Below are 110,892 nucleotides of genomic sequence, written 5' to 3'. Positions count from 1 at the left end.
GTAGGCCGCGCGCGCCGCAAAGGCGGTCGGCGTGAAGTCAGAGAACACGCCGTCCACGCCGGCGCGGAAGAAGGCCAGGTACTCGGCGGTTGGGTCGCCGTTGTAGAGGCCGGCCAGGTACTTCTTCTCGTTGCGGAAGGTGAAGCTGTGCACCAGCAGGCCGGCCTTGTGCGCATCTGCGATCAGGCCGGTGGGGGTGATGGTGTTGACCTCGGCCAGGGTGCCGGTGTAGGGCGTGCCGTCGGCGTTTTTGTCCTTCCAGGGCAGGATGCGCAGCGACAGCAGTTGCGGCTTCCAGGGGCCTATGCCGTCGGCATAGGTCTTGATCTCGGCCAGGCCGGCGGGGGTGAACATGGCGTCGAAGTAGCGCGGGTCGCCGGCCAATGTCCAGCTGTAGGGGCGGCCGCTGGCGAAGGTGCTGGCCTGGCGCGTGTTGTAGATGGTGGCGCCGGTGCGGAAGTCCATGCCGTTGCCGTCCATCAACTGCACCGCCTTGGCCTTCAGGCCGCGGCTGCGCAGGTACTTGAGGCTGGCTGGGTCAAAGCTCTGCACGAAGACCGGCGCCTCTTTGCTGTTGAGCTGGTTGGCGTCGAGCGCCTTCAGCAGCGCGTCTTCCAGCGGGTGGCTGCCGGGCAGGCCGCAGCCGTTGGCAATGGCCTGTGCGTTGTTCCAGTAGGGGTTTTTGGTCTCGGGGTAGACCGACAGCGTGCGGCCCAGCGCCTGGCTCTTGGCGCGTGCGATGTCGATCAGCTCCTGGAAGGTCAGCACCGGGTAGATGCCGTTGAGTGCGCTGGGGCGCTGGTCGCGCGCGTCGTAGGTGGTGCCGCGCACCCATTGCTTCAGCTCGGCCACGGTGAAGTCGGTGATGGACCAGTCGCCGGTGTGGTCCTCGCCGTCCACGATCAGCGACTTCAGTACCGATTTGGGGTTGGCCGGATCGGTCAGGTCGCTGAGGTATTCCGACGGCCCGCTGTCGGCCGTGGTGGGCCAACTGACCTTGACCTTCACGCCCGGCACGGTGCGCTTGCGCGCGGCCACGGCGGCATTGGTCTTGGCGACTTCGGCAATGCTGGTGTTGTCGCTGAGCCAGGGGTTGTGCCGTACCACCAGCACGCAGTCCTTGCTCAGGTGCAGATCGGCTTCGAGCGAGTCGGCGCCCTGGTCGGCGGCGGCCTCGTAGGCGGGCTGCGTCTCTTCCGGGTACAGGCCGGGCAGGCCACGGTGGCCGATCACCAGCGGCACTGGCTTGGCGGGCGGCGGTGCTGGCTGCGGGCTGCTGCAGGCGGCGGCGAGCAGGCCGGCAAAGAGGACGGGGAGGGCGGCCAGGGCCGTGCGGGAGCGGTGTTGCATGAGAAGGGCCTCCGGGGGAATGCGCGATTCTGGGCCGGCCCCGTGTCGTAGCCGTGACGCTTTGTAGGCCGATACTCTGTGGCCCCACCAACAGACCCACGCGCACGCCATGTACCTGCCCGCCCACTTCGAAGAGAAAGACCTTGCCCTGCTGCACGACGCCGTGGCGCGCTCGCCGCTAGGCGCGCTGGTGACCTTGTCTGATGCGGGGCTGGATGCCAACCAACTGCCCTTTGAATGGGACCGCTGCCAGGGCGGCCTGGGCGTGCTGCGCTGCCACGTGGCGCGCGCCAATGCGGTGTGGCAGTACGTGGCGGCCATGCCGGTCGAGGCGCTGGTGGTGTTCCAGGGGCCCAGCGCCTATGTCTCGCCCAGCCTCTACCCAAGCAAGCAGGACACCCACCAGGTCGTGCCCACCTACAACTACCAGGCGGTGAACGTGCACGGCCGCGTCACGGTGCATGAAGACGCGCGCTGGCTGCGCGGCCTGGTCGGGCGCCTGACCCGCCGCTTCGAGGCCGGCCGCGACGCGCCCTGGGCCATGGCCGACGCGCCGCGTGATTACATCGACGACATGCTGACCAAGATCGTGGGCCTGGAAATCGCCATCACCCGCGTTGAAGGCAAATGGAAGCTGAGCCAGAACCGCACGGCGGCCGACCAGCAGGGCGTGGTCGCTGGTTTGGGCGCAAGCGCCAGCGCTGCGGATCGAGAGGTGGCCGAGGTGATGCGCGGGCTTGCCGCTACGCCACCGGCGTAATCCGGTACACACAGCGCCGCGCACCCGCCAGCAGGTGCTCTTCGCGGCGCAGCGTGGCGCCGGTGCCGGCAACCTCCTGGAACAGCTGCAGCTCCGAGCGGCAAAAGCCCTGGCAGCTTTGCGCGGCGGCGCAGATCGGGCAGTGGTCTTCCACCAGCAGCCAGTCGCTGCCCGCGCGCTCGAGCCGGGCCATATAGCCCTCGGCCGCGCGGATCTCGGCCAGGCGGCGCAGGCGCGGCTCCAGCGCGGTCAGGCCGGCACAGGCGCGCTGGTAGTCGGCGCGGCTGTCGGCCTCGCGCTGGCTGACCAGGCGCTCCAGGCCTTCTTCCCCAAACAACTGGCGCACCGCGCCTATGAGCTGCAGGGTGAGCTGCGCATGCGTGTCCGGGAAGCGCGCATGCCCGGCCGCCGTTAGCGCCCAGGCCTGGCGTGGCCGGCCAACGCCGGTGGATTCGGCCTGCCGGCCTTCCACCAGGCCTTCGGCCTGCAGCTTCTGGATCTGCTGGCGCGCGGCCTCGGGCGTGATGCCCAGCGCCTCGGCCAGCGCGGCCGCAGGCGCGGGGCCGCGGGTCTTCAGCAGCAACAGGATGCGGTCGGCCGTGGGAGTGGTGTCGTCCATTACGCAAGATTTTACTTGCCTAACTCTGGCGGTGGAATTAATAATCCAAGTAATTTCTTGGATAAAAGGTTTTGCCCGTGTCTGTTGCCCTCGATAGCCCGCTCGCTCCCGCCACCGCCGCCTGGGGCGACCTGCTGCGGGGCCGCAACGGCCTGCGCGCGGTGGCGTTGACGGGCGGCGTGGCGCTGCATGCGGTCAATGTGCACATCGTCACCACCGTGCTGCCCTCGGTGGTGCAAGAGATCGGCGGGCTCGACTGGTACGCCTGGAACACCACTTTGTTCGTGGTCGCCTCCATCGTCGGCGCGGCCTTGTCGGTGCGCCTGCTGGCGGCCTGGGGGCCGCGCGGCGCCTGCCTGGCGGCACTGGCCGTGTTTGCGCTGGGCTCGGCCGGCTGCGCGCTGGCGCCGTCCATGGCCTGGATGCTGGCCGGGCGCAGCGTGCAGGGGCTGGGCGGCGGCGTGCTGGCTGCGCTCAGCTACGCGCTGATCAGCGTGGTGTTTGCGCCGCCGCTGTGGCCGCGCGCGGTGGCGCTGGTGTCGGGCATGTGGGGCGTGGCCACCTTGTGCGGGCCGGCCGTGGGCGGCTTGTTTGCGCAGGTCGGCGCCTGGCGCTGGGCCTTCTGGGCGCTGCTGCCGGTGTGCGTACTGCAGGCGCTGTTGGTGGCGGTGCAGTTGCGGCCCGCCGTATTGCAGCCGCGTGATGCGGCAGGGCCGGTGCCGCGCATTGCGGTGCTGCAGATCGCGCTGCTGGCGGCATCCGTGCTGGCGGTGGCGGCGGGCAGCCTGTCGCCCGCGCTGGGCTGGCAGGCCGCCGGTGTGTTGGCCGGCCTGGCCTTGGGCGCGGCCGCCATTGCGCGCGACCGGCGCTCTGCCGTGCGCCTGCTGCCGCGCGGCGCCACTGGCCTGGGCACGCCGCTGGGCGCCATCTATGCGAGCGTGGCGCTGCTGCTGATCGGCACCACCACGGAAATCTTCGTGCCCTACTTTCTGCAGACGCTGCACGGCCATGCGCCGCTGATGGCCGGCTACCTCACCGCTGCCATGGCGGGCGGCTGGAGCGTGGGCTCGCTGCTGTCCTCGGGCCGCACCGGCGCGGCGGCAGCGCGGCTGCTGCGCGCAGGGCCGCTGCTGTGCACGGCCGGGTTGTTGGCCATGGCCTTGCTGGCGCCGCTGGGCGGCGGCTGGCCGGCGCAGATCAGCACGCCGCTGGTGGCGCTGGCCCTGGCCGCCGTGGGCGCGGGCGTTGGCGTGGGCTGGCCGCATCTGCTGACCCGCGTGCTGGCGCTGGCACCGCAGGGTGAAGAGGGCACGGCATCCGCCGCCATCACCACGGTGCAGCTCTACGGCATGGCGCTGGGCGCGGCCGTGGCCGGGCTGGTGGCCAACGCGGCGGGGCTCACGCACCCGGGCGGCGTGGCCGGCGCGCAGCAGGCGGCGGTCTGGCTGTTTGCCTGCTTTGCGCTGGCGCCCTTGCTGGCCGCGCGGCTGGCGCTGCGCATCACCGCCGCCAAGAACACCACGGGCCGCTGATGCGGGCCGCACATCCGATTCCTCCACCCCACCTTGAAAAGGCCATGACCATGACGACCCACACCCTGCCCATGCTCGCCTATGCCTACGACGCACTGGCACCGCACGTCGATGCGCGCACCATGGAAATCCACCATGCCAAGCACCACCAGACCTACGTCAACAACCTGAACGCCGCCGTGCAAGACACGCCACTGGCCGGCCAGCCGGTAGAGGCCCTGATGACCGGCCTAGACAAGTTGCCCGAAACCCAGCGCATGGCAGTGCGCAACAACGGCGGCGGCCACTACAACCACAGCCTGTTCTGGACCGTGATGGCGCCCAACGCCGGTGGCCTGCCCAGTGGTGAGCTGGCCCAGGCCATCGCCAGCGAGCTGGGCGGCTTCGACGCGTTCAAGGAAGCCTTCACCAAGGCCGCCATCAGCCGCTTTGGCAGCGGCTGGGCCTGGCTCAGCGTGGGCAAGGACGGCAAGCTGCTGGTGGAAAGCAGCCCCAACCAGGACAACCCGCTGATGGCCGGCGTGGGTTCTGGCGCCACGCCCATCCTCACGCTGGACGTATGGGAGCACGCCTACTACCTGCAGTACCAGAACCGCCGGCCTGAGTACATCGCGGCCTTCTTCAATGTGGTGAACTGGCCCGAGGTGGCACGCCGCTACGCCTTGGCCAAGGGCTGATGCTTGTGACCACCCCGAGGCTACGCGCTTCGCCCCCTTCGAAGGGGCACCGCCTGCGGCCTGGCAAAGCCAGTTCCGCGGCGGTTCTCGCATGGCCTGCTCTGCGGCCATTTGTGCTGGCGGGTGGTGCGCAGCGCCGTGGGTAAGCAATGGGCCTGCAACACGAACCCCTGGAGCGCCTGCTGGCCGAAGGCCGCGACAGCGCGCTGCTGCGCATGGGCCTGGCGCTGGCCTACCACCGCAGCGGCGGCTTCGAGGCCGCGCGCGAACACATCGTGCGCGCGCTGGATTTCGACCCGGACTTTGCTGCTGCATGGCGTTTGCATGGGCTGATAGCGTTGGCGCTGGACGATGCCGCGCAAGCAGCCAGCGCCTTCACGCAGGGCCTGGCCGTGGCGCAGCGGCGCGGCGATCGGCAATTGGTGCGTGAGCTGGAAGTGCGCCTGCGGCGGCTGGGACGCCCGCCATGCGAGGGCTGACCGACTCGCGCTGCCGCAGGCCTATACCTCGGCGCCGGAATCGTGGTCCATGGGCAAGAGCGTCATCGCCAGCAGATCCGCATTACAGACATCCTGCACATGTCGTGCTCATCATTCCGTCACACGACCTGGTGGTGGTCCGCATGGGCTATGACAAGGGAGCGCTCGCGCTGTTGATGGACGCCGTGCCTGCCCCGCGCTGAGTGCGGCCGGCCTGCATGCCGCAGCCAGCCGCAGGCATACCCGAGAATCCCCGCATGCCCCACGCCGTCTCCCTCTTGCGCGCCGCCCGCCTGGCGCGCGCCACCAAACCTTTTCTGGCGCGTGGCGGCTTCAAGCGCGAGCGCTGCGCGGGCTGCCGGCTGTTGCCCAGCCACTGCATGTGCAGCCTGCGCCCCTCGGTGCCCACGCGCGCAGGGGTGTGTTTGCTCATGGCCGACATCGAGCCGCTCAAGCCCAGCAACACCGGCTGGCTGATCGCTGACGTGGTGCCCGACACCTTTGCCTTTGGCTGGGCGCGCACCGAGACCGACCCCGCATTGCTGGCCCTGCTGGCCGACCCGCAGTGGCAGGCCTATGTCGTGTTCCCCGGCGAGTACGCCGCGCCCGAGCGGGTGGTGCACACCGTGCAGCCGGCGGACGCTGGCACCGGCAAACGCCCGCTCTTCATCCTGCTGGACGGCACCTGGACCGAGGCCCGCAAGATGTTCAGCAGAAGCCCCTACCTCGCCCAGTTGCCCGTGCTCAGCCTGCAGCCCGAGCAGATATCGCAGTACAAGCTACGCCGCTCCCGCCGCGACGACCACTTCTGCACCAGCGAGGTCGCCGCCCTGTGCATGCACCTGGCGGATGAAGTTGTTGCGGGGCAGACGTTGGAGGCTTACCTGGCGGTGTTTACGCACCACTATCTGCAGGCGAAGAATCAGCAGCCCATTGCGTGGGAGGGGGAGGCGCATCGGCGATTGCGGGAGGTGCCCGCTCTGGCTGCTGCGTAGATGCCGGGCCGTGCCACGCTGCTACCGCCTTGCGCCGCCGTAGCCAGACCTTCTGTGCTGGTGGCGAACGACGAGGAACCGCTGCGCTACCAGTAGGCCTGCCTGCTCGGTATAGAAATCCAAGGCATCGGCGATGTCTTGCCCAGCGTCGGGGTGAAGCGAATATGTCACCCAGCGAGCCTTGACCGAAGGCGGTTCATGGCGTCCTGCGCAGAGACTTCGGCTACGGAGCCCAAATCCAATGACGCCTCTCTTCGATCCGCTTCCAATTCCCAGGCTTCCTCGACTTCGGGGTCGGCGTCGAGGCTCGCGATGAGGCGCTCGAGGAGGTGTGAGCGGTCCGCAGGGGCAAGCTTCAGGGCTTCAGCTTCCAGGACTTCAAGCTTGGTGGTCATCGTGATCTCCGACGCGATTGCGCTGAACAAGCCGTAGCTTGCCACAAGCGGCGCCGTCTTCTCGATGGAAGGGTTGGGCCACTGGTGGAGTAGATGAAAGGCGGTTCGCCGGGGTGCGCGGCATGCCTGACGTGCTGCAGCAAGCATTGCGCAACAGCGACGTGTTCGGCCGGCTGGGCGGGGAGGAGTTCTGCGTGCTGCTGCTGGACCAGGGCGAAGACAAGGCCCAGGCGCTGGCCGACCGCCTGCGCACCCTGCTGGCCGAGGTGAGGTGCCGCGCCCCGATGGCTGGCTCACCGTATCGGCCGGTGTCGCCGGCCTGCGCGACGGTGAATCCGTCATGCAGACGCTGCACCGGGCGGATCTGGCGATGCTCAAGGCCAAGCAGGCGAGGCGGGATACGGTGCGGGTTGCGGTTTAGGGGTGCTGCCGAAGTGGTTGCTGGACGAATGCTGGAGGTCTACCTGGCGGTGTTTGTCCACCAGTATTTGCAGGCTGTAGCCGATTGCGCGGGAGGGAAGGGGGGGGCTCGTTCTGGCTGCCGCGTAGATGCCGGGCCGTGCAGGGCTGTGGATAGTCGGGGATGGGAGGGCGGCGGCTTCGAATCCTGGCGAGTGGCAGAGGGCGACCAACTGCAAACGATGTCCTCGAATGCCGACAGGAGAGTTTGAAAAGCTACTTCAGAAAGTTGAATCTATTGTTTGGCACAAGTCGCTCATAGCGTTGGTGCGGCAGAATGATTCCAATAGACGTTCTCCTCAAAGGACGCCTCAACCCTCACCACTTCCATAAAAATGCTGCTGTACCACTCCCCTGCAGAAAGGCGCAGCGCATCTCCTTTTGACTCCACGATTTTGGAGGTTGCGCATGGGAACGCAATAAAAGTTGTCAGCCCATACATTGGGCTAAGTTACCTTGAGCGTGTCCTCGAAAGTAGCTCAGGCTGGAAGCTGATTTCCGATGTGGATGCTTGGCTGAGTGCACTAAACCACAAGGAGAGAGTGCGCACAGAGGAGTTTATTCATGAACATCTGGGCAAGGTCCGTCACCTCTCGGGAGTGCACGCAAAAACAGTCATCGGGCCAAAAATGGCCTATGTAGGGTCGGCGAATCTCACCAAAATCGGAGTTCTGAGCCGGACCGAGCTGGGCGTACGAATCACCGAAGACGCTGCGCTCAAGGAGCTCCACGCATGGTTTGATGCGCTTTGGCATGTCGCAAGCGATATTCCCCGTGAGCGAGTTTCCGAACTCATTGCTTGGATGCGCCCGGGGGGCGAATTCGCGCCTGTCGGTCATAGCATCACGCTACTCAAGCCAATTTCCCATAAGCACGCCCCATTCGCACAACTCAGTAGTGCGCCGGAGGTGACGCCCCCGTTGTCACGGCCAAGCCCAGAGGATTTGGATTTAGCTCTCTTGGCCGCCTTTGATGCGCTTGCCGAGCATGGCTTCACCCTCGCTCAACTAAAAAATCACCTGAGCGATCATCTTCCTTTGGCGCTCAAAACACTGTACCTACAACTAATCCTCCACTGTGCGGCCATCCCCCGTACGGTATTTTCGCGGGAGGCAGTCAACCGATTAGTATGCTTTGGCGGCGTGTTTATGCAGAGCACGCCACTTAGGTTGTACCAAGCACTACGCCCATTCGACGACTACTTGGCGGCGATAGTTCGCTCACTTTCCTTCGAGACCCCTCGATCACTCCCCCAGCCCGATCAACTTGAGCGGCTAACCGGGATTCCTATAGGGTCTCAAGCAGTATTGGTGCATTCGCTGGTGCAAGAGCAGCTACTTCTTGGCGACAAAGGAATCTTTGTCTTGAATGACGATTGGGAATGGTCTCCAAAGTTCAAGCTACTAGCCAAGAGCTATACCGCTTGGCAAGAGGCTGAGCGGTCCCTGCGCACATCCTTCCGCACAGGCGCACTCCCCACGGCTGGTTTCACCTTACCTCCTTTGGCGCCTTCGTCAACAAGCGCGAAGAGCGTGGCGGCTAGCTCGCCAGTTGCCCCCATCCTTGCATCCCGAAGCACGATGAGTCCATTGGCAGCACCAGCGGACGAATTCGACCTCGCCCTCGATGGGGCCCTTCGAGATCCAACCAGTCTAGCCTTGCGAATAGACCACGTTTACGCGAGTCTTTGCGAGATGATTGAAGCTCCCCAGGCCACAAAAAAGCTACCCGATTTTGATGCCCTCGTCAGATACGTAGTGCGACTCTCAGGGGAGGAGTCTTGGCTGGTTAGAAAGGTGCTGAAAGGCGAAATACCGGGGTTTCCCAAGCTGCTCAAATTTAAGTTCGGTTCGGGGAAAACGCCTTGTCGCATCTATTTGTGCAACGATCTCATGGATGATGAGCTCTATCCGCGCACCATTGCTTTGCTAAAGCTTCGTGATGAGCCGCGTGCCATCGGTCGCAACCAAGATAAAAATACCTCTTTCAGTGACGAGCTAACGGCCGATGATGTTTTCCTGGCCCTGCTTCAGCTTATCGACGAGTTTGGTGAAGCTTTGCCGTACACCCACCTAACAGGGCTGTATCGGCGCCTCGCCACTTCGCTCAATACTCGGACGTCCGTGATCACGAAGCTCCTTCGTGAGCATGAAGGTTCCGCCCCCGTCACTATCGACAGGCTCTCTCGAAAACAGCGCCCCTCGAATAGGCTTATCGCGACCGTGTACGAATTGACAGAAGAACAAAAGCACTCGCTACCCCAAGCCGCCAACTTCCTCTCGACGATGAGAGGTGCGGTTCTACCCCATCCGCAATTGGCACCATCGCCGCACGACTCTGCTACATCTAAATAGAAGGTCGCTCACGAGAGGCGATCATAAAATCGCCGCACGTGAGGCCAGCGGGCCAGAAAGTCGAAGGGTATTTGAACGTCCGCTTCGGAGAAATCCGAGCTTCCGCTTTGAGCTCAAAGCTGCCTCCCATTCTCAAACGAGCGTCCTCTCGCCTTCTCCAATACCGCTTGCCTCGGTGCAGCTCGCTGGCTCCAGCCAGCGAAACCCTCCCTGCAGGGCGCCGCACCCACCTTCACCCAAAGTGATCAAACGCCCCAAACACCCCCTCCACCGGCGCCCCATCCGCATCCATCAACCGCACACCAACCTCGGCCTCGATCCAACCAATGCGGGTGACCGGCGTGCCGCTGGCGGCGGCTGCTGCCTCCACGCGGGCGCTGGCTTCGGGCGGGGCGGTGAAGGCCAGTTCGTAGTCGTCGCCGCCGGCCAGGACGAACTCCAGGCGTTTATTTGAAGGAAATATGCCTTCAGCCCAGGCAGGACCTTGGCATGAAGCTATCAATTCAGAAGCAATGAGGGTGTCGATCACGGCGCCGGTATTGCTGGCGCGCAGTACGTGGCCCAGGTCGCCGAGCAGGCCGTCGCTGATGTCTACCGCGCTGGTGGCGATGCCGCGCAGGGCCTGGCCCAGGGCTACGCGGGGCGTGGGGGTTTCCATGCGCAGGCGGGCGGCGTCGAAGATGGCGGCGGGCACCGACAGCGTGCCGCGGAACACTTCCAGTGCCAGCCGCGCGTCGCCCAGCGTGCCGCTGACCCATAGGTCGTCGCCGGGGCGTGCGCCGCTGCGCAGCAGGGCCTGGCCGGTGGGGACTTCGCCGAACACGGTGATGCAGATGTTGAGCGGGCCGCGCGTGGTGTCGCCGCCGACCAGCTCGCAGCCATGCGCGTCGGCCAGCGCCAGCAACCCGCGCGAGAAGCCAGCCAGCCAGGCCTCGTCCACATAGGGCAATGACAACGCCAGCGTGAAGGCCAGCGGCTTGGCGCCGCAGGCGGCCAGGTCGCTCAGGTTCACGGCCAGTGCCTTGTGGCCCAGGCGCGCCGGGTCTACGGTGGAGAGGAAGTGCCGGCCTTCAACGAGCATGTCGGTGGATACGGCCAACTGCATGCCGGGGCCAGGCGCCAGCAGCGCGCAGTCGTCGCCCACGCCCAGCGGCGAGCGCAGGGCGGGGCGGTGGAAGTATTTCTTGATGAGGTCGAATTCGCCCATGGTGCGGAGCGTGAGAAGAGGGCGCAAGGATAAACGCCGCGCCGGTAGGCCCGTGCTACGCTTTGAAGCCCTCCAGGCGTGAGCCTGAACCCACGCGCAGGAGCCGCACATGAAATTCAGACTCCGGCAGATGGAGGTCTTCCGGGCCGTGATGCTGACCGGCTCCATCAACGGTGCGGCCAAGCTGCTGTTCATCTCCCAGCCTGCGGTCAGCCGCATCGTCTCGCACACTGAGCAGACGCTGGGCCTGGCGCTGTTCAACCGCATCAAGGGCAAGCTGGTGCCTACGCCCGAGGGCGAGGCGTTGTTCCGCGAGGTGGACGATTTCTACCAGCAGGCGCTGCGCATAGACGACTTTGCGCGTGGCCTGGCGCAGGGGCCGTCTGGCACGCTCAACCTGGCGTCCAGCCCTTGCCTGAGCCGTGGCCTGGTGCCGCGCGCCATTACGCGCTTTGTGCAGCGCTACCCCAATATCCGCGTCAACTACCACACGACCCTGCTCAACAGCATGGCGCAAGAGGTGCTGAGCAACAAGGTTGACCTGGCGATCTCGGTGCTGCCGCTGGAGCATCCCAACCTGACCGTGCAGCCCTTCACCGAAGGGCGCATGGTGTGTGTGGTGCCGCGTGGGCATGCGCTGGCCCAGTTGCCGGCGGTGGCCATTGCGGAACTGGCGCGCTACCCGCTGATTGCCCACCATCCCAGCATTCCCTTTGGCCAATTGGTGTCGGCGGCGTTTCGCAAGGCGGGCGTCACGCTGGCCGCGCGCATCGACATCCACCTGACCGACGTGGCCTGCTCCCTGGTGCGTGCGGGCGCGGGCGTCGCCATGGTGGACCAGTTCACGGTGGATGGCATGGTGCAGGACGATCTGCAGGTGCTGCCGTTGGCGGAGGAGATCCGCCTCACGCCCAGCGTGGTGCGCTCGGTGTTCGACACCCGCAAGACACATGCGGACAAGTTCATCGAGATGCTGATGCTGTCGCTGGCGGGCGGAGCCAGCTCTTAACCTCAGGCTATACCCCGCCGCAGAAACAGCACTCGCCGCCGCGCGGCAGCGCTCCTAGGATTCCGACGCACGCCAGGCCCGCCTGGCACCGGACACCCACCACGGAGAGCGCTGCCTCATGAAAATCGGATTGATAGGACTCGGCAACATCGGCTTTCACTTTGGCTGCCGTTTGCTGGCCGCAGGCCATGAACTGGTCGTGTACGACCGCAGCCCGCAGGCCCAGGAGCGGCTGCTGGGCCGGGGCGCGCAGGGCGCAGAGAGCGTCGTGGCGCTGGCCTCGCAGGTCGAGATCGTGCTGCTGTGCCTGCCGCTGCCGCGCATCGTGGCCGAGGTGGCGGCTCAGGTGGCCCAGGGCAGCGCGGTGCGCACCGTGGTCGATTTGTCCACCACCGGCCCTTCGGTCACGCATGAGGTCGCGGCCCTGCTGCAGGCGCGTGGCATTGCGCTGGTGGGCGCGCCGGTAAGCGGCGGCACCGTGGCCGCGGAGAAGGGCACGCTGGCGGTCATGCCCTCGGGCCCCGAGGCGGCCTTCAAGGAAGTGGAGCCGCTGCTGCGCGCGCTGGGCAAGAACATCTTCTACCTGGGCGCCGACCCGAGCCTGGGCCAGACCATGAAGATCATCAACAACACGCTCTATGCGGCCAGCATGGTGGCGAGCTGCGAGGCGCTGGTCTATGGCACCAAGGCCGGGCTTGATGCCAAGACCATGCTGGACGTGATCAATGTCTCCAGCGGCCGCTCGTTTGCCACGCTGGAGCGTATTCCCCAGTGCGTGCTGGACCGCAGTTTTCCGGTGCGCTTCACCACCGAGCTGCTGCACAAGGACGTGAAGATGTGCATAGACGAGGCCGAGAAGCTCGGCGTGCCCATGCAGGTCGGGCCGGCCGCGCGCCAGTTTCTGGCCTTTGCCATTACCCAGGGCGACGGCGACAAGGACAACGTCTATCCGATCCGGCACCTGGAGGCCTGGGCGGGCGTGCAGTTTGGCAAGGCGCCGGCAAGCTGAGCGGCTGCGCACTTCGAAGAACCCAAAAATAAACAAAGAGACAAACCATGAAGAGATACCTGCTGGCGCTGCTGTGCGCCTTGCCGCTGTGCGCTGCGGCCGCCTATCCCGAGAAACCGATCCGCCTGGTGGTGCCGTTCCCGGCGGGCAGCATCACCGACGTGGTGGCGCGGGCTTTGTCTGACGGCATGGCCGCACAGCTGGGGCAGCCGGTGGTGATCGACAACCTGGCAGGCGCCAACGGCATCGTAGGCACCGTGTCGGCGGTCAAGGCCGCGCCCGACGGCTACACGCTGCTCATGGTGGGTGTCAGCACCGGGGCGAGCAATGTCAGCGCCTTTCGTGCGCTGCAGTACGACCCGCGCAAGGACTTCACGCCGATAGGCAGCATCGCCGAGGCGCCCTTCTTGCTGGTGTCCAGCAAGGAACTGCCGGTGAAGAACCTCAGGGAGCTGATCGACTACGGCCGCAGCCATCCGGGCAAGCTCTCTTACGGGTACGGCTCGGGCAGCGCGCAGCTGTGCGGCGCGCAGGTTGTCTCCATGGGCGACTTCACCGCCACGCCGGTGGCCTATCGCGGCGTGCCGCAGGTCATGACCGACCTGATCGGCGGGGTGGTGCACTTCACCATCGCTGATTTGGTCAACGGCCTGCAGCAGGCGCGTGCCGGCCGGGTCACCGCGCTGGGCGTGACCTCGCGCAAGCGCTCGCCGCTGGCGCCAGAGGTGCCGTCCCTGGCCGAGGCCGGCCTGCCTGACTACGACCTCAACGTGTGGTTTGGCATGGCCGCGCCGGCCGGCACGCCACCGGCCGTGGTGGCGCGGGTGTCTGCCGCATTGCGCGAGGTGCTGGCGACGGAAGCGCTGAAGAAGCGCTTCGAGACCTCAGGCCTCACGCCCATGTCGTCCACCCCCGAAGCCTTCGGGCGGCTGATAGATACCGAGATCGGCAAATGGTCCAAGGTGTTTCGCGATGCAGGCATGCAGCCGCAGTAGCCGGGCCTGCGCCAGCCGCTCTTTTCTTCGTTCACTTTCCATCAGGAGTCTTTCCCCATGTCCCTTATCCGCATCCGCAAGAAGCTGCTTAATGTCGAGACGATCTACCACGAGGGCGGGCCTGCGCCGGCCCAGCCGGTAACGATGGGCTCGATCGCGGTGGTGATCCACAACCCCTATGCCGGGCGCTACGTAGAAGACCTGTCGGGCTTGGTGAAGGACGCGACCGAGCTGGCCAAGACCTTGGTGCCCGAGCTGTTGGCCGCGCTGGGCGGCGCGGACAAGATCCAGGCCTATGGCAAGGGCGCCATCGTCGGCCTGAACGGCGAGCTGGAGCACGGTGCGATCTGGCACGAGGCCGGTGGCTGGTCGATGCGCGCCGAGCTGCCGCAGGCCAAGTCCATCGTGCCCGCGGCCAAGGTGGTGGCCTCGGCCGGCACGCGCCTGCAGATCCCGATGCATCACATAGAAGCCTGCTATGTGCGCAGCCATTTCAGCACCATGGATGTAGGCGCCATCGACAGCCCGCGCCCGGACGAGCTGCTGTATGCGCTGGTGATGTCCACCGGCAGCCGGGTGCACGAGCGCCTGGGCGGCCTGCGCGCCGACAAGATTGCGGTGGGTGACGGCCAGCGCTAGGCCCATGCTGTTCAGTTGACTCCGTTCGCCTTGAGCTTGTCGAAGGGCCGCCAGGCGCGGGCGTCGACAAGCTCAGCCCGCACGGGGTATTGATTCAACCGAGCAGCATTGGCGCTAGACCAGTGGCCCCATGGGCCCGTTCTGCTGATTTCCATAACTAAAGAGACAAGCCATGAGCACCATCCCAAGCTTCTGCGGCAAGGCCTTGCTGGCCACCTCCCTGATCCTGGCCCTGGCCGGCATTGCGCATGCCGGCGAGTGGCCCGAGCGCACCATCTCGCTGGTCGTGCCGCTGGCGCCTGGCGGCAGCACCGACACCACGGCGCGGCTGCTGGCCGACAAGCTGCGCGCCGAGCTGGGCCAGACCGTCATCGTCGACAACCGCGCCGGCGCCGGCGGCAACATCGGTGCGGCCTACGTGGCCAAGGCCGAGCCGGATGGCTACACCCTGCTGATGGCCACCAGCACCATCGCCACCAACGTGACCTTGTTCAAGACCCAGGCCTTCGACCTGCAGAAGGACCTGGCGCCGGTCGCGCAGGTGGCGCTGATCCCCAATGTGCTGATGGTCAACAACGATGTGCCGGCACGCACGCTGTCGGAGTTTGTGGCCTATGTGCGCGAGAAGCGGGCGCCGGTCAACTACGGCTCGGCCGGCAACGGCACCTCGCAGCATTTGTCGGGGGCGCTGTTCAACAGCATGGCGCAGGGCCAGATGGTGCACGTGCCCTACAAGGGCGGCGCGCCGGCCAATGCCGACCTGATCGCGGGACAGATCCAGGCCGTGTTCTCGCCGCTGGTGGAGGTGCTGCCCTACATCGATGGCGGCAAGCTGCGCGCCCTGGCCGTGACCACCCCGGAGCGCTCCGCGCGCCTGCCGAACGTGCCCGCCGTGGCCGAGGCACTGCCCGGCTTCGAGGTCGTGCTGTGGAACGGCGTGTTTGCCCCGGCGCGCACGCCGCCGGCGGTCATCGCGCGGCTGAATGCGGCCATCCGCAAGGTGCTGCAGGACCCCGTGGTGCGCAAGACCTTTGCCGAACAGGGCTCCACGCCGGTGGGCAACTCGCCGGCCGAGTTCAGGCAACTGCTGGGCACCGAGATCGACAAATGGGGCAAGCTCGTGCAACTGTCCGGCGCGCGTGCCGAATAGGCCTACCAAGAACCTTGCCCATCCATCCATGAAACCTCTGCTGCTCGTCCTTGTCTTTTTGTCTGAAGAACACCGCGCCCTGGTCGCTGAGCGCTTCGACATGATTTATGCGCCCAACGATGGCTTGGGCGCTGACCGTTCGCGCGGTGCCGCGCAGATCGCCGCGCGCGGTGCGGACATCCGCGTGGTGCTGACCAATGGCACCAACGGCCTGCTGGTCGAAGAGATCGATGCGCTGCCCCGGCTGGAGCTGATTTGCACCGTGGGCGTGGGCTACGAGAACGTGGCCGTGGCCCATGCCCGCGCGCGTGGCATCGCCGTGGCCAATGCGGCCGGCACCAACGACGAATGCGTGGCCGACCACGCCATGATGATCCTGCTGGCGGCCATCCGCCGCCTGCCGTTTCTGAACAAGGGCGTGCGCCATGGCCTGTGGCGCGACGACATTCCGCGGCCGCCGCATGTGTCGTTCCGGCGCATGGGCATCATCGGCCTGGGCGCCATTGGCCAGAAGATCGCGCACCGCGCGCGCGGTTTTCACATGGAGATCGGCTACTACAACCGCAGCCGCCGCGATGAGACCGGCTACCGCTACTTCGACAGCCCGCTGGCGCTGGCCGAGTGGTGCGACTTCCTGGTGGTGGCCGCGCCCGGCGGCAAGGAAACCCACCACATGGTCGATGCCGCCATCCTCACCGCGCTGGGCCCGCAGGGCGTGCTGGTGAACATCGCGCGCGGCACCGTGGTCGACACCCAGGCCGTGGCCGATGCCTTGGGCGACCAGCGCATCTGGGCCGCCGCGCTGGATGTGTACGAGGGCGAGCCCACGCCGCCCGCGGCGCTATTAGCCTTTGACAACGCCATCCTCACGCCGCACATCGGCGGCATCTCGCCGCAGGCCATCCATGCCTCGGTCGTGCGCTTTCTGGAGAACGCCGAGCGGCACTTTGCGGGGGCGGCGCTGCTTACGCCGGTGGGCTGACGCTACAGGGGCATGGCGGCCTTGCTCAGCCCCCAGCCAACGCCGCGGCCTGCACCGACACCCCTTGCGCCAACGCCGCAGCCTCTTGCGCCGCCAGCGCCCGCTGGTACCCATCGCGTTGCTGCAGCCGCGCCCAATAGTCTTGCACTGCTTGCGGGTAGCGCGACTGCAGGCCGACCAGCTCGCCCAGCATCAGCGCGTAGCCCACCGACACGTCGGCGCCGGTGAAGCGGCCGGCGCACAGGTATTCGTTGTGCGCCAGCACCGCGGCTATGCCGCGCAGCCGTGCCTGGAACCACTTGGCGTAGTCGTCTGCTGCTTGGGGCAGGAGGCGCTCGGGCGGCTCGAAGCGGCCGTAGCGCAGCACGATGGTTTGCGGGAAGGTGAGGGTGGCTTCGCCGTGGTGCAGCCAGTTGAGCCAGGCGCCGTAGTCGGGCTCGTCCTCGCGCACGGCCAGGCCGCTTGTGTTGGCCGGGTCGAGCCGGCGCGGCAGGTATTCGCACATGGCGGCGGACTCGGTCATGCGCAGCGCGCCGTGTTCCAGCAGCGGCACCGTGCCCAACGGGTTGCGCGCCATGTAGTCGCGTGCCAGCGCGCGCGGCGGAAACGGCAGCATGGCCAGCGTGTAGGGCGCCTGCAGCTCCTCCAGCATCCATAGCGGACGGAAGGAGCGCGCGCTCACGCAGTGGTGCAATGTGAGGGAAATAGGGCTCTGGCCCAGATGTGGGTTGGGCATATAGCTATTTAATTAGGAGCGTTGATTGCCGTGCTGCTCAGTGGATTCCGTCCGCCCTGAGCCTGTCGAAGGGCTGGTGGGCGAGGGCGCAAGGCTTCGACAAGCTCAGCCCGAACGGGGGTGTTAACAGCGTGGACGCTAGCCGCGTAAGGCGGCCAGCAGCGTCAGCGCGCGATCGGCGCGCACATCCTTCTCCTGCGCCATCTGCTGCGCGATGCGGTCCACCTCGCTGCCAGTGGCACCCACCGTCAGCGCGATGTTGCGCGCATGCAGGGCCATGTGGCCGCGCTGTATGCCCTCGGTGGCCAGCGCGCGCAGGGCGCCCAGGTTTTGCGCCAGGCCTACGGCCACGGCGATCTCGCCCAGCTCTTGCGCCGACTGCACGCCCATGATCTTCAGTGCCAGCCGCGCCAGCGGGTGGGTGCGCGTGGCGCCGCCTACCAGGCCGACGGGCATGGGCATCTCGATGGTGCCGACCAGCTGGCCGCGCGCGTCTTTCTCCCAGCAGGTGAGCGAGCCGTAGTGCCCGTTGCGGCAGGCGTAGGCGTGGGCGCCGGCTTCTACCGCGCGCCAGTCGTTGCCGGTGGCGACGATGACCGGGTCTACGCCGTTCATGATTCCCTTGTTGTGCGTGGCGGCGCGGTACGGGTCTACCGCGGCGAACTCATAGGCGTCGAGCACGCCTTCGATGATTTCTTCACCGCTGCGCTCGGCGGTGGCCAGCACGGCGGGCGGCAGTGCCACGCGGGCGCGTGCCAGGCGCAGGTCGGCCAGGTTCGACAGGATGCGCAGGCGCACCGTGCCGCCGGTGATCTGCTCCAGCAGCGGCGACACCGCCTCAGCCATGGTGTTGACGGTGTTGGCGCCCATGGCGTCGCGCACGTCCACGATCAGGTGCAGCACCACCATGGCGCCGCGCGCGGTGGCGGGGAACACATGCACCTCGATGTCGCGGCAACCGCCGCCCAGGCCGATCAAGACCTTGTCGCGGCTGTTGGCCACGGCCAGGATGTCTTCGCGCCGGCGCAGCAGGGCCTGGCGCGCGCCGCGCGGGTCGGTCACGCCCAGGATCTGTACCTGCGCGCGCATCAGCGGCTGGGTGCTGCTGGTCTCAAAGCCGCCGCAGTCGCGCGCCAGCTTGGCCATGAAGGATGCGGCGGCCACCACCGAGGGTTCTTCTACCGCCATCGGCACCAGCACGTCGCGGCCGTTGATGCGGAAGTTGCCGGCAATGCCCAGCGGCAGCTCGAAGGTGCCCAGCACGTTCTCGATCATGCCGTCGGCCCGCGCCGTGCCCAGCGCACCGGCCTGCGCCAGCAGCGCGCTTTCTTCGGCAGTGAGCCCGGCCACGGTGGCGATGTGGGCCAGGCGCGCTTGCGGCGTCAGGGTGCGGAAATGGGGCAGGCGTGAATCGAGGCTCATGGTGTCTCCGTCTTCTGGGGCAGGTGTGCGGAGCCACTCTAGGTTCACTGTACCCATGGTGGTAGGTACAGTTGTTCTGAACAGCGGTTACTGCCCGAGTGCCGCGCGCCGCATGCAGTCCACCAACTGTTGCGCCGCTGGCGTCAGCCGCTGCCCGCTGCGCTGCAGCACACACACGTTCAGCGTGGGCAGCGTCTCTTCGATCTCGATGCGCTGAATGCCGTGGCGCTTGAAGGCCAGTTGCACCAGCGGCTCGACGAACAGGCCGATCAAATCCATCTGGCCGACCAGCCCCAGCGCCACGGTGACCGACTGGCTGCGGATCACGCGCGCCGGCAGCGCCAGCCCCCACAGGGCAAAGAACTGCGCCTCCAGGCTGGGGCTGGTGTCGCCTGCGCTGGGCAGCACCCATTCGGCCGCGTGCAACTGGTGCAGTGATTTGCTGCGCCGCAGCGGGTGGCGGCTGCGCGCGCCCAGCACCAGCTGCACCGGGAACAGCACGGTGGCGGTAAAGGCCTCGTCCAGCACGCCGGGCGGCACGTGCGCCACGGCAAAGTCCAGTTGCCCGTCACGCAGCCGCGCCAGCATGGCGGGCAGCACGGCCTCGCTGATCTGCACGTCTACCGCCGGCGATTGCGCGTGGAAATCCCTGAACGCCGCCGGCAGCACGCTGAGCGCAAACGAGGTGCTGACGGCCACCGCTACGCGCCCGCTGACACCGTCGCGGATCTGTGCGATCTCGTCGCGCGCGCGCTGCATGTCGGCCAGCAGTAGCCGGGCTCGCGGCGCAAAGGCCGCGCCATAGCCGGTCAGGCGCACGCCGGTGACGCTGCGCTCCACCAGCGGCGCGCCCATCTCGCGCTCCAGCTCGTGCACCGCCTTGGTCACGGCCGGCTGCGACAGGCCCAGCACGCGCGCGGCGCCACGGATGCTGGCCTGCTCGGTCACGGCCACAAAGGCCTGCAGCTGTCTGGGTTTCATGGGGGAGAAAGCTAAAAGTTATCGGGCCGCCTCGATTGTTGTCTTTTCAGCTTGAGGGGGACTCTCTAGCATCCGTGCACGCCACCAAAAAAACGCCTGCCATGACCGCTACCGATTACTTCTCTGCCACCTACCAGCAGGCCCGCAGCCGCTTTTTGGAGGCCGCCGCGCAAGCCGGCGCGCAGACCACCAGCTTTGAGCTGCCCACGCTGCGCGGCGCAGAGGGCGAGGCGCTGGCCATCGACATCGCCACCCTGGGCCCGGCGGATGCGGCGCGGTTGTTGATCGTCAGCTCGGGCACGCACGGCCCCGAGGGCTTCAGTGGCTCGGCCTGCCAGATCGCCACCTTGCACGACACCGAACTGCTGGGCCGCCTGAAGCAGGCCGGCGTTGCGCTGCTGCTGGTGCATGGCATCAACCCGTATGGCTTCTCGCACCTGTACCGCACCAATGAGGACAACATCGACCTCAACCGCAACCATGTGGACTTCAACGCGCCGCTGCCGGTGAACGCCGGCTATGCCGACATCGAGCCCCTGCTGCTGCCCGCCGCCTGGCCACCCACGGCGGCAGATGACGCGGCCTTGGGCGCCTACATCGCCCAGCACGGCATGGAGGCGGTGCGCGCCGCCATCACGTCTGGCCAATACACCTCGCCCAAAGGCCTGTTCTACGGCGGCACCGCGCCCAGCTGGAGCAACCGCACCGTGCGCGCCATCCTGCGCCAGTACGCGGGCGCCGCGCGGCACATTGGCTGGATCGACATCCACACCGGCCTGGGCCCAAACGGCCACGGCGAGAAGATCTACCCCGGCCGCAACGCCGCGCCCGACATTGCGCGCGCCCACGCCTGGTGGGGCGCCGACGTGTTCACGCCCTTCAGCGGGCAGTCGGCATCGGCCGACGTCTCAGGGCCGGTGCTGGCTGCCATCTACGACGAATGCCCGCAGGCCCAGGCCACCCCCATGGCGCTGGAATTTGGCACCCTGCCCAACCTGCAGGTGCTGCAAGCGCTGCGCGCCATCCAGTGGCTGCGCCTGCACCCCGAAGCCCCGCCGGCCCAGCAGCAAGCCATTCGCCAGCAACTGCGCGACGCCTTCTACTGCGACAACGACAGCTGGAAGGGCATGGTGCTGGGACAGGCCCGTGTTGCCTTGCTGCAGGCGGTGCAGGGGCTGGCGCAGGCAGCCTGATCAGGCTGCGGCGCTGTCCTCTGGCCGCTCCTCGCGCCCACCGGGGTGCCGTGCAAAGCGCGCCGGGTCGCGGCCGTGCACCGGCGCGTCATCGGCAAAAGGCCAGCCGCCAAACTGCGTGCGGCGGTAGTCGTCCATGGTCTGGCGGATCTCGGCCTGCGTGTTCATCACGAAGGGGCCGTATTGCACCACCGGCTCGCCGATGGGGCGGCCCTGTAGCAGCAAAAATTCTGCCTCTTGCGTGCCGCTGTTGTGCAGCTCTACCGCCGCGTCTGCGCGCAGCGCGATGGCGGCATGCGCGGCCACGGCCTGGCCAGCTACCGACACGCCGTCACCCTTGAAGAAATAGAGCCGGCGGTTGCTGTCTGCATGGGCGGCGGGCAGCGTCCAGCGTGCGCCGGGGGCCATGCGTACCGTCCAGATGGCCACATCGGCCTGGGCCTGCGCGGCCCAGGAGTCGGGCGGCGGCGCCAGCGGCTCGGCGGCCGATTGCAGGCGGCCGGCGATCACGGCTACCTCGGTGCTGCGGCCTTGGTCATCAATGGCGACGATGCGCGGGATGTCTTGCGACCACAGCATGGTGAAGTGCGGCTGCGCCATCTTGGAGGCGGCCGGCAGGTTGAGCCAGATCTGGAACAGCTCCAGCGGGTTGGCGCGCTCTTGCTCCAGCAGCGGGAACATCTCTGAATGCACCACGCCCTGGCCGGCGGTAAGCCACTGCACATCGCCACGGCCAAAGCGCGCGGTGGCGCCGAGCGAGTCGGAGTGGTCGATCAAGCCCTTGCGCACGATGGTCACGGTCTCGAAGCCACGGTGCGGGTGCGCCGGAAAGCCCGGCACCGTCTGCCCGTGGTACATGCTCCAGCCGTCCTTGCGGCTGAAGTCCTGGCCCAGCGCGCGGCCGGCCAGCGAGGCCTGCGGGCCCATCTGCGCGTTGGCCTGCGGGTAGGCGTCGTCGTGGTAGACGCAGAACAGGAAAGGGTCTGCGGTTTCCCACGGAAAACCCAGGGGCTTGATCTGGAGGACGGGGTGCATAAGGACTCCTGCAAGGGCTGCAAATGTCGCAGATGTGGGCGGCGGGGCGGTCTTCAATGCGGCAGCGCTCGAAAGCGCTGCAGACTGCCCATACCGGCTATTTGCCCGCGCAGCGAGTGCTGCGAAACCGGGTCGTTGAATACTCGGACGTCCTCGCCCCGTCTGGGGAATGCGCTTGCTTGCCAGGCTTCCCTACGGTGCGCGTTTCAGCTTCGACCGAGTTTGTTGGGTTCGCCTTTTCGATTCGGGCCCGCGTGGCTCGTTTCCCGCTGAGCAGTGCCGTGTGGGTCATCTTGCAGCACCCAGCATCTCCGCCCATGGGCGAGACAAGTTCCTGCCTGTCGCGTCGTATGGTCAGAAGCGACTCTGTGTTGCCAACACGGCTTGGTCGATGCTCTGTTGGAAGATGGCAAGCAATCCTTCTTCGAGTCCGAGCGTGTGGACATGATTTGCACCGTTTTTCAGGCCTAGCTGCACATCCTCCGCTACAGCGAAGTCTTCCTGGTCGAAGACAGTGTCATTGGTGTAGTCGAAGCGCTTGCCCAGCGCTTTTTGACCGGAGTCACCCTGAAAGTGCGAAGGCCTGTACAGCATCTCGTGCGTCCAGATCGTCCGGTCCGGCGCTTCCGGGTGGAACATGTTGATGGACACGTAATCCGGATGCATGATGAAAAACGTCTGCGGGAAGAGGGAGTAATAAACCGATGCGTAGTCGAGGATCTTCCTATCCTGCGCGGGGACCGACAGCATCTCCTGGAAATTGGTGCGGGCTGCCGCAAGCCGGATGTGAGGTCCGTATTCGTAGTGGGCTATAACCCCTTTCTTGAAAGCCTGCGACAGCGTGTCCCGGTGCAGATACGGCACGTGGTATCCCTCCAGGTAGGTCTTGATCAGAAGCTTCCAGTTCGCATGCTTGATGACGCGGTTCTTGCGGTAGCTAACCAGCTCGCTCAGGGCGAAGTGATCCAGGTCATCCCCGATGGGGCCAAGATAGTTGTCCAGATCGATCGTTGCCCCGGGGCTCGGGTGGATCCACACCAGCCCCGCCCGTTCCACCACGGGCAATTCGACCAGCGAGAACTGTTCCCGGTCCAGATCTGGAAAGTTGTAGGTCTTGGTGATGCCCTTGAGTTTGCCGTCCAGCCCGTAGGACCAGCCATGAAACGGGCAGACGAAGGCTTTCAGACATGCTTCCTCACCCGACACGATGCGCGCCCCACGATGGCGGCATGTATTGAGGAAGCCGCGTAGGCGGCCATCCGCGCCTCGAACGATCACATAGGGGAACTTCGGCCAGTCGCTCAGCAGGTAGGCGCCGGGCTCGCTCACGCTGGCCACGTGTCCCGCGACCATGGGGTAGTGGCTGAAAACGCTCGCCATTTCGCGCTCCAGGACCCCCGGGTCTGTGTAGATATTCACAGGGAGTTGGACCATGTGGCCGAGCATTTCCTGATCACGCCCCGTTCGATGCAGTGCTTCAAGCGCGTCGAGCGTTTGTTTCTGTGTGGCCTGGCGCATCCTGTGCTCCTCGATGGTTGTACTGCCGCGATCCGCTGTATGCGTCATGCTTGCCTTGGGGCGACCCGAACCGGCCCTCAGCCTGCCGGGACGACGGTTCCCTGTGCCAGGGCGCACAGCTTCTGCGAATCGCCTTCCACCGCATAGATTTCGCATTGGCAGATGGCCATTCGCTTGCTTGTACTGCGCGCTTGCGCCCTGGCGATGAGCCTGGTTCCGACGCCGGGGCGGATGTAGTTGATCTTGAATTCCGCCATCAGTGCGTTCCCCCCAAGCGCCAGGCCGCCTGCAAATGCGATGGCGTTGTCGGCGAGGTAGCTGATCACGCCGCCGTGGACGAAGCCATGCTGCTGCTTGTGATGGTCCTGAATGGCGAGCGTCAGCTCTGCACTGTCCTGCGACAACGCCGCCAATTCGGCCTCGATGAATTGACTGAATGGCTGGCTTGCAAACATCTGTCGCGCGAATGCCTGGATGTCTTCCATTTTCTCTCCTGATCAGCTTGGTGTTGCGTCATCTCTCGCGGGGCCTTCTCTGGATGAAGCGTTGATGTAAATTCTAGGAAGGCCGGTTCGGCCATGTGTTCGGATCTGGCGCATGAGATATCCCCCAACGAATTCGCCCGTGATTCCTCGACGCAGGCCGCAGCAATCGCGTGCCCGGCACACTGCTGGTGCCTTGCAGGACGCGTTTGTTCGGCTTTTGGTGGAGCGGGACTACGACGCCGTCACCATCCGGGAGATCGTCGATCTGGCGGGAACCGGCCTGGGCAGCTTCTACGAATACTTCGCTAACAAGGAGGATCTCGCCAAGGTCTGCGTGCATCTGCGCTCGAAGACCTTGCTCCGGGCCTTGCAGTCCCTGGGCCAGGACAGTGACCGCGCATCGTTGGAGTCGATGGTGTGTCTGGTCATTGAGCGCCTGGCGGATATCCACCGAGAGAGCCCTTCTCATTGGGGGGCGCACTATCTGCTGGAGCGCCGCCTCTCCGGTATCGCGGCCTACTCAAAGATGTACGAGCGGTTCGTGCGGGAGTGGGCGCGGCTCATCGGGGCTGCCTCGGATCGCCTGTGCGCTTGCCCAAATGATGCGGCACGGACTTGTCAGGCGATCCTATATGGGCTCTTCGCTCATGCTCATCTGCAAGGCTTGTCCACCCAGATGCGCGTTGATCTCGATCTGCTTTGCCTGCAGTCGCAACAAGCGCTGTTGGGCTACCTGGCGCTGGTGACCACACCGCTGCCACAACGGTAGTAGCGTCCCCGCCAGCAAGCATGGCCGGCCGCGAATCAGGGCGGTCTTTCCCGCTGCTCCACGGCGACACGGCCGTCGGTGTCCGCAGATGTTCAATATTTCCAGAACGTGGGGTCGCCTTCTCTTTGGTGGCTTTCTCTTGGGCGAACGCCCAAGAGAACGCCACTCGCCCGCCGGGGCGAACTCCCGGCACCCGGCGCCTGCAAGGCACGCCGTGCTGGGATACCTCAAAGACCTTGAAAGGGTGGCTTAAAAGCTGAACGGCTTCGACAAACTCACATACACCGTCCGCCGTTGCCCGAACTGCGGCGCGCCCACGCCAATGCCGGTGCCGTCGCGCAGCTCGTACTGGCGGTCGAACAGGTTCAGCACTGACAGCCGCGCATTGAATTTGCCAAGCTGGCCAAAGTCAAAGCTGCGCGCGGCCGCCACGTTGACCTGGGCATAGGCCGCCAGGTGCTCGCTGTTGGCAAAGCCGCTGCGCAGGCCGCTGCCCACCACCATGTCGGCGCTGTAGGTGGTGGGGCCGGCGCGGTAGGCTACGCCGCCCGAGCCGCTCCAGGTCTGGTCGTGGTCCAGGTGCACCCAGTGGTTGGAGATGTAGGCCAGCTCGTCCGTGTCGAAGTTGAACTGTCCGGTCTCCACGCCCTTGCCCATGGCCTGCGAGCGGGCCAGGTTGCCGTAGGCGGCGAAGTTGCCGTCCTGGTAGCTGGCGGTCAGCTCCAGGCCGGCGACGCGGCCCCGCGCATAGTTGAAGGCCGAGTACACCAGCGCATTGCCAAACTGGCCCTCGTCCTGCAGGTGGCGCACGTCGCGGTAGTAGCCGTCCAGGCCGATGGTGAGCTTGGGTGTGAGTTGGTGCTCTATGCCCAGGTCGAAGTAGTTGGAGCGCTCGGACTTCACCGAGGTGTTGGCATCCGACGGCAAGGCGTTGGTCGTGCCCAGGAAGGCTGCCACTGACGTGGTGTCGATCTTCTCGGTGGGCGGCGGCGTGAAGTAGCGCGCGTAGCCGGCGTGCAGCCGGGTCTGCTTGCTCAGCTCGTACACCAGGCCGATGCGCGGGCTTAGCTGCTGCTCGTTGGAGACGGTGTTGGTCTGGTCAAAGCGCGCGCCGTAGTTGACGGTGAGCTTGTCCGTGGCCTTCCACTCGTCTTGCAGATAGATGCCGTAGAGCGTGCCCTTGAGGCGCGAGTTGTCTTGCACCGTGATGGGCGTGCCGCTGGTCTGGTTGCCGTCGGCATCCGCAGGGAACACCAGCGCATTGTTGTTGGCCACGGCGCGTTCGCGCTGCGCGAAGATGCCCGCGCGCAGCGTGTGCGTGTCGTTCAGGCGGTAGCCCGCGTCAAGCTGCGTGCCATAGACCTCGTTGGAGCGGTGGATGGCACCGGCAATGCCGTTGTAGATCAGGTCGCCGACCGGGTCGGGCATGTAGTCCACCGTGCTGCGGCGGTGGAACAGCGAGATCTGGTAGTCCAGCGGGCCGGCATCCGCGTGCTGGAAGGACAGCACCTGGAAGTCCGACCGCTCGCGTTGGCGCGCATCGAGGTTCTCTGACGCCACCGTGGCGCCGCTGTCCAGCGTGTAGCTGGGCTGCAGGCCGGGCCGGTTCGGGATCTGGAAGCGCCCGCTGGAGCTGCCCGCCATCAGGCTCACGCGGTTGCTGGGGTCGATCGCGTAAGACAGGTAGCCAAAGCCCTTGCCCTGGCTGGTGTGGTCGTGGATGGCGTCGCGGCTGGCCGTGGGGTTTTCTATGCCCAGGTTGTTCTCCAGCATCGAGCCGCTCAGGAAGTAGCTCAGGCCGCCGGCGGTGCTGCCGTTGACGCTGCCGTTCAGCTCGCGGTGGCCGTTGCTGCCAATCACGGTGCCGATCTCGCCGCCCTGCGGCGTGTCGGCATCTTTGGTGCGGATATCGACCACGCCGGCGGTTCGGTAGCCGTACTGGGCCGGCAGCGCGCCGGTCAGCAGGTTGACCTGGCCGGCCAGGCGCGTGTCGATGGCCTGGCCAAAGCCGGCGATGGGCTCGGGAATGATCACGCCGTTGATGCGGTACTGCAGGTTGGCGTGGTCGCCGCGCACATGCAGTTGGCCAAAAGAATCCTGCACCACGCCCGGCGCGCGCAGCAGCACCTGGTTCAGCGGCGTGCTGGCGCCCAGCGGCAGGGCGTCGATGTCGGTCTCGTCCATGCGGTAGATCGAGCTGCCGGTGTCGGGCGACAAGCCGTTGCGCGCGGCGTCCAGGCGCTTGGTGGAGATGGTGACCGGCGCCAGCGTGGCCGCGCTGGGCGGCTGCACGGTGTCTGCCGCGTCGGCGGCAGCGGCAAGCAGGGGGAAGGCCGCCACGATGGCGGCCGCAATGGCGTGATGAGAGTGTCTGTGCATGAGGGTTCCTGAAGGTGAGCGAGCACGCCCGGCCTTCTGCAACAGAAGGCCGGGGCGTGGCGGCGGGGACTCACAGGAACCGGGGCGGCCCGCGGCTGCAGGCGGGGGGCGCGGGCAGGTCGGCGCTGCCGCTCGGGCAGGGCACCACTGCGCGCAGGTGCTGCGGCTCGGGCAGGGGCAGCGCCCAGTGCGAGGGCACGGCATCCGCCAGCTGGGCAAAGGCCAGGCACTTCTCGCAGACGGCGCGCGCGCTATCGGGGCTGCCCGGCTGCCCCGCCGCCTCGGCTGCCGCCGTTGCCTGCGGCGCCAGCAGATGGCCCAGCTCATGCAGCAGCGCGCCCTGTTGCGAGAACAGCAGGGCGAGCGACAACAAAAAGAACAGGCTGATGCGGCGCAGCACGGGCGCAGTGTAGGGAGCCGTACCCGACTGCTGCCTGACTGAGTTGAAGCTCACCCCCAGGCTGCGCGCTTCGCGTCTTCGCCAACCCCCTTGCAGAGCCTGTCCTGAGCTTGTCGAAGGGGGACACATCCAGCGGCTCGGCAAAGCCGGTTCCGCGGATGTCTGCGCATGGCCTGCTCCGCGGCCTTTGGGGCCTTTTCGTTTCATGCCCTGCGGGCGGCGCGTGAGCGCCAAGAACAATGTGTGAACTATTGGCCGTCGAAACGGGTCTTGTCAGGTGCGCTGACCGTCTGAGCAGCGCCGCCAGAGGAGCCCGTGAGCAGTTACAGAAGAAGCATCCCCTACAGCAGCAGTCCGCTGCTGGCCAGCAAGGCGCCCCTGTGGCGCAGCAAGTTCGTGGTGGTGAGCATTGCGCTGGGTTTCCTGCTGCTGGCCTGCCGGGCTTTCTACGTGCAGGTGCTCAACAACCAGTTTTTTCTGCACCAGGGCGAGGTCCGCTTTGCCCGCACGCTGGACTTGCCGGCCAGCCGGGGCCGCATCTTCGACCGCAACGGCGAGATCCTGGCCTCCAGCGTGCCGGCCACCAGCATCTGGGCCATCCCCGAGGACGTGGAGCAGGACGACCCCGCCGTGCGCGCCAAGCTCAAGCAGTTGGCGCGCCTGCTGGACATGCCCGAGGCCGATCTGCGCGCCAAGATGGCCGACGATGACAAGAGCTTTGTCTGGATCAAGCGCCAGCTGGACTGGGACCTGGGCAAGCAGATCGCCGCGCTGGATATCCCCGGCATCTACCAGCGCAAGGAATACAAGCGCGAGTACCCCGAGGGCGAATCCGCCGCGCACCTGGTGGGTTTCACCAATGTCGAGGACCAAGGCCAGGAAGGCATGGAGCTGGCCTTCAACAAGAACCTGGGCGGCCAGGCTGGCTCGCGCCGCGTGTTGAAGGACCGGATTGGCCGCATCGTGGAAGACGTGGGCGAGCAGGTGCCGCCGGTGGACGGCCATGACGTCACCCTCAGCATCGACGAGCGGGTGCAGTTTGTCGCCTACCAGCAGTTGCGCGACGCGGTGCAGGCCAACAAGGCCAAGGCCGGCAGCGTGGTGGTGGTGGACGCCCAGGACGGCGAGCTGCTGGCCATGGCCAATTACCCCAGCTTCGACCCCAACAACCGGCGCGCGCTGACCGGCGACCAGTTGCGCAACCGCGCCATGACCGATGTGTTCGAGCCCGGCTCCACCATGAAGCCGATCACCGTCGCCACCGCGCTGCAGCTGGGGCGCGTGCAGCCGCAGACCATCATCGACACCAACCCGGGCTACATCAACGTCACCGGCGCCACCATCCATGACGACGCCAACTTTGGCGTGCTGACGGTAGAGGGCGTGATCCAGAAGTCCAGCAACGTCGGCGCCACCAAGATCTCGCAGCGCATGACGCCGGAAGAGATGTGGAGCAGCTTCACCGCCGTGGGCTTTGGGCAGAAGCCGCAGACGCAGTTCCCCGGCGCCGTCACCGGCCGGCTGCGGCCCTGGAAGAGCTGGCGGCCGATCGAGCAGGCCACCATGTCCTATGGCTATGGGCTGTCGGCCTCGCTGTTCCAGATCGCGCACGCCTACACCGCGTTTGCGCATGACGGCGAGGTGATCCCCATCGGCATGCTCAAGTCTGACCAGGCGCCAGACGGCGTGCGCGTGTTCTCGTCCAAGGTGGCAAGCGAGGTGCGCGCCATGATGCATTTGGCCGCCGGCCCCGGCGGCACCGCGCCGCTGGCGCAGACCGAGGGCTATTCGGTTGGCGGCAAAACCGGCACCGCCCACAAGCAGGTCGGCAAGGGCTACGCCAGCAACAAGTACCGCGCCTGGTACACCGGCATGTCGCCCATCGACAAGCCGCGCATCATCGTCGCCGTGATGATCGACGAGCCCAGCGCGGGCAAGTACTTTGGTGGCCTGGTGGCCGCCCCGGTCTTCAGCCACGTGGTGCAGCAGACCTTGCGCATCCTGCAGGTGCAGCCAGACCTGGCGGTGTCGCCGCAGGTGAAGATGGCGGCGGTGAAGACCGGCGCCAACTGAATGCGGGTTGGCCATCAAAGCGACAGGCCGTTATCGCCTTGATTGCGAAACCGCATGAGATGGCCGATTGGGGCAGGCCACTGCAGGCCGCCGGCAGAATCGCCGCATGAAGACCTTCCTGCTGTTTGTCGCCACCGCGCTGGCTGAGATCATCGGCTGCTACCTGCCTTACCTGTGGCTCAAGCAAGGGCGCCCGCTCTGGCTGCTGCTGCCGGCGGCCCTGAGCCTGGCGCTGTTCGCCTGGCTGTTGACCCTGCACGAGGCCGCGGCGGGGCGTGTGTACGCGGCCTACGGCGGGGTTTACATCGGCGTGGCGCTGGCTTGGTTGTGGGCGGTAGATGGCATCCGCCCCACGGGCTGGGACCTGGCCGGTGTGGCGCTGGCGTTGGGCGGCATGGGGCTGATCATGTTCCAGCCGCGCTGAATCCGTCGGGTTCGGCCAGCGCCGCACGGTGTATGTGAGTTTGTCGAAGCCGTTCAGCTTTTAAGCCACCCTTTCAAGGTCTTTGAGGTATCCCTTGGCGGCTTGCCTTGCAGGCGACGGGTGCCGGGAGTTCGCCCCGGCGGGCGAGTAACTTTCTTTCGCGTCGCCGAAAGAAAGTCACCAAAGAAAGGGCGACCCCACTGTGGCGGTCCGGCTTTGCCGGACTGCTTTGCGGTGCTCGGAATCGGCAGGCGGCTGCGGAACTCGCTGCGCTCAAACAGTCCTCGCCGTCCCTTCGCTTCGCTACGGGCAACCTGCCGACTCCTCCGCTCCTCAACGCCACAGAGGGGACCCCGGGACAGCCAGTCGGGCCATCGCTGCGCTCGGCCTTTGTCTCTGCATTACTCCCTCCCCCGCTGGGGGAGGGCTGGGGTGGGGGCCGGCTGTCCGTCGCCTGCCGGGGCAAGTCCCCGCACACCCACCATCAGCAGGACGCGAGAACTACCAAATGGATCACAAGACCTTGAAAGGGAATGGCCCTCAGCGCCCCACCACCGACCAACCCGCCTGCAGGTTGGTCTTGTCGTTCTCGTATTCCCAGGCCGTGCCGCAGCGGTCGCAGCGGTAGCGGGTGATGGTGACGGTGCCGTGGTCGCGCTCTTCCTTGCGGTTGCCGCCTTGCAGCAGCTCTGCGTGCCCTGGCGCGCGGCGCCAGTTGCGCTGGATGCCGGCGCAGGGTGCGCACAGCTCCATCTTCTTCAATTCATTCTGCCTGGCCAGGTCTTTGCTCATGGTGCCGCTCTTGTGTGGTGATGGTGCCGCGCGCCGGCCGCTGGGTTGGCCGTGCGCGCGTGGGCGGCTACTGTAACGAAGTGGGCGGGTGGGGCTGGCCTGGCGCTCAATCGCGCGCGGGAATCGTCAGCCCGCGCGCCACGGCCGGCCGCGCCACAAAGGCCGCCAGCACGCGCTGCACGTTCGGGAATGCGTCAAAGCCGACCAGATCGCGCGCTTCGTAGAAGCCGACCAGGTTGCGCACCCAGGGGAACACGGCGATGTCGGCGATCGTGTACTCGCTGCCCATGATCCAGTCGCGGCCTTGCAGGCGCTGCTCCAGCACGCCCAGCAGGCGCTTGGATTCGGCCACGTAGCGGTCGCGCGGGCGCTTGTCCTCGAACTCCTTGCCGGCGAACTTGTGGAAGAAGCCCAGTTGCCCAAACATTGGCCCGACGCCGCCCATCTGCCACATCACCCACTGCAGGGTCTCGTAGCGCGCGGCCACGTCTTGCGGCAGGAACTTGCCGGTCTTGCCGGCCAGGTAGACCAGGATGGCGCCGGACTCGAACAGCGCCAGCGGCTTGCCGCCCGGCCCGTTGGGGTCGAGGATGGCCGGGATCTTGTTGTTGGGGCTGAGCGAGAGGAATTCGGGCGAGAACTGGTCGTCGGTACCAAAGCTGACCAGGTGCGGCTCGTAAGGCAGGCCGGTTTCCTCCAGCAGGATCGACACCTTCACGCCATTGGGCGTGGGCAGCGAGTAGAGCTGCAGACGCTTGGGGTGCTTGGCAGGCCACTTGGCGGTGATGGGGAAGGCGGAGAGCTTGGACATGGGGTCTTGGAAGCGAAAGGGGATGGAGAGGAGCGGAATGCGGCGGCCATTCTGGCGGGAAGGCGCATGGCCTGCAGGCGTGCCGTGATTTAAAAATATTGGTGAAAAGTGCATCTAGCCCAGGTGCAGTCTGGGCTTATAGCTATGAATTCAGGAGTTTTAGCGTCTGGCCCGTTCTTTGGGCCTCACTGGGCCTCACTGGGCATCACGGTCAAACGCCTTGCGCGCGCGCTCAATGCCGGCCCGGTGGGCGATGACCCAGTCCGCCAGCACCTCCAGCGGCGGCCGGAGCGAGTGGCCGAGCTTGGTCAGCTCATAGTCCACCCTTGGCGGAACCGCTCAGCTTCTTCGCGAGTTGCGCACCGCCCACACCGCCGCCGTAGATCACGACCCGGGCATCCTGCGGCTTGCGTTGGTTCTGGTTCACCCAAGGCTCCATTCATGAAAAGAGAGAACTTTTGCTGGCACCCCATGGATGCCGGTTCAAAACAACGACGAGGCGGCATGCCAGATGGCATCCGCCTCGTCATCACGGTGGGCAGGCGCCCAACCGATCAGGCCATGGCCTGGCGCACGAGCAGCGTGTCGGTGAACTGCTCGAAGGCCACGATCTTTCCGTCCTGCAGCTTCCAGACGTGGGCCACGCGGGCCTGCAGGGCCTTGCCGGTGGCGCGGAAAGTGCCGTGGTAGTCGCCCACGCCAATGACCTGGTCACCGCCACCGTCGATGAGGGTTTGCAGCTCGAAGCGGTAGCCGATCCAGTCCCGGCCCAGAACGGCAAAGACGTTATCGGCCACGGCCTGCGGCCCGACCCAGGTGCCCGCGCAGGGAAAGCCCGCCATCTCGGTCCAGCGCACCTGCGGCGACACGTTGGCCATCATCCCGGCGACGTTCCCCTGTGCCGATGCCGCGTAGTGGGCGCGGACGATGTCGAGGTTGGCGGTCATCGCATCAGCCCCACTTCATCTCGCCCTTGGCGACCTTGGCGCCGATCTGCAGCGCCACGCCCATGCCGGCGTTTGGATAGCGCTTGGTCATGGCGGCAATCAGGGCCGCGCTGTCGGCGGCCTTGGCCAGCTCTTCCTCGAACGCCACGAGGTAGTCGCGGGTGTAGCTGATCGCCGTGGCGTCTGTTGCAGCACCGACCGCCATGTGGCCCGGCACCACCACGGCGGGCTTGCGCGCTGCCATGGCGTCGAGCGTCTTGATCCAGGCTGCGCGGGCTTCGGCGCCCTGCGTGTCAGCCGTCCACACGTGCACGCCAGAGAACAGCAGCACGCCGCCGAAGATGGCGTTGAGCGACGGCACCCAGAGGTAGCGGCGGTTGTCGAGGCCGGCGGCATCGGTGATCTCGATGGTCTGGCCTTCCAGGGTCAGGCTGCGGCCGTCGAAGGCTTCGGGGATCACGACATCGGCCAGGGTCTGCGGGCCGTTTTCCTTGAGCTGCGGGCTCCAGGTGGCCAGCTTCTTCTCCACATTGCCCTTGATGGCGGCGATCGTGCTCGACGCAGCGATCACCTTGGCGCCGGGGAAGGCCGCCTTGATCGGGCCCAGGCTGAAGTAGTAGTCCGGATCGCTCTGGCTGATGTAGATGGTCGTGAGCTTCTTGCCGCTGGCCTTGATGGCCTCGGCCAGCGCCCGGCCGTCGGGCAGCGTGAAGCCGCCATCGATCAGCACGGCTTCGCTCGCGCCGGAGATCAGCACCGGGGCGCGGAAGAATCCGTGCTCGCCAGCGGGGAAGTGTTTCCAGGTCAGTTGGGTGGTGGCGGCCATAGCGTTTTGCACTCCTAGGATGGCCGTCGCGACACCCGCGGCGGCTACGGTTTGAATAAGTTCGCGTCGTGTGGTCATGGTGTTTGCCTTGTGCGCAGTTGAATAAAAGGGCCGGCAGGGACGGAGGCGGATCGTGGGCGTGGGCACCGCTTGGCTTGTTTCCAATGGATGTGCCAGTGCACCTGGGAGGCCTCGGCAGCCGCGTGGTCCATACGGTCCCGATGGCTTGTCTTTGGGGGAAGCGGCCGATCGTAGGCACTATCGATTGACTCTTAAATACATACGTGATAAACAAAATGTATGTTGAAAACATACAATCAAGCCGAGAACAGCCTGGGCGGGCTCGGCAACCTGAGGCGCCTGACCTACTTCGTGTCCGTGGTGGAAACCGGCTCGTTCACCGCAGCCGCAGAGCGCCTGGGCATCACCAAGGCCGTGGTCAGCCAGCAGGTCGCCCGGCTGGAGAGCGAGTTCCGGACATCGCTCCTGGTGCGCACCACGCGCAAGGTGCAGCCGACCGAAGCCGGGCAGGCCTTCTACCTGCGCTGCGCCCTGATCCTGCGCGAGGCCGAAGACGCCTTCGACGAACTGGCCGAGGGCTCGGCCGAGCCCTCTGGCACGCTGCGGCTGACGGCGCCCTTCGACTACGGCGTCGGGGTTGTCGTACCGGTCATCGCCGCTTTCCGGCAGCGCTATCCGGCCTGCAAGGTAGACGCCATCCTCAGCGACCAGACGCTGGACATCATGTCCGGCAATATCGAGCTGGCGATCCGGGTCGGCTGGCTGGCCGAGACCGGCCTGCAGGCGCGCAAGATCGGCACCTTCCGGCAACTGCTGGTGGCGTCACCCAGCATGGCGCAGCAACTGGCACAGGTCAGCCGCCCGCAAGACATCGCCCAACTGCCGTTCGTTGCCAACACCGCCTTGCGCAACCACCTCCGCTGGAACTTCTCGCGCAACGAGACCGACCGCCAGGACGTGACCGTGCAGGCCTCCGTTTTTCTGGATGCCACGTTCGCCGTGCGTGCCGCCGTGAGCCAGGGAATGGGGCTCTCCGTGCTGCCGGATTACGCAGTGGAAGACGATCTTGCCGAGGGCCGCCTCATCCAGGTCCTGCCGCAATGGCGCCTGCCCTCCGGCGGCATCCACGCAGTGTTCCCGGCCGCGCGCTTTCGCCCGGCAAAGGTCCGGAGCTTTGTTGAGCTGCTGGCAGACAGCGAGCAGCAACGGCAGGCTGTTTATGGGGGCGGGGCGTAGGCCTTAGCGTCCAGCTCTGCATGTCATGCGGTGATTAACGGGCTTATTCACCGCATTTTTCGCGGCGAATAAGCCCATAATCTCCGCATGACCCCCGAAGACGACCCGCTTTACCTCTGGCAGCAGCCCGGCTGGCCGGGTATGCGTTTTGATCTGCAGGCGCTGGCGGTGCCGCTGGCGCGCGTGCACCGGGCCCAGGGCCATCTGCTGGGGCGCATGGCTGATCTGGGCATGGCGCAACGCGAGCAAGCCACCCTGCAGGTGCTGACGGAAGACGTACTCAAGACCAGCGAGATTGAAGGCGAACGGCTGCCCCTGCATGCGGTGCGCTCTTCGATTGCGCGCCGCCTGGGCGTGGATATCGGCGCGCTGGCGCCGGCTGACCGCCATGTGGATGGCGTGGTGGACATGGTGCTGGACGCCATCACGCGCCATGCCGAGCCACTGACGGCCGAGCGTTTGTTTGGCTGGCATGCCGCCCTGTTTCCTTCGGGCTACAGCGGCATGGCCCGCATTCGCACCGGTGCATGGCGCGACGCTGCCTTGGGGCCCATGCAGGTGGTCTCGGGGCCTGCGGGGCGCCAGAAGGTGCACTACCAGGCGCCCCCCGCTGACCGGCTGGAGGCCGAGACCAGCGTCTTTCTGCAGTGGTTCAACGCGGACGATGCCGGCGACTTCGTGCTCAAGGCCGGCCTGGCCCATCTATGGCTGGTCACGCTGCACCCCTTCGATGACGGCAATGGCCGCATGTCACGCGCGGTGGGCGACATGGTGTTGGCGCGTGGCGAGGGGGCGGGGCAGCGCTTCTACAGCCTGTCGGGCCAGATCCAACGGGAGCGCAAGGACTACTACGACCAACTCGAAGCCACGCAAAAAGGCCCTCTGGATGTCACGCCCTGGCTCTTGTGGTTTCTGGCCTGCCTGCTGCGCGCTATCGAGGACGCGGAAGGTACGCTGGCCGCCGTGCTGGCCAAGGCGCAGTTCTGGCAACGCCAGGCTCACAAGCCGATGAACGAGCGGCAGATCAAGCTGGTGAACCGGCTGCTGGATGGCTTCGAGGGCAAGCTGACCACGACCAAATGGGCGGCGATTGCCAAATGCTCGCAGGACACGGCCCTGCGCGACATCAGCGACCTGCTGGAGAAGGGCGTGCTGGTGAAGGCCGCCGCTGGCGGGCGCAGCAGCAGCTACGAACTAGTGCTGTCGTGATACCGGTGTTCTGCATGAAATATGCCATTAGCCCAGGCACAGACTGGGCTAATAGCTATCAATAATGAAGCACTGACGCCCGTCCGGCGCTCAGCGCGGCAGCCACTCCGCCCGGTCGCCGCCGAGCCGGGGCGTGGGTCGGTCCCAGCGCGGCGGTGTGTCGGACAACTGCAATGCCGGGCCCAGCGTCTGTAGCTCGCCATAGCAGGTGGATTGCTGCACCAGCAGCGGCTGCAGTTCTGTTTCGGTGAGCCGGCCGGGTGCCTGGACAAAGCCCTCGGCCAGGCCTTGGCGCTGCACCAGCATGGCGGCGCCGCACAGCGCGGTGTGCACGCGCCAGCCGCCGCCTTGGCGTGCGCGCCGGCCCAACGCCAGCAGCGCGCCATAGGCGGCGAGGTAGCCGGTGGTGTAGTCGCACAAGGGGGCAAAGACCAGCTTGGGCGGGCCTGCGCCGATGCGGCGGCCCTGCGTTTCGCAGACGCCGCTCACGGCCTGGGCCACCTGCTCCCAGCCGGCGCGCTCGGCCCAGGGGCCGCCGGAGCCATAGCAGCTCACTTGCAGCTGCACCAGGTCTGGTCGCAGCCGCCACAGGTGGTCTTCGTCAAAGCCCAGCGCGGCGAGGCGGCCGGGGCGGTAGCCGTTGACCAGCACGTCGGCCTCGGCCACCAGCGCGGCAAAGCGCTCGGCGTCGGCCGGGCGCGTCAGGTCGAGAAAGCAACTGCGCTTGCCGTGGCTGGTGTCGCGCACATGCTCGGGTGTTTGCGGCAGGTGCCGGGCGGTGACCATGAGCACATCCGCGCCCAGCTCGGCCAATGTGCGGCCTGCGATGGGGCCAGCCAGGATGCGGGTCAGATCCAGCACGCGCACGCCGGACAGCGGGCGCGCTGCGCCTGCGGGCAGGGCGGGCGGTGTGCTGTGGCCGATGCGGTCCACTTCCACCACCGGCCGCGCTGCGAGGTAGCGGCCCTGCGGATGCGCCAGCCATTCCTCGGCGCTGCGGATCGTGCCGCCGCAGGCGCGCGCGGCGGCAATGGCCTGTTCCAGCGCATCGGCATCCCAGCGGCCGACGGCGGCGCGCACGGCTTCGGGCGTGCTGTCGCACTGCAATACCTCCAGCACGCGCTGCGACAGATGCGGCAGGTTCAGATGCGGCAGAAACCAGCGGCCGTCGCGCGTGGGCCAGGGCTGGGTCACTGCCAGCATGTGGGCCATGGCCTGTGGGATCGGCACCGGCTCGTAGCCGCCTGCGGCGTTGCGTGCGCGGGTGTAGTCCACCGTGCGCACGGTGGCCGCGGCATGGCGCTGGTCTACCCGCAACTGCTGGCGCCGGCCGGTGCGCTGCTGCCACAGGTCGTTGGCCGCCACGCCCACGGCGGCGAGCACGGCGGCCGTGGTGTCCCCGACGCGAAAGGGCGTGGGGTGGAAGGGGTCGCGGCCCTGCACCGTGACTTCGCCTGGCGCGACCGCGCCCTGGCCGCGCAGGGCCATCAGTTCGTTGAAGGCCGGGGCCATGGCGTCAAGCATGGGAGTACAGAGGTGCGCCGGGCGCGGGCAGCTCGGCGTGCAAGACGGTGCCGGTGGCCGATTCAGTCAGCACCAGCGTGCGGCTGCCGGGGCGGAAGGCCGCGTTGGTCACCGTGCCGCCGGTGGGGCTGCGCACGAAGTGCGTGGTCCAGCCGCGCGCATCCAGCACAAAGGCGCCGCCCAGGCTGGCGTGGGCGACCACCAGGCGGTCTTCGGCGTCCAGCGCCAGCCCGTCGGGCCCGCTGGTGCCAAAGAAGGTCTGGAAGGCGCCAGCCTTGGATACCGAACCATCTGCCAGCAGCGGCATGCGCCACACGGCGTTGGCGCGCGTGGCGGCCACGTAGAGAAAGCGCTGGTGCAGGTCCAGTGCAATGCCGTTGGGGCTGGGCACGTTGGCCAGCAGCAGGTCCAGCCGGCCGTCGGTGCGTAGCCGGTAGACGCGGCCGCTGGGGTCGTGCAGGCCGGTCTGGCCCTGGTCGGTGAAGTACAGCTGGCCTTGCGCGTCGAAGGTGAGGTCGTTCAGGCCCTTGAAGCTTTCCGAGTTGCGGTGGCCCAGTACCGTCTCCACCGTGCCACTGGTGGCATCCACGCGCAGCAGGCCGCGCCGGTAATCGGCCACCCACAGGCTGCCGTCGCGGTGGATGGCGATGCCGTTGGGCCAGCCGCCGGTCTCGGCCACCAGTTGCCACTGCAGTTGCGGTGTGAGGCGGAAGATGCGGCCGTGCGGAATGTCGGTGAGGTACAGGTTGCCGTCGCGGTCGAAGCTGGGGCCTTCCAGAAAGCAGTCGACCACCTGGCCGGGCTTGTTGGCGTCGGCCCAGTCGCTGAGGCGCGGCAGGCGCAATGCGTCGGGCAGGCGGGTGAGGACTTGCGCCTCGATGATTTGCGGCGCGGTGAAGTTCACATTCCACATGCCGCTTACTCCTGCGTGGGCACGCTGCGCGGCGCGTGGCCGCTGTACGTGGGGATGAAGCTGCGCGGGATCGGGCCCTTGTTGCGCCCGCCTTGCTGCGTTTGCTCCCAGGCGTGCGCCAGGATGCCGACCGAGCGCGACAGGCAGAACAGCCCGCGCGCCAGTGCTGGCGCAAAGCCCAGCTCGGCATAGACCACGGCGGTGGCGCCGTCGATGTTCATGGGGATGCGGCGGCCGCCCTTGCTCGCGGCCAGCACGTCTTCCACGCTGCGGGCGATCTGCGCGAAGCGGCCCGACACCTCGCCGCGTGCGGCGGCTGCATCGACCAGTGCCAGCAGCGGTGCCGTGCGCGGGTCCACCGGATGAAAGCGGTGGCCAAAGCCGGAAATGAACTTGCCATGCTCGGCCACAAAGGCATCGAGCGCGGCACCCGCCGCATCGACCGCTGCGGCGCCCGCATCGATGCGCGCGGCGATGTCCAGGTACAGCTGCACCGCCTGCTCGCCCGCGCCGCCGTGCACGTCGCCCAGCACGTTGACGGCGCTGGCCATGGCGTTGTTCAGGCCCACGCCACACGTTGCGGCCATGCGCGCGATGGCAATGCTGGGCGCCTGCGGGCCGTGGTCTACCGCCGACATCAGCACGGCATCCAGCAGCCGGCCCTGCGCCGGCGTGGGCAGCTCGCCGCGCGTCATGAGCCAGATCATCTGCGCCATGCCAACGCCGCCCGCGATCAGCTCTTGTATGGGGTAGCCACGGTAGCGGATCACGCCGGGCTGCATATCGATGATGTCGGTGCGCCACCAGTCTTCGCTGGCGATCTGGGCGGCGGGCTTGTCTGGTGTCGTCATACGGCTTGCTCCGATTGCAGTTGCGCGATCTGGTCCGGGCTGTAGCCCAGCTCCGAGAGGATGTCGTGGGTGTGCTGCCCCAGCGTGGGCGGCGGCGTGTCTACCGTGGGGGCCTGGCCGTCGAGCTTGAAGCCGGTGCGCAGCACGCGGATGTCGCGGCCCACGCCGGGCGCATCGGCAAAGCTGCCGACCATGCCGCGGTTGGCGACCTGCGGGTGTTCCAGCGCCTGCGGCACGCTGTAGACCGGGCCGGCCGGCACGCCGGCCTGGTTCAGCAGCGTCCACCATTCCTCGGTGCCGCGCGCGGCCATGGCGTCTTCCAGCGCGGCCTTGAGCGCGGCGCGGTGCTGCAGCCGGCCCTGGCGCTCGGCAAAGCGCAGGTCGGTGGCCAGCTCGGGCCGGCCGAGCACGCGGCACACGGCCTCGAACTGCTCTTGCTTGTTGGCCGCGATGTTGAGCAGCCCATCCGCCGTGCGAAAGCTGCCCGAAGGGCTGGCGGTGACGTTGTCATTGCCCATGGGCTGCGGCGCGCGCCCGGCGATCAGGTGGTTGGATACGGCCCAGCCCATGGTCGCCATGGCGGCTTCCAGCATGGACACGTCGATGAAGCTGCCGCCGGTGCGGCTGCGGTCGGCCAGCGCTGCGGCCACGGCAAACGCCGCCGTCATGCCGCCTATGGTGTCGGCCACCGGATAGCCCACGCGGTAGGGCGCGGTATCCGGTGCGCCGGTGATGCTCATCATCCCGGACATGCCCTGGATGATCTGGTCATAGGCCGGCAGGTCGCGCAGCGGCCCGTCCTGGCCAAAGCCCGAGATGGCGCAGTAGATGAGCCGGGGCTGCTCCTTCAGCAGCGCTTCATAGCCCAGGCCCAGGCGCTGCATTACGCCGGGGCGGAAGTTCTCCACCAGCACATCGGCGGTGGCCACCAGCTTGCGGAACACCGCCTTGCCCTGCGGCTGCTTGAAGTCGATGGTGATGGATCGCTTGCCCGGGTTCTGCGCCAGGAAGGACACGCCCATGAAGCGCCGGTTCAGCTCTGCATCCGCCCCCAGCTGGCGCGCCAGGTCGCCGCCCTGGCGGTTCTCCACCTTGACCACATCGGCCCCCATGTGGGCCAACTGGTGGCAGGCGAACGGGCCGGCCAGCACGTTGGTGAGATCGAGTACGCGAATGCCTTGCAGCGGGCGGGTGGTCATGGGAATGAAGGCAGAGATAGAGGAGTGGCGCGGTTTTTACCAAGGGCACCGCGGAACCGGCTTTGCCGGGCCGCTGGTGGGGTTGGCGAAGACACGCAGTGCGTAGCCTGGGGGAGTGCCATCGCTAGTCGGGTTTGATGCCGGCTTGTTTGATGATGGCGCTCCAGCGCTCGATCTCGCGCTTGACCAGCGCAGCGGCTTCAGCCGGCGTGCTGCCCACCACCGTCAGGCCCATCTCATCGATGCGCTTCTTCGCGTCGGGCAGGGCCAGTGATTCGACGATGGCCTTGTGCAGCTTGTCGATCACCGGCTGCGGTGTGCCGGCGGGTGCGCCAAAGCCGATCCAGAAGTCCATGTCCATCTTCGGCAGGCCCGACTCTGCAGCCGAGGGCACATCGGGCAGCGTGGGGTTGCGCTGCGCGCCGGTGACCATCAGCGCGCGCAGCTTGCCGCTCTTGATGTGCGGCAGCGCGGTGGGCACCGAGGTGATCAGCGCCTGCACCTGGCCGCTCATGAGGTCGGTCAGCACCGCGCCCGCACCCTTGTATGGGATGTGCATGATCGATGTCCCGGTCAGGCTCTTGAACAGCTCGCCCGCCAGATGCGTGTTGGTGCCGTTGCCGCCCGAGCCGTAGTTGAGCCTGCCCGGCTGCGCCTTGGCCAGCGCGATGAATTCCTGCACGGTTTTGGCCGGCACGCCCGGGTTCACCACCAGCACATGCGGCACCTTCACTGCGGTAGTGATCTGCGTGAAGGCCTTGTGCGGGTCGAAGGGCAGGTTGGGGATGAGGCCCGCCGCAATCGCGTAGGACAGCTCGATGGTGCAGAGCGTGTGGCCATCGGGGTTGGCGCGGGCCACGGCGCCCCAGCCGACCACGCCGCCACCGCCAGTGCGGTTGTCCACGATCACCGAGGCGCCCAGGCCCGGCGCCGCAAACTGCGCCACCGCGCGCGATACCAGGTCGGTGCTGCCGCCGGCCGAGAAGGGCACGACGATGGTGATGGGCCGGCCATTCATCTGCGCGCGGCCCAGTGTGGGCAGCAGCAGGGCGGCGGGGGCCAGCGCAAGCGCGCGGCGGGTGCGGTTGGGTTGCATGTGTGTCTCCGGTAATGGGTTTATTCCGCCGTGGCGCCCGAGGCCTTCACGGCCGCGCCCCAGCGCGCGTGCTCGCTCTTCATGAAGGTGGCAAGCGCGGCCGGTGTGCCGCCGCGCGGCGTGGTGCCTTCTTCGTGCAGCTTGGCGATGGTGCTGGGGCGGGCCAGCGCGGCGTTGAAGGCCTGGTTGAGCTTTTGCACCACGTCGGCCGGCGTGCCGGCGGGCGCTACCACGGCCTTCCAGTCCTCGGCGACAAAGCCGGGGTAGCCGGACTCGGCCACCGTTGGCACATCGGGCAACAGCGCGGCGCGCTGGGCCGAGGTGACGGCGATGGCGCGCAGCTTGCCGGCCTTGACCATGGCCAGCACGCTCGGCGGCGTACCAAAGTACAGATCGGTCTGGCCGCCCAGCAGGTCGGTGATGGCCGGGCCCGCGCCCTTGTAGGGCACGTGGGTGAGCTGCACGCCGGCCTCGCGCGCGAACATGGCGCCGGCCAGGTGGCTGACCGTGCCGTTGCCGGCCGATGCCATGTTGAGCGGGTGCGTCTTGGCGCGCGCCTTCAGGTCGGCCACGCTGCGTATCGGCGAGTCGGCCCGCACCACCAGCACCACCGGCTGCGAGCCCAGCAGCACCACGGGCGCGAAGTCTTTCAGCGCATCGAAGGGCAGCTTGGCATAGAGCGTGGGGTTGATGGCCAGGTTGGAGGTCTGGCCAGTGCCGATGGTCAGGCCATCCGGCCGGGCCTTGGCCACCATGTCGATGCCGATGTTGCCGCCCGCGCCGGGCCGGTTGTCGATCACGATGGCCCACTGCGTGGCCTGCGCCACCTCGTTGGCGATGACACGGCTCACCACGTCGGTGCCGCCCGCAGGCGGGAAGGGCACGATCAGTTTGATCGGCTGCGACGGGTAGCTGCCCTGCGCCCAGGCAGCGCTGGCGCAGAGCAGGGCCGCGGCGCACAGGGCCCGGCGGCGAAGAGGGGAAGGCATGGGGAGTCTCCTGGTTGGTATCGGTAGGGGGGCGCGGCGCGCCGCTCAGCCGGCACGGATGGCGGCAGTGACGGTCTGTCCGTAGTCCATGGCGGCGCGCCAGGCGGTGGGCGCAGCACTGGCGGGCAAGTGGTCCAGCGCCTTCTTGGTCCGGGCCAGCGCGGCTGGGTCGTAGCCGGCGATGCGCGCGGCCAGCGCCTGCGCACGCGGCAGCAGATCGGCCGGCGCCAGCACCTCGTTGACCAGGCCCCAGCGCTCGGCCGTGGCGGCGTCGATGCGCTCGTCGGCCAGCAGCAGCCAGGCGGCGCGCTTGCGCGTCAGCAGCAACTGGCTGGTGGGGCCGGCCATGCTGGCAAAGCCGGCCGAGCGGATCTCGGGGCAGGCCAGCGTGGCGTCGCTGGCGGCCAGCGCCAGGTCGCAGGAGTTGACCAGGGTCACGCCGCCGCCCAGGGCCATGCCGTTGACGGCGGCGATCAGCACGGCAGGGTGCTCGCGCAGCGCCATGTTGAGCGCAATGGCCTCTGCGCCCGCGGTGTCGGGCTGGCCAGTGGCGACTTCTGCCGCGCGCTCCTGCAGGTCCAGCCCGGCGCAGAAGCTGCCGCCGCTGCCGGTGAGCACGATGGCGCGCGCCGTGCCGCGCGCGGCCGCCAGCGCCTCGCGCAGCAATGTGCGGGTGCGGCGGTCCAGGGCGTTGCGCTTGTGCTCGCGGGTGATGCTGATCTGCAGCCAGCCGTCGTGGTGCTCGACGGCGATATTGTCTCTGCTCATTCGATAGATAGAACGTTGTTCCAACTATGCTAAAACCAGGGCGGCAGAATGTCAAACCTCCACCCTGCTGTTCCCATGCCCCGCCGCGCTGCCCAACCCGCTCTTGCCGACCAGAACGCCGCCGAAGGCGGCATCGCCACCCTTGACCGCGCGCTGTCGCTGCTGGGCGCCTTCAGCAATGCGCAGCCGGCGCTGACGCTGGCGGCGCTGGCCGAGCACACGCGCATCTACAAGAGCACCGTGCTGCGCATGCTGGCCTCGCTGGAGCACGCGCACCTGGTGCAGCGCCTGCCTGATGGCCGCTACACGCTGGGCGCAGAAGTAGAGCGCCTGCACCGCGTGTTCGCGGCCGCGTTCTCGCTCGAATCGGTGGTGATGCCGGTGCTGCAGGCGCTGGTGGCCCAGACGCAGGAGAGCGCGGCTTTCTACGTGCCGCGCGGCGACCGCCGGCTGTGCCTGTACCGCGTGTCTTCACCGCGCCCGGTGCGCGACAACCTGCAGCCCGGCGACCTGCTGCCGCTAGACCGCGGCGCGGGCGGGCGCATCCTGCACGCCTATGCCGGCGCGCGCGATGCGCTGTCGGTGAAGATCCGGCGCGAGCAGATCGTGGTGCTGGTGGGCGACCGCGTGCCCGAGCTGGCCGGCCTGGGCGCGCCGGTGTTCGACGGTGCCGGCGCGCTCGCCGGCGCGCTGACCCTGACCATGCCGACCGAGCGGCTCGACCCGGCCCACGCCGAGCCGCTGCGCCAGGCCGCGCGGCGCATCACGGCGCAGTTGGGCGGCACCTATCCGCCTGCCTGAAGGCCCGGTTGGTGCTACTTAAATGGTAGCTATATGCCGGCGTGCAGACTGCGATTCAGGTACTTTTATACCTGATATGTAGGTCAGACGCCGGCATAAAGCTATCAATTTTGAAATTCCGCAGCCGCGCCGCAGCCTGAAAAAACACCGCCCGCAACGCCCGTGCAAGTACACGGCATTACGTTTTGGCGCGCGAGTAACAGTCCGATTCGAGTCGTAGACCCGCTGTCTGCCTCGTGACATAAACAAGTCCTTGTCCTCAACCTAACAGGAGACGGCAATGACATCGAGGAAGCAACTTGGCGTGTTCGGCGCGCCCAGCCCATCCCATCCACGTCGTGCGGGCCGTCTCTGGCGCAGTGCTTGCGGCGCGGGCCTGCTGGCTGTGCTCTGCACCAGCGGCCATGCGCAGAGCTCGCTGGCCGGCAACGTGCAGTCGACCATCACCCTGACCAAGAGCTGCCTCGTGGTCAACGCCACGGGCAGCACCGGCATCGCGCTGGGTACGCTCGACTTCGGCACCAGGCCGGCCACCTTCACCGGGCAGGTCACGGCCTCGTTGACCGGCGGCGTCGGCGGTGGCGGCACGGCGCAGGTGCAGTGCTCCACCGATGTGACCGCGATCACCATCTCCATCGACGCTGGCTTGCACGCGGGTCAGGGCACCGGCATCGGCGTCGGCGCCCGTGCCATGGCCAACACCGGCAGCTACGTGCCCTATGACGTGTTCCAGAACAGCGGCAACAGCATCGCGTACCCGGCCAACACGCCCGTGAACTACACCGTGCCCACACCAGGCGCGGCCTTCAGCCTGCCGATCTACGGCCTGGTCAACAAGACCAGCACCACGGCACTGACGCCCGGCATCTACAACGACACGCTGCTGGTCACGCTGACCTTCTAGTTCTGCTTGCGGGTGGTCCGCCCCACGGACCTTGCCAGCGCAGGAGGGACGACCATGCAACGGCTTTCGAAGACGAGGCGCCGGCCGCCTTGGTGGATGCGCGCGTGCCTCGCCTCATGCGCGGTGCTGCTGCGGGCCACGATGCAGGCGGCCACGATACCGACGACGGCCACCTTCTCCGTCGGCGCCACGATTGCATCCGGCTGCATCGTGGCCGGCAACCCCGGGCAGGTGACCGGGCTGGCGCTTGGGCAGCTCAGCTTCGGCACCTATTCGGCCATGGCGGCCGGCAGCAAAAGCGCGTCGCTGACCAGCGTGGCCAACCAGGCGCTGCTGCAGTGCACGCCCGGCACGGCGGTGCAGGTCACGGCCGATGCGGGGCTGTCGGCCGTGGGCAACCAGCGCCGCCTGGCCGCTGGTGCCGGCCAGTACCTGCCCTACAGCCTGTTCCTGACCAGCAACGGCAGCCAGCCGCTCACACCCGGCGTGGCGGTGGGCCTGACGCTGGGCGCTACCGCCACCGCGTTGCCGCTGACGGGCACCGTCATTCTTCCGGGCTCTGGCGTTGCGGCCGGGACCTATGTCGACACCGTGCGTGTCACCCTGACCTGGTAGGCCCCACGTGCGCAGCTCCCACACCACATTCCTTTTGCGCCTGCTGCGCACCGTGGCCGGGGCCTGGTGCATCACCGCTGCGGCCCCGGCCTGGGCGGTGGCGCCACTCATGATCTGGCCGATAGACCCGGTCATCCTTGGCGACCAGCGCGCGGCGGCGGTATGGGTCGAGAACCACGGCGCCGAGCCGCTGTCGATCCAGGTGCGCGTGCTGGACTGGCAGCAGCCCGAGGGCGTGGAGCGCCTGGGCCCGCAGCAGCAGGTGGTGGCCAGCCCGCCGATCACCAGCATTCCGCCTGGGCAGCGGCAGATGGTGCGCCTGATCGCCACGCAGCCTGTGCCGCCGGGCACCGAGAACGCCTACCGCGTGCTGGTGGACGAGCTGCCCTCTACCGAGCCGGCAAACGACGGCGCGCCCGGCGGTGCGGCGGTCAAGCTGCAGATGCGCTATTCGCTGCCGCTGTTTGTCTACGGCAAAGGCGTGCGCCCCGACAAGGAACTGGTGACCAACACCGAGCGCAAGCAGCCCGAGCCGGCGCGGCTGCTGCGCCCGCAGATCGCCTGGAGCATCACGCGCGCAGAGGGCAAGCCCATGCTCAGCATCCGCAACCTGGGCGACGCGCATGCGCGCATCACCGCCGTGGAGTGGGTGGCCGACGGCCAGGCACCGGTCGCGGTCAACCAGGGGCTGCTGGGCTATGTGCTGCCACAGGTGCGCATGCGCTGGCCGCTGGACCGCGAGCCGCCCGCAGGCTACCGGCTGCAGGCCGTCGTCAACGGCACCCGCATGCCACTGCAGCATGAGTGAAGCACCCCAGGTTTTGCCTTATGAATGACTGAAATGCACCACGTGCGGCTACGGGCCATCCCCGCGTTGGTGCTGTGCCTGTGCCTGCCGCGCCTGCTGTCGGCCGAGGTGCTGCTCAACCAGCGCCCCGGCGCAGACGCCGAGCCGGTGCAGCTCTACCTGGAGCTGGTGGTCAATGGCAAGTCCAGCGGCGAAGTGCTGCCGGTGCTGCAGCGCGGCCACCACTACGAGATCGAGGCCGAGCTGCTGCGGCGGCTGAACGTGCGCAACACGCGCCCGGCCGGCAGTGCCGTGGCCGTCGATGCGCTGCCCGGCGTCGCGACCGAGTACGACGGCCTGGGCCAGCGCCTGCTGCTGAGCGTGCCGCCGGCCTGGCTGCCGCTGCAGGAGCTGGAGACGTCCTTCGACCGGCAGCGCATGCAGGTGGCCAGCGGCTCGGGCCTGCTGCTCAACTACGACGCCTACACCACCACTTCGCGCGGCAGCACGCTGACCTCGGTGTGGACCGAGCAGCGCTACTTTGGCGCGCTGGGCGTGATCTCCAACACCGGCATCGCGCGCCGCAGCAGCCAGGGCTTGTCCAACGGCTACGTGCGCTACGACACGCGCTGGACGCGCACCCGCCTGGACGATGCCAGCCAGCAGATGGTGGGCGATGTGGTCAGCGGCGCCTTGCCCTGGTCCAACGCGGTGCGACTGGGCGGCTTCCAGTGGTCGCGCAACTTCAACGTGCGGCCCGACCTGGTCACCTATCCGCTGCCGCAGTTCGCCGGCCAGGCGGCGGTGCCTTCGGCGGTGGACCTGTTCGTCAATGGCTACAAGGCCTCCAGCCAGCCGGTGGACCCGGGGCCGTTCACGCTGGGCCAACTGCCGAGCGTCAGCGGCGCCGGCATCGCGACCGTGGTCACCACCGACGCGCTGGGCCGCCAGGTGCAGACCTCGGTGCCCTTCTATGTCAGCAGCCAGTTGCTGCGGCCGGGGCTTACCGACTATTCGCTGTCGGTCGGGGCGCTGCGGCGCCAGTTCGGCCTGCACAGCTTCGCCTATGGCCGCGCGGTGGCGGCCGGTGTCTACCGCGAGGGCCTGACTGAAAACTTCACGCTCGAAGGCCAGGCCCAGGTCGGGCGCGGGCTGGCCGTGGCCGGCATGGGTGGCCTGGCCAAGCTGGGCCTGCTGGGCACGGTCAACGCGTCGCTCAGCCGTGGCCGCGCAGACACGCGCGACGGCCGCATCCAGGGCCGGGGCGGCTGGCAGTACAGCAGCGGCTACCAATACAACACGCAGCGCGGCAGCGTCTCTTTCCAGCAGATCGGCCGCACCGCCGGCTACGGCGACGCCACCACCTATGCCGACGACGGCTTCAGCCTGAACCGGCGCAGCCGCCAGCTCTCGGCCTCTGTCGCCGTGGGCAGCGGCGCCATCGGGGCCGGCTGGGTCGACCTGAAAGCCAACAGCGGCGAGCGCACCCGCCTGGCCTACGCCAGCTACACCCAACCGATACGCGACGACCTCTACCTGTCGGTCACCGCCGGCCGCACGGTGGAGACCAAGGACACGCAATTGCGCCTGCAGCTCACCTACATGCTGGACCGCCGCGGCACAGCCACCGCAGCCGCCACGCGCACGCGCGGCGCCACCACTTACCAGGGCGGCTACCAGCAGGCGATTGCCTCGGACGGCGGCTTTGGCTGGAACATCTCGCGCACCCTGGGCGGAGAGCGTGTGGACCAGTACCAGCAGGCCGCGCTGCAGTACCGCAACGACGTCGCGCTGCTGCAAGGCGGTGTCTACGGCACTGGCGGCCAGCACGCCACCTGGGCCGGCGCGACGGGCTCGGTCGGCGTGATGGACGGCCATGTGTTCGCGGCCAACCGCGTGGGCGACAGCTTTGCGCTGGTATCGACCAAGGGCGTGCCGGACGTGCCGGTGCGCTTCGAGAACCAGCTGATCGGCCGCACCGATGCCGCCGGCTACCTGCTGGTGCCCCAGGTGCAGCCCTACCGCAACAGCCGCTACGAGATCGACATGCTGGAGCAGCCCGCCGACCAGTTCGCCCCCATGACCGAGCGCCAACTGGCGGTGGGCAGCGGCGGCGGTGCGCTGGTGGACATCCCGGTGCAACTGCGGCGCTCGGCCACGCTGACCCTGCTCGGCCCCAACGGCCGGCCATTGCCGGTGGGCACACCGGTGCGGCACCTGGAGGCCGAGAGCGACACGGTAGTGGGCTGGGATGGCGTGCTGTTCCTGCAGCAGTTGCTGCCGCAGAACTCGCTGCTTGCGCGGCCGCAGAACGGGCCGCCGTGCGAGGCAAGCTTCTCGGCCCGCATGTATGACGAGCAAGGGCTGCGTGAGCTGCATTGCACCGTGCCGCAAGGCACAGCGCCCGGTGGAGGGGCGGCACCATGAGCATTCACCCGTTTTTGCGCGCGCTTTGCTGCAGCCTGCTCGGCCTGCTGGCTGCGCCGGCCATTGCCTGCACCTACGCGGAGACCGGCGGCAATTTGGGCAGCGTGCCGTCGTTTCGCGTGCGCAATGGGCCGGCGATCACGACTTCGGGCAACTTCTCGCTGAGTTGCTCAGGCGTGGTGCTGGCCGCACTGACCGGCCAGCCTAGCGTGTCGGCTACGCTGGCCAGTCCGGCTACCGGCCTGACCTTGAAAAACGGAACCAACTCGATCCCGTATCAAATCACCCAGTCCAACGGTACGGCGCTCACCACCGGCTTTGTCTTCATCAACGCCAGCGGCACCACGGTGGTGGGCTTGTTCAGCGGCAACAGCAGCGCCAACGTACCGATCAATATCACCACCAACGTTGGCGCCAACGTACCGGCCGGCACCTATACCGACACCATCCAGGTGACCTGGGCGCTGCGCAATATCTGCGAGGGTCTATTAGTCGTCGCGGGCCTGTGCGTGGGCACCCCCACCAACACCGACACCACGCGCAGCCTGCTGGTGACGCTGACAGTCACCAACGACTGCGTCATCACCGCACCCAATATCGCCTTTGGCAGCGCGCCGCTGCCCAGCGCCTTTCCCACCGTGTCGCAGGACATAGGCCTGCTCTGCACCGCGGGCCTGAGCTACACCGTGGGCCTGAGCGCCGGGGGCCATGCGTCGGCGGGGCAGCGGCGCATGGCTTCGGGCACCAACTTCCTGGCCTATGACATCTTCAAGGCCAGTGGCGCGCTATGGGGCGAGGTGGGTGGCGCGCGGGCGCCGGGGCCGGCGGTGGCGGATGGCCTCAACCTCCAGACCATTCCCTACAACGCCACGGTCTACCCGGCCCAGGCGCCGCCACCGGCCGGCAGCTATACCGACAACGTGGTGGTCGACGTGCAGTTTTGAGATGACCCCCCCAGGCTTCGCGCACTGCGTGTCGCTGCGCCAACCCCCTGAAGGGGGCACATCCAGCGGCCCGGCAAAGCCGGTTCCGCGGATGTTCTCGCACGGCCTGCTCCGCGGCCCTCTGGGTCTTTCGAGTTCATGTGCAGCAGTGCCACGTCGCGCTATGGGTGACTGACACGGTTCGTTGCGCGTTTCACACAGCGCCGACAGCGCCGCGCGGCCGCTCTCACTCGGGCGGACTCGACTGGTATCAAGTCTTTGCAAACAAGTGACGATTTTTGTCATCAATGGCAACAACTGTTGCGCAAGGTGTGGGCTGCCGTCATTTTCAGAAGGTGTCCCCCTTGCTTGTTGCCACTCCCGTACCTGAATGGCGTGCCCCGCGCCGCAGTGTCAGCGGCTTCACGCTGATCGAGCTGATGGTCACCGTGGCGATCATCGGCATCCTTGCCGCCATTGCCTACCCGAGCTACCGCGACTACATCCTGCGGGGCCAGATCGTGGACGCGACCAACGGCCTGTCGGCCCTGCGCGCCAACATGGAGCGCTACTTCCAGGACAACCGCACCTATCTCACGGCCAGCCCCTACACCTCGCCCTGCGCGGTGGCGGCTACCAGCCTGGTGGTGGGCTCCTTTCAGCTGTCATGCGCCGGCACTTATGGCGTGCTGACCGCCACCACCTTCACCCTGGTGGCCACGGGCAGCGGCTCCACCAACGGCTTTGTCTTCACGGTCGACCAGAACAACAGCCGCGCCACGCCGCTGGCCGGCTCTGGCTGGGGCGCCTGCACCACGGCCTGGGTGACCAAGCGGGGCCAGGCATGCTGAAGCCGCGGCCTGCGCCGGCCGCGGGCTTCACCCTGATCGAGATGGTGGTGACCGTGACCATCCTGGGCATTCTGGCCATGCTGGCCATGCCCTCGTTCGTCACCTGGGTTGCCAACAACAAGGTGCGCACCGTGGGCGATGCGTTGCAGAACGGCCTGCGGCTGGCGCAGACCGAGTCGCTGCGGCGCAGCCGGCAGGTGGTGTTCTCGCTGACCAACAGCACGGCGCCCCAGACCAGTCTTACCGCAGTGGCCAATGGCAGCAACTGGTCGGTCAACTTCGTCAAATCCTCGACCCTGGACGCCAGCGATGCCGCCACCTTCATCGAGGCCGGCGTGCTGGCTGGCGTGGCGCCCGGCGTGCAGATCACCGGGCCGGCGGCGGTCTGCTTCAACTCGGTGGGCCGCCTGGTGGCCAACACCGCTACCGGTGTGGATGGCGCCAGCTGCGCGGTGACGGCGGCCCCCACCTATGACATCACGCTCACCGGGGCTGACCGCAAGCTGCGCGTCATCGTGGCGCTGGGCGGGCAGGTGCACCTGTGCGATAGCGCCAAGACGCTTTCCGCGTCGGTCCCCGACGGGTGCCCGGCGTCATGAGGCGCGCTGCTGCCTCCCGCCGCGCCCCGCAGGCGGGCGTGGCCATGATCGAGGTGCTGGTGGCCATCCTGCTGTTCTCGTTCGGCATCCTCGGGCTGATCGGCCTGCAGGCCTATGCCATCAGCTTCTCGGTCGATGCCGAGGACCGGGGCCGCGCCGCGCTGCTTGCCAACGAGATCGCCAGCACCATGTGGCTGAACAAGTCGGTCACGCTGGACGCCACCGGCTGGAGCACGCGCGCGGCCGACCCAACCAAGGACGGCCTGCCCAACGGCAGCGTCACCGTGGTTGCAGTGGCGGGCACCACCAACAGCGCAGACATCACCATCCAGTGGCAGGCGCCCTCGCACCACGCCAGCAGCGACAGCCCGAGCCGGCTCACCACCCGGGTGACGCTGCCATGAGCCGCCCACGCGGCGCTGCGGGCCATGTACCGCGCGGCTTCACGCTGATCGAGCTGATGGTGGCCATGGCCATCGGGCTGGTGCTGACGCTGGCCGTCACCAGCACGGTGGTGGTGAGCGAGGCGCACAAGCGCACCACCACCACGTCCAATGACATGAACCAGTCGGGCTCCTATGCGGCCTATGTGCTGGACCGCGCGCTGCGCAGCGCCGGCTCGGGCTTCACGCAGTCCTGGAGCCTGGCGGGCGCGTTCGGCTGCAGGCTCAACGCGACGCTGCCGGCCACGCCCAACCTGCCGCGCGCCAGCGCCTTTCCCGCGCCCTTTGCCACGGCCTTCGTGGGTGGAGCCGACCTGCGCGTCGCGCCGGTGCTGATCGGCCAGAACCAGTCCGACGCCGGCTCTGACGTGCTGGTGGTGATGGGCGGCAGTGCGGCGGGCGGCGACGTGCCGCGGCTGATCCTCTCTGGCGGTGCGTCTGCCAACATCCTGCGGTTCAACAGCACCGTGGGCATGGCCGAGGGCGACATCGGTCTGGTCAGCGCCAGCGGCACCACCGACTGCCTGCTGGAGCAGGTGCACGCCAGCACCCCTTTTGCCGACAGCGTGGGCAATGCGCTGCTGCCGCTGGGCGGCAGCTACTACACCGCGACCGGCAAGGACACCGACCTGGCCACGCTGGCGGCCAGCGGCACGGCCTACTTCACGCCGCTGGGCAGCGTCGGCGTGGGCAATGTGCAGTTCCAGATGTTCGGCGTGGGCAGCAACCACACGCTGTTCAGCTATGACCTGCTCATGGCCAACGGCACGGACGCCGCGCAGGCCATCGCCGACGACGTGGCAGAGCTGCATGCGCTGTATGGCCTGGACACCAATGCCGACGGCATCCTGGACACCTGGGTGGACCCGGGCGCCGCCGGCTACGACATCGCCACGGTGATGGCCACGCCCGCCACGCAGAAGCAGATCGTGGCCATCCATCTGGCGCTGGTGCTGCGCAGCACCAACTACGAGAAGGACGTCGTCTCCCACAGCATCCCGGCGCTGTTCGCCAACCTGAGCCCGGCGCCCAACACCGCGCTGGCGCGCGATGCCGTGGCGCTGAGCGGCGACGACCAGCACTACCGCTACCGCGTCGTAGAAACCACCATCCCGCTGCGCAACCTGCTGTTGCTGCCCACCTCATGAAACCCGCCACTGCCATCGCGCCGGCCCGCGAGCGCGGCGTTGTGCTGCTGTTCTGCCTGATCATCCTGGTGATCCTGCTGGTGGGCAGCGTCGCTGTGCTGCGCTCGATGAACACCTCGCTCTTCGGCGCCGGCAACCTTGCCTTCCGGCGCGACCTGGTCAACCAGGGCGAGCAGGCCGTCACCAAGGTCATGGCCTTGTTCGGCACCGGCGGCGCCCTGGCCAGCGCCAGCGCCTCTGCGGCCAGCGTGCCGGCCTCCAACTACAGCGCGGTGCAGCTCGTGGCGAACGACCGCGGCATTCCGCTAGTCCTGCTGGCGAGCGGCAGCAGCCCCTCGGGCGCCGACGTGACAGGCGGCACCTTCGCTCCCACCAGTGCTGACCTGGGCGGCGCCACGCCCGATGTGGTGATCCGCTATGTCGTCGACCGCCTCTGCAATGCCACCGGCGCGGCCAGCACCGCCAGCTGCGTCTACCTGCCCTCCGCCAGCGACGTCGCCGGCGGCAGCAGCCAGTTGCCGGCCAGCAAGCGCCCGACGCCCCCGGTGCTGCCGGCCTACCGCATCAGCGTGCGCGTCACGGGGCCCAGAGATACGCAGGTCTTCCTGCAATCGTCCTTCACCAAGCCGGAATAGCCCCGATGAAACCGTTTCGTTCCATCCGCCATGCGCTGCCCGTGCTGGCCCTGTGCTGTGTGCATGCGGCGTCGGCCGTCACCTTGGCCGACCAGCCGGTGCTGGCGTCCGCCGATGTGCCGGGCAATCTGGCACTGGCGCTGTCGGTGGAATACCCGACCGCCATCAGCGTCGCCAACCTGGGCAACTACGCCGATGCCAGCACCTACCTGGGCTACTTCGATCCGCTCAAGTGCTACACCTATAGCTATGACAGCGGCACCGCAGCCAACAGCTACTTTCAGCCGGCGGGCCTGAGCACTGGCACCAACAAGCACAGTTGCTCCGGCATGTGGAGCGGCAACTTCATGAACTGGGCCACGATGCAGACCATCGACCCGTTTCGCTGGGCGCTGACCGGGGGCTATCGCGCGGTGGATACCACCAGCTCGACCATCCTGCAGAAGGCCTGGGGCGCCAACCAGGGCTCGCAGTCCAATTTCCCGCTGCGGGGCACGGACCAGGGCACGGGGCACAAGCTGAGCGCGAGCCTGATCTCCTCAGTGGTGCCGATGTCCTGGAGTGCCTTCAACACCAGCATCTGGACGCGTGGCAGCACCATGGTGTTCTCGGGTACGGGCACTGGCTACAGCAACACTGGCACGGCCGGCACTGATTGGCAGAGCCTGGCTGCCAGCAACGATGCGACCACGACTTACCGCGTGTACATCCGCGTCAAGGTCTGCGACCCTGGCACCACTGGCACTACGACTGGCGGTGTAGAGAGCAACTGCGTTCTCTACCCAAACGGCCAGTACAAGCCTGAAGGCCTGCTGCAGCAGTACGCCAACAAAATTCGCTACAGCGCGTTTTCCTACCTCAACGGCCTCGGCAGCGGCAACCAGGGCGGGGTACTGCGGGCCCCGATGGGCTTCATCGGCCCGACCTATCCCACGCCCTTGTCCGCGACCTTGAACAGCAACAGCAAGGCCGAGTGGGACAGCGGCACCGGCATCATGAACACCAACCCGGACACCGCTACAGCCAGCGCCACCACCACCGCCAGCGGTGTGACCGTGAGCAACAGCGGCGTCATGAACTACCTGAACAAGTTCGGTGTCGCCACGGGCTCGTATATGACCTACGACAACGTGAGCGAGCTCTACTACGCGGTGGTGCGCTACTTCCAGAACCTGGGCAATGTCGCCACCTGGACCAGCTACATCACGGCCGCCACGACCTCGTCCGACTCGACCCGCACCGCGCTGCTGGATGGATTTCCCGCAGTCAGCACATGGGCCGACCCCATCACCTACTCATGCCAGCGCAACTTCGTGCTGGGCATTGGCGACGCCAACACGCACTACGACGTCAATGTGGGCGGCGGCACGCTCAGCACGTCGGGCCGCACCAAACCGGCCGGCGTCACCAGCGACAGCTTCAACAAGGCACAGGCCTGGACCAATGCCATCGAGACGCTGGAGGGGCTCACCGGCCGGGCTTCGGCCTGGGGCGACAAGGGGTCGGAATACATCGCCGGCCTGGCCTACGGCTCCCATGTCAATGACATACGTTCGGACCTGACCGGCACCCAGAACATCTCCACCTATTGGATGGATGTGATGGAGTACCAGGTCGCGAAGGACAAGAACCCCTACTGGCTCGCGGCCAAGTACGGCGGCTTCACCGCTCCCTCCGGCTATGACATCACGCAGACCACGACGCCGTTGATCAATAGCTGGTGGAACAGCAGCGGCGACACCATCAACATGAACGGCACGACCGAGCCTCGTCCCGACAACTACTTTCTTGCGGGCAACGCAAGCCAGATGGTGGCCGGCCTGACCAAGGCCTTCTCCAACATCGCCAGCGCGGTCAGTGCCTACACCACCTCCTTCTCGCTCTCGTCAGCGCAGGTCAGCAGCGCTGGTGCGGCCTCGTATGCGGCGCAGTACGCCTCCAAGGGCTGGAGCGGCGTCGTGACGGCCACCACCCTTGCCATCGCCAGCGACGGCACCACGACCACGACCGCCGCCTGGAACAGCACCAGCACCCTGGCCACGCAGTTGGCCGGCGCCGGCTGGAACACCGGGCGCCAGGTCGTGACCTGGAGCGGCACGGCGGGCACGCCGTTTCGCTACGCCAGCCTGACCTCGGCCCAGCAGTCGGCGCTCATCACCTCCTACCGCGGCAGCGACGGCTCGGACTACCTCAAGTACCTGCGCGGCGACCAGTCGCAGGAGTCGGGCTCCACCACCACCGGCAGCAGCCAGGCCTACCGCGCACGCAGCGTGCTGCTGGGCGACATCGTCGACTCCAAGGTGGTGCCGGTAGTGGCGCCCAGCCAGACCTACACGGACGCCCTCAACCCTGGCTATGCCGCATTCAAGGCCAAGTGGGCCAGCCGGCCAACCGTGGTCTATGTGGGCGCCAACGACGGCATGCTGCATGGCTTCAACGGCGCGACCTCCGGGACCGGCGCAGGCGCAGAGCTCTTCGCCTATGTGCCCAACGCCGTGTTCCAGGGGCCCAACGCAACGCCGCAGACCGACGGCCTGGCCGCGCTCGGCAACCCGAGCTACGCGCACCACTACTACGTCGACGCCACGCCGCAGTCCTTCGACATCGACTTCAACAACGCCGGCGGCTCCTTCACCACCACCTCTGCCGCGACGTCTGACTGGCGCACCGTGCTGATCGGCGGCCTGGGCAAGGGTGGCAAGAGCTTCTATGCGATCGACGTGACCAACCCCGCCGGCATGACGACAGAAACTGCCGTCGCCGGCAATGTGCTGTGGGAGTTCACCGATGACACCATGGGCTACAGCTTTGGCGAGCCCGTCGTGGTCAAGACCAAGAAGTACGGCTGGGTGGTGATACTGACCTCGGGCTACAACAACAGCGACGGCTACGGCTACCTGTACTTCCTCGACCCCAAGACCGGCAGCTTGCTGGAGAAGGTCAAGACCGGCGTCGCCTCCAGCGGGCTGGCCCACGCTGCGGGCTATGTGCGCGACTACACCGACGGCACCGCCGACGCGATCTATGCGGGCGACCTCAATGGCCAGGTGTGGCGCTTCGATGTGAGCGGCTCCGGTGTCTATCCCGCTCCCTTGCTGATGGCCAACCTGACCAATGCCAGCGGCACCGCAGAGCCGGTCACCACCCAGCCCCTGATCGAGATCCACCCGACCACGCGCAAACGCTACGTGATGCTGGGCAGCGGCCAGATGCTGGCCTCCAGCGACGTCAACTCGTCCACCCCGCAGACCTTCTATGCACTGCTGGACGGCACGGCCGCAGCCTTCAATACCGCGGCGCTGCTGCCTTCGGGCGTGAGCTTCCCGCTCAAGCGCTCCAACCTGACGGCGCTGACCAACCTGACGCTGCCCGCCACCTTCAGCAGTACCTCCATGGGCTGGTATGTGGACCTGGGCGTTGACAGCAGCACCGGCACGGCCTGGCGCGTGATCGTCAACCCCACGGCCGGCAGCGGGCTGGTGGCCTTCGCCGCCACGCTCACCACGCCCGATGCCTGCAGCCCTTCGGGCACCAGCCGGCTCTATGTGCTGAACTTCGGCACCGGCCAGTCGTCGCTGCTCAACAACGTTGCTTACATCCCTTACACCGGTGCCATCACCGACATGGCCTTTGTCAGCGCCAACGGCACGACGCGGCTGGTGGTCGGGCTCAACGATGGCTCGGTGCTCAGCCCGTCCATCACGCCATCGGCCAGCGTCAGCCTGCACCTGCTGAACTGGCGCGAGATCCCCACCGTGAATTGATGCAGGGCGATACAGCGCGCGCCTGACAGGCGCCTGCGGCCGGGCCACAATGGCGCCCATGCAGCCTTCCTCGCAGCGACTGAAGATCGGTCTATCGGCGTGCTTCCAGCACGCCGACCCCGCGCGTTCCCTTTTTACCGGCAAGACACTGCAGTACGTCGAGCAGTCCATCGCCCACTGGCTGATGTCGGCCGGCGCCATGGTGGTCATGGTGCCTTGCCCCACGGGCGAGACGGCGCGCGGCGACGTCACCCTGGCGCACTACGCCGAGTGGCTGGACGGCGTGGTCATGCACGGCGGCGCCGACGTCTGGCCCGGCAGCTACGGCGAAGAGCCGCTGCAGGAAGCCTGGATGGGCGACCGCATCCGCGACCTCTACGACCTGGCCGTGGTCGAGGCCTTCGCCCAGGCCGGCAAGCCGGTGTTTGGCGTCTGCCGCGGCCTGCAGCTGATCAACGTGGCCTATGGCGGCACGCTCTACCAGGACATCGAGACCCAGCACGAGGGCGCGCTGCGCCACCGCGACGCGCTCACCTACGACCAGAACTTCCATGAGATCGACCTGGTCGAGGGCTCGCGCCTGTCGCGGCTCTACCCCGGCGTGCTGCGTGCGCGTGTCAACAGCATCCACCACCAGGGCATCAAAGAGTTGGCGCCCGACTTCGCCGTGGAAGCCTGGAGCTACCCCGACCGCGTGCCCGAGGCCATCCGCCGCACCGGCGGCCCGCAGAAGGGCTACATCGCCGCCACGCAATGGCACCCGGAATTCCACCGCCGCGGCGCCAACACCATCGACGACACGGCCATCCTGAGCGACTTCCTGGATGCCTGCGCCGCCTTCCGCACCCGCCCGCCGCCGCCCGAGCGCAGCCTGCCCGGCAAGATCCGCGACCGCGCCGCGCGCTTGCTGCGCCAGGCATTGCTGATGCGCTAAGCCTCCGCCTCCGGCAGCGACAGCGCCGCCCGCGCGGCGTCCAATATCTCTTGCGACAGCGCGGCGTCATCCACCGCGCGCGCCAGCACCAGCGCCCCCACCATGCCGGCATAGTCGGCCAGCGCCTTGCGCCGCCGCGCCGCCTTGTTGCGGCCGGGCGTGGCCTGCTCCAGCAGATCGACCTGCGGCCGCAGCCCCTCGGTCACGGCATGGCGCACGGCCGGGCCCTGGCGCGCCGCGTCGGCACCCAGGGTGGCGAACAGGCAGCCGCGGCCGGCGTGGTCGCGGTGGCGTGTGCTCAGGTAGGCGTCGGCCACTGCGGCGCGCTCTTGCCCGGGGTGGCGTTCGGCCAGCCGCTGCCAGGTGGCCAGCATCTGTTCGGCGGCGCGTGCTGCGGCCTGCGCCATCAGGTCTTCCTTGGAGTCGAAGTGGCCATAGAAGCCGCCGTGCGTCAGCCCGGCGCCCTTCATCAGGTCGGCCACGCCTATGCCGTCAAAGCCGCGCTCGCGAAACAGCGTGGCGGCCGCATCCAGGATGCGGTCGCGGTTCTCGGCCATCTGTTCCTTGCTGACTTTCATGGTCGGCCTCCGGCTTGCTGCATGCACATGCTTGACAGTTTAAATGACGATCATCATATAATTTATTCATGACATTCGTCATTTAAAAAGCAATGGAAAGACCCGCCATGCAAGCCCTGATCTCCGCCTACGCCCGCTCGCCCTTCCACTTTGCCCGCAAGGGCGCATTGGCAGAGGTACGGCCCGACACCCTGGCCGCGCAGGTCGTCACCGGCCTGCTGCAGCGCACCGGCCTGGACCCGGCCACGCTCGAAGACGTGATCGCCGGCTGCGCCTACCCCGAGGGCGCGCAGGGCAACAACATCGCGCGCATCGTCGCGCTGCTGGCCGGCCTGCCACACGAACTGGGCGGCATGACCGTGAACCGCTTCTGCGGTTCGTCCATGTCGGCCGTGCACATCGCCGCCGCGCAGATCGAGGCCGGCATGGGCGAGGCCTACCTGTGCCTGGGCGTCGAATCGATGACCATGGTGCCGCAGGGCGGCCTGCAGTTCTCGCCGAACCCGGTGCTGTACGAGCAGACCGACGCCTATATCTCCATGGGCGAGACGGCAGAGAACGTGGCCGCGCGCTACGGCGTGGCGCGTGCCGACCAGGAGCAACTGGCGCTCGAATCGCACCGCAAGGCCGCCGCCGCGCGCGAGCAGGGGCGCCTGGCGGCCGAGATCGTGCCGGTGCAGCTGGCCTCCGGCGCCAGCGTGGTGGAAGACGGCTGCATCCGCCCCGCAACCACGCTCGAAGCCCTGGCCGCACTGCGCCCGGCCTTCCGCGAAGACGGCGTGGTCACGGCTGGCACCGCATCGCCGCTGACCGACGGCGCCGCCGCCGTGCTGGTGACGACCGAGGCCTACGCCGCGCGCCACGGCCTGCAGCCGCTGGCCCGCATCCGCGCCATGGCCACGGCCGGGGTCGACCCGGCGCTGATGGGCATAGGCCCGATCCCGGCCACGCGCAAGGCGCTGGCGCGCGCCGGCCTGACCGCTGCCGACCTGGACGTGGTCGAGATCAACGAGGCCTTCGCCTCGCAGGCGCTGGCCTGCATCCGCACGCTGGGCCTGCGGCCGGAGACGATCAACCTGGACGGCGGCGGCATGGCCATCGGCCACCCGCTGGGCGCCACCGGCGCGCGCATCACCGGCAAGGCCGCCGCGCTGCTGGCGCGCGAGAAAGGGCGCTACGCGCTGGCCACCCAGTGCATAGGCGGCGGCCAGGGCATTGCGACCATCCTGGAAGCCCTCTGAACCGCGAGCCGCCTGATGCCCAAAGGCTTGTTTGCTATTTAAATAATAGCTATCAGCCCAGGGTGCGCCTGGGCTGGAGCCATATTTGACCAATAATTCATCAGTCTGCTGTGGCGCCTGAACGCCGCACGGCCTCGCCCCACTTGCGGATCTCGCTGGCGATGAAGCGGTCAAACTCCGGCCCGGTGCTGGGCGCGGGCACCGAGCCGCGCTCGGTGATGTAGCGGGCCATGCTCTCGGACTGCAGGATCTCCACCACCTCCTTGTGCAGCCGCGCCGTGATCTCGGCCGGGGTGCCGGCGGGCGCCATCAGCCCGAGCCAGCCGACCGCCTCGAAGCCGTTCAGCGCCGTGATGCCGGTCTCGCGCATGGCGGGCACGTCGGGCAGTTGCGACGAGCGCGCGGCCGAAGTCACCGCCAGTGCCACGGCGCGCTTGGACTGGATCAGCGGCAGCGCGGCCGTGACCGAATCCACCATCAGCGGCACCTGGTTACCCAGGAAGTCGGCCTGCGCCGGCCCGCTGCCACGGTAGGGAATGTGGGTGATGAAGCTGCCGGTGGCCGCCTTGAACATCTCGGCCGACAAATGCTGCGTGCCGCCAATGCCGGCGCTGGCGTAGTTGAGCCGGCCGGGCTCGGCCTTCGCGCGGCGCAACAGCTCGGTGATCGAGGTGATGCCCGAGCCCGGCGTGGCCAGGAACACCAGCGGCACCTTGGCGATCAGCGATATGCCGGTCAGGTCCTTCAGCGGGTCGTAGCCCAGCTTTTTATAGAGCGTCTGGTTGACCGCCATGGCGCTGCCCGCGACCAGCAGCGTGTAGCCGTCGGGCGTGGCGCGCGCCACCTGCTCGGTGCCGATATTGCTGCCGGCGCCGGCCTTGTTGTCCACCACCACGGCCTGACCCAGGCGCTTGCCCAACTGCTCTGCCAGGGCCCGCGCAAAGATGTCGGTCGCCTGCCCGGGCGGGAAGGGCACGACCAGGCGGATCGGCCGGTCCGGCCAGGCCGCGGCCAGCGCCGGGCCTGCCAGCAGCAGGGAAAGGCCGGTGGCGCAGGCGGCGCGGAGCAGGGCTTGTCTCTTCATGTTGTAGTGGTGCCGTTGAAGAACTACTTGGACTTGGTGCGGCTGACCGCCGCATCGATATCGCCAAACACGGTGACGCCGCTGCCGTCACCCGAGCGGCCACTGCCGCCCGCGCAGCCGGCGCACAGCGCCAGTGCGGCCAGCAGGGCGCAGAGCCATTTCATGGCTTACCCAAGATGCTTGCCGACGATGCCGGCCAGCTCGAACATGGTCACCTGCGGCTTGCCGAACACGGCCAGCAGCTTGGCGTCGGCATTGATGGCGCGCTTGTTCTGCGCGTCCTGCAGGCCGTTGGCCTTGATGTAGTCCCACAGCTTCTTGATCACCGCTGGACGCGCCACCAGCTCGGCGCCGATCACGGCAGCCAGCGCCGGGCTGGGCGTGAGGCCGGTGCCGGGCGTGGTCTTGCGCGGTGCCTTGGGGGCTGCAGCCTTCTTGGCGGCGGTCTTGGTCGCCGTCTTGGCTGCCGTTTTGGTCGCGGCCTTCTTGGCCGGCGCCTTGGCGGCGAAGGTCTTGGCGGCGGCCCCCGGGCGTGGCGGGAACTTGCTGGTGCGCGGCTCGAACTCGAAGCTCACCTTGCCGGCTGCGGCGTCCCACGACAGGAAGGCCTTGAAGGCGCGGCGCGTCTTGTTGGAGATGAACTTCTCCAGCAGGTCGGTCTTGCCGCTGTCCAGCAGCTTGTGCATCTGCGCACGCTCCACCGGCTGCTGCAGGATGATCTTGCCGGTCTTGAAGTCGCAGCTGGGCGTGGCCTGCGCGGCCGTGGGCACGGCTTTTTCGCAGACGTAGTTGTTGCCGTGCTCGTACACATGGCCACCGCACTTGGGGCAGGCGCCCAGCGATTCCTGCTCTGCAAAGTCGACCAGCTCGCCGGTTTCTTCTGAGTTCTTGTCGTCGCCAAAGTCGAATTCAAGCTTCCAGTTCTTGGCCTCGTCGTCGTACTTGAGCACGATCTCGGAGGTAAATGGCCAGCCGGCCTTGGAGCGGAAGCCCTCCAGCGGGCCGATCTTGTGCTCGCGCAGCAGAGACTCGGCTTCGGCGATCTCGAAGGTGCGGCCGGCCGGCGACTTGCCGAAGGAGAAGCCGCAGCCTTCCAGTTGCCCGGCCTTGCCCACGCAGCTGTAGCGCCGGTAGTTCTCTTTGACCACGCCGCCGCAATTGGGGCAGGGCGTGGCCAGCGTGGCGTAGTCGCCAGGCACGGTATCGCGGTCGTATTCCTTGGCCTTCTTGACCATGCGCTCGGTCATCTCGGCGATCTGGGCCATGAACTGCTCACGGCTGAGCAGGCCCTTCTCCATTTGCGCCAGCTTGTATTCCCACTCGCCGGTGAGCGCGGCCTTGGACAGCTCTTCCACGCCCAGGCCGCGCAGCAGCGTCATGAGCTGGAAGGCCTTGGCCGTGGGGATCAGCTCGCGGCCTTCGCGCAGCATGTACTTTTCGGTCAGCAGGCCTTCGATGATGGCGGCGCGCGTGGCAGGCGTGCCCAGGCCCTTCTCCTGCATGGCGGCGCGCAGTTCCTCGTCGTCGATGGTCTTGCCCGCGCCTTCCATGGCGCCCAGCAAGGTGGCTTCGCTGTAGCGCGCCGGCGGCTTGGTCTTCAGGGCCTTCGGGTCGACCTGCACGGCCTGCGGCGTCTCGCCGGGGCGCACCGGCACCAGGCGCTTGTTGTCCTTGCTGTCCTTGTCGGCGGCGGCCTCTTCGTCTTGGGCTTCCTTGCCGTAGATGGCCAGCCAGCCCGGCTTGACCAGCACCTTGCCGTCGCTGCGGAAGGCGTAATTTTTGCCCTCGTGCACGACGGTGCTGGTGCGCGTGGTGATCTGGTGCTCGGCGCTCGGGAAGAACACCGACAAAAAGCGCCGCACCACGAAGTCATAGAGCTTTTGCTCGGCCTCGGACAGGCCGCTGGGCGCCTGCAGCGTGGGGATGATGGCAAAGTGATCCGACACCTTGGCGTTGTCGAAGATGCGCTTGCTCGGCTTGACGTAGTTCTGGTCCAGCGCCTGCTGGGCGAACGGCGCCAGGTGCCGCATGCCGCTGTGGGCCAGCATGCCCATGGTGTCCTTGACCACCGGCAGGTAGTCCTCGGGCAGCGCGCGCGAGTCGGTACGCGGGTAGGTCAGGGCCTTGTGGCGCTCGTACAGGCTTTGCGCCAGCGCCAGCGTGGTCTTGGCCGAAAAGCCGAAGCGGCCGTTGGCCTCGCGCTGCAGCGAGGTCAAATCGAACAGCAGCGGGCTGGCCTGCGTGGTCGGCTTGCTTTCCTCGGTGACGGTGGCCGGCTTGCCGCGTGCGGCCACGGCAATGTCCTGCGCCTGCTGCGCGTTCCAGACGCGGTCGGCGCGCTGTTCTGGATCAGGCTCGCCGTTGGGCAGCTGCGGCGCCTGGGACTTCTTCCACGCCGGGTCAAAGTACTTGCCTGGGTACAGGCCGGCTTCGGCCTGGAAGTTGGCGTGCACTTCCCAGTAGTCGCGGCTGATGAACTTGCGGATCTGCTCCTCGCGCTCCACCACCACCGACAGCGTAGGCGTCTGCACCCGGCCCACGGTGGTCAGGAAGAAGCCGCCATCGCGCGAATTGAAGGCAGTCATGGCGCGCGTGCCGTTGATGCCGACCAGCCAGTCGGCCTCGGAGCGGCTGCGCGCGGCGTTGGCCAGGCCCTGCATCTGCTGCTCGCTGCGCAGTTGGTCGAAGCCGTCGCGGATCGCCTGCGGCGTCATCGACTGCAGCCACAGGCGGCGCACCGGCTTGTTCAGCGGCTTGGTGCCGCCGGCGTATTGCTCGATCAGGCGGAAGATCAGCTCGCCCTCGCGCCCGGCGTCGCAGGCGTTGACCAGGGCCGTCACGTCCTTGCGCTTGGCCTGGCGCACCACGGCGTTCAGGCGGGTCTTGGTCTTGTCGACCGGCTTCAGGTCGAAATAGGGCGGGATCACCGGCAGGTGGGCAAAGCTCCACTTGCCGCGCTTCACGTCGAATTCCTCGGGCGCCTGGATTTCCACCAGGTGGCCGACGGCGCTGGTCACGACGTAGGTTTCGCTTTCGAAGTAATCGTCGTGCTTGTCGAACTTCCCGGCCACCGGCGTCAGCGCGCGCACGATGTCCTGCGCCACTGAGGGTTTTTCCGCGATCACCAGAGTCTTGGTCATTTGGGCTATCTCTTGCCTTGTACTGTCATGGGGGTGCAGGCGCCTGCGGCGCCTACATACAATCGTCTTCTCGCGCGCATGCGCTCGTACGTACCCGCACGCGCCTGCGCTCTTTTTTCAAATTAACAGACTTTCGGCCATGCCTTCAACTGCGCCCGCGAATTCCGCTCGCCGCATCCAGACCCGCCGCTCCGGCGTGCACGGCAAAGGTGTCTTCGCCCTGCAAGATATTGCCGAGGGCGAAATCATCATCGAGTACGTGGGCGAGGTCGTCACCTGGCAGGAGGCGCAGGACCGCCATCCGCACGATCCGAAAGACCCGAACCATACCTTCTACTTCCATGTGGACGCGGACAGGGTCATTGACGCCAAGTTCGGCGGCAACTCCTCGCGCTGGATCAACCACGCCTGCGAGCCCAACTGCGAGGCCGACGAGCAAGGCGGCCGGGTCTTCATCAAGGCGCTGCGCAACATCTCTGCCGGCGAAGAGCTGAACTACGACTACGGCCTGATCATCGAAGAGCGCTACACCAAGAAGCTCAAGGCCGAATACCCCTGCTGGTGTGGTGCGCCAAGCTGCCGCGGCACCCTGCTGGCGCCCAAGAGGGGCTTCAAGCGGTGAAGCAGGGCCCACGCTGGCCGGCCGAGGCCATCTGGGAGGCGGTATCGCCCGTGCTGCCGGATTTCTCGGTCGAGATCGTGCCCGAGATCGACTCCACCAGCAGCGAGCTGATGCGCCGCGCGCGCGCCGGCCGCACCGAGCCGGTGCTGCTGCTGGCCGAGCACCAGACCGCCGGCCGTGGCCGCCTGGGCCGCAACTGGCAGACCATGCCGGGCGCCGCGCTCACTTTCTCCTTCGGCCTGCCGCTGGCGCCGGAGGACTGGTCTGGCCTGTCGCTGGCCATAGGCGTGGCCGCCGCCGAGGCGCTGCACCCCGATGTGGGCCTGAAATGGCCCAACGACCTGTGGTGGCAAGACCGCAAGCTGGCCGGCATCCTGGTCGAAACTGCCGGCACCGCGCAGGGCGCCGAGCGCTTTGTCGTCGTCGGCCTGGGCCTGAACATCGTCGCGCCGCAGACTGGCGGCGACGCCCTGCGCACGCCGCCAGCCGGCATGCGCGACCTGGAGCCAGGCATTGACGCCGCCACCGCGCTGGGCCGCATTGCCGCACCGCTGGTGCTGGCGGTGCAGGCCTTTGGCACGCTGGGCTTTGCCCCGTGGCGCGAGCGCTTTGCCGCACGCGACGTGCTGCGCAACCGCGCCGTGCAACTGTCTGACGGCAGCCATGGCGTGGCGCGCGGCGTGGACGCCGATGGCGCCCTGCTGGTTGAGACGGCTGACGGCCTGCAGCCGGTGCGCAGCGCCGAGATCAGTGTGCGCCCCGCATGAAGCACACCCCCAGGCTTCGCGCACTGCGTGTCGCTACGCCAACCCCCTTGCAGGGGGCAACACCAGCGGCCCGGCAAAGCCGGTTCCGCGGTGTTTCTTGGTTGGAGTGCGCCGGTTTTATACATTGCGCACCACGCGATAGTGCGGTGGAGAACTAGCATGCTGCGCATCCTTGCCCTGTTGCTGGTGCTGGCCAACGGCCTGTACTTTGCCTGGTCGCATGGCGCGCTGCAGGCCTATGGGCTGGCGCCGGTGCCGCAATCAGAGCCGCAGCGCCTGCAGCAGCAGATCCGGCCCGAGCTGCTGCGCGTGGCCACGCCGGAAGAGGCGCGCATCAGCGCCCAGGCCCCGGCCGCACCCGCGCCGGCGCGCGAATGCCTGCAGGCCGGCATCTTCAACGAGGCCGAGGCGGCGGTGCTGCGCGAGCGCGCCCGGGCCTTGCTGCCGGAAGACCGCTGGGCGTTCCAGGCGGCGACCACGCCGGCGCGCTGGATCGTCTACATGGGCCGCTACACCGACGCCGACCAGCTCAACAAGAAGCGCGCCGAGCTGCGCGCGCGCGGCGTCTCGTTCGGCGGGCTGGCCAATCCGGCGCTGGAGCCGGGCCTGTCGCTAGGCGGCTTTGCCACCCAGGAGGCGGCCACGGCCGAACTGGCCACGCTGTCGCAGCGCGGCGTGCGCACCGCACGCGTGGTGCAGGAGCGCGCCGCCCAGCAAGGCCAGTTGCTGCGCCTGCCGGCGGTGGACGATGCGCTGCGCCCGGTGCTGGCCCAACTTACACCGGCGCTGGCCGGCAAGCCGCTGCGGCCTTGTGATTGAGCTGCACCCCGGCGCTACCTGGTCAGAGAGGGCGGCCGGATGCGGGGGCGGTCCGGCTGTTGGCTGTTCGGTTTTCGGCTAACCGCCTCCGCTCTTGGCAGGGAAGCCCGAAGGGCTCTGACTCCTGTCCCTAGTGTCGCGTCAAGCATGATCTGCCGGTGTGCGCTTGCCCTCGCCGCGCATCGCTGCGTTGCAGCCCTTGCCCAGGCGTAAAGCCTGGGCTGCGGCCTGCGCCTTGCGCTGCACGCCGATGCCTTCGCACCCATCCTTCACCTCACGCTTGACGCGACACTAGCAAAAAGGCCGAGCGCAGCGACGGCCCGACTGGCAGTCCCGGGGTCCCCTCTGTGGCGTTGAGGAGCGCAGGAATCGTCAGGTTGCCCGCAGCGAAGCGAAGGGACGGCGAGGACTGTTTGAGCGCAGCGAGTTCCGCAGCCGCCTGCCGATTCCGAGCACCGCAAAGCAGTCCGGCAAAGCCGGACCGCCACAGTGGGGTCGCCCTTTCTTTGGTGACTTTCTTTCGGCGACGCGAAAGAAAGTTACTCGCCCGCCGGGGCGAACTCCCGGCACCCGCCGCCCGCAAGGCAAGCCGCCAAGAGATATCTCAAAGACCTTGAAAGGGATGGGTCTCAGGGGCTGGCGCAGCGATACGCAGTGCGCGAAGCCTGGTGGTGGTCATTTCGATTTGCGCAGCGCCTGGAGCAAGCCCTGCACGATGGCAGCCTGGCCGTGCCTTACGCGCTCGACCATGCCGATCTCGCGCCGGAACTCTGCCTCGCCCAGGCTGATGGCGCGCACGCCCGCTGGCAGCGGGAAGTAGGGCCGGCTGCGCGGCAGCAGGGCCACGCCCAGGCCGTTGGCTACCAGCTGCACGATGCCGCCCAGCTCGTCCATCTCTACCGCGTCTTGCACGTCGATGGCCTGGGCTTGCAGAAACTGCGCCACGCGCCGTCCGCCAAACGATGCGCGGTCGTAGCGCAGGAAGGGCTCGCTGCCCAGGATGCGCCGCCAGTCGCGGCCCTTGACCTGGGCCGGCACCACCAGCACAAAGGGCTCGTCCCACAGCGGCTGCCACACCAGCTCGGGTGGCAGCGCAAAGGGCGGGCGGATCATCACCGCCGCGTCCAGCTCGCCCGCGTCCACCTGGCCCAGCAGCGCCAGCGACACGCCCGGCACGATGCGCAGGCGTACCTGCGGGAAGCCGCGCCGCAGTTCCACCAGCGCATCCGGCAGGCCGGCCGCCTGCACCGAGGCGATGGCGCCCACGCGCAGCGGCACCGAGAAGTCCTCGCCGCCGGGCTGCTGGTGCAGTTGCTCGAACAGCGCCACCAGTTGCTCTGCGCGCGCCAGCGTCTCGCGCCCCGCAGCGTTGAGCGTGGCCGAGCGGCCCTGGCGGTCAAACAGCGCGAAGCCCAGCGATTCTTCCAGCCGCTGGATCTGCGCGCTGACGGCCGACTGGGTCAGCCCGATCTGGTCTGCCGTACGCGAGAAGGTGCCATGGCGTGCCACGGCGAGGAAGGTGCGAAGCTCTTTCAGCATGCTCAATCCATCGAATTTATTGCTGGGAAAGACAAAAATATATCGTTTATCAAAATGGGTTCGTCTCACTAGACTTCTGGAAGCCATTCAACCCCACCTGTCACAGACACCCACGACCATGTCCGCCACCCTGCCTTCGATCCCCGCCATGCCTCCGTTCCACCTGGCTTTCCCGGTTCATGACCTGGCTGCCGCCCGCAGCTTCTACGGTGAACTGCTGGGCTGCCCGGAGGGCCGCAGCTCGCCGGACTGGATCGACTTCAACTTCTACGGCCACCAGATCGTGGCCCACCTGGCACCCGATGAATGCAGCCACAGCCAGGTCAGCGCGGTGGACGGCCACGGCGTGCCGGTGCGCCACTTCGGCGTGGTGCTGTCCATGGCCGCGTGGGAAGACATCGCCGCCAAGCTCAAGGCCGTGGGCACCGATTTCGTGATCGAGCCCTACATCCGCTTCAAGGGCGAGGTGGGCGAGCAGGCCACCATGTTCTTCCGCGATCCCTCGGGCAACGCGGTCGAGATCAAGGCCTTTGCCAACATGGATTCGCTGTTCGCCAAGTAAGCCGGCTGCTTCCACGCCCTTTGGGGGCGTGGAATTGAGTTTTGAAAGAAAAGTGGCTAAAGCCCAGGTCCTGCCTGGGCTTTATGCTATCTATTTAATAGTTGTCACCGGGGCCAGAAGCGGCAGCCTTCAGGCCGCTATCAGCCGCATCCCCGCTGCCGCAACGGGCGCCGTGGGTGCCTCCACTGCCGGGGCGTCGAGCCGGTAGCTGCGGGCCAGTTGGTCCAGGCGTGCGGCGTGCTGGGCCAGCGAGCTGGCGGCGGCGGCGGATTCTTCGGCCAGGGCGGCGTTTTGCTGTGACACGGCATCGAGCTGGTCTACCGCGCTCTTGGTGTGCGCAATGCTGCTCTGCTGCGCGTCTGCCTGGCGCGAGATGGTGCTGATGATCTGCGACACCTGCTCGACCGCCGCCACCAGTTGCGTGGTCGCGTTGCCTGCCTGGTGCACCTGCCGCGAGCTGAGGGCGACCTTGCTCAGCGAGTCCTCGATCAAGGCCTTGATCTCTTGCGCGGCCTGGCTGCTGCGCTGCGACAGGCTGCGCACTTCGCTGGCCACCACGGCAAAGCCGCGGCCTTGTTCGCCGGCACGCGCAGCCTCTACTGCGGCGTTGAGCGCCAGGATGTTGGTCTGGAAGGCGATGCCTTCGATGATGGCGGTGATGTCCGAGATCTTGCGCGACGATTGATCGACAGCACCCATCGACGACACGGCCTGGGCCACGGTGCGGCCGCCTTCGGCGGCGGTGGCGCTGGCGCTGTGTGCCAGCGCATCGGCCTCGCGTGCGGCGCTGCTGGTCTGGCCCACGGCATCGCTGAAGGTCTGCATGGCGGCGAGCGTGGCCTGCAGCGTGGTGGCGGCCTGCTCGGTGCGTGCGCTCAGGTCCTGGCTGCCCTCGGCGATCTCGCTGCTGGCCTGGTGGATGGACGAGCAGGATTGCCGCACACCGGCAGCCAGCGCGTGCATGCGCTGGCGCATGTCTTCGAGGGCGCCGAGCAGGTGGCCGATCTCGTCGTGGCGCTGGGAATGCACGGGGCAGGAGAGGTCATGCGCGGCCATGCGGCGCGTGGCCTCGAGCGCGGCGCGCAGGCCACGGCCGATGTCGCGCGTGATCCACAGGCCCAGCAGGCCCGACAGAAAGAGTGCGCCTACTGCCCCGCCGATCAGCACCATGCGTGCCGACGCCGCGCCGGCAGTGGCCTGCTCTGACGCGGCATGGCTGCTGGCGTCGCTCCAGGCGCTGAGAGCGTCCAGGGCATCAGACCAGAGCGCCAGGCGCTGGTTCCAGGCGTCCCATTCGGATGAGATGTGGGTGCGCATCTCGAAGGCGGCTGCGGCATCGCCACGGCCTTCGGCGTCTTTGCGGCTGGTGGTGAGGAGCTCGGTGGCGCTGGCCGCTGCTTGCGCGGCCTTGTCCAGCAAGGGTTGGGCATCGGCTGCGGGCGCGTACTGCCGTGCTTGCTGGCTGGCGGCTGCGTAGGCCTGCACGGCCTGGCCGGCCTTCTCGTACAAGGGCGTGAGCTGGTCGGAGCCGGCGGCGCTCAGGCTGCGCACGGCGGTGCCAAAGACGTTGGCATGGCGCCCCATGTCGCGTATGGCGCGGCTGCGCTGCGCGCCGGTGTCGGCGATATCGAGCAGGGTGGTGTTCAGCATCTCGATGCGCAGCAGCGCCAGGCCGGTCAGGCTCAGCAGCAGCAACAAGACCAATCCAAAGCTCAGCGCCAGCCGGCGCGACAGGGTCATGCGCATGGGGCTGACCTCAACCAGGACAGCGCAGGACCACCAGCAACTGGTCTTCCTCGACCTGCTCGCCTTCTTCCACCAGCAGCGAGAAGACCTCGCCCGCGGCGGGCGCGAGCAGCGGGATCTCCATCTTCATGGACTCCACCACCACCAGCGGTTCTTCGGCGGCCACCTTGGCGCCGGGCTGTACCAGCACCTTCCAGACCGAGCCGGTCACCTCGGAGCGCAGTTCGTAGTCGGGCATGTTTGTCTTTCAGGGGAGATGGGATTCAGGGGTTGCCGGGGGCGCGGATGGTCACGCCGTCATCAACTAGGCGGGCGCGCAGGGCGCGTGCAAAGGTGGCAGCGCCGGGCTGGTCGCCATGCAGGCAGATGGTGTCGGGCTTGATCGACACGTCGTGCCCATTGAGCGAGCGCACAAAGCCCTCGCGCAGCATGCGCTGCACCTGGGCGATGGACTGGTCCAGGTCGGTGATCATGGCCTGCGGGTGGCTGCGCGGCGTGAGTGAGCCGTCGTCCTGGTAGCTGCGGTCGGCAAACACTTCTTCTGCCACGCGCAGGCCCAGGTCGCGCGCCACCTCCACCATGACGCTGCCGGCCAGCGCGAACACCACCAGCGATGCATCCACGTCGCGCACCGCGCGGCACAGCGCGCCAGACAGCTTGGCGTCGCGCGCGGCCATGTTGTAGAGCGCGCCGTGCGCCTTGACGTGGCGCAGCCGCGTGCCGGCGGCCGTGGCAAAGGCCTGCAGCGCCCCGACCTGGTAGACGGTGAAGCCATAGGCCTCGGCCTCGGACACCTGCATGCTGCGCCGGCCAAAGCCCTGCAGGTCGGGCAGGCTGGGGTGCGCGCCTATGGCCACGCCGCGCTCGGCTGCGGCGCGCACGGTTTGCGCCATGGTGGCCGGGTCGCCGGCGTGAAAGCCGCAGGCGATGTTGGCCGAGCTCACGTGCTCCAGCAGCGCCAGGTCGTCGCCCATGCGCCAGGCGCCAAAGCTCTCGCCCATGTCGCTGTTCAGGTCGATTTGCATGCGGGCTCCGTGCGGCGTGTGGATGAAGAAAGTGCCATGAGGATGTCCTGGCGTTGCAAGAGCAAGACCTGGGCCCGCTCCAATGGGATGCGTTCGAAGTGCAGCGATTCACCCGGCATGACCTGCGCCAGGCGTGGCAAATCCACGCTGGCCACTTGGGCGATGCGGGGGTAGCCGCCGCTGGTCTGGCGGTCGGCCATCAGCACGATGGGCTGGCCGTCGGGCGGCACCTGCACCGTGCCAAAGGCCACCGCCTCGGACAGCATGTCGCGCTTCACGTGGCGCGGCAGCACGGCGCCTTCGAGCCGGTAGCCCATGCGATCGGATTGCGCGCCGACGCGGTAGGGCGTGGCCAGGAAATCCTGCTGCGCTTGCGTGGTGAACTGCGCCCATTCCGGGCCTTCAATGATGCGGATCGGTGCGCCTGCGGCCGCGCCGGTCACGGCCTGCAGTTGCGCTGCCACGGCCTCGGCCGAGGCCGCACCCGGCGTGGGTGCGCTGGCGGGCAGCGGCAGCAGATCACCCTTGCGCAGTGCGCGCCCTTGCCAGCCGCCCAGGCTGCCGCGCAGGTAAGTGCTGCAACTGCCCATCACCGGCGTCAGGCCAAAGCCGCCTGCCAGCGCCAGGTAGGCGCGCAGGCCGTTGCGCCGGCGCCCGAACTGCAGCAGGGCGCCGGCCGGCACCTGGATGGCTTGCAGCAAGGGCAGCGGCGTGCCGGGCGCGGCCGGGTCGGCCCCGGGCAGTTGCAGCGTGGCGCTCAGGTCGGCGCCGGCCAGCGCCAGCACGCTGTCGCGGCCAAAGCGCAGCGTGGGGCCCATCAGGGTGATCTCCAGCGTGGCCTGGTTCTCATCATTGCCCACCAGCAGGTTGGCCAGCCGGTGCGACAAGGCATCCATGGCACCACAGACCGGCACGCCGAGTGATTGCAGGCCGGTGCGGCCCAGGTCCTGGAAGCTGCTGAGCAGCCCGGGTTTGACGACTTCCAGTGTGCTCATGCGGCCTCCGTGCCGGCGGCGGGCCAGGCGGCAAAGGCCGTGGCATCGATGGGCACAAAGCGCACCCGGTCGCCCGGGCGCAGCAGGCAGGGATCGATGCGGCCGCCGTCGAACAGCGCCAGCGGCGTGCGCCCGATCAGGCTCCAGCCGCCAGGTGCGGCCAGCGAGTAGATGACGGTCTGCCGGTTGGCAATGGCGACCGAGCCCGCCGGCACCAGGGTGCGCGGCGTGGCGCGGCGTGGCAGGGCAATGCGCGCGTCGAGCTGGCCGATGTAGGGGTGCCCGGGCGCGAAGCCGATCATGTAGACCTGCTGCGCCTCTTGCGGCTGCTGGTGCAGGGACAGCAGTTCTTCCACCGTCAGGCCGCAGGCGGCGGCGGCCTCGGCCAGGTCGGGGCCGTGCTCGCCGCCGTAGCAGACGGGGATGTCCACCGTGCGCGGCGCCGCCTGCGCGGCCAAGGCGGTGTCCGGCAGCAGCGGCTGCAACTGGCGCGACAGCGCGGCAAAAGGGGTTTCGCCCACGGCGCGTTGCACGGCCGGGGCGCGGTAGTACACGCCCACGCTGGCAAAGGCCGGCAGCACATCGGTTACGCCGGCCAAGGCCGCGGTGTTGATGCGCTCGGCCAGCGCGCAGACGCGTTGGTTGATGGCCGGGTCCAGCGTGTCACCCAGCACGATGCGCAGCGCCTCATCGCCCAGCGGCGTGATCAAGGGAAGGCTCATGGGGCGACAGCCTTTGGCTCGGCCATGGCCTGCAGCAGCGCGGCGCGTTCGCGGTCGACAAAGCCGGTGTCCACCGTGCCGGCCGCAAAGTCGGGATGCGCCAGCACGGCTTGCAAAAACACCGCGTTGTGGCGAATGCCGTCGATCTCCAGCGTGTGCAGCGCCTGTTGCAGCGTGGCGATGGCGGCGGCCCGGTCTGGTCCGTGGGCGATCAGCTTGGCAATCATCGGGTCGTAGAAGGGCGTGACCGCATCGCCTTCACGCACGCCGCAATCCACCCGCAGTTGCGCGCTGGCCGCAGGCAAGCGCAACCGTGTCAGGGTGCCGGGCGAGGGCATGAAATGCTTCAGCGGGTTCTCTGCATACAGGCGGCACTCGATGGCCGCGCCGCTGCTGCGGATGCTGGCCTGCGCCACCGGCGCCAGCACGCCTGCAGCCAACTGGATCTGCGCCTGCACCAGGTCCCAGCCGGTAACCGATTCGGTCACTGCGTGCTCGACCTGGATGCGGGTGTTCATCTCCAGGAAGAAGAAGGCGTGCGTTTGCGCGTCGACGATGAATTCCACCGTGCCGGCGCCGGCATAGCGCTGGTGCCGGGCCAGCGCCACGGCGGCCTCGGCCATGGCGGCGCGCACGCTCTCGGGCAGGTGCGGTGCCGGGGTTTCCTCGATGATCTTCTGGAAGCGCCGCTGCACCGAGCATTCGCGCTCGAACAAATGCACCGCCTCGCCGTTGCCGTAGCCAAACACCTGGATCTCGATATGGCGCGCACGCGCCACGTAGCGCTCCAGGTAGACCTCGGGCTGGCTGAAGGCCTTTTGCGCCAGCGCCTGGGCGGATTCAATGGTGGCCTGCAGTGCTTCTGCGCTGTCCACGCGCTTCATGCCAATGCCGCCACCGCCGCCCACGGCCTTCACCAGCAGCGGGTAGCCGACCTGTTCTGCCGCAGCGGCCCAGGCGGCGGGCTCGCCCGGGCGCAGCCGGTCGCTGCCGGGCAGCACCGGCACGCCGCTGTCCACCGCCAGCTGGCGTGCGCGCGCCTTGTCGCCCATGGCGGTGATGGTCTGCGGATCGGGCCCGATCCAGGCCATGCCGGCGTCGCGCACCGCCTGGGCAAAGCCCGCGTTCTCTGACAGAAAGCCGTAGCCGGGATGGATCGCATTGGCGCCGTGTTCGCGCGCCGCCTGCAACACCTTGGCCGTATCGAGGTAGCTTTGCGCGGCGGGGGAGGGCCCGATGGGCACGGCCACATCGGCCAGCGCCACATGCAGCGCGTGGGCGTCGGCCTCGGAGTGAACGGCAATGGTCTGGATGCCGAGTTGCTGGCAGGCGCGGATGACGCGGCAGGCAATCTCTCCGCGGTTGGCGATCAGGATTCTGTTGAACACGATGGGGATGCGCAGAGGGATGATGGCCGCAGTGTAGAAAGCGCCGCCCGCGCTGCCAAACGAGAACTTTTGCGGCAACCCATTCAGAAATATTGAACAGCAGCCCCAACCTCCGGGCGATCTTGTCCCCTACCAAGACATCCGCGGAACCGGCTTTGCCGGGCCGCAGGATGTGCCCCCTGCAAGGGGGTTGGCGAAGACACGAAGTGCGTAGCCTGGGGGTTAGTCCCCTATCAGCGATACCCAGCGCGTATCGTGGCGCTGGCAGTAGTGGTGACAGGCGCGCCGGAACACCTCGGCCGTGCGCAGTACTGCGGGGCTGGCGTTCCAGGTGTGCCACATGGCCATCCTGAAGGGCGGTGGCGGTGGCAGCGCCAGCTCCACCAGGTCGCCGCGCTCGATCTGGTCCTTGACGAACAGGCCGGGCACCAGGGCCACGCCTATGCCTTCGCGCACCAGCGCCAGCAGCGCGGCAATCGAGGGCGAGCCCGATACCCGCAGGTCGCTGAAGGCCACGCCCTGCTTGCTGGCCAGTTGCTGGATATGGTTCATGGCGTCGAGGTAGGGCTGGGTGCCGCGCACCTGCGTCAGCAACTGCTGCTGCAGCACATTGGGCAGCAGGTCGCGCTTGGGCAGCAGCCCGCGCCGGGCAATCCAGTGCACCGGCAGCACCATCATGTCCTGCACCGTGACATGGGCCGGGTGCTCGTTGCTGGCCACGCGCAGCACCAGGTCCAGGTGGCCGGCCATCAGTTGCTCGGCCAGGTGCATGGTCAGGTCCACCTGCAGGTCCACCTCGACCGAGGGCAGGGCCGAGCGCATCAGCTTCATCAGGTCCGGCAGGCAGGTGTGCACCACGGTTTCCATGATGCCCACGCGGATGCGCCCGCCGATCTCGCCATTGCTGCGCGCGGCGCGCTCCATCTTGCGCGTGGTCTCCAGCACCGCCTCTGCATACTGGACCAGCCGCGCGCCGTCCTCGGTCAGGCTCATGCTCTTGCGGTCGTAATTGAATAGCGGTACACCCAGCTCCTCTTCCAAAGTGCGCAGCCGCATGGAGATGGCTCCAGGCGTTGCGTGCATCACCTCCGCCACGCGGCGCACGCTGCCTATGCGCGCGAGCAGGACGAAGGTCTCAACGAAGCGGGTATTCATGTCGGCGGGGTCTCTAATTGGTGCATGGCACGCTCCGCTTTGGTGGATCGTGACCGATAGTTGTGCGTTATCTGTTCAGAACTTCTGAACAGTGGCCCCGACAATTCTTCGATGGACGGGGAGGGGTATGCATTCCTACAGTAAGCAAATTCCTTGCTCATCTGAGGCGCCGCCATGACAGTCCTTCAACCTGCAGAATTTCGCAACAGGGTTCGTACGGGGCAGTTCACCTCCCAGACCGCCGGCCAGTGCCCGGGTTACACCCAAGGCAACCTGGCCATCCTGCCGCGTGACTATGCGGAGGAGTTCCTGCGTTTCTGCCGGCTCAATCCCAAGCCCTGCCCGGTGATCGGTGTGACCGAGGTGGGCGACCCCTCGGTGCCTGAACTAGGCGAAGGCATAGACCTGCGCACCGACGTCCCGGGCTACTGCGTGTTCCGCGATGGCGAGCTGGTGGAAGAAGTGGCAGATCTGCGCGCACTCTGGCGCGACGACCTGGTGGGCTTTGTGATCGGCTGCTCGCTGTCGTTCGAAGAGGCGTTGATGGAAGGCGGCCTGCCGGTGCGCCACATCGAGCAGGGCAGCACCGTGCCCATGTACAACACCAGCAACGCCAACCGGCCCGCCGGGCGCTTTGGCGGCAACGGCGTGGTCAGCATGCGGCCCATGACTGCGGCGCAGGCGATCCGCGCGGTGCAGATCACTTCGCGTTTCCCCGGGGTGCACGGCGCGCCGGTGCACCTGGGCGACCCCGCGCAGATCGGCATTGCCGACATCGACAGCCCTGACTACGGCGAGCGCGCCGAGATCCGCCCGGGCGAGATCCCGGTGTTCTGGGCCTGCGGCGTCACGCCGCAGCAGGCCATCCGCTCGGCGCGGCCACCGTTTGCCATCACCCACAAGCCCGGCCACATGCTGGTCACCGACGTGCGCAACAGCCACCTCGCGGTGCTGTGAATTTTCCCTCCCTCAACCCTTCCGGAGATTTCCCATGAAACGTAGACAGGTTCTTCTTGGTGCCAGTGCCACGATCGCGTTGCAAGGCGCATGGACGCAAGCCCTGGCACAGGGCAAGGAAGTCGTGATCGGCGCGATCTACCCGCTGACCGGTTCGAGCGCGCAGGTGGGTATCGACGCCAAGCAGGCCTTCGAGACCGCGCTGGACATCATCAACAACGCCAGCCCGCTGGACCTGCCAACGGCCAAGAACGCTGGCTTGGCCGGCCTGGGCGGCGCCAAGGTGCGCGTGGTCTATGCCGACCACCAGGCCGACCCGCAGAAGGGCCGCGCCGAGGCCGAGCGCCTGATCACGCAAGAAGGCGTCTGCGCCATCGTGGGCTGCTACCACTCGTCGGTCTCGACCACGGTCAGCGCCACCTGCGAACGCTACGGCGTGCCTTTTGTCTGCGCGGATTCGTCCTCGCCCAGCCTGAACCGGCGCAACCTGAAGTTCTTCTTCCGCACGGCGGCGCACGACGAGATGTTCTCCGAGGCCATGTTCGACTTCATGGATGCGCTCAAGGCCAAGGGCCAGAAGATCGGCAGCGTCGGCCTGTTCTACGAAGACACCATCTTTGGCGCTGATTCGTCCAGCGTGCAGCGCAAGCTGGCCACCGATCGCGGCTACAAGATCGCCTGCGACATCAAGTACCGCAACAACTCGCCTTCGCTCACGGCCGAGGTGCAGCAGATCAAGAACGCCAACCCCGACGTGCTGATGCCATCGAGCTACACCACCGATGCGATCCTGCTGACCAACACCATGGCCTCGCTGGGCTACAAGCCGCACAACATCATGGCGCAGGCCGCCGGCTTCGTGGAGAAGCCCGCGCTCGACGCCGTGGGCGACAAGCTCGAAGGCATGATCTCGCGCGCCAGCTTCTCGGTCGACATGGGCGACAAGCGGCCTTCGGCCAAGGCCGTCAATGCGGCCTTCAAGGCCAAGGCCGGCCGCGACCTGAACGACCAGACCTCGCGCCAGTTCAGCGCCCTGATGGTGCTGGCCGACGCCATCGACCGCGCCGGCTCGACCGACGGCACCAAGGTGCGCGATGCCTTGGTGGCCACCGACATCCCGGGCGAAAAAACCATCATGCCCTGGTCGCGCGTGAAGTTCGACGCCACCGGCCAGAACACCTTCGCCAGCCCGGTGCTGATCCAGTTCAAGAAGGGCAGCTTTGTCACCGTCTTCCCGTTCGCCGTTGCCACCGCCAAGCTGGTGTGGCCGATGAACGCCTGACCACCCGCACACCATGACCGCCTCCGCGCTACTGCAGGTACTGGCCAGCGGGCTGCTGATGGGACTGATCTACGGCCTGATCGCCGTGGGCCTGTCGCTCATCTTCGGCCTGATGGATGTCGTGAACTTTGCCCATGGCGAATTCATGATGCTGGCCATGTACGCCACCTTCGGGTGCTTCGTCTTCTTCCACATCGACCCGGTGCTGGCCCTGCCGCTGGTGGCAGCGGCGATGTTCGTGCTGGGCGCGGGCGTCTATGGCGGCGTGGTGCGCCATGCCATGCGCGTGAAGGTCAACGCCGGCATGGTGCAGATCTTCGCCACCTTCGGCCTGGCCACCTTCATCCAGGGCGCTTCGCAGTTCCTGTTCTCGCCCGACTACCGCAACATCGGTGACCACGGCCTGCTGGGCGGCAAGACGCTGGAGCTGGCCGGCGTCTACCTGCCCTGGCCGCAGGTGTTTGGCGCCGTGGTGTCGCTGGTCGCCTTCGGCGGGCTCTACCTGCTGATGAAGCGCACCGACTTCGGCCGCGCGCTGGAGGCCACGCGCGAGGACAAGGGCGCGGTGGCGCTGGTGGGCATCGACAGCAACCGCGTGTTCGCACTGGGCTGGGGCCTGGGCGCGGCGCTGGTCGGTGTGGCCGGCGCGGTGCTCTCGACCTTCTATTACATCCACCCGCAGGTGGGCGCGGCCTTTGCCACCATTGCCTACATCACCGTCGCGCTGGGCGGTTTCGGCAGCGTGTTCGGCGCCTTTGCCGCCGGCATCGTGGTCGGCCTGGTGGAAGCCGTGACCGCCGTGGTGCTGCCGCCGGCAATGAAGTCCATGGGCATCTACGCGCTCTATCTGGCCATCATCTTTCTGCGCCCGCAAGGCCTGTTCGGGAAACTATGAAACACCCCCAGGCTTCGCGCTTCGCGTCTTCGCCTCCCCCCTCAAGGGGACACATCCGGCGGCCCGGCAGAGCCGGTTCCGCGGATGTCCTGGCATGGCCTGCTCCGCGGCCTTGTGTCCCTTTCTTCGTTCATGCGCGGCGGGCGGTAGCCGGCGCTGTGGAGCATTGATATGCAGACTTCCCCTTCCGCGCCGGCAGCCACGCCGTCTGCGGCGAATGATGCGGTGCGCAGCTTTGGCGTGCACCGGCGCGGGCAACTGCTGATCGCGCTGCTGCTGTTTGTGCTGATCGCGCTGCTGCCGCTGGTGGTGCAGAACGCCTACCTGCGCAACGTGTTGGTGCTGACGCTGCTGTACGCCGCGCTGGCCCAGGCCTGGAACATCCTGGGCGGCTACTGCGGCCAGATATCGCTGGGCCATGCGCTGTACTTTGGCGTGGGCGCCTACGCGGTCAGCAAGCTCTATGTCGCCTTTGGCGTGCTGCCCTGGTTCGGCATGCTGGTGGGCGGCGGCCTGGCCGCGCTGCTGGCGCTGGTGCTGGGCTACGGCTGCTTCCGCCTGAAGGGCCATTACTTCTCGATTGCCACCATCGTCATCGCCGAGATGGGCCTGCTGCTGGCGCACAACTGGGAATGGCTGGGCGCGGCGTCCGGCATCCAGTGGCCATTCGGGCCCGACAGCTGGGCCACGCTGCAGTTCGCCCGCGACAAGACGCCCTATGTCTACTTCGCGCTGGGCCTGCTGGCCGTCACCTGGTTCGCCTGCTGGCTGATCGAGGACTCGCGCTGGGGCTACTGGTGGCGCGCCGTCAAGGACAACCCCGACGCGGCCGAGAGCCTGGGTGTGACCGTGCTGCCCTCCAAGATGGCGGCGGCGGCCATATCGGCCTTCTTCACGGCGGTGGGCGGCGGCTTCTACGCGGCCTTTGTGTCCTATGTCGATCCCGACAGCGTGATGCAATTCCGCTTCTCGCTGCTGATCGTGCTGCCGGTGGTGCTGGGCGGTATCGGCACGCTGTGGGGGCCGATATTGGGCGCGGCGATCCTGATCCCGCTGACCGAGTTTTCTCGCAGCTACCTGGGCGGCTCGGGCTCGGGCCTGGACCTGATGATCTACGGCGGCCTGGTGATGGCGGTGGCGCTGCTCAAGCCCGAAGGGCTGATCCGCCTGCTGCCCAGCCGCTTCAGTCGCAAGAAGGAGGCCGCGCGATGAGCACAGAACTGCTGGTGCAAGCGCGCCAGGTCACGCGCCGCTTTGGCGGCCTGGTGGCCAATTCCAACATCGACACCGAGGTGCGGCGCGGCGAGATCCTGGGCCTGATCGGCCCGAACGGCGCGGGCAAGTCCACCTTCTTCAACCTGATCGCGGGCGCGCTGCCGCCCACGTCCGGGCAGATCCTGTTCGAAGGCAAGGACGTCACCGCGCTGCCGGCCACCCAGCGCTGCGCGCTGGGCATTGCGCGCACCTACCAGGTGCCGCGCTCCTTCGATTCCATGAGCGTGGTTGAGAACGTCATGATCGGCAGCTTCGTGCGCCACGCCGGCACTGCAGCCGCGCGGCATGCGGCGCTGGAGATGCTGGACTTCACCGGCCTGGCGCGCCAGGCCAACACCCTCACGCACCAGCTCACGCCGCCCGAGAAGCGCCGCCTGGAAGTGGCGCGCGCGCTGGCCACGCAGCCCAAGCTCTTGCTGCTGGATGAAGTGCTGACCGGCCTCACGCCGAGCGAGGCGCGCCTGGGCGTGGAGCTGATCCGCCGCGTGCGCGACGCCGGCGTGACGGTGGTGATGGTCGAGCACGTGATGGAAGTCGTCATGCCCCTGGTCGACCGCGCCGTGGTGCTCAACCTGGGCCAGGTGCTGGCCGAAGGCACGCCGGCCGAGGTCGTGCGCAACCCCGCTGTCATTTCCGCCTATCTGGGAGAGCGCCGCCATGCTGCTTGAAGTCTCCGGCCTGACCACGGCCTATGCCGGGCTGGTCGCCATCTCTGACATCTCGATCGGCGTGAACGAGGGCGAGATCGTGGTCGTCGCTGGCGCCAATGGCGCGGGCAAGTCCACGCTGCTGCAGTCCATTGTCGGCATGGTGCGCCCGCGCTCCGGCCAGGTGACGTTTGGCGGCGAGCGCATCGAAGCCCTGCCGGGCCACCAGATCGCCGCGCGCGGCCTGGCCTTCGTGCCCGAGAGCAAGCGCTTGTTCCCGCGCCTGTCGGTGGCCGACAACCTGCGCCTGGGCAGCTACATGCACCGCAAGAAGGCCGACCGCGAGGCGCCGCTGGAGATGGTGTTCACGCTGTTCCCGCGCCTGAAAGAGCGCTTGCCGCAGCGCGCTGAAACCTTGTCTGGCGGCGAGCAGCAGATGCTGGCCATCAGCCGCGCCTTGATGACGCGCCCGCGCCTCTTGATGCTGGACGAGCCCTCGCAAGGGATCATGCCCAAGCTGGTCGACGAGATCTTCGACGCCGTGCTGGCGATCCGCAAGGCCGGCGTCACCGTGCTGCTGGTCGAGCAGCGCCTGGCCGAAAGCCTGGAGATCGCCGAGCGCGCCTACGTGCTGCAGACAGGCCGGGTGATCCTCTCAGGTAGCGCCGCAGAGGTACGCGACAACCCAGACATCCGCCGCGTTTACCTCGGCATGTGATCGAAACGAAGGGCTCTGCAATGCAACATGTATCGGGGCCCTTCGGGGATGGTCTGGCTTGGCGCGGCACGCGTCGCACCGTGCTGGGTGCTGCGGTGGCCTGCGGGCTGGCGGGTGGCGCGCGGGCGGCGCGCAACTGGCGCTTTGCCACGGCCTATGCCGACGGCATCTACCACACGCAAAACCTGCGTGCCTTTGCCGAGCGCTGGGCCGGGCACACGGGCGGCGCCATCGGCGTCGAGGTCCATGCCAATGCCTCGCTGGCCAAGATGCCTGACATCCTGCCGGCGCTGCAGACGGGCAGCATCGAGCTGGGCGAGGTCTACATGTCGGCCTACGCCAAGCAGTTCCCGGTGCTCAACTTCGATGCGCTGCCCTTCATCGTGCGCAACTACGACGACGCCCGGCTGATGTGGAAGGTGTCGCGCAAGGAGGTGGAAGACGCGCTGGCGGCGCAGGGCATACAGCTGCTGTACGCCGTGCCCTGGCCGCCGCAGGCGCTGTTGTCGGCGCGCCGGCTGACGCGGCTGGCCGACCTGGGCGGGCTCAGCTTCCGCGTCAACAACGAGGCCACGCAGCGCATCGCCGAGCTGGCCAAGGGCCGGCCGGTCAACATCAGCGCCGCCGACCTTGAGGCCGCCATCCGCGACAAGCGCGCCGAGGTGATGCTGACCTCCAGCGTCACGGCGGTCGACTGCAAGGCCTGGAGCGGCATGAAGCTGTTCTACGACGTCAACGCCTGGACGCCCAAGAACATGGTGTGCGCCAGCCGCAAGGCCTACGACAGCCTGACGCCGGCGCAGCAGCAGGCGCTGCTGGCCGATGCCGCCGAGGCCGAGCAGCGCGGCTGGGCGCTGGCGCAGCAGGCCGACGATGCCGCCCGCCGCGAGCTGGCCGCGCACCAGGTGGCGTTGGAGCTGCCGGAGTTCGAGCTGCGCCGCGACCTGGCCAAGCTGGGCGAGAAGATGAGCCAGGAGTGGGCGCACACCGCCGGGCTGCGTACCTCGCTGGTGCTGGTGGATTACTTCCGGTTGAGGGGCTGAGCACACCCCCTTGCAGGGGGGCATATCCAGCGGCCCGGCAAAGCCTGCTCTGCGGCCTTTGGTGTTTTTGCGTTTCATACGTCGTGCGGACCCCAATGGACCGGCGCGCGGCAGAGGAGTAGCATCTTCTTACAAGTAGGCCAGCTTCTTGCTTAGGGAGATCTCGATGAATTCCGCCCCTCTTCGTCATGCCAGCGCGCTGGTGCTGGCCTTGCTGTGCGCCGGCGCTGCGGCCGGGCAGCTTGACCGCATCCGCGAGAGCCGCCAGATCGTGATCGCGCACCGCGACACCTCGGTGCCGTTCTCTTACGTGGTGGGCGAGGACAAGCGCCCCGCCGGCTACGCGCTGGAGCTGTGCCAGAAGGTGGCCGAGGCGGTGCGCAAGGAGCTGAAGCTGCCCGCGCTGGATGTGCGCTACCTGGCGGTGACCTCGGCCTCGCGCATTCCGGCGGTGGTCGAAGGCAAAGCGTCGATGGAGTGCGGCTCCACCACCAACACGGCGGCGCGGCGCCAGCAGGTGGATTTCACCATCGCGCATTTCATTGCCGCCTCGCGCTTCCTGGTCAAGGCCGAGGCGCCGATCGCCGTGATCGGCGACCTGGCCGGGCGCACCGTGGTCTCCACCGCCGGCACCACCAACATCGAGACCCTGCGCCGGCTCGACCGCGAGCAGGGCCTGCAGCTGAAGATCATCGAGGCGCGCGACCACGCCGAGGCCTTTGCCATGGTCGAAAAAGGCAGCGCCGACGCCTTCGCCATGGACGACGTGCTGCTCTACGGCCTGCGCGCCAACGCGGCGCAGCCGGCGGCCTTCAAGGTCATCGGCAAGCCCATGACCATCGAGCCCTACGCCATCATGCTGCCCAAGGGCGATGCGGAGTTCAAGCGCGTGGTCGACCAAGAGATGCGCCGCCTGATCCAGAGCAACGAGATCTACGAGATCTACAGCCGCTGGTTCCAGAAGCCGATCCCGCCCAAGGGCATCACGCTGGAGCTGCCGCTGCCGGCCATGCTGCGCGACAGCTTCCGCTACCCAAGCGACAAGGTCGGGGATATCGGCGGCTGAGCGGTGCTATATAAAAAGTAGCTGGTAGCCGGCGTGTATCCTGCATTTCAGGTGCTTTTGTGCCTGAAGTGCAGGTGCGGCGCCGGCATGGCGCTATCGTTTTTTATGGCGTCAGCGCCAGCAGCATTTCCACCAGCGAGCGCAGATCCGCCTGCAGCCGTGCAAAGCCGGCCTCGTTGGGCGCCAGCGTCTGCTCGTCCATGTAGAGCTTGCGGTTGATCTCCACCTGGATGCTGTGGCGCCGCTCTGCCGGTTTGCCGTAGCGGCGCACCAGCTCCACGCCCTTGTAGGGATGGTTGTAGTCCACGCTGTAGCCGAGCCCGCGCAGGTGCGCGCAGATCTGCTGCGACAGCGCCGGGTCGGCGGTGCTGCCGTCGCGGTCGCCAATCACGAAGTCGGCATGCACCAGGCCCGGGAAGTCGGTGGCGTGGCTGGCGGCCACGGCCGGCATGGAGTGGCAGTTGAGGTGAATGCTGTAGCCGTGCCGCGCGTGGGCGGCGTCGATGGCGGCGGCCACGGCGGCGTGGTAGGGCTTCCAGCAGCGGGCGATGCGCTGGCGCACCTCGTCCACGCCCAGCAGGCGGTCGTAGATCGGCAGGCCTTCGTCGGTGAACTTCCAGATCAGGCCCTTGCCCAGCCGCACCTTGGACAGCACGCGCGGGTCGGTCGCCACCGGCTCGGGCCAGGGGCCGTCGAGCAGCGTGGTGTCCAGCTCCAGCGTGTCGCGGTTGGCGTCCAGGTAGCTGCGCGGGAAGTGCGCCTCGACCCAGGCCACGCCCAGCGCGGGCGCGAAGGCGTAGAGCTTCTCCACGTGCGTGTCCTCGGCCCGGCGCAGCGTGGCCAGGTCGCAGACCGAGCGGAAATCCGCCGGGTAGGCGGTGCCGCTGTGCGGTGAATCCAGCACCAGCGGCGTGCTGCCGGCGGTGCTGCTGAGCATGGGCTGCGGCGCCGCGCCGCCCGTGCCCGGCGCACCGGGGTGCGCCTGCTCGTAGCGGCGGTGTATCAGTTGCAAGGCTGCATGCATGGGCATCACATCAGTTCTCCATAGCGCTATGCGCCACCCGCAGCGCCTGCAATGCATGAGGCGCAAAGGGACAGATGGCCGCGGAGCAGGCCATGCCGGGACATCCGCCGAACCGGCTTCGCCGGGCCGCGGGATGTGCCCCCTCGCAGGGGGTTGGCGAAGACACGAAGTGCGTAGCCTGGGGGTGTTTCATGTCAGTCCAATCGGATCTGGGCGAAGGCGGCCACCTTCTTCATCTTGTCGATCTCGCTCACCACCTGCTTGGAGAACGCTGCCGGCGTGCTGCCGGACGGGTACAGGCCCTGGGCCGCCAGGCGCTCGCGCACGGCCGGCTCCTTCAGCGCCGTGGCCACCGCCTGCTGCATGCGCTGCACCTCGGCCGTGGGCGTGCCCACCGGGGCCACCAGGCCAAACCAGGACGGATCGTTGTTGGCCGGGTAGCCCAGCTCGGCGTAGGTCGGCACCTCGGGCAGCACGTCGAGGCGGCCGCTCCAGGACACCGCCAGCGCCTTGAGCTTGCCGGTCTTGACATAGGGCAGCGAGGACGCGACCTGGTCGAAGTACACCGACACCTGGCCGGCCAGCACGTCGTTCAGCGCCGGGCCGGCACCACGGTAGGGAATGTGCACCATCGACGTGCCCGTGCTGCTCTTGAACAGCTCGCCCCACATGTGGCCGATGGTGCCGTTGCCGGGCGATGCATAAGACACCTTGCCCGGGTTGGCCTTCAGGTGCTTCACCAGCTCGGCGAAGTCCTTCACCGGCAGCTCCTTGGGGTTGATGACGACCACGCCCGGGGCCTTCACCAGCTCGGTCACGCCGACGAAATCCTTGATCGGGTCATACGGCAGCTTGGCGAACACGGCCGGGTTCACGCCGTGGGTGGACAGCGTGGCCACGCCAAAGGTCAGGCCGTCTGGTGCCGCGCGCGCCACTTCGGCCATGCCGATCGAGCCGCCCGCGCCGGCGCGGTTGTCGATCACCACCGGCTGCTGCAGGATGCGCGAGAGCGGCTCCTGCAGGCTGCGCGCGGTGATGTCGGTGGCGCCACCGGGCGGGAAGGGCACGACCAGGCGCAGCGGCTTGCCCTGGGCCCAAGACATTCCAGGAGCGACAGAAGCGGCGGCCAGGGTGGCGAGAAGAGTACGGCGTTGCATGAGGTTCATCCTAGGTAGGTTAGCGGTAGTTATCTTTTTGTAAAAGCAATTGCTGTACCTGATAACATTCCAGTTGGGAATGTTTTGATGGGGTTTCACCATGTCTTTGCGCCGCTTGAACCCGCCCCTGCACCTGCTGCGCGCCTTCTCTACCGTGGTGCGCTTTGGCGGCGTCTCGCGCGCGGCCGAGGCGCTGCACCTCACGCAAAGCGCGGTCAGCAAGCAGGTGCAAGAGCTGGAGCGCTGGATCGGCGTGACCCTGTTCGAGCGCAGCCGCAAGCGCCTGGCCCTGACGCCCGCCGGCGAGCGCTACGAGAAAGCCGTGCGCGCCCTGCTGGCGCAGCTGGAGGCGGCCACGCTGGAGCTGCTCACCAGCGGCGACGGCGGCGGCGCGCTGCATTTGTCGACCCTGCCCACCTTCGGCGCCAAGTGGCTGATCCCGCGCCTGCCGGACTTCCAGCACCGGCACCCGCAGACCACGCTGCACTTCGTGCCCTTTGTGCACGGCTACGACTTCCAGCGGCCGGAGCTGGACTGCTCCATCCTGTTTGGCGATGGCCACTGGCCGGGTGCGCGCTCGCACTACCTGGCCGGCCGCGACGTGGCGCTGATCGCGCCGCGCGCCGGCCTGGCCGAGGTGCCCCTGCGCACGCCGCGCGACGTGGCGCGCTGCACCCTGCTGCGCCACGTCACCGTGCCCGACGCCTGGCTGCGCTGGAGCGAGGCGCATGGCGTGCAAGGCATGGACCCGCTGGCCGGCCCGCAGTTCGACCAGTTCCAGACCATGATCCGCGCCGTCATGGTCGGCATGGGCGTGGCCCTGGTGCCGCGCTGCCTGGTGCAGGACGAGATCACCGCCGGCGTGGTGGCCGAGCCGCTGGCCGGCGGCGGCTACCGCAGCGAGCAGGGCTACTGGTTCTGCTACCCCGAGGCGCGCGCCCAGCTCGCCACGCTGGACCAGTTCCGCAACTGGCTGCTGGCCCTGGTCGAGCCCGAGCCAGCCGCTACGGCAACGCTGCCGCCGCCGTGAAGCGCACGGTAAAGCGCGCGCCCGGCGGCTGGCGGCCGGGCTGGGCGTCTTCCAGGTCGACCCGCGCGCCGTGCAGCAGCGCGATCTCGCGCACGATCGGCAGGCCCAGGCCCGAGCCATCCACATCCGTGCCCAGCGCGCGGTAGAAGGGCTGGAACACGCGCTCGCGCTCGGCCTCGGGGATGCCGGGGCCGGAGTCTTCCACCTGCAGCAGCGCCACGCCGCCAAAGGCGTCGGCCAGCACGCGCGCGGTGATCACGCCCGGCTGCGCGGCGGTCGAGGGCGTGTAGGCAATCGCGTTGTCCACCAGGTTGCGGATCATTTCCTTCAGCAGCGTCGGGTGGCCGTGCAGCGCCACGCCCGGCGCGCCGGGCGCCAGGCCGTCGTAGCCCAGGTCGATGCGCTTTTCCATGGCGCGCGGCACGGCCTCGCGCACCACCTCCATGGTGATGCGCGCCAGGTCGCAGGGCTGGCCGGCGGTGAAGGCGGTGCCGCTGCTCTCGGCGCGCGCCAGCGCCAGCAGCTGGTTGACGGTGTGCGTGGCGCGGATGCTGGCGCGGCCGATCTGCTGCAGCGACAGCTTCAGTTCCTCGGTGCTGGTGCCTTCGCGCTGCGCCAGGTCGGCCTGCATGCGCAGGCCGGCCAGCGGTGTCTTGAGTTGGTGCGCGGCGTCGGCCAGAAAGCGCTTTTGCGTCGCCACCGAGGCGTGCAGGCGCAGCAGCAGGTCGTTGACCGAGGACACCAGCGGCACCACCTCCATCGGCACGGTTTTTTCGTCGAGCGGGCTCAGGTCATCGGGCGGCCGCGCGCGGATGCGCTCTTCCAGCTCCGACAGCGGCTTGATGCCGCGCGCCAGTGCCAGCCACACCAGCAGCACCGCCAGCGGCAGGATGACGAACTGCGGCAGCATCACGCCCTTGATGATTTCGGTGGCCAGCACCGAGCGCTTCTCGCGCGTCTCGGCCACCTGCACCAGCACCTCGGCCGCGGGCAGCGCCGCCGTGGCCGGTGTGAAGCGCACCCAGGTCGCGGCCACGCGCACGCTCAGGCCGCGCAGCTCGTCGTCGTGCAGGCGCACCTGGCCGGTCGGCGCGCGCGATTCATCGGCCGGCTCCGCCAGGTCGCGGTCGCCGGCCAGCACCTCACCGCGCAGGCCGCGCACCTGGTAGAAGACCGTGTCGGCATCGTCTGCGCGCAGCAGCTCGCTGGCCGGCTGCGGCAGGTTGAACTGCACCTGGCCGTCCTTCCAGGTGACGAACTGGGCCAGCGCCTGGGCGTTGTATTCCAGCGCGCGGTCGAAGGGCTTGTTGGCAATGCCCTGCGCCACCAGCCAGGTCAGCGCCAGGCTCACCGGCCACAGCAGCAGCAGCGGCGTGAGCATCCAGTCAAGGATCTCTCCAAACAGCGAGCGCTGCTGGCGCTGGAACAGTTTCAAGATGGGGCTTTAAGCAAAAAGTGGCTGTAGCCCAGGCGGGACCTGGGCATGTAGCTATGGTTTTTGATTTTTCTCAACCCGGAATCTTCTCTAGGCAATAGCCCAGGCCGCGCACCGTGGCGATGCGGATCGGGCCTTTCTCTATCTTCTTGCGCAGGCGGTGGATATAGACCTCGATGGCGTTGTTGCTGACCTCTTCGCCCCATTCGCACAGGCGGTCCACCAATTGGTCCTTGCTGACCAGGCGGCCGGCGCGTTGCAGCAGCACCTCCAGCAGGCCCAGCTCGCGCGCCGACAGCTCGACCATGCGCCCGTCTATGGTGGCGACGCGGCCAGCCTGGTCGTACAGCAGCGGGCCGTGCTTGATGGTGCTGCTGGTGCCGCCCATGCCGCGCCGGGTCAGGGCGCGTACCCGTGCCTCCAGCTCCTGCAGGCTGAAGGGCTTGGCCATGTAGTCGTCGGCGCCAAAGTCCAGGCCCTTCACGCGCTCTTCCACGCTGTCGGCGGCGGTCAGGATCAGCACCGGCAGGCTGGAGCCGCGGCCGCGCAGCTTCTTCAGCACCTCCAGCCCATGCAGCCGGGGCAGGCCCAGGTCGAGGATCAGCAGGTCGAACTCGTCGTTGGTCAGCAGCGCGGCGTCGGCCTCGCTGCCGTTGGCCACGTGGTCCACCGCCGCGCCGGAGGCGCGCAGCGTGCGCAGCAGGCCATCGGCCAGCACCTGGTCGTCTTCGGCTATCAGGATCCGCATAGTTGTCTCCTTGGGCGCGCAGGGCGCGCCTCGGGCAAATTTTAGGAGCGGGGCGCTGCTGCGCTGCTCAGGGTTTGCGCTTCGGCGGCGCCGGATCGGACACCACGGTGCCGGGCAGGCCGGCAAAGGCGCGGTGCACGGCGCCTTCGGCGCGCAGTTGCTCGAACGCATCGCGCGTGCGCTCCACCAGCGCGGCGGGCGTGCCGCGGCTGTAGGCCATGTAGAGCTGGGTGGTCAGCTCGTCGAGCGTCAGTACGCGCACCAGGCCGCTGCACTGCGGCTGCCTGTTGCGGCATTGTTGCCGGGCGTCGACCTCGGTCAGCGGCACCAGGTCCACCTGCCGCGCCAGCAGCCGGCGTACGTTGTCTTGCTGTTGGGCCGACACCGTCACCCGCGTGAAGCCGTGTTGCTGCAGGTACTGGTGGCGCAGGTCGTCGCGCACCACGCCTATGGTGTAGCGCCGCGCGTCGGCCAGGCTGCCCACGCCGATGTCGTTGCGCTCGGCCAGGCGGTACAGGTGGTACTGGGTGCGTATCACCTCGGCGGCCCACTGGAACAGCGGCTCGCGCTCGGGCGTGCGGGCGATCAGGTAGATCAGCACGCCCGGCTCGCCCAGGGCCTTGTCGTAGGCGCGCGCCCAGGGGTAGACGTCGAGGCGGTAGTCGCTGATGCCGGCGCGCTCCAGCGTGGCGCGCACCAGCTTGGTGGCGGGGCCGGACTGGGTGCCGCTCTCGTCGAAGGTGTAGGGCGTGATCTCGGTCACCACGCGCACCGCCTGCGCGGCCGCGCCGCAGGCGGCGGCCGCCAGCAGCAGGCCGCAGGCCGTGCGCAGCAGGGGGCGAAGGCAGTGTGTGCAGGGCATTCAGTCGCCTCCGCTGGCCTGGTTGCGGCCCTGGTGCTTGGCGCGGTAGAGCGCCGCGTCGGCCTGGTGGAACAGCGTGTGGAAGTCCGGCGTGCCGCTGGCGTCGTACTGCGCCACGCCCACGCTCAGCGTGATGTGGTCGGCCACATCAGAGGCCCCGTGCGCGATGTTGAGCATGGCCACGGCCTGGCACATGCGCTCGGCCAGCTCCCGGCCCTGCGCGGCCGGGGTGCCGGGCAGCAGCACGGCGAATTCCTCGCCGCCGATGCGCGCCACCAGCTCGCCGGCGCGGCTGGCGCAGCCCTGCAGGTTGTGCGCGATGCGCACCAGGCTGGCATCGCCGGCGGCATGGCCGTGGCGGTCGTTGTAGCGCTTGAAGTAGTCGATGTCGGCCAGCAGCAGGCACAGCGGCTGGCCGCTGCGGCGCGCGCGCTGGAATTCGGTGGTGGCGGCCTCGTCGAAATGCCGGCGGTTGGCCAGCCCGGTCAGCGGGTCGGTGCGCGACAGGGTCTGCAACTGGCGGTTGGCCGCCTCCAGCTCGACGGTGCGCGCCTGCACCAGCTCGGCCAGCCGGTCGCGGTGGTCGGCCAGCTCGTGCTCGTAGCGCTGCTGGCGCTGCAGGTAGTCCGACAAATTGGCCTGCAGGTGGTTGACGCCGGCCACCAGTTGGCTGAGTTCATCCTGGCGCCCGGCGGGCCGCTGCAGGGCCAGCGGGCGGTCCAGTGTCTCGGGCGTGAGCCGCTCCAGGTGGGTGGCGATGCGCTGCACATGCTGGGTCACCAGCCGGCCAAACACCAGCACCACCAGGCTGGCCAGCAGCAGCGACTGCACCAGCTGGGTCAGGCCGATGGTCAGCACCTCGCTGCGCAGGCGCGACCAGAGCACGCGCTCGTCGCCATACAGCGTCAGGCTGCCCACGGTCTCCAGGCCGCCTGGAAAGGGTGCATGCGCCAGCGCCACGCGGCGCACCGGCGCCAGTTGCGAAGGCTGCCAGTCCAGGCGCTGGCGGCTGAAGACCTCGGGTGGCCGGCTGCCGGCGTTGATCGTCAGCTCGACCTTGCCCACCGGCGCGGCGTTGGCCAGGCTGTCCACATGCACCTGCAGCGCGTCGCGGTCCATGTCCCAGATCGAGCGCGCCAGCGCCGGCTGGAACACCTGCTCCAGCAGGGTCAGGTCGGCCGACATCGCCGCCACGCCGCTGCGCCAAGCCGACCAGGTACGCACCGTCACCGTCAGCAGCGTGAACACCAGGCAGAAGCCGAGCGTGGCCAGCATCAGCCGCGTGCCCAGCGCCAGCCGCGCGGAGGCGCCGGGCGCTGTGCTGGGGAGGCTGTCGCCTACTGCAGCCATTTCCTTTGCAGCGCCTCGTAGGTGCCGTTGCGGTGCAGTGCCGCCAGCCCGCCGCGAAAGCGCTCCACCAGCGCGTCGGCGGTCTTCGACCCGAAGGCCATGTAGTTGCCGCCCGGGCCCTGGTCGGGCAGGCGCAGCACGCGCTCCAGGGTCTGGGCCGGGTCGTCGCCGGCCTGCCGCGCGATCCAGCGCGCACCCAGCTCGTTCATCACCCACAGGTCGATGCGGCCGGCCTTGAGCTTCTGGTAGTTCAGGTCGTGGCGCGGGCCCGACTGCAGGCTGTCGCCGGGCATGAAGCCCAGCGTCAGCAGCCGCTGCTCGCCGATGTCCTGCTTGACCGTGCCGATCTGCATCGCCCGCACCTGCTCGATCCTGGTCACGTCCAGCCGGCGGCTGCGCAGCGCAAACAGGTAGTAGTCGCTGGGCGCGACGACGCCCACCCACTTGAACAGGCGCTCGCGCTCTGCCGAGCGGTTGATCGAATAGATCAGCACGTTTTCCTCGGCCAGCGTCGTCTCGTAGGCGCGCGCCCAGGGCAGCGACTGGATGGCCGCCTGCAGGCCGATCTGTGCCAGCACGGCTTCCACCACCTCGGTGCCCAGGCCGGTGACGCGGCCGTCCTGCGTGAAGTTGTAGGGCGGATATTCCTCGGTCAGGATGCGCAGCGCCGGTGCTGCCCGCAGCGCAGGTGCGGCCACGGTCAGCGTCCCAAGCACGGCGCAGGCCCGGCGGCGGTCTGGCCGCACTGGTGCGGTGGAAAGAGGGGCGGGGGGCGTCACGAACGGGCGGTGAAAGCGAATGTACGGTGAGTACGCAGGGTACCGCAGGGAGGGCCGCGCGGTCCATGCCGTATGGCGGCTTTGTGGGGCTACTTCGCGGCTTCGCAAGCGGGTGTCTAACGCGCGTAGACCTCCAGCCCCAGCCGCACCACCGTCGCCACCTCGGCCCCGACCTCGGCCTGGAACTCGGCCTCGGCATGCTGCACCGCGCGGCGAAAGCCAGCCAGCCAGCCCAGGCCGGCCGGCGTGAAGCGCACCAGCCGCGCGCGCGCATCAAACGGATCGGGCCCGCGCTCCACCAGGCCCCAGGCCGTGCATTGGTCCACCAGGTCGCCCATGGCCTGCTTGCTCATGCCGGCGGCGGCGGCCAGGTCGGTCAGGCGCGAGCCCTCCAGCGCCAGGTGCCGCGTGATGTGCACATGGGCCGCGCTCACCTGCGAGCGCGCCGCCAGGTTGGACAGCGCCAGCGGCACCGCCTCGTCGTGCGCCATCCACTCCAGCACGCGCGCATCGAAGCGGCGCAAGGCCTCGCCCATCAGCCGCCCCAGGTGGGCCTGCCGCCAGCCGTCGTCGGGCCCGGATTGCGTGTTGTCGTCCATTGGAAAATGGTAAGGCAAACTGACTAAAAATCAGGTTTACGACGAAAGACAAGCTCCATACACTACTGTTCAAGCATCCAGGCTGTTCATTGAATCAGTGGCCCGGATTTCTGCAAGTCATTGATCCTTCAGGAGATTTTTCACATGGACGCTCCCGTCAAGAACCCCGCCGCCGCTGCCGAAAAAGCCAAGGCCCTGCAAGCCGCGCTGGCCCAGATCGAAAAGCAATTCGGCAAGGGCACCATCATGCGGCTGGGCGAAGGCGAGGTGATTGCCGACATCCAGGTCGTCTCCACCGGCTCGCTGGGCCTGGACGTGGCGCTGGGCGTGGGCGGCCTGCCGCGCGGCCGCGTGGTCGAAATCTACGGCCCGGAATCCTCTGGCAAGACCACGCTCACGCTGCAGGTCATCGCCGAGATGCAACGCCAGGCCGGCACCTGCGCCTTCGTCGATGCCGAACATGCACTCGACACCCAGTACGCCCAAAAGCTCGGCGTCAACCTGCAAGAGCTGCTGATCTCCCAGCCCGACACCGGCGAGCAGGCGCTTGAAATCGTCGACAGCCTGGTGCGCTCTGGCGCGGTCGATCTGATCGTCATCGACTCGGTCGCCGCGCTCACGCCCAAGGCCGAAATCGAAGGCGAAATGGGCGACTCCCTGCCCGGCCTGCAGGCCCGCCTGATGAGCCAGGCGCTGCGCAAGCTCACCGCCACCATCAAGAAGACCAACTGCATGGTCATCTTCATCAACCAGATCCGCATGAAGATCGGCGTCATGTTCGGCTCGCCAGAAACCACCACTGGCGGCAACGCGCTCAAGTTCTACGCCTCGGTGCGCCTGGACATCCGCCGCATCGGCTCGATCAAGAAGGGCGACGAGGTGATCGGCAACGAAACCAAGGTCAAGGTGGTCAAGAACAAGGTCAGTCCGCCCTTCAAGACGGCCGAGTTCGACATCCTCTTCGGCGAAGGCATCAGCCGCGAGGGCGAAATCATCGACATGGGCGTGATCGCCAAGATCGTCGACAAATCCGGCGCCTGGTACGCCTACAACGGCGAGAAGATCGGCCAGGGCCGCGACAACGCACGCGAGTTCCTGCGCGAAAACCCCGAGCTGGCGCGCGAGATCGAGAACAAGGTGCGCGAAAGCCTGGGCATCGCCCTGCTGCCCGCCGACGTGGTGAGCGCGCCTGTCACTGCCACGGCGGAATGAGGATTGCGGCTTTTGGAAGAAAAGTGGCTGAAACCCAGGCTGCACCTGGGCAGGTAGCTATTATTTTAGTAGCTGCCTGAGCCGCGATGGCCTTCGGTCAACTGTCCCTCAAGGGCCGCGCGCTGCGCTACCTGTCGGCGCGCGAGCACTCCCGCACCGAGCTGAGCCGCAAGCTCGCTCCCCATGAAGAAGAGCCCGGCGAGATCGAGCGCGTGCTGGACGAGCTCACCGCCAAGGGCTTTCTGAGCGAGGCGCGCGTCGTTGAATCCGTCGTGCACCGCCGCGCCGCCCGTCTGGGCGCTGCGCGCATCCGCCAGGAACTCCAGCAAAAAGGCATAGCGCCCGAACTCATGGCCGCCGCACTGGCTGGCCTCAAGGATTCAGAACTGGCCCGCGCCCGCGCCGTCTGGCAGCGCAAGTTCGACGCGCCACCCGCAGATGCTGCCGAGCGCGCCCGGCAAACCCGCTTCCTGATGACGCGAGGCTTCGCCTCTGAAGTAGTGCGCCGCGTGCTCGCCGGCGGCTGGGACGACGAGGGCTGAGGGCTACAAGCCCAGCATCAGCTTGAGGTTTTGTACGGCAGCCCCGCTCGCGCCCTTGCCCAGGTTGTCCAGGCGCGCGATCAGCACCGCGTGGCGGTGGTCTTCGTTCGGGAACACGCGGATCTCAAGCTGGTTGGTGTCGTTCAGCGCCAGCGCATCGAGCTTGCCGTCGGCGGTGGGCGGCAGCACCTGCACAAACTGCTCGGCCGTGTTGCTCTTGGCATAGTGCGCGGCCAGCGCGTCGTGCAGGTCGGCGGCTTTGGGCTTGCCGGGCAGCAGGTCCAGGTGCAGCGGCAACTGCACCAGCATGCCCTGCTTGAAGTTGCCCACTGAAGGGATGAACACCGGCCGGCGCGTGAGGCCGGTGTACTGCAGGATCTCGGGAATGTGCTTGTGCGTCAGGCCCAGCGCATAGGTCTCGAACAGCGGTGCCTGGCCGGCCTCGTAGGCCTCGATCATGCTGCGCCCGCCGCCCGAGTAACCGCTGACCGAAGGCAGCGCCACCGGGAAATCCGGCGGCAGCAGGCCCGCATCGATCAGGGGGCGCAGCAGCGCGATGGCGCCGGTGGCATAGCAGCCCGGGTTGGCCACGCGATCGGCGGCGGCCACGGCATCCTTCTGGCCCGCGACCAGCTCCGGAAAGCCAAACACCCAGCCCGGCGCCACGCGGTGCGCGGTCGAGGCATCGATGATCTTCGGGCGATGGCCTGGCAGCGCATCGACCATGGCCACGGTGTCGCGCGCCGCATCGTCGTGCAGGCACAGCACCACCAGGTCCACGCCGGCGATCAGTTCTCGCTTGGCGACTGGGTCCTTGCGCCGCTCGGGCGCAATGCTCACCAGTTCGATCTGCGGCATCTGCTGAAGCCGTTCGCGGATCTGCAAGCCGGTGGTACCGGCTTCGCCATCGATGAAGACCTTGGACATTCCCTTGTGTTCCTGTGGATTCCCACGCCGTGGACAAAGGGCAGCCGGGGGCCGGCAGGGGGCGTGGAAGCGCCCATGATACAGTCGACGGTTGCTGTGCCCCATGCCCGCTGCCAGCACAGGTTTCTTGCTTAACGCATCTCCCTCATCTCTACCTCCGGCCGTCGGGTCTGCCGTCCATCCTTTCTCCTGAGAGAGCCCTCATGAAGATTCACGAATACCAAGGCAAGGAAATCTTGCGCAACTTCGGTGTGCCCGTGCCGCGCGGCATCCCTGCGTTCACGGTCCAGGAGGCGGTCGAAGCCGCCCAGAAACTTGGCGGCCCGGTCTGGGTCGTCAAGGCCCAGATTCACGCGGGTGGCCGCGGCAAGGGCGGCGGCGTGAAGGTTGCCAAGACCATCGAAGACGTCAAGCGCATCGCTGGCGAGATCCTGGGCATGCAGCTCAAGACCCACCAGACCGGCCCCGAAGGCCAGAAGGTGCGTCGCCTCTACATCGAAGACGGCGCGGACATCCAGAAGGAGTACTACGTCTCCATCGTGACCGACCGCGCCACGCAGAAGCTGGCGTTCATCGCGTCCAGCGAAGGCGGCATGGACATCGAGGAAGTGGCCCATTCCACCCCCGAAAAGATCATCACCGAGTACATCGATCCCCTGACCGGCCTCACCGCCGAACAAGGCCAGAAGATCGCTGCCGGCATCGGCCTGCCCGCCGAGTCCACCGAACAGGCCATCGACATCTTCCAGAAGCTCTACAAGTGCTACATGGAAACCGACGCGTCGCTGGTGGAAATCAACCCGCTGAACCGTGACGGCAAGAACAAGCTGATGGCGCTCGACGCCAAGTTCAACTTCGACTCCAACGCGCTGTTCCGCCACCCCGAGATCGTGGCCTACCGCGATCTGGACGAAGAAGACGCAGCCGAAGTCGAAGCCAGCAAGTTCGACCTGGCCTACATCAGCCTCGATGGCAACATCGGCTGCCTGGTGAACGGTGCCGGCCTGGCCATGGCCACCATGGACACCATCAAGCTGTTCGGCGGCGAGCCGGCCAACTTCCTGGACGTGGGCGGCGGCGCCACCCCCGAGAAGGTCACCGAAGCCTTCAAGATCATGCTGAAGAACAAGAACGTGGAAGCCATCCTCGTCAACATCTTCGGCGGCATCATGAAGTGCGACACCATCGCCACCGGCGTGATCGCAGCCTGCAAGGCCGTGAACCTGCAAGTGCCGCTGGTCGTGCGCATGAAGGGCACCAACGAAGTCGAAGGCAAGAAGCTGCTGGCCGATTCGGGCCTGCCTATCATCAGCGCCGACACCATGGCGGACGCGGCCCAGAAGGTCGTCGCAGCAGTCAAGAAAGCCTAAGGAAACGTCATGTCGATCTACATCAACAAAGACACCAAGGTCATCACCCAAGGCATCACGGGCAAGACCGGTCAGTTCCACACGGAAAAGTGCCAGGAATACGCGAACGGCAAGAACGCCTTCGTGGCCGGCGTGAACCCGAAGAAGGCCGGCGAGTCGATCTTCAACATCCCGATCTTCGGCTCGGTCAAGGAAGCCGCCACGCAGACCGGCGCCACCGTGTCGGTGATCTACGTGCCGCCGGCAGGCGCTGCCGCCGCCATCTGGGAAGCTGTCGAAGCCGACCTCGACATGGCGATTTGCATCACCGAAGGCATTCCGGTCAAGGACATGCTCGAAGTGCGCAACCGCATGAAGGCCAAGGAAGCCGCTGGCGGCAAGAAGACCCTGCTGCTTGGCCCCAACTGCCCCGGCCTGATCACGCCCGACGAGATCAAGATCGGCATCATGCCCGGCCATATCCACCGCAAGGGCCGCATCGGCGTGGTCTCGCGCTCCGGCACGCTGACCTATGAAGCAGTTGCGCAACTGACCGAAATCGGCCTCGGCCAATCGAGCGCAGTCGGCATCGGCGGCGACCCGATCAACGGCCTGAAGCACATTGACGTGATGAAGGCCTTCAATGACGACCCGGAAACCGATGCCGTCATCATGATCGGCGAAATCGGCGGTCCGGACGAGGCCGACGCTGCCCGCTGGTGCAAGCTCAACATGAAGAAGCCGGTGGTCGGCTTCATCGCCGGCGTGACCGCGCCTCCCGGCAAGCGCATGGGCCACGCCGGTGCGCTGATCTCGGGCGGCGCCGACACCGCCGAAGCCAAGCTCGCCATCATGGAAGAGTCCGGCTTCACCGTGACGCGTAATTTCTCGGAACTGGCCAAGCTGCTGAAGGCAAAGCTCTAAGCAGACTGTGGGCAGGGGCCGTACGCAGAATTACGCATCTGCGCCGGCCCAGGGGGCTTTTACACTCCGCTCTACAAAAAGAAGCGCTCCGGGGCAGGTTGGCCCGGAGCGCTTCTTTATTCATAACAGGAGCAACGGATGGAAGTCCTCAATAGTCCCGACTTCTGGATCGGTCTACTCAAGATCGTCTGGATCAACATCATTCTCTCCGGCGACAACGCCGTGGTGATCGCGCTGGCGGCCCGCTCACTGCCGCCGCACCAGCAGAAACAGGCCATTTTGTGGGGCTCCGGCGCCGCCGTGGTTCTGCGCATCGTGCTCACCGTGGTCGCGGCCAAGCTGCTCGCCTTGCCCTACCTGCAGATCGTCGGCGGCTGCCTGCTGCTCTGGATCGGCGTGCAACTGCTGGGTGAAGAGGATGAGGGTGAAGGCGAATCCAAGGAATACGGCAACCTGATGACGGCCGTGCGCACCATCCTGATCGCCGATCTGGTCATGAGCCTGGACAACGTCATCGCCGTGGCCGCCGCGGCCCAGGGCAGCATGCTGCTGCTGGTGCTGGGCCTGGCGATCAGCATTCCGCTGGTGGTCTTCGGCAGCTCGCTCATGATCAAGCTGATGGAGCGCTTCCCCATCATCGTGCTGCTGGGCGCCGCCCTGATCGGCTGGGTCGGTGGCGAAACCATCATGGGTGACACCGCGCTCAGCGGCGTGCTGGAAGGCAACCACTGGCTGCACTACGCTGCCGCAGCAGCAGGCGCCGCCTTCGTGGTGCTTGTCGGCAAGACGCTGAAGGCCCGCGGCGCGCGGCCAGCCGCTGGCGCCTGAGCGCAAATCGCTCGGGGGTGAGCTTGCCCCCAGGCAAAACGCCGCAGCGCGCGGCGTCGGGCTGCTCTATGATGCGCCGCCCGACCAGATTGTGGGCGGCCGTCCGCGACCCGTCGCCTGCGATGCACTACCAGTTTCACGCCCTCTCCGACACCGGTCGCGTCCGGCAGAACAACGAAGACGCCGTCCTGCATGACGCGGCGCTGGGCTTGGCGCTGCTGGCCGACGGCATGGGCGGCTACAACGCGGGCGAGGTCGCCAGCGGCATCGCCACCCATTCGGTGCATGCCGCATTCGGCCGCTGGCGGCAGGCGCAGCCCGGCATGCCATCGGTGCGCGAGCTGCGCCGCGCCATGCAGCGCTGCGTGGCCGATGCCAACTTCGCCATCGTCGAGGCCGCGCGCGGCCATCCCGAGTACCAAGGCATGGGCACGACCCTGGTGCTGGCCGTGTTCCTTGGCCGGCGCGTGCTGGTCGGCCACGTCGGGGATTCGCGTTGCTATCGCCTGCGCGGCGGCCAGCTGCGCCAGCTCACACGCGACCATTCCGTGCTGCAGGAGCAGCTCGACGCCGGCCGGATCCGCCGCGAGGACGCCGCCGCTGCGGCCTTCCGCAACCTGGTGACCCGCGCGCTGGGCGTAGAGGCCGAGGTGCGGCTGGACCTGTCCGACCACGCCGTGGAGCCGGGCGACCGCTACCTGCTGTGTTCGGACGGTTTGTCCGACATGCTCGACGACCCGGCCATCGGCCGGCTGCTGGCCTCTGATCTTCCGATGGGCGGTAGTGCCGAGGCGCTGGTGCGAGCCGCGAACGCCGCAGGCGGACGCGATAATGTCAGCGTGGTGCTGATACAGGTAGAGGGCCCACCCCGTATGCCTGGACGCATTGCCCGCTGGCTGGGCAGATAGAGCGGCGGCGCGGGCCACACAAGCAACCGGATCAGGAGTCGGGCATGGCCAAGCTGTTGTTGTCGCTCGAGGGCGTCACCCTTCGGGAAGTGGTACTGGTCAAGGAGCACACCACCTTCGGCCGCCGGCCCTACAGCGACGTCGTGATCGACAACCTCGCAGTCAGCGGCGAGCACGCCACGATGCACCTGGGCGCCGACGGCGAGGTGCTGGTGGAAGACCTTCGCAGCACCAACGGCACCTTCGTCAATGGCAAGCGGGTCGAGCGCCAGGTACTGTGCAGTGGCGACATCATCGGCATAGGCAAGTACCAGCTCCGCTTCGAACACGATCCACGCCCGTCGCTGGCTACACCACCGGCGCCGCCGCCGGTTCAGGCGGTGGCCCAGTTGGAGCCACCGCTGCCGGCTGAGCCCGACAGCGGCCCGCCCTCCGTTTTTGCCGAGACCGCCCTGACGGCCGAGCCAGTGATGGCCGCCACCCAGGCGCCCACCATCCAGGTGCTGAGCGGTGCCGCGGCCGGCCGCAAGCTGGCCTTGGTCAAGGTCGTGACCACCATAGGCAAATCCGGCATCGGCATTGCCGCCATCACGCGTCGTGGCCGCGGCTTCATCCTGAGCTATGTCGAGGGCGGCGCTGTGCCCTCCATCAATGGCGCGCCGCTGCAGTCCGGCCCCGTGGTGCTGCGACATGGCGACCTGGTCGAACTGGCCGGCGTGCGCATGCAGTTCGACCACGCCCTGGGCTGAGCACCAGCCTCTCCCGCCCGGTTTCCATGGGGCTGCTGTCCCGCCATTGCTTGCGCATCGGCGTCACGCTCGTGCCGGTGGGCATTGCGCTGCTGCACGCCATCGGCATGGCCGAGCTGGCTCCCTTGCGCCGGCTGGATGACGCGCTGTACGACCTGCGCCTGCGGGCCACCATGCCGCGCACGCTGGACGAGCGCATCGCCATCGTCGACATCGACGAAAAGAGCCTGGCCGAGCTCGGCCACTGGCCCTGGGGTCGCGACAAGATGGCGCAACTGGTGGACGAGCTGTTCGACCGGCAACAGGTGGCCGTGCTCGGCTTCGATGTGCTGTTTGCCGAGGCCGATGACAGCTCCGGCCTGCACAGCCTGCAGCAACTGGCCCAGGGGCCGCTGCGCCAGCAGCCGGGTTTTGCCGAGCAATTGCGGCAGCTAGCGCCGCAGCTGGACTACGACCAGCGCTTTGCCCATGCGTTGGCGCAGCGGCCGGTGGCGCTGGGCTATTACTTCACCAGTGACCGCGACGGCCGTACCAAGGGCGCGCTGCCAGCGCCCGTGCTGCGCGCGCAAGACCTTGCACCGCCGGGCATCCATGCCCTGTCCTGGAACGGCTATGGCGCCAATCTGCCCAACCTGAGCGCCGCCGCAGCGCATGCCGGCTTCTTCAATGCCATCACCGACGCCGACGGCGTGGTGCGCGCCCTGCCGCTGCTGGCCCAGTACCAGGGCCATTACTACGAATCGCTGGCGCTGGCCGTGTTTCGTTTGCTGCGCGGTCAGCCCGAGCTGTTGCCGGCCTATGCGCCCGACCAGCGCGCGGACCAGCCCCAGGTGCTGGAAGGCCTGCTGCTGCACCAGGGTGAGCGCCTGCAGTCCGTGCCGGTGGACAGGCGTGCGGCCACGCTCGTGCCTTATCGCGGGCCGGGCGGCGCGCGCGGCGGCTCCTTTCGCTACGTGTCCGCCTCGGACGTGCTGGCCGGGCGGCTGCCGGCAGGCCAGCTCAAGGGCAAGGTCGTGCTGGTGGGCAGCACGGCGCCGGGCCTGCAGGACCTGCGCGTGACGCCGGTCGGTGAAACCTATCCCGGCGTTGAAACCCACGCCAACGTGATCTCGGGCCTGCTGGATGGCCGCAGCCCGGCGCGGCCCGACTACGCCACCGGCTACGAAGTGCTGGCCCTGCTGGTGGCCGGCCTGCTGCTGGCGTTTGCGCTGCCGCTGCTGTCGGTGCCGGCCGGCGCCGGGTTGGCGCTGGCGCTTGCGGCTGCGCTGGCCGGGCTCAATTTCTGGCTCTACCGCGCGGCGGCGCTGGTGCTGCCGCTGGCGGCGCAACTGCTGATGGTGGCGACCGCGTTTGGCCTCAACATCGCCTACGGCTACTTTGTCGAAAGCCGCGCCAAGCGCCAACTGGCAAAACTGTTCGGCACCTATGTGCCGCGCGAGCTGGTGCAGGAAATGCTCAGGCAGCCGGGGCGCTACAGCATGCAGGCCGCCAGCCGCGAACTGACGGTGATGTTCTGCGACATGCGCGGTTTCACCGCCCTGTCCGAGCGCATGGAGCCCTTGGCCCTGCAGGCGCTGCTCAACAGCGTGTTCAGCCGGCTGACCGAGACCATTCGCGCCCATCGCGGCACCATAGACAAATACATGGGCGACTGCGTCATGGCCTTCTGGGGCGCGCCGGTGGCGGAGCCCGGGCATGCCCGCCTGGCCGTCGCCGCCGCGCTGGCCATGGTCGATGCGGTGCAGGCGCTCAACGTCGAGCACCGCGCGCGTGGCCTGCCACAGGTCGACATTGGCATCGGCCTCAATACCGGCAGCATGTGCGTCGGCGACATGGGCTCGGACATCCGCCGCAGCTACACCGTGGTGGGCGATGCGGTCAACCTGGGCGCGCGGCTGGAGGGCTTGTCCAAGGTCTACGGCGTGGCCATTGTGGCCAGCGACAGTACCCGCCAGCAGGCTGGCGAAGGCTTTACCTGGCGCGAGCTGGACCGGGTCCGGGTCCAGGGCAAGCAGCAGGCTGTCGGCGTCTTCAGCCCGCAAGGCGCGGGGGCATCGGCCGAGCCCGACGCCGCGTGGGCCGCTATGCTTGAAGCCTACCGCCGCCGTGACTGGGACCAGGCCCAGGCCCTGCTGCAAGACCTGGCGCCCGCCGCCGGCCAGGAGGCCCTGCACGCGCTGTACCTGGCGCGCATAGTCGCCGCCCGGCAATCGCCCCCGCCGGCAGACTGGGATGGCACCACCCGCTTCGATACCAAGTAGCCCTTACGTTCCAAGAGACTACCCATGAAAATCCGAGTGCTCGGTTGCTCCGGCGCCATCGCCCGCGACTGCCGTACCACCGCCTTCCTGGTGGACGAGAGCCTGCTGGTCGATGCCGGCACCGGCGTGGGCGACCTGAGCCTGGACGAGATGGCCCGCATCGACCACGTGCTGCTCACCCACAGCCACCTGGACCACATCGCCGCACTGCCCTTGATGGCCGACGCTATCAGTGCGCGCCGTAGCACCCCGATCTGCGTGCATGCCCTGCCTGGCACCGTGGTCGCCTTGCGCGCTCACATCTTCAACGACCTCATCTGGCCCGACTTCACCCGCCTGCCGTCGCCGCAGGCGCCGTTCATCCGCCTGCATAAAATCGAGGTGGGCCAGGTGCTGGCCATTGCCGGCAAGCAGATCGAGGTGCTGCCCGCCGCCCACACCGTGCCGGCCGTGGGCTTTGCCGTGAGCGAGGGCGGCCCCTGCTGGGTCTTCACCGGCGACACCGGGCCCAACCCCGCCTTCTGGCGCCGGGTCAACCAGCTCAATGTCGGCGCCCTGGTCATAGAGACCGCCTTCAGCGACCACGAGGCCCCGCTGGCCCGGCGCAGCCAGCATCTGTGCCCCCAGGCGCTGGCGCAGGAACTGGCCCAGATCAATGCCCGGCAGGCCTACCCGGTCTACATCACCCACACCAAGCCCGCCGAAACCGCCGCCATCATGGGCGAGATCGGCACAGCCACAGCAGCGCCACCAGCCCTGCTCACCCGCCGCATAGTCCAACTCCAGGCCGGCCAGTTCATAGAGCTGTGACAAAGCCGACAAAAGTGTCAACCCGTATCTTTGGGCTAGCAAAGGTGACAGCCCCAGCCGCCGGACTTGTCGGGAATCCAGCTGTATGGATGTGAAACGAAGTGCAAGTGCCCTGGCATGGAAGCTGCTGCGCTACCGGGTCCCTCCCCCTCCCAACACCCCCAGGAGTTTTCTATGAAGCGTTCTATTTCGCGTAGCGTTCAAAAGGGTTTCACCCTTATTGAATTGATGATCGTTGTGGCGATTATTGGTATTTTGGCGGCTGTGGCACTGCCGGCTTATCAGGATTACACAGCCAAGGCGCAAGTTGCGGCTGGGTTGGGGGAAATAACCCCTGGTCAAACGAAAGTAGAAACGAGTATTACCGATGGAACCGCTGTGACTACGGCTACGGACATTGGGCTGCAAACCTCGACCAAGAGGTGTGCAATTGCCGCGACCTTTGCTGTAGCCAATAAAGGTGCAGGTACTATTGTCTGCACGCTGATCGGTGGCTCGCAAGTGAATAACCAAACCATTACCTGGACTCGCATAGCGGATGATGCGGCAACCGATCCTGGCAAATGGACTTGCACGTCGAGTGTCGCTGCAAAGCTGAAACCTAAGGAATGCACTTGATAAAACCTACTCCCAAGGTCTAATGACGCGCAAGAGTAGTTTTAAAAAAGGCCCTTAAGGGCCTTTTTTATTGAATCTCTGAATTCGAATTTCAAATGGCTCTCAACCTCATTTAGCAAAAATTTTGACAAAAGACCTTGGTATGTGAAATCCGTGTTTTCGTACAAATCGACAATCCAGCTTCTTCTCCATCCCGACCTCACGTAGTCCAACTTCCACACTTGGCAAAACCGCATTCCCGCGGGCCTACCATGGCGACGCAATCCCTTGCGCACCTGCAGATATGCGGGTTTTTTCCGCCTGATATGTCCAAAGGAGTTCATTCCATGCCATCCATCAAGCTTCGCAGCGTCGGCCTTGCCGCCGCAGTTGCCGCCTGCAGCCTTGCCTTCGTGGGCTGCACCACCACCCGTCCCAATGACCAGGCCAGCGGCACTTCCTCGCGTACCTCCATCGACGCGCAGGTGAATGCCTCGCTCTCCAAGCTCTATGACACCGTGCCCGGCTCGCGCGAGCTGGTGGCCAAGTCGCGTGGGGTGCTGGTGTTCCCGTCGGTGGTGGGGGCCAGCCTGGGGATCGGGGCTGAGTACGGCCGTGGCGCCTTGCGCGTGAATGGTGCTACGCAGGGCTACTACAGCACCACCGCAGGCTCGATCGGCTTCCAGGCCGGGGCGCAGTCCAAGGCGGTGATCTATTTGTTCACCACGCAGGATGCGCTGGACAAGTTCCGCAACAGCAGCGGCTGGACGGTGGGGGCGGATGCCACGGTGGCGGTGGCCAACGTGGGCGCCAACGGCAGCGTCGACACCAATACCGTGCAGCAGCCAGTGGTGGGCTTCGTGATGACCAATGTCGGCCTGGAGGCCGGCGTGTCACTGCAGGGCGCGAAGATCTCGCGCATCCAGCTCTAAAGCTCTCAGCCTGAGCCCGGCCGGCTGCACCCGCAGCCGGCTTTTTTCATTGCCGGGCCGCCCCAAGATGAAAAACGCCCCCTCGGGGGGCAGCGAACCACGCGAAGCGGGGAGCGTGGGGGCCACTTTTCATGGTGCTTATCCCGCAGTGCTGGAGTAGCTGCCCGACTTGCCCCCGTGCTTCTCCAGCACCTGCACGTCGGTCATCACCATGCCCCGGTCGGCTGCCTTGCACATGTCGTAGATGGTGAGCAGCCCCACCTGCACGGCGGTGAGGGCTTCCATCTCTACGCCGGTGGGGCCGACGGTTTCCACGGTTGCAGTACAAATAATGGCCCCAGCCCCTGTTCTGCCTGGGGATATAGCTTCGAAATCAATAGCAACGCGTGTCAGGGCCAAGGGGTGGCACAGCGGGATCAGGTCGCTGGTCTTCTTGGCGGCCTGGATGGCGGCGATGCGGGCCACGCCCAGCACGTCGCCTTTCTTGGCGGTGCCGGACTCGATCAGGGCCAGCGTTTCAGGGCGCATGCTGATGCGGCCGCGGGCAATGGCCACGCGGTGGGTGGCCGGCTTGGCGCCGACGTCGACCATGTGGGCCTGGCCGTGGGCGTCGAAATGGGTGAGGGGACTCATGCAGTGGGCTGTGATCGGGGCGAACATTTCCCGGTCTGGCGCATCATACGGCGATGGCTTTTTTCTTCCCGCTCCGCGCCGGCGACCTGGGGCGCCGCGTTCTGTGTTCCGCGTTGGCGCTGCTGCTGGGCCTGGGCCCGGCCTTGTCGCGCGCCCAGTTGCCCGGCCTGGGCGACGGCAGCGAGATGACGGCGGGCGCCGAGCGGCGCCTGGGTGACCGGATTGCGCGCGAGCTGTACCGCGACCCGGATTACCTTGACGACCCGGTGCTGGTGGAATACCTGCAGAGCATCTGGCAGCCGCTGCTGGCGGCGGCGCAGGCGCGCGGCGAGATGAGCGAGGAGCTGCACGAGCGCTTTGCCTGGGAGCTGCTGCTGGGTCGCGACCGCGTGGTGAATGCCTTTGCGCTGCCGGGCGGCTACATGGGCGTGTATGCCGGGCTGATTGCGGTGACGGATTCACGCGATGAACTGGCCTCGGTGCTGGCGCACGAGCTGAGCCACGTCACCCAGCGCCACATCTCGCGCCTGATGACGCAGCAAAGCCGCACCACGCCGCTGATGCTGGCGGCCATGGTGCTGGGCGCGCTGGCGGCCAGCAAGAACCCGCAGGCGGCGAATGCGCTGATCGTGGGCGGCACGGCGGTGTCGGCACAGGTGCAGCTCAATTTCTCGCGCGCCATGGAGCGCGAGGCTGATCGCGTGGGCTTTGGTGTGATGACCCAGGCCGGCTTCGACGGGGAGGGTTTTCCGGCCATGTTCGAGAAGCTGCAACAGGCCTCGCGCCTGAACGACAACGGCTCGTTTCCCTACCTGCGCAGCCACCCGCTGACCACCGAGCGCATTGCCGACATGCGCGCACGCGTGCCGCTGGATGCGCCGCGCCCGCAGCGCAGCGGGCCGGCGGCGCCGCTGCCGTCGAGTGGCGCAGAGGCCAGCCTGCCGACGGTCACGGTCAGCGCCGCCTCCGGCAGCCTGGAGCATGCCCTGGTCGCCGCGCGCGCGCGGGTGATTTCACGGCCGGGCGTGGACGCCTTGCGCGCCTGGGCGGCGGAGCCGGACCAGGGCGGCTTTGGCGCCCAGTCGCCGCGGCGGCAGATGGTGGCGTTGTATGCGGGCGCACTGGCCCACGTGCAGCAGCGTGACTTTGACCGGGCGCGCGCACAGGTGGCGCGCCTGGCGCCCATGGTGGCCGACGATGCTCCGGCGGCGCGGCTGGTGCGGCTGCTGTCCGCCGAGATCGAGCTGCGCGCAGGCAACGGCGCGCGCACCGCAGCGCTGGTGATGCCTGGTGCACCCGCGGGTCGGCCTGAGCTGATCTATTACGCCGAGGCCAGCCAGCACGGCAGCGGCGCGCGTGACGTGGCCGACCGGCTGCAGACCTGGGTGGCGACCCATCCGCGCGACGCCACGGCGTGGCAATTGCTGGCTACTGCCTACCGCGCCATCAACCAGCCGCTGCGCGCCCTGCGCGCCGAGGCCGAGGCGCAGGTGGCGCATGTGGACTGGGCCGGCGCGGTGGACCGCTACAAGGCCGGGCAGGAACTGATGCGCAAGCAGGGTGGTGATTACGTCGAGGCGTCCATCATCGACACCCGCCTGCGCGAGGCCGAGTCAAGACTTCGAGAAGACGCCGCCGACCGCTGAGTCGATGACGATGCTCAGCACTGAATAAATCAGCGAGCCCAGCAGCGCCGCGCCAAAGCCGGCCACGTGAAAGCCCGTGAGCAATCCCGATGCCGCCCAGAACATCAGCGCATTGATGACGAACAGGAACAGGCCAAGCGTGAGGATGGTGACCGGCAGCGTCAGCACCACCAGCACCGGCCGCAGCACCGTGTTGAGCAGGCCAATGACGGCGGCGGCGATCAGGGCGGCGGTGAAGTTCTTCACTTCCACACCGCTGTAGACATAGGCCACCAGCAACAGGGCGGCTGCGTGCAGCAGCCATTTGAGGATCAGCTTCATGCGGCAGAGAATAGCACCGCACATGAAAAAGGGAGGCCTGCGGCCTCCCCTTGAACGGTGGCTACGCCGCTGTTTACTCAGCCGCCAGCACCAGCATCGCGCCCATGCCCACCACGGCGCCCGGCACCGACCAGCGGTTGGGCGATACGGTGGGTTGCTCGTCGGTGACGGGCTGCAGGTCCTGGCCGAACTTGGGGCGGCGCGCGTCGAGCACGCGGGCGCCGGGGTTCTCGCTCAGCAGGCGCTCGGTCAGCTCGGGCAGCGGGCCCTTGGCCAGCACTGGCACCACGGTATCACCGCGCGATGCCAGCCAGGGCAGGGTCTGCCCAAACAGCTTGTCGGCCCATTTGGCGCGCCAGTTCTCGCGCGCGCTGTGGCTCACCCACTTGCTGATGCGGTGCGTCATGCGTGGCGCGCAGGCCACCACGACCCAATGCGCGGCCTGCGGGTGGGCCGCGCTGCCGCGCAGCGGCGCGAGCTGTTGCTGCGCATAGGCTGCGTCGTCCACATACACAATGATCTTGTCCATGGCGGCTCCTTCAGGGTGGTGAAACGGGGGCAGAAGAATGGTGTGCTGCATGGCGCTCAGTCCTGGCTGGTCTGGGCGGCGAGCTTGCTGGCGTCGATGTGTTCTTCCTTGGTGCTGGCGCTGCGGCGCGTGCGGAGCCAACCGGCACCCAGCACGCCGACCACGGCGAGGGCGCACACGCCCCAATAGGCGATCTGCTGAGCCGGTGCATCGCCCTTGAAGAAGGGGGCCAGCAGCTTCTCGTTGACGATCATCTTGGCTGCGGTAAAGGCCAGCACTGCGGCGCCCAGCTGGATGATGACGGGGAAGCGCTGCACCAGCTTGAGCACCAGGGTGCTGCCGAAGACCACGATCGGGATGCTGATCAAGAGGCCAATCACCACCAGATCGAACGCACCGTGCGCAGCGCCGGCCACGCCCAGCACGTTGTCGATGCCCATCAGCGCATCGGCGATGACGATGGTCTTCATGGCGCCCCAGAAGGTGGTGGCGCCGCCGCCTTCGGCGTGCTCGTCGCCGTGGTCCTGGTCGGCCAGCAGCTTGTAGGCAATCCAGAGCAGGCCCAGGCCGCCGACCAGCATCAGGCCGGGCACCTTGAGCAGCCAGACCACGCCGACCGTCATGGCCGAGCGCACGACGATGGCGCCGACGGTACCCCAGACGATGGCTTTGCGTTGCAGGTTTTTGGGCAGGCGCCGTGCGGCGAGTGCAATGACGATCGCGTTGTCGCCCGCAAGGACGAGATCGATCAGGACGATGGCGAGAAGCGCGGACAGCCACGCGGTAGAGAACATTTCCATGAGCACAAGCTCCGAGTTGTCGTTTCGATCAACAACCTGGTGCAGGCGCGGAGGAGGGGTGCGAGGGGAGTCGTCACGAGGGTGTGACGGCGCCTGACGTACTTCGACCAAACCTGCAACAGGTTCCAATCGAAGGTCTTGCTCGACATGGTGTCATGCTGATATTTATGCCCAACAAGCCGGAAGTTGTAACTTCGTATTGACGACTTGCTGATACCTCTTGCAGCAGTACCCTGTGGGTACCTCCCTGTGCGGCAAGAAGTGGGAGCTACTCCCCTTCGTGGCGCTATTAGAGCATTGGCGGCGATGGCGCGGCAAGCAGCGGCAGCCGGTTTTCGACGGGTATTTTCCCGTGGTTTTTAAAAGAAAAATGGCTGAAACCGTTGATGCTGTAGGGTTGTAAGCTATTTATTTTGTAGCATTTAACAGTGCCGACCAAGTCCGGCGCTATCATCGCCCTCCCCATTTTGCGCGGCTGCCGCGCGTCTTTGCCGCATGGCCGCCCTCTACATCACCGACATCGAAGCCGCCATCAACTATTGGCGCGCGAAGACCCCTTCGCCTGACGGCGTCACGCTGGCGCCAGAGTTGCGCGCGCTGGCCGAGGTCTATGCGCTGATGGTGTACTTTCATCAGGACGAGGTGGATGAGCAGGGCTTTCCGCCCAAGGCCTGGGCGGCCTGGCTGGCGTGGTACGAGACCACGGCCGACACGCCCTGCATCGCGATCTGCTCCACCAGCCAGGGCGACGAGCTGTGCAAGGGCTGTGGCCGCACTTTCGACGAGGTGCAGCACTGGCCCGAGATGGGCCCGGTCGAGAAGCGCATGACCTGGCGCCGCATCACGCGCGAGAGCAGCGCCTGGCGCTTCAACCGCTATGCCGAGCGCGCGGCCGAGGGCACGGGCGACGGCGCCGATGGCCGGCCCGTACCGATGTTCGGGCCGCGATGATCCGCCTGATGCAGGCGCCCAACGCCGCCATTGCCACGATCTGGGCCGACCTGCTGTGCGAGGCCGGCTTTCCGGCGACGGTGGAGCGGCTGTATCTGGGCAGCGGGACGGGCCTGTTGCCGCCGGGCGAATGTCTGCCCGAGCTGTGGCTCAGGCATGAGGAGCATGCCGCGCCGGCGCGTGTGCTGCTGGCGCAGTTGGAGGCGCTGCCGCAGCGCCGCTGGACCTGTACCGCCTGCGGCGAGGCGGTAGAGGGGGGCTTTGAGCAGTGCTGGCGTTGCGGCGCCCGGATGCCGCTCGGCTAGCCGCCGAAGTGGTCGCGCCAGCGCGCATCACCTACGGCGTGCTGCGCGGCATTCAGGGCCAGGTCCACATGCCGCAGCGCGCGCTGTTGCAGGCCGCGGGCGCGTGGGTCGTCCTCTTCGCGCGCGATGTCGTTGTGCGCCTGGCGCAGCAGGTCGATGGTGGCATGCAGGCGGCCGTCGCGGCGCAGCGGCATGTCGGGCGGCGGTTGCCAGTCGCCGCCCTTGCCGTCGATCCAGGCGGCATGCTGCAGCTCACCCAGGGCGGCGGCGATCTCGTCGTGCACCATGGCCTCGTCGCCCGCGATGCGGCCGTCTTCTGGCCGGCGGTGGTCGATTTGCCAGGCGGCGGCGCGCAGGTCGGACTGCGCGTGCATATAGAGCGGGTGCCGGCCGTATTCGTCGGCAAAGGCGGGGGCTGCGGCGGCCGTTGCCAGGGCCAGTACGGCCATCCATTGCTTGGTGCGCATCATGTCGGGGTCCTTTTCCGGTCGTTGGAAGAAGGCAGCGGGCCGTGCGGGCCTGCTGCCATCGGGCCAAGCCTGGCGCCGCGGCGGCGATGGGCGGGAACCGATAGACCTTCAACTGCGCAGAGCCGGGCCGGGTTGACGGCCGGATAGAGCGCCTGGTTAACGGCCGGTGAAAGCCGCAGCCAGATGTGGTTCGGGTGTTACTTCCAGCGCACGCAGTCGACGTCGACGGTGCTCTTGTTGTCGGCCAGCATCAGCGCGCCGTCTTGCACCGTGGCCTGCAACTGCATGCTGCGCTGGGCCAGAGCGCCCAGGGCTTGCGATTGCTCGGTCGGCACGCGCCAGACCTGCAGCTTGTCGAGCCGGGTGAGCTTGTTCTCTATGCCCTTCCACCAGACTTCGGCCGCGTGGTTGAAGCAGTAGAGCAGCACCGCATCGGCCTTGCTGCAGGCCTTGGCCAGCGGCTTGTCCTCGGGCTGGCCGACTTCGATCCACATGCGTGTCTGGCCGGTGAAGTCGCGCAGGCTGACGTCCGGGTCGTCGGGGTTGGACAGGCCGGCGCCAAAGGCCAGCGTGCCGTCGCCGCCGCAGGTGGTTTGCAACTGGTGGGCGTTGAGCGCCAGCGCCGCCAGGCGGACCATCATGCGTTCGTCGGTTTCGCTGGGGTGCCGGGCCAAGGTCAACGCGTGGTCGGCGTAGTAGTTGTGGTCAATGTCGGCAATGGCGATGTTCGCCTTGAAGATGGTGGATTTCAGTGCCATGCGGTTTAGCTCTTGTTTTGATAGCAAAAGGCCGGCGCTGGGCGCCGGCCAGAGGCTTTATTGGCTTGAAATCAGGCGCGGCGGGCGAGTTCTGCCGCCTTGCCGATGTAGCTGCCTGGGGTCATTTCCAGCAGGCGCGTCTTTTCTGCTT

113 protein-coding genes (2 of these 113 running past the window's edge) are annotated in these 110,892 nt (G+C 67.4%); 60 read left to right on the top strand and 53 right to left on the bottom strand.

The window, feature by feature from the left end; all coding sequences use genetic code 11:
* Positions 1–1,350, bottom strand: the 5' portion of a protein-coding gene (locus AAFF27_25960) for a glycerophosphodiester phosphodiesterase family protein (protein XAH23385.1). Its footprint begins 21 nt before the window's first position; 1,350 of the gene's 1,371 nt are visible here — the first part of the coding sequence; its start codon is at positions 1,348–1,350; its stop codon lies beyond the left edge, outside the window.
* A gap of 109 nt (positions 1,351–1,459) precedes the next feature.
* Between AAFF27_25960 and AAFF27_25955 the strand changes: the two genes are divergently transcribed.
* Positions 1,460–2,110: an FMN-binding negative transcriptional regulator gene (locus AAFF27_25955; protein XAH23384.1), complete on the top strand. Its 651-nt coding sequence runs from the start codon at positions 1,460–1,462 to the stop codon at positions 2,108–2,110.
* Here the strand turns inward: AAFF27_25955 and AAFF27_25950 are convergent.
* The gene (locus AAFF27_25950) at positions 2,094–2,729 is read right to left on the bottom strand and encodes a helix-turn-helix domain-containing protein (protein ID XAH23383.1); all 636 of its coding nucleotides are present in this window, start codon (positions 2,727–2,729) and stop codon (positions 2,094–2,096) included. The genes AAFF27_25955 and AAFF27_25950 overlap by 17 nt on opposite strands.
* A 77-nt stretch (positions 2,730–2,806) precedes the next feature.
* On the opposite strand from AAFF27_25950, the gene AAFF27_25945 reads away from it, so the two are divergent.
* The 4 genes from AAFF27_25945 to AAFF27_25930 all read left to right on the top strand — a co-directional run bounded on the left by AAFF27_25945 (position 2,807) and on the right by AAFF27_25930 (position 6,412).
* A complete protein-coding gene (locus AAFF27_25945; GenBank protein ID XAH23382.1) occupies positions 2,807–4,261 on the top strand; it encodes an MFS transporter in 1,455 nt (484 codons plus the stop codon).
* 50 nt (positions 4,262–4,311) lie between these two features.
* Positions 4,312–4,938 (top strand): superoxide dismutase, encoded by a 627-nt coding sequence (locus AAFF27_25940; GenBank protein XAH23381.1) that lies wholly within the window; start codon positions 4,312–4,314, stop codon positions 4,936–4,938.
* 149 nt (positions 4,939–5,087) lie between these two features.
* Positions 5,088–5,417: a hypothetical protein gene (locus AAFF27_25935; GenBank protein ID XAH23380.1), complete on the top strand. Its 330-nt coding sequence runs from the start codon at positions 5,088–5,090 to the stop codon at positions 5,415–5,417.
* A gap of 257 nt (positions 5,418–5,674) precedes the next feature.
* Positions 5,675–6,412, top strand: a complete 738-nt coding sequence (locus AAFF27_25930) for a tRNA-uridine aminocarboxypropyltransferase (GenBank protein XAH23379.1) — start codon at positions 5,675–5,677, stop codon at positions 6,410–6,412.
* 167 nt (positions 6,413–6,579) lie between these two features.
* On the opposite strand, the gene AAFF27_25925 is transcribed toward AAFF27_25930, so the two are convergent.
* Entirely contained in the window at positions 6,580–6,807 is a 228-nt protein-coding gene (locus AAFF27_25925; protein XAH23378.1) for an addiction module protein, read from the bottom strand.
* A gap of 271 nt (positions 6,808–7,078) precedes the next feature.
* Here AAFF27_25925 and AAFF27_25920 point away from each other — a divergent pair, with 271 nt between their 5' ends.
* Complete coding sequence (locus AAFF27_25920) at positions 7,079–7,228, top strand: hypothetical protein (GenBank protein XAH23377.1); 150 nt, start codon at positions 7,079–7,081, stop codon at positions 7,226–7,228.
* Between the two features lie 373 nt (positions 7,229–7,601).
* Positions 7,602–9,620 carry a phospholipase D-like domain-containing protein gene (locus tag AAFF27_25915; GenBank protein XAH23376.1) on the top strand — a complete coding sequence of 673 codons (2,019 nt, stop codon included), beginning with the start codon at positions 7,602–7,604 and terminating at the stop codon, positions 9,618–9,620.
* A gap of 232 nt (positions 9,621–9,852) precedes the next feature.
* Here the strand turns inward: AAFF27_25915 and thiL are convergent, their stop codons facing one another.
* Complete coding sequence (gene thiL, locus AAFF27_25910) at positions 9,853–10,827, bottom strand: thiamine-phosphate kinase (protein ID XAH23375.1); 975 nt, start codon at positions 10,825–10,827, stop codon at positions 9,853–9,855.
* A gap of 109 nt (positions 10,828–10,936) precedes the next feature.
* On the opposite strand from thiL, the gene AAFF27_25905 reads away from it, so the two are divergent.
* The 6 genes from AAFF27_25905 to AAFF27_25880 all read left to right on the top strand — a co-directional run bounded on the left by AAFF27_25905 (position 10,937) and on the right by AAFF27_25880 (position 16,611).
* A complete protein-coding gene (locus AAFF27_25905) occupies positions 10,937–11,836 on the top strand; it encodes a LysR family transcriptional regulator (protein ID XAH23374.1) in 900 nt (299 codons plus the stop codon).
* A gap of 118 nt (positions 11,837–11,954) precedes the next feature.
* Complete coding sequence (locus AAFF27_25900) at positions 11,955–12,845, top strand: NAD(P)-dependent oxidoreductase (protein ID XAH23373.1); 891 nt, start codon at positions 11,955–11,957, stop codon at positions 12,843–12,845.
* A 47-nt stretch (positions 12,846–12,892) separates the two neighbouring features.
* Positions 12,893–13,840, top strand: a complete 948-nt coding sequence (locus AAFF27_25895; GenBank protein XAH23372.1) for a tripartite tricarboxylate transporter substrate binding protein — start codon at positions 12,893–12,895, stop codon at positions 13,838–13,840.
* A 57-nt stretch (positions 13,841–13,897) separates the two neighbouring features.
* Entirely contained in the window at positions 13,898–14,479 is a 582-nt protein-coding gene (locus AAFF27_25890) for an amino acid synthesis family protein (GenBank protein ID XAH23371.1), read from the top strand.
* 172 nt (positions 14,480–14,651) lie between these two features.
* The gene (locus AAFF27_25885; protein ID XAH23370.1) at positions 14,652–15,629 is read left to right on the top strand and encodes a tripartite tricarboxylate transporter substrate binding protein; all 978 of its coding nucleotides are present in this window, start codon (positions 14,652–14,654) and stop codon (positions 15,627–15,629) included.
* Between the two features lie 28 nt (positions 15,630–15,657).
* Positions 15,658–16,611 carry a 2-hydroxyacid dehydrogenase gene (locus AAFF27_25880; GenBank protein XAH23369.1) on the top strand — a complete coding sequence of 318 codons (954 nt, stop codon included), beginning with the start codon at positions 15,658–15,660 and terminating at the stop codon, positions 16,609–16,611.
* Positions 16,612–16,636: 25 nt separating this feature from the next.
* Here the strand turns inward: AAFF27_25880 and AAFF27_25875 are convergent, their stop codons facing one another.
* The 3 genes from AAFF27_25875 to AAFF27_25865 all read right to left on the bottom strand — a co-directional run bounded on the left by AAFF27_25875 (position 16,637) and on the right by AAFF27_25865 (position 19,750).
* Positions 16,637–17,347, bottom strand: a complete 711-nt coding sequence (locus AAFF27_25875) for a glutathione S-transferase (protein ID XAH23368.1) — start codon at positions 17,345–17,347, stop codon at positions 16,637–16,639.
* A gap of 138 nt (positions 17,348–17,485) precedes the next feature.
* The gene (locus tag AAFF27_25870) at positions 17,486–18,769 is read right to left on the bottom strand and encodes a hydroxymethylglutaryl-CoA reductase, degradative (GenBank protein XAH23367.1); all 1,284 of its coding nucleotides are present in this window, start codon (positions 18,767–18,769) and stop codon (positions 17,486–17,488) included.
* A gap of 87 nt (positions 18,770–18,856) precedes the next feature.
* A complete protein-coding gene (locus AAFF27_25865) occupies positions 18,857–19,750 on the bottom strand; it encodes a LysR substrate-binding domain-containing protein (GenBank protein ID XAH23366.1) in 894 nt (297 codons plus the stop codon).
* A gap of 101 nt (positions 19,751–19,851) precedes the next feature.
* Here AAFF27_25865 and AAFF27_25860 point away from each other — a divergent pair, with 101 nt between their 5' ends.
* Entirely contained in the window at positions 19,852–20,943 is a 1,092-nt protein-coding gene (locus tag AAFF27_25860; protein ID XAH23365.1) for a M14 family metallopeptidase, read from the top strand.
* Here the strand turns inward: AAFF27_25860 and AAFF27_25855 are convergent, their stop codons facing one another.
* From AAFF27_25855 to AAFF27_25845, 3 genes are all read right to left on the bottom strand, one after another.
* Positions 20,944–21,978 carry a pirin-like C-terminal cupin domain-containing protein gene (locus tag AAFF27_25855; GenBank protein XAH23364.1) on the bottom strand — a complete coding sequence of 345 codons (1,035 nt, stop codon included), beginning with the start codon at positions 21,976–21,978 and terminating at the stop codon, positions 20,944–20,946. It lies immediately after the preceding gene.
* Between the two features lie 354 nt (positions 21,979–22,332).
* On the bottom strand, positions 22,333–23,496 hold the full coding sequence (locus AAFF27_25850; protein XAH23363.1) for an aromatic ring-hydroxylating dioxygenase subunit alpha: 1,164 nt from the start codon (positions 23,494–23,496) through the stop codon (positions 22,333–22,335).
* 77 nt (positions 23,497–23,573) lie between these two features.
* A complete protein-coding gene (locus tag AAFF27_25845) occupies positions 23,574–23,981 on the bottom strand; it encodes a PaaI family thioesterase (protein ID XAH23362.1) in 408 nt (135 codons plus the stop codon).
* Positions 23,982–24,120: 139 nt separating this feature from the next.
* Between AAFF27_25845 and AAFF27_25840 the strand changes: the two genes are divergently transcribed.
* On the top strand, positions 24,121–24,750 hold the full coding sequence (locus AAFF27_25840) for a TetR/AcrR family transcriptional regulator (GenBank protein XAH23361.1): 630 nt from the start codon (positions 24,121–24,123) through the stop codon (positions 24,748–24,750).
* Positions 24,751–24,999: 249 nt separating this feature from the next.
* On the opposite strand, the gene AAFF27_25835 is transcribed toward AAFF27_25840, so the two are convergent.
* Positions 25,000–27,129: a TonB-dependent receptor gene (locus tag AAFF27_25835; GenBank protein ID XAH23360.1), complete on the bottom strand. Its 2,130-nt coding sequence runs from the start codon at positions 27,127–27,129 to the stop codon at positions 25,000–25,002.
* Positions 27,130–27,199: 70 nt separating this feature from the next.
* Complete coding sequence (locus AAFF27_25830) at positions 27,200–27,529, bottom strand: hypothetical protein (GenBank protein ID XAH23359.1); 330 nt, start codon at positions 27,527–27,529, stop codon at positions 27,200–27,202.
* A 315-nt stretch (positions 27,530–27,844) separates the two neighbouring features.
* Between AAFF27_25830 and AAFF27_25825 the strand changes: the two genes are divergently transcribed.
* Positions 27,845–29,602 (top strand): penicillin-binding protein 2, encoded by a 1,758-nt coding sequence (locus AAFF27_25825; protein ID XAH23358.1) that lies wholly within the window; start codon positions 27,845–27,847, stop codon positions 29,600–29,602.
* A gap of 106 nt (positions 29,603–29,708) precedes the next feature.
* Entirely contained in the window at positions 29,709–30,026 is a 318-nt protein-coding gene (locus AAFF27_25820; GenBank protein XAH23357.1) for a YnfA family protein, read from the top strand.
* A gap of 540 nt (positions 30,027–30,566) precedes the next feature.
* Here the strand turns inward: AAFF27_25820 and AAFF27_25815 are convergent.
* The 5 genes from AAFF27_25815 to AAFF27_25795 all read right to left on the bottom strand — a co-directional run bounded on the left by AAFF27_25815 (position 30,567) and on the right by AAFF27_25795 (position 33,480).
* Positions 30,567–30,818 (bottom strand): hypothetical protein, encoded by a 252-nt coding sequence (locus tag AAFF27_25815; protein XAH23356.1) that lies wholly within the window; start codon positions 30,816–30,818, stop codon positions 30,567–30,569.
* A 106-nt stretch (positions 30,819–30,924) separates the two neighbouring features.
* The gene (locus AAFF27_25810; GenBank protein XAH23355.1) at positions 30,925–31,629 is read right to left on the bottom strand and encodes a glutathione binding-like protein; all 705 of its coding nucleotides are present in this window, start codon (positions 31,627–31,629) and stop codon (positions 30,925–30,927) included.
* A 195-nt stretch (positions 31,630–31,824) separates the two neighbouring features.
* Entirely contained in the window at positions 31,825–31,953 is a 129-nt protein-coding gene (locus tag AAFF27_25805) for a hypothetical protein (protein XAH23354.1), read from the bottom strand.
* Positions 31,954–32,183: 230 nt separating this feature from the next.
* On the bottom strand, positions 32,184–32,576 hold the full coding sequence (locus AAFF27_25800) for a nuclear transport factor 2 family protein (protein XAH23353.1): 393 nt from the start codon (positions 32,574–32,576) through the stop codon (positions 32,184–32,186).
* A 4-nt stretch (positions 32,577–32,580) separates the two neighbouring features.
* Positions 32,581–33,480: an MBL fold metallo-hydrolase gene (locus AAFF27_25795; protein XAH23352.1), complete on the bottom strand. Its 900-nt coding sequence runs from the start codon at positions 33,478–33,480 to the stop codon at positions 32,581–32,583.
* Between the two features lie 222 nt (positions 33,481–33,702).
* On the opposite strand from AAFF27_25795, the gene AAFF27_25790 reads away from it, so the two are divergent.
* Positions 33,703–34,659 (top strand): LysR family transcriptional regulator, encoded by a 957-nt coding sequence (locus AAFF27_25790; protein XAH23351.1) that lies wholly within the window; start codon positions 33,703–33,705, stop codon positions 34,657–34,659.
* Positions 34,660–34,746: 87 nt separating this feature from the next.
* Positions 34,747–35,868, top strand: a complete 1,122-nt coding sequence (locus AAFF27_25785; GenBank protein XAH23350.1) for a Fic family protein — start codon at positions 34,747–34,749, stop codon at positions 35,866–35,868.
* A gap of 90 nt (positions 35,869–35,958) precedes the next feature.
* Here the strand turns inward: AAFF27_25785 and AAFF27_25780 are convergent, their stop codons facing one another.
* From AAFF27_25780 to AAFF27_25750, 7 genes are all read right to left on the bottom strand, one after another.
* Complete coding sequence (locus AAFF27_25780) at positions 35,959–37,392, bottom strand: CoA transferase (protein XAH23349.1); 1,434 nt, start codon at positions 37,390–37,392, stop codon at positions 35,959–35,961.
* Positions 37,385–38,305 carry an SMP-30/gluconolactonase/LRE family protein gene (locus tag AAFF27_25775; GenBank protein XAH23348.1) on the bottom strand — a complete coding sequence of 307 codons (921 nt, stop codon included), beginning with the start codon at positions 38,303–38,305 and terminating at the stop codon, positions 37,385–37,387. The genes AAFF27_25780 and AAFF27_25775 overlap by 8 nt, the downstream gene beginning before the upstream one ends.
* A 5-nt stretch (positions 38,306–38,310) precedes the next feature.
* Positions 38,311–39,156: a citryl-CoA lyase gene (locus AAFF27_25770; protein ID XAH23347.1), complete on the bottom strand. Its 846-nt coding sequence runs from the start codon at positions 39,154–39,156 to the stop codon at positions 38,311–38,313.
* A complete protein-coding gene (locus tag AAFF27_25765) occupies positions 39,153–40,355 on the bottom strand; it encodes a CaiB/BaiF CoA-transferase family protein (protein ID XAH23346.1) in 1,203 nt (400 codons plus the stop codon). Before AAFF27_25765 ends, AAFF27_25770 begins: the two co-directional genes overlap by 4 nt.
* A gap of 124 nt (positions 40,356–40,479) precedes the next feature.
* Positions 40,480–41,451 (bottom strand): tripartite tricarboxylate transporter substrate binding protein, encoded by a 972-nt coding sequence (locus AAFF27_25760; protein ID XAH23345.1) that lies wholly within the window; start codon positions 41,449–41,451, stop codon positions 40,480–40,482.
* 20 nt (positions 41,452–41,471) lie between these two features.
* On the bottom strand, positions 41,472–42,440 hold the full coding sequence (locus AAFF27_25755) for a tripartite tricarboxylate transporter substrate binding protein (GenBank protein ID XAH23344.1): 969 nt from the start codon (positions 42,438–42,440) through the stop codon (positions 41,472–41,474).
* A gap of 45 nt (positions 42,441–42,485) precedes the next feature.
* The gene (locus tag AAFF27_25750) at positions 42,486–43,208 is read right to left on the bottom strand and encodes an enoyl-CoA hydratase/isomerase family protein (GenBank protein XAH23343.1); all 723 of its coding nucleotides are present in this window, start codon (positions 43,206–43,208) and stop codon (positions 42,486–42,488) included.
* A 75-nt stretch (positions 43,209–43,283) separates the two neighbouring features.
* On the opposite strand from AAFF27_25750, the gene AAFF27_25745 reads away from it, so the two are divergent.
* The 13 genes from AAFF27_25745 (at position 43,284) to AAFF27_25685 (ending at position 58,039) form a co-directional block, all read left to right on the top strand.
* Positions 43,284–44,009, top strand: a complete 726-nt coding sequence (locus tag AAFF27_25745; GenBank protein ID XAH23342.1) for an IclR family transcriptional regulator — start codon at positions 43,284–43,286, stop codon at positions 44,007–44,009.
* Positions 44,010–44,289: 280 nt separating this feature from the next.
* Positions 44,290–44,913, top strand: a complete 624-nt coding sequence (locus tag AAFF27_25740; GenBank protein ID XAH23341.1) for a spore coat protein U domain-containing protein — start codon at positions 44,290–44,292, stop codon at positions 44,911–44,913.
* Between the two features lie 54 nt (positions 44,914–44,967).
* Complete coding sequence (locus tag AAFF27_25735; GenBank protein ID XAH23340.1) at positions 44,968–45,528, top strand: spore coat U domain-containing protein; 561 nt, start codon at positions 44,968–44,970, stop codon at positions 45,526–45,528.
* Positions 45,529–45,535: 7 nt separating this feature from the next.
* A complete protein-coding gene (locus AAFF27_25730) occupies positions 45,536–46,336 on the top strand; it encodes a molecular chaperone (protein ID XAH23339.1) in 801 nt (266 codons plus the stop codon).
* A gap of 24 nt (positions 46,337–46,360) precedes the next feature.
* Positions 46,361–48,742 carry a fimbria/pilus outer membrane usher protein gene (locus AAFF27_25725; GenBank protein XAH23338.1) on the top strand — a complete coding sequence of 794 codons (2,382 nt, stop codon included), beginning with the start codon at positions 46,361–46,363 and terminating at the stop codon, positions 48,740–48,742.
* Entirely contained in the window at positions 48,739–49,686 is a 948-nt protein-coding gene (locus tag AAFF27_25720; protein ID XAH23337.1) for a spore coat U domain-containing protein, read from the top strand. The genes AAFF27_25725 and AAFF27_25720 overlap by 4 nt, the downstream gene beginning before the upstream one ends.
* A 344-nt stretch (positions 49,687–50,030) precedes the next feature.
* Positions 50,031–50,516: a type IV pilin protein gene (locus AAFF27_25715; protein XAH23336.1), complete on the top strand. Its 486-nt coding sequence runs from the start codon at positions 50,031–50,033 to the stop codon at positions 50,514–50,516.
* Positions 50,510–51,115, top strand: coding sequence for a GspH/FimT family pseudopilin (locus AAFF27_25710; GenBank protein XAH23335.1), 606 nt, complete (start codon positions 50,510–50,512; stop codon positions 51,113–51,115). The genes AAFF27_25715 and AAFF27_25710 overlap by 7 nt, the downstream gene beginning before the upstream one ends.
* Complete coding sequence (pilV, locus tag AAFF27_25705; GenBank protein XAH23334.1) at positions 51,112–51,519, top strand: type IV pilus modification protein PilV; 408 nt, start codon at positions 51,112–51,114, stop codon at positions 51,517–51,519. The genes AAFF27_25710 and pilV overlap by 4 nt, the downstream gene beginning before the upstream one ends.
* A complete protein-coding gene (locus AAFF27_25700; protein ID XAH23333.1) occupies positions 51,516–52,706 on the top strand; it encodes a PilW family protein in 1,191 nt (396 codons plus the stop codon). Before pilV ends, AAFF27_25700 begins: the two co-directional genes overlap by 4 nt.
* A complete protein-coding gene (locus AAFF27_25695) occupies positions 52,703–53,341 on the top strand; it encodes a hypothetical protein (protein XAH23332.1) in 639 nt (212 codons plus the stop codon). Before AAFF27_25700 ends, AAFF27_25695 begins: the two co-directional genes overlap by 4 nt.
* 5 nt (positions 53,342–53,346) lie before the next feature.
* Positions 53,347–57,105: a PilC/PilY family type IV pilus protein gene (locus AAFF27_25690; protein XAH23331.1), complete on the top strand. Its 3,759-nt coding sequence runs from the start codon at positions 53,347–53,349 to the stop codon at positions 57,103–57,105.
* Positions 57,106–57,154: 49 nt separating this feature from the next.
* Positions 57,155–58,039 (top strand): type 1 glutamine amidotransferase, encoded by an 885-nt coding sequence (locus AAFF27_25685; GenBank protein XAH23330.1) that lies wholly within the window; start codon positions 57,155–57,157, stop codon positions 58,037–58,039.
* On the opposite strand, the gene AAFF27_25680 is transcribed toward AAFF27_25685, so the two are convergent.
* Positions 58,036–58,617 carry a TetR/AcrR family transcriptional regulator gene (locus AAFF27_25680; protein XAH23329.1) on the bottom strand — a complete coding sequence of 194 codons (582 nt, stop codon included), beginning with the start codon at positions 58,615–58,617 and terminating at the stop codon, positions 58,036–58,038. The two genes, AAFF27_25685 and AAFF27_25680, sit on opposite strands and share 4 nt — an antisense overlap.
* Positions 58,618–58,724: 107 nt before the next feature.
* Here AAFF27_25680 and AAFF27_25675 point away from each other — a divergent pair, with 107 nt between their 5' ends.
* Positions 58,725–59,858 (top strand): thiolase family protein, encoded by a 1,134-nt coding sequence (locus tag AAFF27_25675; GenBank protein ID XAH23328.1) that lies wholly within the window; start codon positions 58,725–58,727, stop codon positions 59,856–59,858.
* Positions 59,859–59,958: 100 nt separating this feature from the next.
* Here AAFF27_25675 and AAFF27_25670 read toward each other — a convergent pair whose 3' ends face one another.
* Genes AAFF27_25670 through AAFF27_25660 form a run of 3 tightly spaced genes read right to left on the bottom strand, consistent with a single transcriptional unit; the run spans position 59,959 to position 64,082 of the window.
* On the bottom strand, positions 59,959–60,942 hold the full coding sequence (locus AAFF27_25670) for a tripartite tricarboxylate transporter substrate binding protein (GenBank protein XAH23327.1): 984 nt from the start codon (positions 60,940–60,942) through the stop codon (positions 59,959–59,961).
* Positions 60,943–60,965: 23 nt separating this feature from the next.
* On the bottom strand, positions 60,966–61,106 hold the full coding sequence (locus AAFF27_25665) for a hypothetical protein (protein ID XAH23326.1): 141 nt from the start codon (positions 61,104–61,106) through the stop codon (positions 60,966–60,968).
* Positions 61,107–61,109: 3 nt separating this feature from the next.
* Complete coding sequence (locus tag AAFF27_25660; GenBank protein ID XAH23325.1) at positions 61,110–64,082, bottom strand: DNA topoisomerase III; 2,973 nt, start codon at positions 64,080–64,082, stop codon at positions 61,110–61,112.
* Positions 64,083–64,221: 139 nt separating this feature from the next.
* On the opposite strand from AAFF27_25660, the gene AAFF27_25655 reads away from it, so the two are divergent.
* The 3 genes from AAFF27_25655 to AAFF27_25645 all read left to right on the top strand — a co-directional run bounded on the left by AAFF27_25655 (position 64,222) and on the right by AAFF27_25645 (position 66,290).
* Positions 64,222–64,704 carry an SET domain-containing protein-lysine N-methyltransferase gene (locus AAFF27_25655; protein ID XAH23324.1) on the top strand — a complete coding sequence of 161 codons (483 nt, stop codon included), beginning with the start codon at positions 64,222–64,224 and terminating at the stop codon, positions 64,702–64,704.
* Complete coding sequence (locus tag AAFF27_25650) at positions 64,701–65,471, top strand: biotin--[acetyl-CoA-carboxylase] ligase (GenBank protein ID XAH23323.1); 771 nt, start codon at positions 64,701–64,703, stop codon at positions 65,469–65,471. Before AAFF27_25655 ends, AAFF27_25650 begins: the two co-directional genes overlap by 4 nt.
* Positions 65,472–65,630: 159 nt before the next feature.
* Positions 65,631–66,290 carry an SPOR domain-containing protein gene (locus AAFF27_25645; GenBank protein XAH23322.1) on the top strand — a complete coding sequence of 220 codons (660 nt, stop codon included), beginning with the start codon at positions 65,631–65,633 and terminating at the stop codon, positions 66,288–66,290.
* 141 nt (positions 66,291–66,431) lie between these two features.
* Here the strand turns inward: AAFF27_25645 and AAFF27_25640 are convergent, their stop codons facing one another.
* Together AAFF27_25640 and AAFF27_25635 are read right to left on the bottom strand one after the other, a co-directional pair.
* Positions 66,432–66,563, bottom strand: a complete 132-nt coding sequence (locus AAFF27_25640) for a hypothetical protein (protein ID XAH23321.1) — start codon at positions 66,561–66,563, stop codon at positions 66,432–66,434.
* A gap of 402 nt (positions 66,564–66,965) precedes the next feature.
* Positions 66,966–67,829: a LysR family transcriptional regulator gene (locus AAFF27_25635; protein ID XAH23320.1), complete on the bottom strand. Its 864-nt coding sequence runs from the start codon at positions 67,827–67,829 to the stop codon at positions 66,966–66,968.
* Positions 67,830–67,947: 118 nt separating this feature from the next.
* Between AAFF27_25635 and AAFF27_25630 the strand changes: the two genes are divergently transcribed.
* A complete protein-coding gene (locus AAFF27_25630) occupies positions 67,948–68,391 on the top strand; it encodes a VOC family protein (GenBank protein XAH23319.1) in 444 nt (147 codons plus the stop codon).
* A 129-nt stretch (positions 68,392–68,520) separates the two neighbouring features.
* Here AAFF27_25630 and AAFF27_25625 read toward each other — a convergent pair whose 3' ends face one another.
* The 7 genes from AAFF27_25625 to AAFF27_25595 form a co-directional block, all read right to left on the bottom strand.
* Positions 68,521–70,137 (bottom strand): methyl-accepting chemotaxis protein, encoded by a 1,617-nt coding sequence (locus tag AAFF27_25625; GenBank protein XAH23318.1) that lies wholly within the window; start codon positions 70,135–70,137, stop codon positions 68,521–68,523.
* A 10-nt stretch (positions 70,138–70,147) separates the two neighbouring features.
* Positions 70,148–70,375 (bottom strand): acetyl-CoA carboxylase biotin carboxyl carrier protein subunit, encoded by a 228-nt coding sequence (locus AAFF27_25620; protein ID XAH23317.1) that lies wholly within the window; start codon positions 70,373–70,375, stop codon positions 70,148–70,150.
* Positions 70,376–70,400: 25 nt separating this feature from the next.
* Positions 70,401–71,162, bottom strand: coding sequence for a 5-oxoprolinase subunit PxpA (locus AAFF27_25615; GenBank protein ID XAH23316.1), 762 nt, complete (start codon positions 71,160–71,162; stop codon positions 70,401–70,403).
* Positions 71,147–72,157, bottom strand: a complete 1,011-nt coding sequence (locus AAFF27_25610; GenBank protein XAH23315.1) for a biotin-dependent carboxyltransferase family protein — start codon at positions 72,155–72,157, stop codon at positions 71,147–71,149. The genes AAFF27_25615 and AAFF27_25610 overlap by 16 nt, the downstream gene beginning before the upstream one ends.
* Positions 72,154–72,879 (bottom strand): 5-oxoprolinase subunit PxpB, encoded by a 726-nt coding sequence (gene pxpB, locus AAFF27_25605; GenBank protein XAH23314.1) that lies wholly within the window; start codon positions 72,877–72,879, stop codon positions 72,154–72,156. The genes AAFF27_25610 and pxpB overlap by 4 nt, the downstream gene beginning before the upstream one ends.
* Positions 72,876–74,267, bottom strand: a complete 1,392-nt coding sequence (locus AAFF27_25600; protein ID XAH23313.1) for a biotin carboxylase N-terminal domain-containing protein — start codon at positions 74,265–74,267, stop codon at positions 72,876–72,878. Before AAFF27_25600 ends, pxpB begins: the two co-directional genes overlap by 4 nt.
* A 222-nt stretch (positions 74,268–74,489) precedes the next feature.
* On the bottom strand, positions 74,490–75,422 hold the full coding sequence (locus AAFF27_25595; protein XAH23312.1) for a LysR family transcriptional regulator: 933 nt from the start codon (positions 75,420–75,422) through the stop codon (positions 74,490–74,492).
* A 174-nt stretch (positions 75,423–75,596) separates the two neighbouring features.
* On the opposite strand from AAFF27_25595, the gene AAFF27_25590 reads away from it, so the two are divergent.
* From AAFF27_25590 to AAFF27_25555, 8 genes are all read left to right on the top strand, one after another.
* A complete protein-coding gene (locus AAFF27_25590) occupies positions 75,597–76,379 on the top strand; it encodes a putative hydro-lyase (protein ID XAH23311.1) in 783 nt (260 codons plus the stop codon).
* Positions 76,380–76,413: 34 nt separating this feature from the next.
* Positions 76,414–77,661: an ABC transporter substrate-binding protein gene (locus AAFF27_25585; GenBank protein ID XAH23310.1), complete on the top strand. Its 1,248-nt coding sequence runs from the start codon at positions 76,414–76,416 to the stop codon at positions 77,659–77,661.
* Positions 77,662–77,674: 13 nt separating this feature from the next.
* Positions 77,675–78,556: a branched-chain amino acid ABC transporter permease gene (locus tag AAFF27_25580; protein XAH23309.1), complete on the top strand. Its 882-nt coding sequence runs from the start codon at positions 77,675–77,677 to the stop codon at positions 78,554–78,556.
* 171 nt (positions 78,557–78,727) lie between these two features.
* Positions 78,728–79,768 (top strand): branched-chain amino acid ABC transporter permease, encoded by a 1,041-nt coding sequence (locus AAFF27_25575; protein XAH23308.1) that lies wholly within the window; start codon positions 78,728–78,730, stop codon positions 79,766–79,768.
* On the top strand, positions 79,765–80,499 hold the full coding sequence (locus AAFF27_25570) for an ABC transporter ATP-binding protein (protein ID XAH23307.1): 735 nt from the start codon (positions 79,765–79,767) through the stop codon (positions 80,497–80,499). The genes AAFF27_25575 and AAFF27_25570 overlap by 4 nt, the downstream gene beginning before the upstream one ends.
* The gene (locus AAFF27_25565; protein ID XAH23306.1) at positions 80,489–81,196 is read left to right on the top strand and encodes an ABC transporter ATP-binding protein; all 708 of its coding nucleotides are present in this window, start codon (positions 80,489–80,491) and stop codon (positions 81,194–81,196) included. Before AAFF27_25570 ends, AAFF27_25565 begins: the two co-directional genes overlap by 11 nt.
* Before the next feature lie 20 nt (positions 81,197–81,216).
* Positions 81,217–82,239: a TRAP transporter substrate-binding protein DctP gene (gene dctP, locus AAFF27_25560; GenBank protein XAH23305.1), complete on the top strand. Its 1,023-nt coding sequence runs from the start codon at positions 81,217–81,219 to the stop codon at positions 82,237–82,239.
* Between the two features lie 166 nt (positions 82,240–82,405).
* Positions 82,406–83,305 carry an amino acid ABC transporter substrate-binding protein gene (locus AAFF27_25555; protein ID XAH23304.1) on the top strand — a complete coding sequence of 300 codons (900 nt, stop codon included), beginning with the start codon at positions 82,406–82,408 and terminating at the stop codon, positions 83,303–83,305.
* Positions 83,306–83,408: 103 nt separating this feature from the next.
* Here AAFF27_25555 and AAFF27_25550 read toward each other — a convergent pair whose 3' ends face one another.
* Positions 83,409–84,329 carry an N-formylglutamate amidohydrolase gene (locus AAFF27_25550; protein XAH23303.1) on the bottom strand — a complete coding sequence of 307 codons (921 nt, stop codon included), beginning with the start codon at positions 84,327–84,329 and terminating at the stop codon, positions 83,409–83,411.
* A 194-nt stretch (positions 84,330–84,523) separates the two neighbouring features.
* Complete coding sequence (locus AAFF27_25545; GenBank protein ID XAH23302.1) at positions 84,524–85,486, bottom strand: tripartite tricarboxylate transporter substrate binding protein BugE; 963 nt, start codon at positions 85,484–85,486, stop codon at positions 84,524–84,526.
* A 100-nt stretch (positions 85,487–85,586) separates the two neighbouring features.
* Between AAFF27_25545 and AAFF27_25540 the strand changes: the two genes are divergently transcribed.
* Positions 85,587–86,516, top strand: a complete 930-nt coding sequence (locus tag AAFF27_25540) for a LysR substrate-binding domain-containing protein (protein XAH23301.1) — start codon at positions 85,587–85,589, stop codon at positions 86,514–86,516.
* Here the strand turns inward: AAFF27_25540 and AAFF27_25535 are convergent.
* From AAFF27_25535 to AAFF27_25510, 6 genes are all read right to left on the bottom strand, one after another.
* A complete protein-coding gene (locus tag AAFF27_25535; protein XAH23300.1) occupies positions 86,491–87,951 on the bottom strand; it encodes a sensor histidine kinase N-terminal domain-containing protein in 1,461 nt (486 codons plus the stop codon). The genes AAFF27_25540 and AAFF27_25535 overlap by 26 nt on opposite strands.
* A 73-nt stretch (positions 87,952–88,024) precedes the next feature.
* Positions 88,025–88,699, bottom strand: a complete 675-nt coding sequence (locus tag AAFF27_25530) for a response regulator transcription factor (GenBank protein ID XAH23299.1) — start codon at positions 88,697–88,699, stop codon at positions 88,025–88,027.
* A 67-nt stretch (positions 88,700–88,766) separates the two neighbouring features.
* A complete protein-coding gene (locus AAFF27_25525; GenBank protein XAH23298.1) occupies positions 88,767–89,561 on the bottom strand; it encodes a hypothetical protein in 795 nt (264 codons plus the stop codon).
* Entirely contained in the window at positions 89,562–90,911 is a 1,350-nt protein-coding gene (locus tag AAFF27_25520; GenBank protein ID XAH23297.1) for a GGDEF domain-containing protein, read from the bottom strand.
* Positions 90,899–91,690, bottom strand: coding sequence for a transporter substrate-binding domain-containing protein (locus AAFF27_25515; GenBank protein XAH23296.1), 792 nt, complete (start codon positions 91,688–91,690; stop codon positions 90,899–90,901). Before AAFF27_25515 ends, AAFF27_25520 begins: the two co-directional genes overlap by 13 nt.
* A 116-nt stretch (positions 91,691–91,806) precedes the next feature.
* Entirely contained in the window at positions 91,807–92,289 is a 483-nt protein-coding gene (locus AAFF27_25510; protein XAH23295.1) for a MarR family transcriptional regulator, read from the bottom strand.
* A 144-nt stretch (positions 92,290–92,433) separates the two neighbouring features.
* On the opposite strand from AAFF27_25510, the gene recA reads away from it, so the two are divergent.
* Positions 92,434–93,501, top strand: a complete 1,068-nt coding sequence (gene recA, locus AAFF27_25505; protein ID XAH23294.1) for a recombinase RecA — start codon at positions 92,434–92,436, stop codon at positions 93,499–93,501.
* 86 nt (positions 93,502–93,587) lie between these two features.
* On the top strand, positions 93,588–94,043 hold the full coding sequence (recX, locus tag AAFF27_25500; protein ID XAH23293.1) for a recombination regulator RecX: 456 nt from the start codon (positions 93,588–93,590) through the stop codon (positions 94,041–94,043).
* Positions 94,044–94,046: 3 nt separating this feature from the next.
* Here recX and argC read toward each other — a convergent pair whose 3' ends face one another.
* The gene (gene argC / locus AAFF27_25495) at positions 94,047–94,970 is read right to left on the bottom strand and encodes an N-acetyl-gamma-glutamyl-phosphate reductase (GenBank protein ID XAH23292.1); all 924 of its coding nucleotides are present in this window, start codon (positions 94,968–94,970) and stop codon (positions 94,047–94,049) included.
* Between the two features lie 203 nt (positions 94,971–95,173).
* Here argC and sucC point away from each other — a divergent pair, with 203 nt between their 5' ends.
* The 9 genes from sucC to AAFF27_25450 all read left to right on the top strand — a co-directional run bounded on the left by sucC (position 95,174) and on the right by AAFF27_25450 (position 104,328).
* A complete protein-coding gene (gene sucC, locus AAFF27_25490) occupies positions 95,174–96,340 on the top strand; it encodes an ADP-forming succinate--CoA ligase subunit beta (GenBank protein XAH23291.1) in 1,167 nt (388 codons plus the stop codon).
* 9 nt (positions 96,341–96,349) lie between these two features.
* Positions 96,350–97,243 (top strand): succinate--CoA ligase subunit alpha, encoded by an 894-nt coding sequence (sucD, locus tag AAFF27_25485; protein XAH23290.1) that lies wholly within the window; start codon positions 96,350–96,352, stop codon positions 97,241–97,243.
* 138 nt (positions 97,244–97,381) lie between these two features.
* Positions 97,382–98,071, top strand: a complete 690-nt coding sequence (locus tag AAFF27_25480; GenBank protein ID XAH23289.1) for a TerC family protein — start codon at positions 97,382–97,384, stop codon at positions 98,069–98,071.
* A gap of 122 nt (positions 98,072–98,193) precedes the next feature.
* Positions 98,194–98,979 (top strand): Stp1/IreP family PP2C-type Ser/Thr phosphatase, encoded by a 786-nt coding sequence (locus AAFF27_25475; protein ID XAH23288.1) that lies wholly within the window; start codon positions 98,194–98,196, stop codon positions 98,977–98,979.
* Positions 98,980–99,023: 44 nt separating this feature from the next.
* Positions 99,024–99,728, top strand: coding sequence for an FHA domain-containing protein (locus AAFF27_25470; protein XAH23287.1), 705 nt, complete (start codon positions 99,024–99,026; stop codon positions 99,726–99,728).
* 26 nt (positions 99,729–99,754) lie between these two features.
* Positions 99,755–101,989 carry an adenylate/guanylate cyclase domain-containing protein gene (locus AAFF27_25465; protein XAH23286.1) on the top strand — a complete coding sequence of 745 codons (2,235 nt, stop codon included), beginning with the start codon at positions 99,755–99,757 and terminating at the stop codon, positions 101,987–101,989.
* A 24-nt stretch (positions 101,990–102,013) separates the two neighbouring features.
* Positions 102,014–102,799, top strand: coding sequence for a 3',5'-cyclic-nucleotide phosphodiesterase (locus tag AAFF27_25460; protein XAH23285.1), 786 nt, complete (start codon positions 102,014–102,016; stop codon positions 102,797–102,799).
* A 174-nt stretch (positions 102,800–102,973) separates the two neighbouring features.
* Positions 102,974–103,417, top strand: a complete 444-nt coding sequence (locus AAFF27_25455; GenBank protein XAH23284.1) for a pilin — start codon at positions 102,974–102,976, stop codon at positions 103,415–103,417.
* A 326-nt stretch (positions 103,418–103,743) separates the two neighbouring features.
* Positions 103,744–104,328 (top strand): YSC84-related protein, encoded by a 585-nt coding sequence (locus AAFF27_25450; protein ID XAH23283.1) that lies wholly within the window; start codon positions 103,744–103,746, stop codon positions 104,326–104,328.
* A gap of 138 nt (positions 104,329–104,466) precedes the next feature.
* Here AAFF27_25450 and moaC read toward each other — a convergent pair whose 3' ends face one another.
* Positions 104,467–104,961 (bottom strand): cyclic pyranopterin monophosphate synthase MoaC, encoded by a 495-nt coding sequence (gene moaC, locus AAFF27_25445; GenBank protein XAH23282.1) that lies wholly within the window; start codon positions 104,959–104,961, stop codon positions 104,467–104,469.
* 53 nt (positions 104,962–105,014) lie between these two features.
* Here moaC and AAFF27_25440 point away from each other — a divergent pair, with 53 nt between their 5' ends.
* Complete coding sequence (locus tag AAFF27_25440; GenBank protein XAH23281.1) at positions 105,015–106,607, top strand: M48 family metalloprotease; 1,593 nt, start codon at positions 105,015–105,017, stop codon at positions 106,605–106,607.
* Here the strand turns inward: AAFF27_25440 and AAFF27_25435 are convergent.
* The 3 genes from AAFF27_25435 to AAFF27_25425 form a co-directional block, all read right to left on the bottom strand.
* Positions 106,575–106,928, bottom strand: a complete 354-nt coding sequence (locus AAFF27_25435) for a phage holin family protein (GenBank protein ID XAH23280.1) — start codon at positions 106,926–106,928, stop codon at positions 106,575–106,577. The two genes, AAFF27_25440 and AAFF27_25435, sit on opposite strands and share 33 nt — an antisense overlap.
* Before the next feature lie 73 nt (positions 106,929–107,001).
* Positions 107,002–107,457, bottom strand: coding sequence for a hypothetical protein (locus tag AAFF27_25430; GenBank protein XAH23279.1), 456 nt, complete (start codon positions 107,455–107,457; stop codon positions 107,002–107,004).
* Positions 107,458–107,513: 56 nt separating this feature from the next.
* Complete coding sequence (locus tag AAFF27_25425) at positions 107,514–108,257, bottom strand: TerC family protein (protein ID XAH23278.1); 744 nt, start codon at positions 108,255–108,257, stop codon at positions 107,514–107,516.
* A gap of 495 nt (positions 108,258–108,752) precedes the next feature.
* Between AAFF27_25425 and AAFF27_25420 the strand changes: the two genes are divergently transcribed.
* A complete protein-coding gene (locus tag AAFF27_25420) occupies positions 108,753–109,208 on the top strand; it encodes a DUF3717 domain-containing protein (GenBank protein XAH23277.1) in 456 nt (151 codons plus the stop codon).
* Positions 109,205–109,513: a DUF2007 domain-containing protein gene (locus AAFF27_25415; GenBank protein XAH23276.1), complete on the top strand. Its 309-nt coding sequence runs from the start codon at positions 109,205–109,207 to the stop codon at positions 109,511–109,513. The genes AAFF27_25420 and AAFF27_25415 overlap by 4 nt, the downstream gene beginning before the upstream one ends.
* Here AAFF27_25415 and AAFF27_25410 read toward each other — a convergent pair.
* From AAFF27_25410 to purB, 3 genes are all read right to left on the bottom strand, one after another.
* The gene (locus tag AAFF27_25410; GenBank protein XAH23275.1) at positions 109,510–109,983 is read right to left on the bottom strand and encodes a hypothetical protein; all 474 of its coding nucleotides are present in this window, start codon (positions 109,981–109,983) and stop codon (positions 109,510–109,512) included. The genes AAFF27_25415 and AAFF27_25410 overlap by 4 nt on opposite strands.
* 197 nt (positions 109,984–110,180) lie before the next feature.
* Entirely contained in the window at positions 110,181–110,741 is a 561-nt protein-coding gene (locus AAFF27_25405; GenBank protein ID XAH23274.1) for a YaeQ family protein, read from the bottom strand.
* Positions 110,742–110,812: 71 nt separating this feature from the next.
* Positions 110,813–110,892: the final stretch of an adenylosuccinate lyase gene (gene purB, locus AAFF27_25400; GenBank protein XAH23273.1), read on the bottom strand. The gene runs 1,315 nt beyond the window's last position; 80 of the gene's 1,395 nt are visible here — the last part of the coding sequence; its start codon lies beyond the right edge, outside the window; the stop codon is at positions 110,813–110,815.

Origin of the sequence: Xylophilus sp. GW821-FHT01B05 (assembly GCA_038961845.1) — a bacterium.
GTDB lineage: Bacteria > Pseudomonadota > Gammaproteobacteria > Burkholderiales > Burkholderiaceae_C > Xylophilus.
The sequence above is the reverse complement of the archived record's forward strand: the minus strand, read 5'-3'. Positions and strand labels throughout refer to the sequence as shown.

Bases quoted from the DNA above. Each gene is read 5' to 3' on its own strand.
- AAFF27_25955 (XAH23384.1), top strand. From the start codon at position 1,460: ATGTACCTGCCCGCCCACTTCGAAGAGAAAGACCTTGCCCTGCTGCAC.
- AAFF27_25950 (XAH23383.1), bottom strand. From the start codon at position 2,729: ATGGACGACACCACTCCCACGGCCGACCGCATCCTGTTGCTGCTGAAG.
- AAFF27_25940 (XAH23381.1), top strand. From the start codon at position 4,312: ATGACGACCCACACCCTGCCCATGCTCGCCTATGCCTACGACGCACTG.
- AAFF27_25935 (XAH23380.1), top strand. From the start codon at position 5,088: ATGGGCCTGCAACACGAACCCCTGGAGCGCCTGCTGGCCGAAGGCCGC.
- AAFF27_25930 (XAH23379.1), top strand. From the start codon at position 5,675: ATGCCCCACGCCGTCTCCCTCTTGCGCGCCGCCCGCCTGGCGCGCGCC.
- AAFF27_25925 (XAH23378.1), bottom strand. From the start codon at position 6,807: ATGACCACCAAGCTTGAAGTCCTGGAAGCTGAAGCCCTGAAGCTTGCC.
- AAFF27_25915 (XAH23376.1), top strand. From the start codon at position 7,602: ATGCTGCTGTACCACTCCCCTGCAGAAAGGCGCAGCGCATCTCCTTTT.
- thiL (XAH23375.1), bottom strand. From the start codon at position 10,827: ATGGGCGAATTCGACCTCATCAAGAAATACTTCCACCGCCCCGCCCTG.
- AAFF27_25905 (XAH23374.1), top strand. From the start codon at position 10,937: ATGAAATTCAGACTCCGGCAGATGGAGGTCTTCCGGGCCGTGATGCTG.
- AAFF27_25900 (XAH23373.1), top strand. From the start codon at position 11,955: ATGAAAATCGGATTGATAGGACTCGGCAACATCGGCTTTCACTTTGGC.
- AAFF27_25895 (XAH23372.1), top strand. From the start codon at position 12,893: ATGAAGAGATACCTGCTGGCGCTGCTGTGCGCCTTGCCGCTGTGCGCT.
- AAFF27_25890 (XAH23371.1), top strand. From the start codon at position 13,898: ATGTCCCTTATCCGCATCCGCAAGAAGCTGCTTAATGTCGAGACGATC.
- AAFF27_25885 (XAH23370.1), top strand. From the start codon at position 14,652: ATGAGCACCATCCCAAGCTTCTGCGGCAAGGCCTTGCTGGCCACCTCC.
- AAFF27_25880 (XAH23369.1), top strand. From the start codon at position 15,658: ATGAAACCTCTGCTGCTCGTCCTTGTCTTTTTGTCTGAAGAACACCGC.
- AAFF27_25875 (XAH23368.1), bottom strand. From the start codon at position 17,347: ATGCCCAACCCACATCTGGGCCAGAGCCCTATTTCCCTCACATTGCAC.
- AAFF27_25870 (XAH23367.1), bottom strand. From the start codon at position 18,769: ATGAGCCTCGATTCACGCCTGCCCCATTTCCGCACCCTGACGCCGCAA.
- AAFF27_25865 (XAH23366.1), bottom strand. From the start codon at position 19,750: ATGAAACCCAGACAGCTGCAGGCCTTTGTGGCCGTGACCGAGCAGGCC.
- AAFF27_25860 (XAH23365.1), top strand. From the start codon at position 19,852: ATGACCGCTACCGATTACTTCTCTGCCACCTACCAGCAGGCCCGCAGC.
- AAFF27_25855 (XAH23364.1), bottom strand. From the start codon at position 21,978: ATGCACCCCGTCCTCCAGATCAAGCCCCTGGGTTTTCCGTGGGAAACC.
- AAFF27_25850 (XAH23363.1), bottom strand. From the start codon at position 23,496: ATGCGCCAGGCCACACAGAAACAAACGCTCGACGCGCTTGAAGCACTG.
- AAFF27_25845 (XAH23362.1), bottom strand. From the start codon at position 23,981: ATGGAAGACATCCAGGCATTCGCGCGACAGATGTTTGCAAGCCAGCCA.
- AAFF27_25835 (XAH23360.1), bottom strand. From the start codon at position 27,129: ATGCACAGACACTCTCATCACGCCATTGCGGCCGCCATCGTGGCGGCC.
- AAFF27_25820 (XAH23357.1), top strand. From the start codon at position 29,709: ATGAAGACCTTCCTGCTGTTTGTCGCCACCGCGCTGGCTGAGATCATC.
- AAFF27_25815 (XAH23356.1), bottom strand. From the start codon at position 30,818: ATGAGCAAAGACCTGGCCAGGCAGAATGAATTGAAGAAGATGGAGCTG.
- AAFF27_25810 (XAH23355.1), bottom strand. From the start codon at position 31,629: ATGTCCAAGCTCTCCGCCTTCCCCATCACCGCCAAGTGGCCTGCCAAG.
- AAFF27_25800 (XAH23353.1), bottom strand. From the start codon at position 32,576: ATGACCGCCAACCTCGACATCGTCCGCGCCCACTACGCGGCATCGGCA.
- AAFF27_25795 (XAH23352.1), bottom strand. From the start codon at position 33,480: ATGACCACACGACGCGAACTTATTCAAACCGTAGCCGCCGCGGGTGTC.
- AAFF27_25790 (XAH23351.1), top strand. From the start codon at position 33,703: ATGTTGAAAACATACAATCAAGCCGAGAACAGCCTGGGCGGGCTCGGC.
- AAFF27_25785 (XAH23350.1), top strand. From the start codon at position 34,747: ATGACCCCCGAAGACGACCCGCTTTACCTCTGGCAGCAGCCCGGCTGG.
- AAFF27_25780 (XAH23349.1), bottom strand. From the start codon at position 37,392: ATGCTTGACGCCATGGCCCCGGCCTTCAACGAACTGATGGCCCTGCGC.
- AAFF27_25775 (XAH23348.1), bottom strand. From the start codon at position 38,305: ATGTGGAATGTGAACTTCACCGCGCCGCAAATCATCGAGGCGCAAGTC.
- AAFF27_25770 (XAH23347.1), bottom strand. From the start codon at position 39,156: ATGACGACACCAGACAAGCCCGCCGCCCAGATCGCCAGCGAAGACTGG.
- AAFF27_25765 (XAH23346.1), bottom strand. From the start codon at position 40,355: ATGACCACCCGCCCGCTGCAAGGCATTCGCGTACTCGATCTCACCAAC.
- AAFF27_25760 (XAH23345.1), bottom strand. From the start codon at position 41,451: ATGCAACCCAACCGCACCCGCCGCGCGCTTGCGCTGGCCCCCGCCGCC.
- AAFF27_25755 (XAH23344.1), bottom strand. From the start codon at position 42,440: ATGCCTTCCCCTCTTCGCCGCCGGGCCCTGTGCGCCGCGGCCCTGCTC.
- AAFF27_25750 (XAH23343.1), bottom strand. From the start codon at position 43,208: ATGAGCAGAGACAATATCGCCGTCGAGCACCACGACGGCTGGCTGCAG.
- AAFF27_25745 (XAH23342.1), top strand. From the start codon at position 43,284: ATGCCCCGCCGCGCTGCCCAACCCGCTCTTGCCGACCAGAACGCCGCC.
- AAFF27_25740 (XAH23341.1), top strand. From the start codon at position 44,290: ATGACATCGAGGAAGCAACTTGGCGTGTTCGGCGCGCCCAGCCCATCC.
- AAFF27_25735 (XAH23340.1), top strand. From the start codon at position 44,968: ATGCAACGGCTTTCGAAGACGAGGCGCCGGCCGCCTTGGTGGATGCGC.
- AAFF27_25725 (XAH23338.1), top strand. From the start codon at position 46,361: ATGACTGAAATGCACCACGTGCGGCTACGGGCCATCCCCGCGTTGGTG.
- AAFF27_25720 (XAH23337.1), top strand. From the start codon at position 48,739: ATGAGCATTCACCCGTTTTTGCGCGCGCTTTGCTGCAGCCTGCTCGGC.
- AAFF27_25710 (XAH23335.1), top strand. From the start codon at position 50,510: ATGCTGAAGCCGCGGCCTGCGCCGGCCGCGGGCTTCACCCTGATCGAG.
- pilV (XAH23334.1), top strand. From the start codon at position 51,112: ATGAGGCGCGCTGCTGCCTCCCGCCGCGCCCCGCAGGCGGGCGTGGCC.
- AAFF27_25700 (XAH23333.1), top strand. From the start codon at position 51,516: ATGAGCCGCCCACGCGGCGCTGCGGGCCATGTACCGCGCGGCTTCACG.
- AAFF27_25695 (XAH23332.1), top strand. From the start codon at position 52,703: ATGAAACCCGCCACTGCCATCGCGCCGGCCCGCGAGCGCGGCGTTGTG.
- AAFF27_25690 (XAH23331.1), top strand. From the start codon at position 53,347: ATGAAACCGTTTCGTTCCATCCGCCATGCGCTGCCCGTGCTGGCCCTG.
- AAFF27_25685 (XAH23330.1), top strand. From the start codon at position 57,155: ATGGCGCCCATGCAGCCTTCCTCGCAGCGACTGAAGATCGGTCTATCG.
- AAFF27_25680 (XAH23329.1), bottom strand. From the start codon at position 58,617: ATGAAAGTCAGCAAGGAACAGATGGCCGAGAACCGCGACCGCATCCTG.
- AAFF27_25675 (XAH23328.1), top strand. From the start codon at position 58,725: ATGCAAGCCCTGATCTCCGCCTACGCCCGCTCGCCCTTCCACTTTGCC.
- AAFF27_25670 (XAH23327.1), bottom strand. From the start codon at position 60,942: ATGAAGAGACAAGCCCTGCTCCGCGCCGCCTGCGCCACCGGCCTTTCC.
- AAFF27_25665 (XAH23326.1), bottom strand. From the start codon at position 61,106: ATGAAATGGCTCTGCGCCCTGCTGGCCGCACTGGCGCTGTGCGCCGGC.
- AAFF27_25660 (XAH23325.1), bottom strand. From the start codon at position 64,082: ATGACCAAGACTCTGGTGATCGCGGAAAAACCCTCAGTGGCGCAGGAC.
- AAFF27_25655 (XAH23324.1), top strand. From the start codon at position 64,222: ATGCCTTCAACTGCGCCCGCGAATTCCGCTCGCCGCATCCAGACCCGC.
- AAFF27_25645 (XAH23322.1), top strand. From the start codon at position 65,631: ATGCTGCGCATCCTTGCCCTGTTGCTGGTGCTGGCCAACGGCCTGTAC.
- AAFF27_25635 (XAH23320.1), bottom strand. From the start codon at position 67,829: ATGCTGAAAGAGCTTCGCACCTTCCTCGCCGTGGCACGCCATGGCACC.
- AAFF27_25630 (XAH23319.1), top strand. From the start codon at position 67,948: ATGTCCGCCACCCTGCCTTCGATCCCCGCCATGCCTCCGTTCCACCTG.
- AAFF27_25625 (XAH23318.1), bottom strand. From the start codon at position 70,137: ATGCGCATGACCCTGTCGCGCCGGCTGGCGCTGAGCTTTGGATTGGTC.
- AAFF27_25620 (XAH23317.1), bottom strand. From the start codon at position 70,375: ATGCCCGACTACGAACTGCGCTCCGAGGTGACCGGCTCGGTCTGGAAG.
- AAFF27_25615 (XAH23316.1), bottom strand. From the start codon at position 71,162: ATGCAAATCGACCTGAACAGCGACATGGGCGAGAGCTTTGGCGCCTGG.
- AAFF27_25610 (XAH23315.1), bottom strand. From the start codon at position 72,157: ATGAGCACACTGGAAGTCGTCAAACCCGGGCTGCTCAGCAGCTTCCAG.
- pxpB (XAH23314.1), bottom strand. From the start codon at position 72,879: ATGAGCCTTCCCTTGATCACGCCGCTGGGCGATGAGGCGCTGCGCATC.
- AAFF27_25595 (XAH23312.1), bottom strand. From the start codon at position 75,422: ATGAATACCCGCTTCGTTGAGACCTTCGTCCTGCTCGCGCGCATAGGC.
- AAFF27_25590 (XAH23311.1), top strand. From the start codon at position 75,597: ATGACAGTCCTTCAACCTGCAGAATTTCGCAACAGGGTTCGTACGGGG.
- AAFF27_25585 (XAH23310.1), top strand. From the start codon at position 76,414: ATGAAACGTAGACAGGTTCTTCTTGGTGCCAGTGCCACGATCGCGTTG.
- AAFF27_25580 (XAH23309.1), top strand. From the start codon at position 77,675: ATGACCGCCTCCGCGCTACTGCAGGTACTGGCCAGCGGGCTGCTGATG.
- AAFF27_25575 (XAH23308.1), top strand. From the start codon at position 78,728: ATGCAGACTTCCCCTTCCGCGCCGGCAGCCACGCCGTCTGCGGCGAAT.
- AAFF27_25570 (XAH23307.1), top strand. From the start codon at position 79,765: ATGAGCACAGAACTGCTGGTGCAAGCGCGCCAGGTCACGCGCCGCTTT.
- AAFF27_25565 (XAH23306.1), top strand. From the start codon at position 80,489: ATGCTGCTTGAAGTCTCCGGCCTGACCACGGCCTATGCCGGGCTGGTC.
- dctP (XAH23305.1), top strand. From the start codon at position 81,217: ATGCAACATGTATCGGGGCCCTTCGGGGATGGTCTGGCTTGGCGCGGC.
- AAFF27_25555 (XAH23304.1), top strand. From the start codon at position 82,406: ATGAATTCCGCCCCTCTTCGTCATGCCAGCGCGCTGGTGCTGGCCTTG.
- AAFF27_25550 (XAH23303.1), bottom strand. From the start codon at position 84,329: ATGCATGCAGCCTTGCAACTGATACACCGCCGCTACGAGCAGGCGCAC.
- AAFF27_25545 (XAH23302.1), bottom strand. From the start codon at position 85,486: ATGCAACGCCGTACTCTTCTCGCCACCCTGGCCGCCGCTTCTGTCGCT.
- AAFF27_25540 (XAH23301.1), top strand. From the start codon at position 85,587: ATGTCTTTGCGCCGCTTGAACCCGCCCCTGCACCTGCTGCGCGCCTTC.
- AAFF27_25530 (XAH23299.1), bottom strand. From the start codon at position 88,699: ATGCGGATCCTGATAGCCGAAGACGACCAGGTGCTGGCCGATGGCCTG.
- AAFF27_25525 (XAH23298.1), bottom strand. From the start codon at position 89,561: ATGCCCTGCACACACTGCCTTCGCCCCCTGCTGCGCACGGCCTGCGGC.
- AAFF27_25520 (XAH23297.1), bottom strand. From the start codon at position 90,911: ATGGCTGCAGTAGGCGACAGCCTCCCCAGCACAGCGCCCGGCGCCTCC.
- AAFF27_25510 (XAH23295.1), bottom strand. From the start codon at position 92,289: ATGGACGACAACACGCAATCCGGGCCCGACGACGGCTGGCGGCAGGCC.
- recA (XAH23294.1), top strand. From the start codon at position 92,434: ATGGACGCTCCCGTCAAGAACCCCGCCGCCGCTGCCGAAAAAGCCAAG.
- recX (XAH23293.1), top strand. From the start codon at position 93,588: ATGGCCTTCGGTCAACTGTCCCTCAAGGGCCGCGCGCTGCGCTACCTG.
- argC (XAH23292.1), bottom strand. From the start codon at position 94,970: ATGTCCAAGGTCTTCATCGATGGCGAAGCCGGTACCACCGGCTTGCAG.
- sucC (XAH23291.1), top strand. From the start codon at position 95,174: ATGAAGATTCACGAATACCAAGGCAAGGAAATCTTGCGCAACTTCGGT.
- sucD (XAH23290.1), top strand. From the start codon at position 96,350: ATGTCGATCTACATCAACAAAGACACCAAGGTCATCACCCAAGGCATC.
- AAFF27_25480 (XAH23289.1), top strand. From the start codon at position 97,382: ATGGAAGTCCTCAATAGTCCCGACTTCTGGATCGGTCTACTCAAGATC.
- AAFF27_25475 (XAH23288.1), top strand. From the start codon at position 98,194: ATGCACTACCAGTTTCACGCCCTCTCCGACACCGGTCGCGTCCGGCAG.
- AAFF27_25470 (XAH23287.1), top strand. From the start codon at position 99,024: ATGGCCAAGCTGTTGTTGTCGCTCGAGGGCGTCACCCTTCGGGAAGTG.
- AAFF27_25465 (XAH23286.1), top strand. From the start codon at position 99,755: ATGGGGCTGCTGTCCCGCCATTGCTTGCGCATCGGCGTCACGCTCGTG.
- AAFF27_25460 (XAH23285.1), top strand. From the start codon at position 102,014: ATGAAAATCCGAGTGCTCGGTTGCTCCGGCGCCATCGCCCGCGACTGC.
- AAFF27_25455 (XAH23284.1), top strand. From the start codon at position 102,974: ATGAAGCGTTCTATTTCGCGTAGCGTTCAAAAGGGTTTCACCCTTATT.
- AAFF27_25450 (XAH23283.1), top strand. From the start codon at position 103,744: ATGCCATCCATCAAGCTTCGCAGCGTCGGCCTTGCCGCCGCAGTTGCC.
- moaC (XAH23282.1), bottom strand. From the start codon at position 104,961: ATGAGTCCCCTCACCCATTTCGACGCCCACGGCCAGGCCCACATGGTC.
- AAFF27_25440 (XAH23281.1), top strand. From the start codon at position 105,015: ATGGCTTTTTTCTTCCCGCTCCGCGCCGGCGACCTGGGGCGCCGCGTT.
- AAFF27_25435 (XAH23280.1), bottom strand. From the start codon at position 106,928: ATGAAGCTGATCCTCAAATGGCTGCTGCACGCAGCCGCCCTGTTGCTG.
- AAFF27_25430 (XAH23279.1), bottom strand. From the start codon at position 107,457: ATGGACAAGATCATTGTGTATGTGGACGACGCAGCCTATGCGCAGCAA.
- AAFF27_25425 (XAH23278.1), bottom strand. From the start codon at position 108,257: ATGGAAATGTTCTCTACCGCGTGGCTGTCCGCGCTTCTCGCCATCGTC.
- AAFF27_25420 (XAH23277.1), top strand. From the start codon at position 108,753: ATGGCCGCCCTCTACATCACCGACATCGAAGCCGCCATCAACTATTGG.
- AAFF27_25415 (XAH23276.1), top strand. From the start codon at position 109,205: ATGATCCGCCTGATGCAGGCGCCCAACGCCGCCATTGCCACGATCTGG.
- AAFF27_25410 (XAH23275.1), bottom strand. From the start codon at position 109,983: ATGATGCGCACCAAGCAATGGATGGCCGTACTGGCCCTGGCAACGGCC.
- AAFF27_25405 (XAH23274.1), bottom strand. From the start codon at position 110,741: ATGGCACTGAAATCCACCATCTTCAAGGCGAACATCGCCATTGCCGAC.